The organism is Curtobacterium sp. MCLR17_059 (assembly GCF_003234665.1).
In the GTDB taxonomy this organism is placed as follows: domain Bacteria; phylum Actinomycetota; class Actinomycetes; order Actinomycetales; family Microbacteriaceae; genus Curtobacterium; species Curtobacterium flaccumfaciens.
Genome location: NZ_QKSU01000007.1, coordinates 1 through 110,990, shown reverse-complemented (window position 1 = coordinate 110,990; position 110,990 = coordinate 1). Strand labels below are relative to the sequence as shown.

Below are 110,990 nucleotides of genomic sequence, written 5' to 3'. Positions count from 1 at the left end.
GCTGTACACCGGTGCGCTCGAACGCCTCGGCGTCGTCATCAACGAACCCGTCCGGCGCAACCGTGTCGTCGGCACCGACCTGCTCCCCCGCTTCGCCGAGGTCGCCCCGGTCGACGTCTGGGGCATCGGCACCGAACGACTGCCGGAGCTCGGCTTCGGCGACCGCGTGGTCGCGCAGGGCGATGTCCAGGCCGACCCCATGCACGCGGCGCTGGCCGAACGGCGGGCCTACGTGCACCCGAACCGCTGGACCTCGCTCGGGCTGTCGCTCATCGAGTCGATGCACATGGCCATGCCGGTCCTGGTGCTCGCGACGACGGACGCGGCCCGCACGGTCCCGGGTGAGGCCGGGGCGATCGCGACCGACGTCGAGGAGCTGGTGCGGGCCTCCAGGCTGCTGCTGGAGGACCCGGACGAGGCGCGCCGACGGGGGCTCGTGGCGCGTGAGGCCGTGCTCGCACGGCACGCGCTCGGTCGGTTCCTGGCCGACTGGGACGACCTGCTCGACGACGCCGTCGCGCGCGGTGCGCGACGGAACCGTGCGGCGGGAGCCGCGCTCGAAGGGAGCCTGCGATGAAGATCGCCATGGTGTCCGAGCACGCGAGTCCGCTCGCCGTGCTCGGCGGGGTCGACGCCGGTGGGCAGAACGTCCACGTCGCCGAACTGTCCGGTGCACTGGCCGACCGCGGCCACCACGTGACCGTCTACACGCGACGCGACGACGCGTCGCAGCCCGTCCGCGTGCCCCTGCGCCCCGGTGTGGACGTCGTGCACGTCGACGCCGGTCCCGCGCGTGCCGTGCCGAAGGACGAACTGTTCCCGTTCATGGGGACGTTCGCGTCGGTGCTCGCCGCCGAGTGGTTCCTCGACCGTCCCGACGTGGTGCACGCGCACTTCTGGATGTCGGGCCACGCCGCCCTCGACGCGGTGACGCAGGTGCAGGCCCGGACCGGTGGGGTGCGGATCCCGGTGGTGCAGACCTTCCACGCCCTGGGTGTCGTGAAGCGCCGGCACCAGGGTGCCGCGGACACCAGCCCGGCCGAGCGCGAGTGGGTCGAACCCGCCGTCGGCCGGAGCGTCGACCAGGTCGTCGCGACCTGCTCGGACGAGGCGTTCGAGCTCAAGGCCCTCGGTGTCCCGCTGCACCGCATCTCGGTGGTGCCGTGCGGCGTCGACGTGTCGCTCTTCCGTCCGGACGGCCCCGTCGAGCAGCGCGACCGTCCGCTCCGGGTGCTCACCGCCTCACGACTCGTGCAGCGGAAGGGCGTCGGGACGACGATCGCCGCACTCGCCGCGCTCGTCGAACAGGGCCGTGACGTCGAACTCGTCGTCGTGGGCGGTGCCGGTGTCGCCGGTGCCGACCTGGTGGACGACCCCGAGTACCAGCGCCTCGACGCACTCGCCCGGTCGCTCGGCGTGCGCGACCACGTGACGTTCCGCGGGCAGCTCGGGCAGCACGACATGCCCGCCGTCTACCGCAGCGCCGACGTCGTCGTCTGCGCCCCCTGGTACGAGCCGTTCGGCATCGTGCCGCTCGAGGCGATGGCCTGCGGCCGCCCGGTGGTCGCGTCGAGCGTCGGCGGGCTCATCGACACCGTCGTCGAGGACGCCACCGGCCTGCACGTGCCGCCGCGCGACGAGACCGCGGTCGCCGAGGCCGTCGGCGCACTGCTCGACGACCCGGAGCGCCGCGAGGCGTACGGCCGAGCCGGTCGACAGCGCGCCGAGTCCCGCTACACGTGGCAGAAGGTCGCGGCCGACAGCGAGCGCGTCTACGAGCGCCTGCTCGCCGGCACGACCTCGTCCGCCAGCACCACCGGGCCCGCCGCCGGCCGCTCGCGCACCACCCACGCCGGCCGGGTCACCCGCGCCGCGCAGTCGACGGAGAGGACCGCACGATGACCATCGACCAGCAGACCGGGCTCGAGGACCGCGCCGTCACCGACAGCGCCCGCGTCGTCGTCGACCACGTCGCGGCGTCGGTCCCCGTGATCGCCTCCCTCGTCGACCACCGGGACCACATCGCCGAGTGGGCGGACGACATCGCCGGGCGGCTCGTCGCCGGGCGTCGGCTGCTCGCCGCGGGCAACGGCGGCTCGGCTGCCGAGGCGCAGCACCTGACGTCCGAGCTCACCGGCCGCTTCGAGGGCGACCGGCCCGCGTACTCGGCCATCTCGCTGCACGCCGAGACCTCTGCCGTGACCGCCATCGGGAACGACTACGGCTACGACCAGGTGTTCGCGCGGCAGGTGTCGGCGCACGCCCGTGCCGGTGACGTCCTCGTGCTGCTGTCGACGAGCGGCAAGAGCCCGAACCTGCTGCGGGCCGCCGAGGCCGCACGTGCCGTAGGTGCCCGCTCCCTCGCGCTGACCGGCTCCGGACCGAACCCGCTCGCCGACCTGGTCGACGACGCGATCTGCATCGAGGGGCCGTCCGCCAACGTGCAGGAGGCGCAGCTCGTCCTGGTGCACGCGCTCTGCAAGGCCATGGAGCCGACGCTGCGTCGCGGGGGCCGTCGATGAGCGGGCTCGCTGCCGCCGCACCGCGTTCCGGTGCCGCCGGTGGCCGTGCCGCCGGACCGCGCTTCCGCATCGCCGTCGTCGGGGACACCCTGCTCGACGTCGACGTGTCCGGCACGAGCGAGCGTCTGAGCCCCGACGCCCCCGTCCCCGTGGTGGACGTCGCCACCGACGACCGCCGTGCCGGTGGCGCCGGACTCGTCGCGACCATGCTCGCCCGCGACGGCCACGACGTCACCCTGGTCACCGTCCTGAGCGACGACGGCCGTGCCCAGGAGATCCGCGACCTGCTCCCCGACGTCACGATCATCGCCGGACCCTCCGGCGTCCCCACCCCCGTGAAGACCCGCGTGCGCGTCGTCGACCACGCCCTCGTCCGGATCGACGAAGGCTGCGCGACCCCGCCCGTGCCCGGTGCCACCGACGCGATGACCGCCGCCCTCGACGGCGTCGACGCGATCGTCGTCGCCGACTACGGCCGCGGGGTCGCCGCTGCCCCGGCACTCCGTGACGCCCTCACCCGTGCGGCCGAGCACCTGCCGGTGGTCTGGGACCCGCACCCCAAGGGTGCCGCCCCCGTCCCCGGCACCACCGTCGCCACCCCGAACGCTGCCGAGGCGCGACGCTTCACCGACGTCGAGGGACATGGTGTGCCCTTCGCGACCGTCGCCGCCGCCCGGCTCGTCGAACAGTGGCAGGCCGGCGCCGTCGCCGTGACGATGGGTGACCGCGGCGCGCTGCTCGCCGACGCCCAGGGCGACAGCCGCTTCGTGCCGGCTCCGTCCGTCAGCGCCGGGGACCCCTGCGGTGCCGGCGACCGGCTCGCCGCGGGCGTCGCCGTCGCGCTGGCGTCCGGGGCGGACGTCCCCGACGCCGTCTCCGCCGGCGTGGTCGCCGCGTCCGAGTACCTGGCCGCCGGCGGCGTCACCGCGCTCTTCGCCGACGACGGCCCCGCGCCGCTCGCCGTGCCCGGGGCAGACCGGGACGCCATGCGCCTGGTGCACGACGTCCGGAGCGCCGGCGGCACCGTCGTCGCGACCGGCGGCTGCTTCGACCTGCTGCACGCCGGGCACGCCCGCACCCTGTCGGCCGCCCGTGCACTCGGCGACTGCCTGGTCGTCTGCCTGAACTCGGACTCGTCGGTGCGTGCTCTGAAGGGCCCCGACCGGCCGATCATGACCCAGGACGACCGGGTCGAGCTGCTCCTGGCACTCGACTGCGTCGACGCCGTCGTGGTGTTCGACGAGTCCACCCCCGACGAGGCCCTGCGCCGCTTCCGACCGGACGTCTGGGCGAAGGGCGGCGACTACACCGCGAGCGAACTGCCCGAGACGGCGACCCTCGCCGAGTGGGGTGGCCGCGTCGTCACCGTGCCGTTCCACCCGGGCCGGTCGACCACCCGGCTCGCCGCCGCGATCGAACGCGTCGGCTGAGCGTCCGCCCGCCGTCACACACCTGTTCGACCACTTCCCGCTCCACTACGCAAAGGACATCCATGCCCGTCCCCACCACCCCCATCGGCCGCGTCCTCGTCACCGGCGGCGCCTCCGGACTCGGCGCCGCCGTCGTGGCTGCCGTCACCGAGGCCGGCGGCACCCCGATCGTCCTCGACCTGCGGATCGACGCCGTCCCCGAGGGCGTCGACGCCGTCGCCGTGGACGTCTCGGACACCGACGCCGTCGAGCAGGCGGTCCGTGACGCCGCCGAGCGGCACGGCGGCCTCGACGCCGTCGTCACCGCCGCGGGCATCGACACCCCCGCCCCGATCGACGCGATCTCGTCCGGCAAGTGGGAGCAGATCGTCGGCGTCAACCTGATCGGCACCGCCTCGACCGTGCGCGCCGCCCTGCCCGCCCTCGATGCCACGCACGGCCGCGTCGTCACGATCTCGTCATCGCTCGCCCTGCGCGGCGTCGGCGACGGCACCGCGTACTCGGCGTCGAAGTTCGGCGTCCGAGGCTTCTCGCAGGCGCTGGCCGCCGAGACCGCCGGTCGCATCGGCGTGACCAACATCATCCCCGCCGGGATGCGGACGAACTTCTTCGCCGACCGGACCGAGCAGTACAAGCCGGGCCCGGACGCGCAGCTCATCGAGCCGGAGTACGTCGCGAACTCGATCATCTTCGCGCTGTCGCAGCCGGCCGGCTGCGAGATCCGCGAGCTGTCGATCATGCCGGCGACGGAGCCGAGCTGGCCGTAGTCGCTCGCCGCTGACGGACGGGAGGCGCGGTGCCGGCTGGCACCGCGCCTCCCGTGTGTCCGCGTGCCGGGTCCCGTGCACGGAGCGCGGTGCGTCGCCTGGTGCAGCGTTGACGGCTGGGTGCGCGCTTGCAGCGCCGCACGCAGCGGTGAACCGTGCACGGGGTGACGGCGTGCGCACGGTGCGGCCGGGAGGCGCGTTGCGGGCTGGCAGCGGGCCTCCCGTCCGGCGTCGGGTCGCGTTCCGTGCACGGTGCGCGGTGCGTTGCCTGGTGCAGCGTTGACTGGTGGGTGCGCGCTTGCAGCGCCGCACGCAGCGGTGAACCGTGCACGGGGTGACGGCGTGCGCACGGTGCGGCCGGGAGGCGCGTTGCGGGCTGGCAGCGGGCCTCCCGTCCGGCGTCGGGTCGCGTTCCGTGCACGGTGCGCGGTGCGTTGCCTGGTGCAGCGTTGACGGCTGGGTGCGCGCTTGCAGCGCCGCACGCAGCGGGCAACCGCGCACGGGGCGACGACGCGCGCACGTGACCGAAGCTCGCACGGTGCGAGGCTCGTCAGGTCGTGCGGAGCAGGTCCTCGACGTCGGCGAGGACGGCCTCCGGCTCGACCTGGTCCACGTAGGACGGGTCGTGCTCGCACCGCTCGGCGGTCCAGCCGACCTGGGTGACGTCGGTGCCGCACACCGGGCACTGCGTCACGAAGGACAGGTGCACGCGGTGCCGACCGCGGTCGAACGGCCCGGCGTTGATCACGTTGCCGAACCAGAACACGCCGACGGTCGGGGTGCCCACGGCGACGGCGAGGTGCCGCGGGCCGGAGTCGTCGCCGACCATGACGTCGGCGGCGGCCAGGACGTCGGGCAGTTCACGCAGCGGCAGTGACCCGGTGCGGTCGTGCACGCGCTCCCGCAACTCGGGCGGCAGCGACGCGACGATGGCGGACGACGCCTGCACGTCCGAGTCGTCACCCACGAGCACCACGTCGTCACCGGCGGCGAGCCGGGCACGGGCGACCTCGGCGAAGCGCGAGGGGCTCCAGCGGCGACGCGGGTCGGTGGCGCCGGGGTGGATCGCGACGAGCCGTCCCCGCACGCCGAGGCGCTGTCGGACCCCGGCCCGCGTGGCCTCGGGGACGTGCAGTCGCGGGTCGAGGGTGACCGGTTCGGCACCGGCCAGCGAGGCCACCTCGAGCGCCCGGACGACCTCGTGCTGGTAGTAGACGTAGCGGACCCAGCGCTCCAGGACCTCGGCGTCCTCGGTGGCGGTGCCCACGGTGTGACGGGCGCCGAGCCGGAGCAGGAACGGGTTCGAGTTCCGCCCGCCGCCGTGCACCTGCACCGCGAGGTCGAAGCGCCCGTGCAGCCGCTCGAAGAAGTCCTGCTCGGTCGGTGCGCCCTCGCCGGAGTCCCGGACCCCGGGCACGACGGGAAGCTCCTCGTAGGCGTGCACGGCCTCGCTCCGGCCCTCGAGCACCGGCCGCGCGGACGGCGCCCCGAGCAGCGTGATCCGGGCTCCGGGGTACGCGGCGGCCAGGGACTCGACCGCCGGCAGGGCGAACATCAGGTCGCCCAGTCCCCCGCCGCGGAGCACCGCGATCTCGCTGACACCGTCGAACCGTTCTCCGCCCACGCCGATCTGTTGCACAGCTCCACGTCTACCGGTCGGACCCGTCCGAACGTCCAGCAGCGGCCCCGGATGGACGAGAAGCGCGATGCCGTGACCGCACACAGCGGAGCACGAGCACCGTGTGAGGCCCCGCCCGCCTCCGGAAGGACCCCATGACGATCGCACCCCCCGCCGCCGACGACCTCGTGGTGACCGACCCCGTGAACGGATCGATCGCGTCCACCGTGCGACGCTCGACCGAGGACGACGTCCGCAACGCCGTCGCTCGCTCCCGTGCCGCTGCCGGTGCCTGGGCCCGGACCGCGCCGGCCGAGCGCGGTGCCCTGCTGCACGCCGCGGCCGAGCACCTCCGTGCGCACGCGCAGGAGCTGGCGGACCTGAACACCCGCGAGACCGGCAAGGTGCCCGGCGACGCCCTCGGTGGGGTCGAGGCCGGCATCGGCACGCTCGTGCAGTACGCCGAGCTCGGGCCGGTGCACCGTGGTGAGGCCCTGCGCGGGCAGTTCGGTGCCGCCGACTGGTCGGTGCCGCACCCGCGCGGCGTGGTGCTCGCCCTGACGCCGTGGAACGACCCGGTCGCCGTGGCCTGCGGGATCCTCGGCGCAGCGATCGTCACGGGCAACACCGTCGTGCACAAGGGCAGCGAACGCTGCCCGGCGACCTTCGCCCGACTCAACGCGCTGCTCGCCGAGGTCCTGCCGGACGGCGTGCTCATCGGTGTCGACGGCGACGCGACCACCGGCGAGCTGCTCCTGGCGCAGGAGGGCATCGACGTCTACGCGCACGTCGGGTCGACCGCCACCGGTGACCGCCTGAGCGAGGTGGCCGCGACCACCCGCGCCCACGTCATCCGTGAGAACGGCGGCAACGACCCGGTCATCGTCGACGCCGACGTCGACCCGGAGTGGGCCGCCGCACAGGTCGCCCTCGGCGCGTTCGCGAACACCGGCCAGATCTGCACCAGCGTCGAGCGGGTGTACGTGCACCAGGACGTCGCCGAGCCCTTCGTCGCCGCGCTCGTCGCCGAGGCGGAGCGCCGCACGGCCGCACCCGCCGCGGAGTTCGGGCCACTCGTGGACGACCGGCTGCGCGAGCTCGTGCAGCACCACGTCGACGACGCGATCGCCCGCGGCGCCTCGGCCCGGACCGGTGGCGTGACGCCCGGCGGGCTCGGATCGTTCTACCCGGCGACCGTCCTGACCGACTGCACGGACGACATGCTCGTGCTGACCGAGGAGACCTTCGGCCCGATCGCCCCGGTGCGCGTCGTGTCGGACTTCGCGGAGGGCCTCCGGCTCGCCGCAGCGGACCGCTACGGCCTCGCAGCCACGGTGCTGACGAACGACACCGCGCACGCACTCCGTGCCGCGGCCGAACTGCCCGTCGGCACCGTCAAGGTGAACGCCGTGTTCGGTGGCGCTCCTGGTGGCAGCGCCCAGCCCCGCGGTGCCTCGGGCGCCGGGTTCGGGTACGGCCCGCACCTGCTCGACGAGATGACGACCACGACGGTGGTGCACCTCGAGGCAGCCCCGCCGCGCCGCACCGCCGAGCCGTCGACCGCAGCAGCCGGCGCCACCGCAGCCACCAGCAGCACCGGCGCCGCAGCAGGCACCGCCGGCCCCGCAGCCGCAGCAGGCGCCACCGCCGGCAGCGCCGACACCGTGGGAGGAACCCGATGACCGCCGACGTCCGCCTGGTCCGTGACCTCGTCGCCACGATCGACGACCGCGAACCCCTCGTCGTCGTCATCGGCGACTGCATCCTCGACCGCTGGACCGTCGGCGAGGCCGAGCGGGTCTCCCGCGAGGCCCCGGCCCCCGTCGTCCGCGTCACCGAGACCATCGCGGTGCCGGGCGGCGCGGCGAACACGGCCGTGAACGCCCGCGCCCTGGGCGCCCGGGTCCGCATGGTGGGGCTCATCGGTGACGACGAGGCCGGTGACGTCCTGCGCCAGCGGCTCGAGGCTGCCGGCGTCGACACGTCGTTCCTGGTCGAGATCCCCGGTGCCCGCACCACGACGAAGTCGCGCGTGGTCGGCGGTGACCGCGTGGTGGTCCGGGTCGACGAGCTGGCTGCGACCCCGACCGCCGAGCACGGCGAACGCCTCGCCCGTTCGGTGGCCCGTGCCATCAGATGCGCCGACGCCGCCGTGGTGTGCGACTACGGCCTGGGCGTCCGCGCCGAGGACGTCGTGCCGATGCTCGACCGTGACCGCCCCGGCGCCGTCGTGGTCGACGCGCACGACCTGACCCGCTGGGCCGCGCTGCACCCCGACCTCGTCACGCCGAACGCCGGTGAGACCGCCGCGCTGCTCGGCACGGAGCTCGGCACCGGCGCGGACCGCGTCGGCACCGTCGTCGCGGCCCGTGCCGACGTGCTCGCCCGCAGTGGGGCCCGGGCCGCGGTGGTCACGCTCGACCGCGACGGCACCGTGCTGCTCGAGCCCGGCTCCGACCAGGGGTTCCGCACGCGTGCGACGCCCGCCTCGGAGCAGCAGGCCTCCGGCGCCGGTGACACCTTCTGCGCCGCCGCGACCGTCGCCCTCGCCGTGCAGGCACCCCTGCGCGACGCCGTCGCGGTCGCCCAGGCCGCTGCCGACGTCGTCGTCCGCGAGGCCGGCACGTCCGTCTGCACCGCCGCCGCCCTGCTCGACTCGGTGACCGCCCCGGCGGCGACCGTCGTCGACCACGACGAGCTCGCCTCCGCGGTCGAGGCCGCTCGCCAGGCCGGCCGCCGCGTGGTCTTCACGAACGGCTGCTTCGACGTCGTGCACCGCGGGCACACCACGTACCTGCGGCAGGCCCGTGACCTGGGCGACCTGCTCGTCGTCGCCCTGAACGACGACGACTCGGTGCGCCGGCTGAAGGGCCCGGAGCGGCCGATCAACCCGGCCGAGGACCGCGCCGGAGTGCTCGCCGCACTGGCCTGCGTCGACCTGGTCACGGTGTTCGCGACGGACACCCCCATCCCGCTCATCGAACGGTTGCGCCCCGAGGTCTACGTCAAGGGCGGGGACTACTCCCCCGAGATGCTGACCGAGACCGAGGTCGTGCGCGGCTACGGCGGCGAGGTCGTCATGGTCGACTACGTGCCCGAGCACTCCACCAGCGCCGTCGTGCGCCGGATCCGCGAAGCCGCTGCGCGGCCCGAACCGGACCCGGCACCGTGACCGCCCGCTGGTCCGGGTCCTGGGCGAAGGCCCCCGATCCAGCGGACACGAGCACGGTCGACGTCGACGTGCTCATCCCGACCGTCGGCCGGCCGGCCGAGCTCGCCACGACGCTCGCCGGCCTCGCCGCCCAGACCGAGGTCGACCTGCGCGTCGTGCTGAGCGACCAGTCCGCGGACGGAGACGCCGCCAGCGCGCCGGCGGTCGCCGCGATGCTCCGCGTCCTGGAGGCGCAGGGCCGGCCCGTCACGCTCCTCACCCACCCGGAACGGCGTGGCCTGGCAGAGCACCGGCAGTTCCTGCTCGACCACGCCCAGGCACCTGCGGTGCTGTTCCTCGACGACGACGTCTGGCTCGAGCCGGGGTCGATCGCGCGGATGCTCGACGCGCTGCGCACCCTAGGCTGCGGGTTCGTCGGCAGCGCGGTGCAGGGCCTGTCGTACCTGCAGGACCGCCGTCCGCACGAGACGTCGGTGTTCGAACGGTGGGACGGCCCGGTCGTGCCCGAGGTGGTGCGCCGCGGGACCCCCGGCTTCGACCGTTGGTCGCTGCACAACGCCGCGAACCCGACGCACGTCGCCGCCGACCTCGACCTGCACCCCGGCGAGTGGGTGCCCTACCGCGTCGCGTGGGTCGGTGCCTGCGCGCTCTACGACCGCCGTGCGCTCGAGGAGGTCGGCGGCTTCCGGTTCTGGGACACCCTGCCGCCCGACCACGCCGGCGAGGACGTCGTCGCGCAGTGGCGGGTGATGGAACGGTTCGGCGGTGCGGGCATCATGCCCTCGGGTGCCGTGCACCTGGAGGCCCCGACCACCGTCGTCGACCGCCGTGTCGACGCACCCGACGTGGTCTTCGCGGACGGGAACGTCATACCGCGGTAGGGGGTGGTCGAGACCGCCGCGGGATGGCCGCGGCGCGTCGGCTCCGTAGCGTCGTCCTCGTCGGCGAGTTCCGTCGGCGGGAGGGAGCACCCCGTGTTCGACCAGATCACCCCGCTCGTCGTCGAGCTGGCCGCGAGTCCGCTCGTCTACGTCGTCCTCTTCGTCCTGTGCCTGGTGGACGGCTTCTTCCCGCCGGTGCCGAGCGAGTCCGCCCTGGTCGCGGTCGCCGCGATCGCCGCGACGTCCGGACAGCCCGTCCTCGCCGTGGTGCTCGTCGCCGCCGCCCTCGGAGCGATCGCCGGCGACTCGATCGCGTACTGGATCGGGCGCCGGATCGGGTTCGCTCGCCTGGCCCGGTCGAAGCGACCACGGATCGCGGCGGCCTTCGCGTTCGCCGAGCGGCAGATGCAGCGCCGCTCCGCCAGCCTCATCCTGACCGGGCGCTTCATCCCGGTCGGCCGGGTCGCGGTCAACATGACCGCCGGAGCGACCCGGCTGTCCTACCGCCGGTTCCTCGCGATCAGCGCGATCGCGGGGCTGGCGTGGTCAGCGGTGTCGATCGGGATCGCCCTGGCCGCGTCGAGCGTGCTGCACGAACCGATCGTCGCCGCCCTGGTGTCGATGGTGGTCGCCGCCGGGCTCGGGATCGCGGTCGACCGGGTGCTCGGTACCATCAGCCGCAGGCGCGAAGCCCGTGACGCCCGCGCCGCAGCCGCAGCCACCACAGCCGCACCCGCCACACCCACCGCCGTCGCCCCCGAACCCTGCCTCGCCCGAACCGGAGAGACCGCCCGCCCATGACCGTCGTCCCGAAGCCCCGACCCACCTGGGTCCGGCCTGCCGTGCAGATCGGCTTCGTCGTCGTCGCGGTGTCCCTGTTCGCCGTCGCCGCACCCGTGACCGCGGTGTTCTACGGCGTCCCCGTGCCGCTCGCGTTGCTCGTGACCGCCGTGCTGTCGGCGAGCATCGGCCTCGCACCGCTCGTCCCCCGCACGGCGTCGGTCGCGCACCTCGTCGCCCTCGCCGGCCTCGGGGTCCTGACGGCACCCGGCACCGTCGGGCCCTGGCCGGTCTCCGTCACGAGCATCATCGGCCTGAGCGTGCTGCTCGTCGTGCTGGGCGTCCGCACCACCTGGCGGCTCACCGCGGTGGTCTGGGTCGCGGCGACGCTGCTCACCCTGCTGCTCATCGGCGTGACCCCCGACCGGTGGGGGCAGGTCGACGTCTGGGCGACGAGCTTCGTGGTGAGCGCCGGCGACACCCTCGTCGTGGCGGCCGCTGCGGTCGTGATCGGGCAGCGCCGGACCGTGCGCGAGGAGCTCGCCGCCGCCCGCCGCGACACCGAGCTCGAGCAGGCACGACGCCGGACGGTCGAGGAGCGCTCCCGGATCGCCCGCGAGCTCCACGACGTCGTCGCCCACAGCATGTCCGTCGTGCACATGCAGGCCGAGTCCGCTCCGTACCGCGTCGCGGACCTGCCGCCGGACGCCCGCACCGAGTTCGCCGCGATCGCCGAGACCTCGCGCACGGCCCTGCGGGAGATGCGGCAGCTGCTCGGCACCCTGCGTGGCGACGCCGACGCCGAGCGTGCGCCGCAGCCGCGGCTCGCCGACCTGTCCGCACTGGTGCAGGCCACCCGCGCGGCCGGCATCCCCGTCGAGCTCCGACTCGACGAGGGGCTCGACCCGGACCGCGACGACGTCGACCGGCTCGCACAGCTCACCGTGTACCGGGTCGTGCAGGAGGCGCTCGGCAACGTGGCCCGGCACGCGCCCGGTGCGACCACCGTCGTGACGGTCGGGAGGCATGGCTCGGCTCTCACGGTCGAGGTCGCCAACACCGCGCCACCGGCCGGCAGCGTGCCAGGAGCGCCGCCGGACGACGGCGGCTTCGGTCTGGCGGGCATGCGCGAGCGGGTCGCCGCGCTCCGCGGCACCATCGACCACGGACCGGACCCGGACGGCGGCTTCCGCGTCGCCGTCAGTCTGCCCACCCGGCCCACCGCGACCACGTCGCAGCCGACGGCCGACGGGGCAAGCCGATGACGCGGGTGATGGTGGTCGACGACCAGCAGATGTTCCGTGTCGGACTGCGGGCGATCCTCCAGGCCCAGGACGACGTCGAGGTCGTCGGCGAGGCCGCGAACGGTGCCGAGGCGGTCGTCATGGCGATCCGGCTCCGGCCGGACGTGATCCTGATGGACGTCCGGATGCCGGAGCTCGACGGGATCGAGGCGACCCGGCGGATCACCGCGGCGCCCGCGGAGTCGCCCGTCCGCGTGGTGATGCTCACGACGTTCGACATCGACGACTACGTGTTCGACGCGCTCCGTGCCGGGGCGAGCGGGTTCCTGCTCAAGGACGCGAGCGCCGAGGAGCTCGTACAGGCCGTGCGGACCGTCGCGGCCGGCGACTCCCTGCTCGCCCCGAGGGTGACCCGGCACCTCGTCGAGGCCTTCGTCGCCGGTCCACAGCCGGCGGCCCCGCGGACCGAGGTGCTCGACGTGCTGACCGACCGGGAGCGGGACGTGTTCCTGCTGATGGCGCGGGGGCGGTCGAACGGCGAGATCGCGGCGGAGTTGTTCATCGCCGAGCAGACCGTCAAGACCCACGTCGGCCGGGTCCTGGCGAAGCTGCAGCTGCGGGACCGGGTGCACGCCGTGGTGCTGGCCTACGAGAGCGGGCTGGTCACGCCGTCCGCGTGAGGTGCGGGCCCGGAGCGCGACCCGAGACGGACGGGAGGCCCGGTGCCAGCTGGCACCGGGCCTCCCGTCAGAGGTGTGGTCGCGACTCAGGCGGCGAGGTGCGCCTGCAGGAACCAGCGGTCCTTGGTCAGCGCGCGCTCGATCTCGATCGCGACGTCCTGGCTGTTGAGGTCGACCTCGTCGAGGCCGTCGACCGCACGGCGGACCTGCAGCAGGGCGGCGTCGATCTGGGCGATCACCTCGGTGATGGTGACGTCGGAATTCTGGAAGCCCTGCGACAGCGGCGGCAGGGTGGTGTTCGCGGCGACGGTCGCGATGCGCGAGTCGACCGGCAGGCCGAGGGCGACGATGCGCTCCGCAGCCTTGTCCGCGTAGTCCTGCGCGTGCTCGACGATCTCGTCGAGGAGCTCGTGCACGCCGACGAAGTTGCGGCCACGGACGTGCCAGTGCGCCTGCTTGCCGTTGACGACGAGCGCCTCGAGGTCGATGACGACGGGGGCGAGGAACTGGGCGACCCCGGCTGCGAGCTCCGGCGTGGTCGAGAACGGGGACGTGGTGCTCGGGGTGGTGGTGCTGCTCTGCGTGGTCATGGCACAACCATGCCCCCGTCTTTTGCACATTGCAAGGAAGAGCAGGCTGCCCTTACCCGCCGTACTCGACCTGGACCTGCTGGCCGGCGTCGGTGAGCTCGAACTGCACCATGGACCGAGCGCGCTCGATCCACGGGCTGTCCGCGCACCCGATCCACACCGAGGTGCGGGGCTCGCAGCCCGTCACGCACCACTCGGCGGCCCACCCGGTCAGGGCGTGTGCCAGCGCTTCGCCGTGGTCGGCGAAGACCAGCGGAGCGACGGCCGAGCTGCGGGCGCTCCGGACCAGCCAGGTCACGGTGACGCGCGGCGGGGCCGGCAGGATGCGGATCTGCTCGTCGAGGGCGACCTCGACGAACACCTGCCCGTACGCGTTCTCGGGGAGTTCCTCGAGCTGGCGGTGGATCTCGACGAGGTCCTCGGCACCGCCCGCGATGAGGATGCGTTCGCTGGGCTGTCGCCGGGTCCGTGCCATGTGGCAACGGTAAGGGAAGCCTTACCTCATCACAAGGGGGAACGACCGGTTCCGGCGATGTCCACAGCGGGCACACCGAGTTCGTGCGACAGGAACCGCCACATCCAGGACAGGGCGACCGTGTTCGTCAGGCCGGGCACACCCTGGGCGATCTGCGTCGCGACGCCGTCGCTGTACGCGGCGAGCTGCAGCGCGACGGTGTCGGCGTCGACGGGGTCGCCGCCGTCGCTGGAGGTGCCCTGGCGCGTGCCACCGAACACCCCGGCGTCCACCCCGCGCCGGATGACCCGCACGAGGCAGGCCTCCCAGACGCGGATGCGTTCGGCGTACTCGGCGGCGACCTCGGGCCGCCGGACCACCGCGGTCCAGTAGTCGGACCAGATCCGCCAGTGCTGCCGGACCTGCTCGGTGTCGCCGAACAGCGGCGCGACGAGCATCCGCAACCCCACGAGCACGTCGGGTTCGGCGTCGACGGCCGCGACGATGGCGCCGTAGAAGCGCTCCGTCTCGAGCACCACGACCTCGTTGAGGATCTCCGCGACACTGCCGAAGTGGTACGTCACGGTGCCGACGGAGACGCCGGCCTCGGCCGCGATGTCGCGCAGTCCGGTGGCACCGACACCGTTCCGGACGATCACCGCGCGGGCGGCCTCGACGATCATCGCGCGTCGGACCTCCGGCCGCTGCCGGACGCGTGCCGCCGCGGTCACGCCGAGGTCCGTGGGACGTCGTCGACGAAGGTCCGCTCGGTGACGAGCACCTCGGGTTCGTCGGGTCCGCCGTCGCGGGCCCAGGCGCGCACGGTGTTGACGACGTGGAAGGTGTCGGCGTCGGCGGTGACCTCGGACGTCGTCTCGAGGCGCGCGGCCCACTCCGGCTTCGTCAGCCCGATCGCCCAGCGGGAACTCGCCCGTGCGCTGGTCGGGTCGTCGGAGCGGATCCGGTACGTCTCGCGGGCGTCCTCGGTGAACACGAGGCCGTCCGGGTAGACGCGTCCGCCGCCGTACCCGGGATCGACGTCGAGCGTCCACTCCCCCGTCTCGACGTCGTGCGTCACCGTGCGCTGCGGCAGCGGGTCGGCCGGCGCGACGCGCTCGATCACGAGGGGCTCGGACCGTTCGGGCTCGGCGAAGGCCACCCCGTCGTCGGTCTCCCGGGTCCAGGTGGGCAGGGTGACGCTCGAGGTGGTCGGGTCGATCGTCACGGTGGCCTCGACGCCGTGCGGCCACACCCACGGCCAGTACGACGAGGAGACCGCGATGCGCAGCCGGTGTCCGGCGGCGAACCGGTGTCCGGTCGAGACCAGGCGCACGGGCAGGTCGGCGGGTGTCCCGGGCACGAGCACGTCGTCGCGGTCCATGCCGTCGCGCTTCGCGGCGTTCAGTACCCCGCGCGTGACGAGCGTCGACGAGCCGTCCGGTGCGACGTCGCAGAGCCGCACGGTCAGGGTGGCCCGGGGCTGGTCGCTCGTGACGGACAGCCGCACGAGCACGTTGCCGAGCAGGTCGAACGCCTTGCCGACGGGCAAGTCGAAGGTGACCGACCGGCCGTCCTCGGCGCGCTGGTCCGTCGGCAGGTCGGTGGCGTTGCCGAACGGGAAGAACCGACCGGCGTCCACCCCGGTGTGCTGCGGCGACCGCACGACGACCGGCCCGAGGTCACCGCCGCGCAGGGCGGCGAGGGGCAGGACACGCTCGTGGGTCGCGGCGGAGGGCCACGCCTCGGCACCGATCCAGCGACCGCGGCGTCCGGCGTAGTACGGCGCGGGGGCTTCGCCCTCGTTGATCCAGGCCCGCAGTGCGGGGTCGTCCTCGACGCCGGTGTCGACCCCGCGCAGCCAGCGGTCCCACCACCGCAGGGTCTCCTGCAGGAACCCGATCGACGGCCCCGGTGCGAGCCCACGGTCCGGGTACTGGTGCGACCACGGGCCGACGATGCCCTTCACGGGGGCGCTGACGTGGTCGACGAGCCGGAGCACGGCGTCCCGGTACGGGTCCGCCCACCCACCGACGGCGAGCACCGCGGCGCGGATGCCGTCGTAGTCCTCGGCCGCGCTGCCGTGCCGCCAGTAGTCGTCGCGCTCCTGGTGCGCGAGCCACACCGGCGTCATCGGGCGGTTCGCCTCGAGGCGTTCCCGCCACCGGTCGATCCACCCGGCACCGACGACCTCGGGCCGTGGCGGCCGCGAGTTGAAGGCGAACATCGTCGCGCCCCAGGCCGCCATGTCGATGCCGAGCACGGCGCCGCCGACGTAGTGCACGTCGTTGTCGTACCGGTCGTCCGTCGAGCAGACCGTCACGATGGCCTTGAGGGCGGCGGGTGCCCGGGCTGCGAGCTGCAGCGCGTTGAAGCCGCCCCACGAGATGCCGAACATGCCGACGGCACCGGTCGACCACGGCTGCTCGGCGAGCCATGCGATCACGGCCTCGCCGTCGAGCAGCTCCTGCTCGCTGTACTCGTCGTCGAAGAACCCGTCGGACGACCCGGTGCCGCGGATGTCGACCCGCACCGAGGCGTACCCGTGCTGTGCGTACCAGGGGTGCCGCTCCCAGTCGCGCGGTGCGGTCCAGTCGTCGAGCCGGTACGGCAGGTACTCGAGCAGCACCGGCGTCGGGTCGCTGGGCGCACCCGACTGCGTCGGCGACTGCGACGGCGCCCAGATCCGGGCGTGCAGCCGGACACCGTCGGGCATCGGGATCCACTCGTCGCGGACCGTCACGCCCGCGGGCAGCGAGCCAGGGTCGCCGATGGCGGTGAAGGTGGTGGCGGCGGTGCCGTGGGCGGTGCCGTCGTCGGTGGTCATGCGTCCTCCCAGTTGCGGGTGCGGTGTCCGTCGCCGTGGTCGGTCCAGCCGTCGGCGTGCCGCCAGCGCGGCACCCCGTCACCGACGTCGGGCAGGGTCGTGCTGCCGGGTTCGAGCGTCGCCGCGAGCAACGTCGACGTGTACGGGTGGTTCGGGCCGGTGAGCACCCGCTCGGTCGGCCCGATCTCGACGATCCGGCCGCCGGTCATCACCGCGACCCGGTCCGCCACGCCCCGCACCACGGCGAGGTCGTGGCTGATGAACAGGCAGGCGAGGCCCCGCTCGCGCTGCAGGTCGGCCAGCAGCGCGAGGATCCCCGCCTGCACCTGCACGTCGAGCGCGGTGGTGATCTCGTCGGCGATCACGAGCGACGGCTCGGCCGCGAGTGCGCGCGCGATCCCGACGCGCTGCCGCTGCCCACCGGACAGCTGCGCGGGCAGCCGGTCGGCGAACTCCGGCCCGAGCCCGACCTGGCTGAGCAGTGCCCCGACGCGATCGCGCGAGGACGAGCCGCTGAACAACCGGAGCGGCCGCGCGACGGCTGCACCCACGGTGCGCCGCGGGTTGAGCGACGTGTCCGCGTTCTGGAACACGAGCTGCACCGCGCGCCGCAGGGCGGGCGCGCGGCCGGCGATCGGCTCGCGCAGGTCGCCGCTCGTCGCGCCGTCGTCGTACGTGAACGTCCCCGACTCGGCCGGCACCAGGCCGGCCAGCGCCGTCGCGAGCGTCGACTTGCCGCTGCCGGACTCGCCGACGACGGCGAGCGTCTCGTGCGCGGCGATCGTGAACGAGACGCCGTCGACGGCGGCCGGCAGGCCGCGGCCGTAGCGGATCACCAGGTCGTCCGCGGTCACCACGGGGCGGGCTGCGCGCTCGGGAGGCACGGTGCCGGTAGCCGTGGAGCCGACCGTCCCGGGGGCGGTCGCGTCCAGGGCGTCGCGATCCGCTCCTCTCCCCATCGGCACGGCCGACTCGCCGCTGGCGCGTCGATCCGGAACCGGCGACGTGGGCCCAGGCCGTCGCCCGTCCGGCACCGCGGCCAGCAGGGCGCGCGTGTACTCGTGCTGCGGCGCGGCGAAGAGCGCCGCGGTGGCGGCGTGCTCGACGACCTCGCCGTCGCGCATCACGGCGATCTCGTCCGCCATGGCGGACACCACCCCGAGGTCGTGGCTGACGAGCAGGACGGCCATGCCGAGCTGCCGACCGAGGTCGGCGACCAGGTCGAGGACCGCGGCCTGCGTGACGACGTCGAGGGCGGTGGTCGGCTCGTCGAGGACGAGCACGCGCGGCCGGGCGGCGACGGCCATCGCGATGGCGATGCGCTGCTGCTGCCCGCCGGACAACTGGTGCGGGTACCGGCGGACGATCCCGTCGGGGTCCGGCAGCCGGACCAGCCGGACCAGCTCGGCGACGCGTTCGGGGCCGTCGGGCTCGCCGTGGGCGCGGAGGGCCTCGCGGATCTGTTCGCCGACGCGCATCGACGGGGTGAGCGCCTGTCCGGCGTTCTGGGCGACGACCGAGGCGGTGCCGCCGCGGAGCGCCCGGCGGCCGGCCGGCGACAGGGCGAACACGTCGGCACCGTCGACGCGGACCGTCCCGCCGTCGATCGCCGACCCGGCGCGCAGGTGTGCGAGGAGCGTCCGCGCGACGGTCGACTTGCCGCTGCCGGACTCGCCGACCAGGCCGAGGGTGCGACCGGCCTCGATCGCGAACGAGACACTCCGGACGACGGGGACCCGTCGCTTGCCGGCGGCGTACGAGATGGACAGGTCGTCGACGCGGACGATCGCGTCGGGCACGGTCGTCGTCGCGGCGGACGTCGTGCCGGTGTCGGTGCGGGTCATGCGCTGACTCCCTGCTTGGCGCGGTCGACGCCGAGCGACTTGCTCAGGCCGTCGGCCGCGAGGTTCAGTCCGATCACCAGCGTGGCGAGCGCCACGATCGGGGCGAGGGTGCCGAGCGGCACCACGGTGAGCGCGGTGCGGTTCTCCTGCACCATCAGGCCCCAGTCCGGGGTCGGCGGGTTCGCGCCGAAGCCCAGGAAGGACAGCGACGCGACGAGCAGCACGATCCACGACGCCCGCATCGCGTACTCGACGAGCACGACGTCGAGCACGTTCGGCAGGATCTCGCGGAACACGATCGACAGCGGCCGCTCGCCCCGGGCACGGGCCGCGGTGACGTAGTCCTGGGTGATCACGGTGCGGGCGGCGCCGCGGACGACCCGGGTCACCGCGGGGGCGTAGACGACCGTGACGGCGAGGACGATGACCCAGAGGCCGGCGTCGAAGACCGTCACGACGACCAGGAGCGCGAGGATCGACGGCACGCTGAGCAGGGCGTCGACGACGCGCATGACGACCTCGTCGAACCAGTTGTCGGCGTAGGCCGTGACGCAGCCGAGCACGGTGCCGACCGCGACGGCGATCGTGGTGGCCAGGAAGGTCACGGACAGCGCGTACCGGCCGCCGTTCAGGGTGCGGGACAGCACGTCGCGGCCGTACTGGTCGGTGCCGAGCCAGTGCGTCCACGTCGGACCGGCGAGCACGTCGCCGGCGTTCGTCGCGACCGGGTCGTGCCCGGCGATGACCGGCGCGAGCAGGGCGAGGACGACGTGCAGGGCGATGAGGCCGAGGCCGATGCTCAGCGCCGTCGACCCGCGCAAGGGTGCGAGCGCGCCGGCGAGCACGTCGCGTCCGACGCGGCGGCGGGGTGCGGTGGCGGTCATGCGGCGGCCTTCCTGGTGCTGCGGGCGCTGCGGGTGCGCGTGCGCGGTCGTCGCTGGCGGGTCCGCAGCTTCGGGTCGAGTGCGAGCGCGACGAGGTCGGCGGCCAGGTTGCACACGACGTAGATCAGGGCGCTCAGCAGGGCGATCGCCTCGATGGTGGGCAGGTCGCGGTTGAACACCGACTCGAGCATGAGCTTGCCCATCCCCGGGTAGTTGAAGACGTTCTCGACCACCACGACACCGCCGAGCAGCCACGCGACGTTGAGCGCGACGACGTTGAGCGTCGGGAGCAGGGCGCTCGGCACCGCGTGCTTCCACACCACCCGGCGCATCGTGAGGCCCTTGAGCTCGGCCGTCGTGACGAACTCCGACGCCATCACGTCGATGGTCGACGAGCGGGCCGTCCGCACGATGTAGGCGGCCATCGCGAGGGTCAGCACGATGATCGGCAGCCAGATGGTGGGCAGCAGCTCGGCGACGGTGGCGTCGCTCCCCCGCAGCACGACGGCGGGGAACACCGGCAGGCCGATCGCGAACAGCAGCACCAGGACGGTGGCGACCATGAACTCCGGCACGCTCATCACGACCAGGCTGACGATCGAGATCACCTTGTCGCTCGGACGGCCGCGGCGGACACCGGCGACGACACCGAGCGTCAGGGACACCGTGACGCCGACGAGCATCGCGGGCACGGCGATGAGCATGCTGTTCCGGAAGGCCGTGAACAGCGTCGGGGCGACCGGTTCGCCGCTGACGAGCGAGGTGCCGAAGTCGCCGTGCACGGCGCCGCCGAGCCACTGCAGGTAGCGGAGCCAGACGTTCTGGTCGAGGCCGAGGGTCTCGCGCAGTTGCTTGACGGCGTCGGGGGTGGCGTTCTGCCCGAGCAGTTGCTGGGCGACGTCACCGGGGAGCGCCTGCACCGCGAGGAACACGAAGAGCGAGGCGAGCACCACCGTCAGCACGGCGATGCCGACGCGGCGGAGGACGGGGACGAGGACGTCCGACGGCGTGTTCGTGGTCGTCATCGGCGCAGTCCGATCCGCAGGTAGTCGAACTCGAAGCCGTACTCCGAGTAGTTCACGACGTCGCGGGACAACCCCACGAGCCGGTCGCCGAACATCGGCGTCATGTCGGCACCGTCCTCGACGACGAGCCGCTGGGCGTCCTGGTACAGGGTGAGCCGCTTGGCGTCGTCCATCTCGGCGCGGGCGTCGTCGAGCAGCCCGTCGAAGGTCTCGTTCGACCAGGCGCTCTCGTTGTACGACGACCCCGAGCGGAAGATCTGGTTGAGCAGCTGGTCGATCGGCCGCCCCGTGAACCAGTAGCTCACCATGAGCGGCTTCTGCATCCAGATCTGCGTGTAGTACGAGTCCGAACTCGCGTTGCGGACGGTCAGGCGGATGCCCGCGTCGGCGACGGCGTCGCGGTAGGCGACGGCCATCGGGGTGAACACCGACTCGTAGCTCGACGTGTAGATCGCGGCGCGGAAGTCCTCGCGCCCGGCCTGCTTGAGCAGCGCCCGTGCCTTGTCCGGGTCGTACTCGCGGTGGTCGTCGACGAACGCGGCGAGCTGCGGCGGCACGGGGTTGTCCCAACCTGCGGAACCGGTGCCCTGCAGGGCGGTGTCGACGATCTTCCGAGGGTCGTAGGCGAGCTTCATCGCCTGGCGGACCCGCGGGTCGCTGAACTCGTCGCTCGTGGCGAGCATCGGGATCGTGTACCACTGGGCGTTCTTCGACCGGGCGACGGTGGCGCGGTCGGACGCCGACACCACCCGGGCGGTGGCGAAGTCCAGGTTGGTCTGCGAGATGAGGTCGATCTGCCCGGCGAGCAGGGCGTTCACCCGCGCGGTGGTGTCCTGGATCGAGTAGAAGTCGATGCCGTCGAGCGCCGGGCGGCCGGCGAAGTGGTCCGGGAACGCCTCGACGCTGCCGGCACCGGCGGGGGTGAACGACGACAGCCGGAACGGCCCCGTCCCGATCCCGGTGCGGCCGATGTCGGCGATGGCGTCTGCCGGCACGATGTAGCACTGGTACGCGGTGAGCAGCGAGGGGAACTCCGCGTTCGGCTTCGTCAGCGAGAAGCGCAGCGTGTACGGGTCGACGGCGCGCATCGAGTCGGCGTCCATGACCTCGCCGAGCACGCCGGCCTGCGGGCTGCCGGTCTTCTCGTCGAGGATGTGCCGGATGCTCGCGATGGCGTCGTCGGCGGTGAACCGGGACCCGTCGTGGAAGGTCACGCCCCGGCGGAGCGCGAAGGTCCACTCGGTGCCGTCGGCGTTCGCGGACCACTCCTCGGCCAGGTCCGGCACCGGGGTGCCCTGCTGGTCGAGCTTGACGAGCCGGTTGTACAGCGCGCCGAGGTACTCGTAGGCCGACAGCGAGCTCGCGGAGTCGAGGGTCTCGGCGGCGGACGCGGCGGGCCGTGCGATGCGCAGGCGTCCGCCGCGACGAGCGACGCCCGTAGCCGCGGCCTCGGGGATCGTGGGGGTGCCGGCGGTCGCACCGGAGCTGCATCCGGCGAGCGTGAGCAGGCCGAGGCCGGCCAGACCGGCGGCGCCGGTGATGAGCGCCCGACGGCTCGGACCGTGGGCATTGCGGGGTTCGGGGACGATGGGCTGCATTCGGGGTGACCCCTCCTGTAATCGTTCCGGTGAACGATAGAGGTCCCGGGCCGATCCCCCAAGCCCGCTCCTGACGCGCGGATCACCACCGCGTCCGACCCGATCGGCGAGCCTGCGCGGATCCGCCGCCGCGCACGACCGTTCCGTCCACGGGTGGAACGTTTACCAACCCGTTACACGGCACCGCCCGGCACACGGCATGATCGGGAACGCACCGACGTCCCCGAGGAGGACCATGGCCACGTTCACCCGCGGGTTCGGCGGTCGCCGCGACGACCGCGACGACACCCGCATCCCGCCCGGTCAGACCCTGGTCCGCGACTGGCCCGTCCTGTCCGCCGGGGCGACGCCCGACATCGAGCCGACCGACTGGGCCTTCTCGATCCGCACCGAGTCCGGCCTGCACCAGTGGACCTGGGACGAGGTGCACGCACTCGGCATCGAGGACGTCACCGTCGACATCCACTGCGTCACGCACTGGACCAAGCTCGACATGCCGTGGCGGGGTGTCCCGCTCGACCGCCTGTTCGAGGACGTCGAGACCGAACTCGACTACTGCATGGTGCACAGCTACGGCGGCTACACGACCAACGTCCCGCTCGACGAGCTGCTCGACGGCAAGTCCTGGATCGCGTTCGAGGCCGACGGCGAGCCCCTGACGCCCGAGCACGGTGGGCCCGCCCGCCTGCTGGTGCCCCACCTGTACTTCTGGAAGAGCGCCAAGTGGGTGCGCGGCATCGTCATGCAGTCCGACGACGAGCCCGGCTTCTGGGAGAACGCGGGTTACAACCTGCACGGCGACCCGTGGAAGGAAGAGCGGTACTGGTGACGCTCCCCGACACCGGCCTGGAGGCACGGATCACCCCCGTCGCTCGTCCCGCCACCCGCAGGCGGCCGGCCTGGCACGCCGCCACCGTCGCGTCGGTCGGCCGCGAGACGACGAACGCGCGCCGGATCGTCCTCGACGTCCCCACCTGGCCGGGCAACGACCCCGGGCAGCACCTGGACCTGCGACTGACCGCCGAGGACGGCTACCAGGCACAGCGCTCGTACTCGATCGCGTCGGCCGGCCCCGCGACCGACGTCGTCCTCGCCGTCGACAGGGTGGACGGCGGCGAGGTCTCGCCGTTCCTCGTCGACGCCGTCGAGGTCGGCGATGCACTCGAGGTCCACGGCCCCCTGGGCGGCTGGTTCGTCTGGCGGCCGGGCGAGTCCACCCGGCCGGTGCAGCTCATCGCCGGCGGCTCCGGCATCGTGCCGCTCGTCGCGATGGTGACCGCCCACGCCGAGGCGGACGACCCGGCGCCCTTCCGGCTCCTCGCGGCCGTCCGCACACCGGACGACGTGTTCTTCCGTGCGGAACTCGACCAGGCGCTCGCGAGCCGGGCACCGCTCGAGGTGACCCACGTGTACAGCCGCACCGCGCCTCCAGGCTCGACCGTGCCGGCCGGTCGGCTGACGCGGGACGCCCTCGCTGCCGCGGTGTTCCCGCCGGACGCGGGCGCCCTGGTCTACGTGTGCGGGTCGACGCCGTTCGTCGAGCAGGTGCTGCGCTGGCTCACCGAGCTCGGGCACGACACCAGCGACGTGCGCGCCGAACGGTTCGGGGGCAGCTGATGGTCGTCGTGGACGGCAACGCGCTGGCGGGGACACTGGCCGACAGCCTGGGACCCGAGCCGACCGTGGTCGCCGTGCGCTGCGCCGGGTGCGGGTCGCTCGGGGTGCTCGGGCAGACCACCGTCTACCGCACCGCCATGGGGTCGGTGGCGCGCTGCCGCGGGTGCGACACGGTGCTCGTCACGGTCGTGGAATCCGGGGCCCGGCGGTGGGTCGGGTTGCCCGGCGCCCGCACGATGTCGGCGCCGATACCGGACGGCATCGAGTAGCACAAGGCTTGCGCGGCGGGTCGTGCGGGTTTCTTGCGGGTTCCCGCAACCGTGGATCCGGTTCCCACCCGAACGGGGGACGGCTCCGGATACATCCTCGGAACTGCGCCGGGCCACCCACTCGGCGCGTGCCAGTGGGGGCAGGGTCGCCTCCGCGCCCGGTGGGCGCGGGTACCCGAAGCCTGCGCCCGCTGGGCCCCCACGCCTCCGGTGCCGCGACGCCCCGCAACGACGGAACCCCCGCCGCTCTTCCGAGCGACGGGGGTTCCGGTCTTCCTGTTCTGAGCGGATGACGAGATTCGAACTCGCGACCCTCACCTTGGCAAGGTGATGCGCTACCACTGCGCCACATCCGCATTCACACGCCGTCCTGGCCGTGCGGAGATGACTCTACCCGAAGAAGGGCGGCATCACCGGTTCCGGTGGAGGTTCCGGGCGTGTCCGGCGCGGCGCGGGCGGTCCGTCAGGTCGACGGAGTTCGATCAGACCATGAGCTACGTGCACGACAATCCCGGCGGGACCGAGGCCCACGGCGTCGACCTGGTCGACGGCGACGCCCCCGCGATCCGGATCCTGGTGCACGGCGACCTGCCGACCACGATCGAGCACGAGGGCCGCACCTGGCTCGCGACGGGCGACGCCCACGACGCGGGCGACGACGACACCCCGCCGATCGCGATCTACCGCCCGGTCTGAGCCGACCCAGGGCGGCCCGTCAGTGTCCGCGGACGTCTCCCGTCAGGATCGCGTGCTCGACACCCGCTGACAGCTCGTCGTGCAGGGCGTCCGCGAAGAACTCGCCAGCACCCAGGCTGATGAGGTGCGCGACCGCGGCCTCCGCGGCCGGGAAACCGGGGTCCCACTCGTCGTGCAGGAACGCGCGGACGTGTCCGGACTCGTGCACGACGACCACGCCGATGTGCTCGTGCCGGGTGCCGTCCTCGAGCACGGCGTCGAAGACGATCGGCTCGGTGTCCTCACCGAGCTCCTCGAGCAGGACGGTGCCGGTGCCCGGCCACTCCGTCCGGTACGGCGGCAGGTCGGGCGCGTGCAGGTGCCCGGCGAGCTCGTCCGACGCCGACTCGATGTGTCCGGTGGACAGGTACTCGTCGACGACGTCGTGGATGCGGGCGTGCAGGTCCGGCTCGTACTGCCACCAGCGCTGGTGCACGGTGCGGAGCCACTCCTGGGTCGCGGCGTCGGCCGAGGCCGAGATCCCCACGAGCTGCGGTGCGGTGCCGGGCGAACCGACGACCTCGAGCTGTTCGTCGTGCGTCTCCACCGTGATCGACCCGGTGGTCTCGTCCGGGTGCACGCCGTGGACGTCCTCGGGCGCGGCGGCCCAGATGCTGGCAGGGAGCTTCGGCGGCAGGTCGAACGGCACCGCGATCGCGGGTTGCGTCATCGCGTGGTCGATCGCGTCGCCGAGGTGCACCTCGTCCGCCCGGGACCCCATCACGATGCCACCGGCCGGCGGCACGAGCGACAGGTGTTCCAGGTCGTCCGGCGCGGCGTTCATCGAGGTGAGCACCGCGGTGTCGGCCCACTGCACGAACGCCCCGGCAGACCGGTCGTCCTCGCCGAACGGCACGTCCCACACCGTCGGGTCCGTGAGCACCCACGATGCGGTGCGACCGGCCGGTCCGTGGCGGACGGCGTCGACGATCGCCGGCACCAGTCCGGGCAGCCCCCGGTACGCGGGACGGACCGTGAGCCGGTCGACCGCGAGCAGGTCGGGCTTGCCGAGCATCTCGGCGGCGTGGGTCTGCAGCGAGAAGAACGTCTCCCCCGTCGCGTCCTGCGCAGCGACGGCGGACGCGAAGGACCCCGCGACGTCGGAGACCTGGTAGCCGAGCACCAGTGCCTCGAGCGACTCCGGTGCACGGCTCGTGAACGCGGTGACCTCGGCGACGGAGACCGCCTCGGTCTCGTCGTCGTCGGTGATCGGGACACGGACGTCGATCACCCACCGGTCGACGTCCTGCCCGGGGTAGGCATCACCGTCCTCGTCCGAGATCGTGATGTGCACCAGGCGCAGGGAACCGTCCCAGGCGTCGTGGACGTGCTGGGCGATGGCGGCATCGGGGTCGTCGTTCACGGACGCAACGGTACCGGTGCGGAGGGCACCGACCGGAGCCGCGTGCCCGAGGAGGCGTAGGCGGAGCACGACGGGCACCCCGAGGTCGTCGTGCTCGACGACGTCGGGCACCTCGCGCCGTGGGAGGACCCCGTCGCGGTCACGGCCGCACTCCGGCAGTGGGTGCACCGTCCGGAGAGTTCGGAGTGACCCGCACGGCGTCGTTCAGATCAGAGCGCGGGCGGCGAGCACGACGGCCGCTCCCCCGACGGTCAGCGCCGCGAGCACCGACAGCACCACCGCGACGGTGTCCCGCCGGGCCGGGGCACTCGCGCGGACGGCACCGGCGACGAGCTGCTGGGCCGCCGCCAGGGACGCCGCGCTCCCGAGCGGGCGGTCGTCCTGGTCGAACGCCAGGAACCGCTCACGGACGTGCAGCACGAGCCCCAGGCTGGTCCCGTGGTCGCGCGCCACCCACGACTTCGGTCCCTGTTGCTCCCAGCGGACGGCGAGCATCAGGGGCCGGGGACCGGCAGGCCGGCCCGCTCCCCGTCCGGATGCGGCCAGCTGAACGCGACGACGAGCTGGACGACACCGAACACGATGAGCACGCTCCCCACCGCGGCCACCGTCACCAGCGCGCCGAGGCCCGGCAGGTTCATCACCAGGATGCCGCTCAGCACACTGAGCACGGCGAGCACCACGGTCAACGCACGGCGGCCCACCCACGGTGCGTAGATGAGTGCGATGCCCTCGAGGATCCAGGCGAACCCGAGCAGCAGCGCCACCCACCGCGCCCCGATCGGCGGGAACACGATCGCGACGACACCGCCGGCGACCACCAGTGCCCCGAGGACCACCAGCCCGGCCTGACGCCACCAGACCCGAGGGTGCACCTGGAGTCCCCGGACGACCAGCGCCGCCCCCGACACGACCAGGTAGATCCCGAAGACCCACGACACCGCGAACAGCGTCGCGTGGGGCAGGACGATCGCAGCGAGCCCGGCGAGCACGCCCACCGCGCCGACGATCCCGAACGCCACCCGGATCCCGTCGCCGCCCGGCGGATGCGAGCCCGTCCGCTGGCCGACGTCACGTTCGTCACGCATGTCCGTCCGACCTCCCTGCAGGTCCCGGCTGGTGCTGTGGTGCTGGTGGGTGTTGGCGACCTGTGACCGCCCGTGCAGTGCGTCCTGCGCACAGGACTACACCCGAAGGTGAGCACTTGTCCATGTCCCATGCGTGCGCATGAGGCCATCCCCCGGCCCGGCCCCGTCCCCGGCGCCGCCGTGTGCGCATCAAGTTCCCCGCGGGCGGTAGCCTGACGCGCCGGACGACCGAACGCCGACGCCCGCGACGGCAGACCAGACGGAGGACCACGGTGCCAGCACTCGGAGACGGCCGCGCCGACGGCGTGTGGTGCACGCTCGGCGAACCCCGGACCACCGCGCAGATCGCCCAGAACGGGTTCGCCTGGCTCGGCCTCGACGCCCAGCACGGCGCCTTCGACGACGCCACGCTCCTGGCGACGATGCCGGCACTCGCCGCGGTCGCACCGCAGGTCCCCGTCGCCGTCCGGGTCGCCGAGGGCTCGGACGCCGCGATCGGCCGTGCGCTCGACCTCGGCGCCGACATCGTGATCGTCCCGATGATCGAGACCGTCGAGCAGGCCGAGCACGCCGTCCGTGCCGCGCACTACCCACCGCGGGGCCGACGGAGCTGGGGGCCGATGGCGGGACTCTGGGGCGGTGCGGCACCGTCCGCCGCCGCTGCCGACCCCGAGGTGTGGGTGATGCTCGAGACACCCGAGGGCCTCCGTGCCGCCGAGCAGATCCTGGCGGTCCCGGGCGTCTCGGCGGTGTTCGTCGGCCCCTTCGACCTGTCGATCGGGCTCGGCGTGGATCTGCGCGAGCTGCTCGACGCCGACAGCGCCACGGACCCCCTCCCCGCGATCGTCGCCGCAGCCCGCCGCGCGGGCAAGCACACCGGCGCCTTCGCCGGTGACCTGGCCCGCGCCGAACGGCTCCGCGCGCTCGGGTTCGACCGCGTCGCCGTCGTCACCGACGGGACCCTGCTGGCCCACGGCGCGGCCGCGGTGCTCGGCGAAGCAGCCACCGGTCGCACCTCGTACTGACGGGCCGTCAGCGGCGGAGTACTGACGGGTCGTCAGCGGCGGCCGCACCGGCGACCGGCCCTCGTCCGCGTCCTCGACGCCGCTGAGAGGGCGTGCCCGCGCCCCGGTCCACACTCGGTCGGGAACCCGAGCCGACCGCGACCGCAGAGAGGACGAGACATGACCGACGTCTCCAGCCAACCGCCCGCCGAGGGCGACGACCGCCGCATCCTGACGAACCGCCAGGGCCACCCCGTCTCCGACAACCAGAACCAGCGCACCGTCGGGGCCCGTGGCCCGGCGACGCTCGAGAACTACCAGTTCCTCGAGAAGATCAGCCACTTCGACCGCGAACGGATCCCGGAGCGGGTCGTGCACGCCCGCGGTGTCGTCGCCTTCGGGTACTTCGAGGCCACCGGCACGTGGGGTGACGAACCCATCGCGAAATACACCCGCGCGAAGCTGTTCCAGGAGCCCGGCAAGCGCACCGACCTGGCAATCCGGTTCTCCACCGTGATCGGCGGCAGAGACTCCTCCGAGGCTGCCCGCGACCCGCGCGGCTTCGCCGTGAAGTTCTACACCGAGGACGGCAACTGGGACCTCGTCGGCAACAACCTCGGCGTCTTCTTCATCCGCGACGCCATCAAGTTCCCCGACGTCATCCACTCCCTCAAGCCCGACCCCGTGACCTTCCGGCAGGAGCCGGCGCGCATCTTCGACTTCATGTCGCAGACCCCCGAGTCGATGCACATGCTCGTCAACCTGTTCAGCCCGCGCGGCATCCCCGCGAACTACCGCACCCAGCAGGGCTTCGGCGTGAACACCTACAAGTGGGTGAACGCGGACGGTGACACCAAGCTCGTCAAGTACCACTGGATCCCGTCGGTGGGCGTGTCCTCGATGACCGAGGCCGACGCCGCCGCCGTGCAGGCCGGCGACCTCGGGCACGCGTCGAAGGACCTGTACGAGGCGATCGAGCGTGGTGAGTACCCCGAGTGGGAGCTGCGCGTGCAGCTCATGGACGACCACGAGCACCCGGAGCTCGACTTCGACCCGCTCGACGACACGAAGGTGTGGCCGGAGAACGAGTTCCCGCCGAAGCCCGTCGGCAAGATGGTCCTGGACCGCAACGTCACGAACCACTTCGCCGAGAACGAGCAGCTGTCCTTCGGCACGGGCGTGCTCGTCGACGGCCTGGACTTCTCCGACGACAAGATGCTCGTCGGCCGCACGTTCTCGTACTCGGACACGCAGCGCTACCGCGTCGGCCCGAACTACCTGCAGCTGCCGGTGAACGCCCCGAAGAACGGCGCCGTCGCGACCAACCAGCGCGACGGACAGATGGCGTACCACCAGGACCACGGCGGCGAGAACCCGCACGTCAACTACGAGCCGTCGATCACCGGCGGCCTGCGCGAGGCGGAGTACCCGACCCACGACGACCAGGGACCGGAGATCGTCGGGCGTCTCACCCGCAAGCGGATCCCCCGGACGAACGACTACACCCAGGCCGGCCAGCGGTACCTGCTCCTGCAGGACTGGGAGCGCGACGACCTGGTCGCGAACTTCGTCGACCTCATCTCGCAGGCGGCCCGTCCGGTGCAGGAGCGCATGCTCTGGCACTTCTACATGGTCGAGGACGACCTGGGTCGTCGTGTCGGCGAGGGGCTCGGCATCACCCTCGACGAGGTCAAGGACCTGCCCCCGCTGCAGTCCCAGACGCTCAGCGACGACGAGCTCGCCCGCCTGTCGAACCTCGGTCACAACGGCTTCCGCGACGTCGAGGGCCTGATGATGACGCACTGCGTCCCAGACGAACGCGCCGTGCGCGTCTGAGACGCGACCCCATGACGGACAGGAGGCCCGGTGCCAGCTGGCACCGGGCCTCCCGTCCGTCTCGCTGCCGTCACCTGCCGCAGCGCATCACGGACAACCCGGGACGGCGCCAGGGAGGCCACGCTCATCGTGGATCGACAGGAGCGACTCCGCGACCCCGACCGGCACGATCGCGCGGTCGTCGCTCCCGTCCCGTTGATCCGCACCGATGCGACTCAAGGAGGCCGCGATGGAACACACGAATCCCCGGCGGTGTGGCGCGAACGCGTCCGCTGCCAACCGACTCCGCGCTGGGACACCACGATGAGGGCCCGGAACCTCGCCGCCGCTGCGATGGTCACGGCTGCCGTCGGCATCGTCGTCTCGCGCCGCCGACGCGGCGCACCCGGGCCCGCACGGAAGGTGCTGGCCGAACCGCGTTCCGGCTGGCACGCGGTCACGGTGAACCGCGGGCAGGACGCGGTGCTGCCAGGCGGGCGGATCCCCGCGCCGCTCACGGCGTTCGGGCAGGACGTCGAGGTGGAGGCCCGTCCCGCGCCCGGCGATCGTGGCACCGAGCTCCGTGCCCGGTTCCGAGGCGGCGGCCCGGATTCACGGGGTCGGCTGCGGGCCGCTCTTCGTGAGGCGAAGCAACTCATCGAGGTCGGCGAGGTGCTCCGGGTGGATCCGGTCCCCCACGGCCGACGGAAGGCCACACCCACCGGCGCGTTGGTGGACGTGGCGACGAAACGGAGCAACGAGGAGGGTGTGCTGTGAAGGCGCTCTGTTGGACCGGGGTCAACGAGACCGCGGTGGAGACGGTGGAGGACCCGAAGATCCTCAACGATCACGACGTGATCCTGAAGGTGCGTCTGAGCACCACCTGCGGGTCGGACCTGCACCTGCTCGGCGGGTACATCCCGACCATGCGATCCGGTGACGTCCTGGGACACGAGTTCATGGGAGAAGTCGTCGAGACGGGATCGGCCGTCACGAAGCACAAGGTGGGCGACCGGGTCGTCGTCTGCTCGTTCATCGCCTGCGGGCAGTGCTGGTACTGCACCCACGGACAGTTCTCACTCTGCGACAACGGCAACCCGAACCCGGGCTTGACCGAGGCGATGTGGGGGTCGTCGATCGGCGGCTGCTTCGCCTACAGCCACGCGCTCGGCGGGTTCGCAGGCAGCCACGCCGAGTACGTCCGCGTGCCCTACGCCGATCAGGGGGCGTTCACGGTCCCCGACGGCGTGTCCGACACGGCCGCCCTGTTCGCCTCCGATGCCGCACCCACCGGGTGGACCGGAGCCGACCTGGCCGGGATCACACCGGGTGACACCGTCGCAGTGTGGGGCGCCGGTGGTGTGGGCCAGATGGCCGCTCGTGCAGCGATGCTCCTCGGCGCCGAGCAGGTGATCGTGATCGACCGTCTGCCCGAACGGCTGCGACAGGTGCGCGAGCACATCGGTGCCGAGACGCTCGACTACACGAGCGACGCCGTGCTCCCGGAACTCAAGGAACGCACCGGCGGTCGGGGTCCCGACGTGTGCATCGAGGCCGTCGGCATGGAAGCGCACGGCACCGGACCGCTGTACCTGTACGACCAGGCCAAGCAGCAGCTGCGCTTGCAGACCTACCGGCCGACCGCCCTGCGCGAGGCCATCTACGCCAGCCGGAAGGGCGGCAGCCTGTTCTCGCTCGGGGTCTTCGGTGGGCTCGTCGACAAGTTCCCGTTCGGCGCGATCATGAACAAGGGCATGACGGTCCGCGGCGCCCAGCAGCACGGGCACCGCTACATCCCGATGATCCTCGACCGCATCGCCGCGGGAGAGATCAGCACCGAGCACCTCGCCACGCACGTGATGCCACTGTCGCAAGGGCCGCGCGGGTACGAGATGTTCAAGAACAAGGACGACGGCTGCGTCCGCGCCGTCTTCACCCCCGGCGTGTGACGACCGACCACGCAGCGGACAGGAGGAAGGAACGATCGTGAAGGCACGACGATGAACGATCGGATACTCTCCACGCGCCGGGCGCTCCTCATCGTGGGGATCGGGGTCCTGGTCGGGGTCGCGTTGACCTTCACCGGGGCTCCGTCCCTCGGGCCGCTCGCGGCCTGGTGCACGGCCGGCCTGATCGCGCTGGTCCAGGTCTGGCACAAGTGCTGGCGCCAGGACGCCGACGGCACCGAGCGTCTCGCACGCGAGGAGTCCGAGACACGGGTCAGTGACAACGCGCTCATCGTGGCCTGTTTCGCGAGTCTCGCCGCCGTCGTCCTGGCGCTGAGCGAAGCCAGCCAGGCGCGAGATCCGGCCTCGGTCGCGGCGGTCATGCTGGGTGTGCTCGGCACGATGGTGGCATGGGCGTTGGTCAACACGGTCTACGCCTTGAAGTACGCCCGGATGTTCTTCCTCGACCACCGGGGCGGTGGGTTCGACGTCAAGCAGGACGGGCGGCCGACCTACAGCGACTTCGCCTACTTCGCCTTCACGATCGGCATGTCGTACGCGGCACCAGAGGTCGAGCCGGACGACAGCGAGACCCGGCGGAAGGCGTTGCCGCACGCGCTGCTGTCGTACTTCTTCGGGACGGTGCTGATCGCGGTCGCCATCAACCTGGTGACGAACCTCGGTCAGGGGTGAGCGGAGGAATCCTCGTCGCCCCTAGGCTGACCGGCGTGACCGACCTCGCTCCTGACCAGACCGCGCCGAGCGCCGCCGGGTCCCCCGCATCGGCAGCCGTGCCGGTACCGCCCCTCAGCCTGCTCGCGGTGGTGGCGATCGCCCTCGCGTTCGTGGCACCGATCGGCGGTCTCGTCGTCGGGTTCATCGCGCGGCGCGACGTGCGGCTGACCGGTGAGCGGGGCGACGGCATCGCGTTCGCAGCGATCCTGATCGGGGCGACGCTGACGTTGTTCGGGGTCATCGTGCCGCTGTTCCTCGGCGGTGCCGGGTTCTTCGACCTGGACCTCCAGCTCTGAGCACCGGACGCCGGTCGTTACCCTGATCGAGTGGGGAACGATGACGACGTCTCGACGCTGATCCGCCCGGCCACGCTCGCTGATGCGGATGCGATCGCCCACGTGCACACGGTGTCGTGGCGAGAGACCTACGGCCGGTTCGTCGACGACCCGGACACGAGCCCGTGGTTCGACGCGGGTCGCCGGGTCGACATGTGGCGGTCGACGCTCGCGAGCCCTGACGCCCGAGGAGCCGTCCGGGTCGCTCTCGACAGCACCGGCGTCGTGGGCTTCGCCGCGACGCAGACGACCCCCGAGCCGGATGCCGTCCGCCCCGAGGAGCTGACGACGCTCTACGTCCTGGCCCGTGCGCACGGGACCGGAGCCGGCCAGGCGCTCCTCGACACCGTGCTCGCCGATCGTCCGGCGTCGCTGTGGGTGGCCGCGGACAACCCGCGGGCGCACGCCTTCTACCGGCGGAACGGCTTCACGCCCGACGGTGCCGAGTCGGCGTTCGGACCCATCCCGCGGACAGTCCGGTTGGTTCGCTGAAGCGTCAGTCCACGGCCGGCGCGGAGATGTCCCACACGGTGGTCTCCTCGTACTGCTCGGACCAGCCGCGGCGCATCCGGGCGGCGGCACGGTCGAACGCGTCGACGACGTCGGTGTCCGGCGTCAGCAGCGCCTGCAGGCGAATGCCGTCGTAGAGGGCGAGCAGCTGCTGTGCCCCGCGGATCGGGTCCATCGTCGCCGGTTCGCGGCCGGTGCGGACGTCTTCCTGCAGCGCGGTGCGGACGGTCTCGCGGAACTGCAGGTACGCGGACCGGTAGTAGTCGGCGCCGTCGGTCGACGGGTCGGTCGAGATGGCCAGCGTCGCGGCGATCAGGCGCATGAGGGACGGGTCCTCGGCGTGAGCGGAGAGCAGCGCGTGCAGGAACGCCACCGTGCCCTTCTCACCGGCGAGCGGCAGCAGCGGTGCCGACACCGCGCGGGTCCACCGCATCACCGCGGCGGCCAGCAGTGCGTGCTCGGAGGGGAAGAGCTCGAGGATCTCGGCCTGCCGCATCCCCGACCGGGACGCGACGCCCTCGAGCGAGAAGCGTGACAGTCCCCCGTCGTGGATGACCGCGATCGCACCGTTGATCGCCCGCGTGCGCGGGGCTTCCTCGTCGGCGGCGTTCTGGTTCGTCAGTGGTGCCAGCGGGTGCTTCCGGAACCAGTCCAGGAGGGCGCGAGCGCGGGAGGCCCCGAACGCAGGATCAGTAGGGCGACCCGGGCTGAACAGGTCGCTGAACCCCGGAACGTCGTGCATCAGCGGGTCGAGGGACTGGAACGCCATCGACCAGTCCGGGAACGAGCGCTGGGCGATCGGCTCGTCGAGCAGCACCCGGACGTTCGTGTGCCGCGGGTCGGCCTGGACCTGGTCGAAGCGCTGCCGGACGACGTCATCCTCGCCCTCGATGATCCCGATGCAGTTGTCATCGCGGTGCGCGAGCATGCCGGTGATGCCAAGCCGGGTGTTCTTCTCGCGACCGACCGCCAGGATCTGGGCGAGTTCGGAATCCGTGATCGGACGGGTCTGGGTGCTGGTGTAGACGAGCGATCGCATGGTGCTGCTTCCTGGTCGGACGGTCCCCCGGTGTGTGGGAGGCGCCGCCGTGTCGAACCCGAATCGACTCGACGGCACCTCGTGGTCACCGTAACCAGCGGCGACCACCTTCACTGCGACGCGAGACGGTCCGTGGCTGTTCGGCACCCGGAGGATGCCGACCTCTGAATGGAACCATCTGCCCGAGTCCGGCGGTACCCCCACAACGGGGAACGCACGTTCTCCGGCCGCATTCCGGGGCGAGCGTCAGTGCGCGCGGTCGCCCGACGGAGGCGTCTCGAAGATGCGCTCGCCCGTCGTCGGGTCCCACCCGATGGTGCGGGGTTCCGCTGATCGCGGGCGTCGTGCGTCCCGCGGGAAGAACGGACGGGCACTGGGCAGGTAGCTGAGCACCGCGGCGACGACGACGCAGAAGGCGTCGACGAGGCTCCAGTCCACGCCGTCGGTGGCGATGGTGAGCACTTCGCTGCAGGCAGTCAGCCCGGCGATGATGGCGAGCCAGAGACGCGCGTTCCCGGAGCCTCGTCCCATTCGCGTTGCCAGCCACACGAACAGTGCCGACCAGGCGAGGACGATGACGAGCCCGAGCGACGCCCCGATGATCGCGCCGCCGGCTTCGCGCATGGACACGACCATGCCGGGCGCGGCGGCCACGAGGCTGATGATGACGGACGCCCACCAGAGCGCCACGGCGATCGTGACGACCCGCGGTCGCGTGCGCTGTTCGGTGTGCTGTTCCATCAGGTGCTCCCCCGTCGTTCCGCTGGATGCGGCTCGACGATCCTACGGTGACGGGGCGGAACGACGGTCTCGCTGCCTAGGGGCGGTAGTCCTCGCGACGTGGCGGGACCTGCGCCGCGTGCGAATCGGTGTACGGCTTCGCGCCCCGCATCCCGCCCAGCGTCTTCGCGACCGTCGTCAGCAACCAGCCCAGCCCTCGTGCCACGGTGCTCAAGATCCTCATGGCGCCCCCTCGTCGGACCGACCTGCGGTGTCGGTCTCGTCCCGTCACACCGTACGCGGAACAGCCGGATTCCCGCCAGGGACGGCAGGCTCTCGGTCTCGTCGTCGATCGACGTCGCGCATAGGCTGGACGCCCGACCGGGGAGGAGTCGCGATGCCGGTGGTCCGTGAGCGAGTGCCGTTGTGGCGCACACCCTGGTGGCACCCTCGCCGCTGGGAGGCGCGGATGTGGGGGCTGCTCGTTGCGGCTGCTGCTGGCGGCGTCCTCCGCGAAGTGGCGCATCCGTTCTACGACGACGGGGTGCGGGCGGTCGCGAACTGGCTCGCCCTCTGCATCCCAGGATGTGTGATCGCGTACGTCGTGGTCGGTCGGTGGAAGAAGGGCCTGACCACGCTGTGGAAGCCGTCGTGGCGCGAGCTCCGACGGATCCTTGTGGCAGCACCGCTCGGAGTGCTGGCCCTGCGGCTGCTCATCGAGGACGACGACGGGTGGTTGTGGTTGCTCGCCGGGGTGTCCGCCGCGCTGCTCGCGCTCGCGGTGGCTCGCTGGGTCGCTGCGCGCCGCGATCGTCGACGTCGGACGAATGCCTACGGGACGGTGTCCGCTGACCCGTACGCGTAGCGCCCGATGGGGTTCGTCTGTGCCCTACGCGTCCCGTGCTGCGGCCGTCTTCGACGGCACCCGCGATGCCACGAGCGTCCCGACGAGGGCCACCACCGCGAAGGCCGCGAACCCGAACGGCAGCCCGATCGCGCTGCCGACACCACCGACGACGAGTGGTCCGACGGCGTCCCCGGTCTCACGCCCGAGCTCCGCTGAACCCATGGTGCGACCGAGCCGATACGGCGGAGTCGTCCCGGCGAGGTGCGCGAACGCGACGGGTGTCAGCGTGGCGACACCGGCCCCGGCGAGCAGGGCCGCGATGAAGACGGCCACCGCCGAGGGTGCGACGGCGACCACCAGGAACGCAGCGGCCACCGCGGCCGTCCCGGCCACACCCGCCACCCCGGTACCGAGGCGCCCGGCGTCGTGCAGTCGGCCGGCGACGGGCTGCACGAGCGACGACGTCACCGCGAGGACGGCGACCGCGAGCGTCGACACCAGGAGCGGGATGCCGACCTCGGTACCGAGCGCGGGGAGCATCCCGGTCAGCGCGCCGATCGCAGCGCTGCCGACGGCCAGGACGACGACCGGGATCAGGAACTGGCGGTCCGTGGCCGCTCGGACCATCACGGCGAGCGTGGCCCGCTGCCGGGGCAGGGGCACGATCGGCTCGACGGCGACGAGCACCGCCACCGCCGTCACGAGAGCCATCACGACGAGGATCCCGAACAGCCACTGCGTGCTGCCGAACTGCACCACGAGTGCACCGATGACCGGTCCTCCGGCGTAGCCGAGACCCTTCCACGAGCCGTACCGACCGAAGTACGTCCCGCGACGGTGCGCCGGCACGAGGCGGGCGACCGCGGCAGACGATGCCGGCGAGAACGCGGAGGCGCCGGCACCCTGCAGCAGGCGGGCGAGCCCGAGCCAGAACGGACCGGTCCCGAAGACGCCGATGAGTGAAGCTGCCGCGAAGACGACGAGTCCGCCGACGATCACCGGTCGCGGGCCGATGCGGTCGGACACTGCGCCGAAGACCGGCTTGAGGACGAGTTCGGCGACGTCGTAGAGCGCCAGGAAGAGCCCCAGCCACGCGAGCGTCAGGCCGAGTTCGAGGTGTTCGCCGCCGACCGCCGCGGCGATGCCGTTCGCCCCGAAGGCGGTCACGAACCCCGCGGCGTACAGCGGAGCGAGCCGAGGGGCAGTGGTCGTCGACGAGGCGGTCACGTGCTCACCTTGGCCGACCGCGCTCTGGTCCACCAGCCCCTCGTGGTCGACACGCGGGCCAGCGAACGCCGCGCGCCCTGCGACGAGGCCGGCTGACTCGATCTGGGCCATTCCAGTCGCCGTCGAGGGAACTCCGTCGCTACAGCCGGATCGCCCACTCGATGGTCGGCGGTGCTCCGCCGCCGTGTCGGAGGGCGTAGTCGTCCAACACCGCCCGGCGGACGTCCACACCGCTCGCGAATCGTTCCAGGTGTGCCAGGAGCCATTCTGCCGGCGCCTCGTCGATCATCTCCTGCCACGTCGGACCGAGCACTTCGTCCAGTTCGAGCACGGCAGCGTGGGTGTCACGGCCGTCGAACTCGTAGACCGCGACTCGGCGCGCGGTGAACGCCAGCCAGACTCCTCGTTCGACGACGACGTCACCGGGGTCCCGATCGTCCCGCTGCCACTCGCAGACCTTGTGGAACAGCACCGGCGTGGTGCCGCGTCGGGCACGCTTCCGCCTCCGGCCGATCTGCATGACCACCACCGTACCGGGCGGGGTCCACGGAACATCGCGGTCCTGGCGGACTGGGAACGACGAGCAAACCGGAACGAAGAAAGCCCCCGGCCGGACCTGGTGGTCCTGCCGGGGGCTTCGTGGTGGTGGGCGATACTGGGATCGAACCAGTGACCTCTTCCGTGTCAGGGAAGCGCGCTACCGCTGCGCCAATCGCCCAAGTCCCTGCGTGGACCGGAGTCCATCAAGGTCTTGGAGGGTGGATCTGGAGGTGGGGACGGGATTCGAACCCGCGTGGACGGCTTTGCAGGCCGCTGCCTAGCCTCTCGGCCACCCCACCATCGAGGTTCACGTCTCCGTGAGTACCCGAACGGTGGGATACCCTCTGGTGAGTCGCGGGCCTTCGAGAAGACCCACACTCGAGCGGATGACGAGATTCGAACTCGCGACCCTCACCTTGGCAAGGTGATGCGCTACCACTGCGCCACATCCGCACTTGTCGTTCCGCTGTCGCGGCGACGACGTAAACTCTATACGCACCGGGGCACTTCCACCAAAATCCTCCCCGTTCACCGGGCGTGTCCCCCGAGTTCATGCGGATCGGGGCGGTTCGACACCCCCTGCGGGCAGCGCGCCACACCCGGGCCGCGCGACGTGTTCGATGCACCGCCGGACTTCCGCTAGTATCGATCCGCACGAACAGTGCAGGGGGCGATTGGCGCAGTTGGTAGCGCGCTTCGTTCACACCGAAGAGGTCATCAGTTCGAGTCTGGTATCGCCCACACAGCAACACACACCACCGACAAGAGCCCGACGCAGCAGCGTCGGGCTCTTGTCATCTCATCAGGCCGCAGCACGCGGGCCAGACCACCAGCACGATCGGACGAAGGGGCGCATGACCGACGTCGACCTCGAGTTCGCCCGGGTCCGAGCGGTCCTCGACCGTCCGACCCTGCGGCTCATGTCCCGGCCGACCAGCGCCACGGTCCTGGCCGTGTTCCGCACGGTCTTCGATCGCGACGTGCAGTACGTCCCCGCCGACCGCATGCACCTGCAGGTCGAGGAACACGTCGCGCGCCTGCAGGCCGCGGGTGCCCGTGTGCCCGCGAGCGACCAGCCGGTGCCGGCGGCCAGCGCGCAGGCCGACAGCGAGCAGACCGAGGGCGAGCAGGAGGCCCGCCCGAACGGCCGCGCCCTGTGCCGCGAGTGGGTCGGCGCCCAGTGGCTCGTCCGCTCGAACTCCCCCGACGGCGACGAGCAGTACTCCCTGACGAGCCACGCCCTCGAAGCCCTGAGCCTCGTCGACGCGCTGTCGGCCGACCGCGCCCTGATCAGCGAGAGCCGCCTGGCGATGATCGTCGACGCCGTGCACCGGTGGGCCGCCCGGGCCGAACCCGACCCCGACGTGCAGATCCGCCGGATCGACGCCCAGATCGCCGAGCTGCAGGCGGAGCGGGAGCGCCTGGAGCACGGCGACGACGTCGTGGCCGTCGACGACGACCGGATGCGCGACGGGTACACGAACATCTCCGACCTGATCCGGCAGCTGCCGAGTGACTTCAAGCGCGTGGAAGAAGCGGTCGCGACGATGCACCGCTCGATCGTCGAGGACTTCCGGCAGGAGGTCCGCCCGATCGGCGAGATCCTCGACGACTACCTGGCGCGCACGGACAACCTGATGGAAGCGACGCCCGAGGGCCGTGCCTTCGAGGGCGCCTTCGAACTGCTGCGCGACGACGCCCTGCTCCTGCGGCTCCGCGACGACATCGCGACGATCCTGGCGCACCCGTTCGCGCAGGGCCTCGGAGCCGGCGAGCGTCGGGCCTTCCGCAACACCGTGACGATCCTGCGCCAGGGCATCGAGGACGTCCTCGCCCAGCGCCGTCAGCTCACCGCCACGCTCCGCGACCAGATCGTCGCCCACGACGTGGTGCGCGACCGCGAGCTCGACGCCGTGCTCCGCTCGATCAACCGCGGCCTCGCCACCCTGATGGACCAGGGCGGCGCACGCGACCGGATCCCGCTGCCGCTCCTACCGGCGGCCGCCGAGGTCGGCACGCTGCGCGAGCGCTTCTACGACCCGGACGCCGAGTCCGTGCCGCCGCCCATCGAGGAACCCGACGACGACGTCTTCGAGGACCTCGACGTCGAGATGCTCCGCATGCACGGCGGGCCGCTCCTGACCGAGCTGCGCGCGGCACTCCGCTTCGCCGAGGCCGACTCCAGCGTCGACGCGTTCCACGGGCTGCCGCCCGAGCAGCGCCGACCGGTCGAGCTCTTCGGCCTCGCGCACCTGCTGACGGGGCGCGACGACTTCGAGTCCGCCGCGCACGTCGCCGAGCACCGCACGGTCCGCCCCGACGGCACCGCGATCACCTTCCACATGCCCACCGCTGCGCTCGACGACGAGCACCGTCCGGTCAGCGACGCACACGACGAGAACGCACAGGAGGCACGGTGAGCGACACGACGCCGGCACCGGTCGACGACACGGTCCCCTACGACGACCCCGCATCCGTGATGCAGGACGACGAGCGTGACGAGTCCAGCTTCGCCCTCTTCGAGGGCGACGAGGGCCGGCTCGACGAGCACCAGCGACGCGCCCTGGTGGCACTGCTGCGGCACTCGTACGTCAGCTCCCGCACGCACCCCGACGAGTGGCGCGCGGTGCTCGACGCCGAGTACCAGCTGCGGTCCCGCCTGAACGACCTGTTCCTCGAGCTGCACGTCGACCGTGACCGCGAGGTCGCCTGGAAGCGCCAGGCCCGGTCGGAGAGCCAGCGCCGCACGTTCCCGACCCTGCTCCGCGACCTGCCGTACACCCGCGAGGAGACGATCGTCCTCGTCTACCTGCGGATGCGCCTGCGCGCCGACGCCCGACCGGGCCCGGACCAGGTCGTCGTGGACCGCTCCGAGATCCTCGGGCACGTGGCGGGCTTCCGTCCGGCGACCGCGACCGACCGCACCCGCGACGAGGGCCGGGTCGCGAAGGCGATCGAGCGCCTCGTGACCGCACGCATCCTGATCCGCACCTCCGACCCGGACCGCTTCCGGGTGGCGAGCGTCGTCGAGGTGCTGCTCCCCCTGGAGCGCCTGCTCGAACTGGACGCCTGGCTGCGGACCACCACCGCGCAGGGTGAGGCGACCACCCCGGGCGGCGAGCCGACCGACGGGGACGACCCGGGCCTCCCGACTGACGGCGAAGCCGAGACCGACACCGACGACGAAGGCGAGACGGAAGCGTGACCGACACGTTCGAGATCCCCGCGCTCTTCGACACGGTCGCGCAGTGGCGCGCCGAGTCGATGCAGGTCGTCAACTGGGGTGGGTTCCACGGCCACCGGCAGGTCGAGCTGTCCGGCACGGCGACGCTCATCTCCGGCGCCTCGGGCACCGGCAAGTCCACGCTGATGGACGCCTACCTGGCCGTGATGATGCCGTCCGACGTGCCGTTCAACGGCGCCTCGAACGACGCCACCACCGGCCGCGCCCGCAGCGCCGACCAGCGCAACCTGCTCACGTACCTGCGCGGCAAGGTCGACACCCGGCGCGACCCGGAGACCGGCAGCCTGCGCGACGTGAACCTGCGCGGCGACGACCAGACCACCTGGGGCGCGGCGGCGGTCACGTTCCGGAACGACGACGAGCGGCGCTTCACGGTGCTGCGTGCGTACATCGTGCCGAAGCGCGCCCGCGGGGTCGGCGACATCCAGATGACCATGGCGACGGTCGACGACACCTTCGACCTGCGCCGGCTCGAGGAGTTCGTGCCGTCGCGGTTCCACCACCTCGAGCTGACCGGCCGCGTGCCGGGGCTCGTCATCCGCGACACCTACCAGGAGCTCGCGTACACGCTGCAGACCCGGCTGGGCATCGGCGACTCCGGCGGCGGCAACCGGGCGATGCGCCTGCTCGCCCGGATCCAGGCCGGCCAGCACCTGCCGACCGTCGACGCGTTGTACAAGTCGCTCGTGCTCGAGACCCCCGGCACGTACGAGGCGGCCGACCGGGCCCTCGCGCACTTCTCCGCCCTCGACGAGGCGTACGAGGCGATGGACACCGAGGAGCGCAAGGTCCGCATCCTCTCCCCCATCACGGACCTGCACGACGAGATCTCGCGTGCGACCGAGGCCGCAGCGGCCCTGGACGGCATCGCGACCGGCGCCGAGGTGTCGCCGTTCGCGCACTGGACGGCCTCGCGGAAGCGCGATCTGCTCGACGCCGAGGTCGCGCGCAACGCCCGGGAGCGCACGGCATCGCGCGCCGAGGTCGCCGCGGCCGAGGCCCGGCACGCCGCCGTCGAGATCGAGCTGCGCGACGCCGAGGCCCGGCTCCGCGACCAGGGCGGCAACGCGCTCGCCCAGCTCGAGGACCGCATCGAACGGCTCACCCGTGAGCGCGACGCCGTGGTGCGCACCCGCGCAACGTTCGACGAGCGCACGGCGGTGCTCGGCACGTCGGTCGCGACCGAGGCCGACTTCACCGCCGCGCAGCGTGCCTCGCACGAGTTCCTCGGGTCGTACGCCGACGCGCGCACCGCCCTCGACGAACGCCGCGACGCCCTGACCCGAGAGGAGTACCCGCTCCTCGACCGCGAGCGGTCCCTGCGGCAGGAGCGCCAGTCGCTCGAGCACCGGCAGGGCGCCATGCCGCTGCCGATGCACGAGGCCCGGCTCGCGATGGCCCGCGCCGCCGGCATCGACCCGGCCGAACTGCCCTTCGTGGCGGAACTGCTCGACGTGCTGCCCGGCGAGGAGCGCTGGCGCACGGCCATCGAGTCCGTCCTGGCCCCCGTCGCCCGCACGCTGCTCGTCGACCAGGACCGCCTCGGCGACTTCAGCGAGGCGATCGACGCACTGCGCCTGCCCGTCCGCGTGCAGTTCGAGGGTGTGCCGACCGGCCCGCACCTGGACCTCGACGGCGACCCGGCGATGGTGTCCGGCAAGCTCGCCATCAAGCCGTCCCCGTTCAGCACCTGGGTGCGCGAGCGGATCGAGTCCGACCGCACCGACGCCCGCTGTGTCGCCTCGGCGTCGGACCTCGGCGGAGGTGGCCGCCGGGTCACCGAGTCCGGGCAGCTCCGCGACGGCCGTCGTGGCGCGCACGGTGACCGCCGCCAGTCGAACGTCATCGGCTTCACGAACGAGGCCCGCGTCGCCGCGGTCGAGCAGGAGCTCGCCTCGATCGCGCAGGACCTCGCCACGCTCGAGGCCCGCCGCACCGACGTCGCGCAGGACCTCACCGCGCTCGACGTGCTCCGCGCCGCGCACCAGCACGTGGTCGACGTCACGTGGGCCGCGATCGACGTCGACGGGCTCGGGACGTCCCTCGCCCGGCTCGACGAGGAACGGCAGGCGCTGCTCGCCGCCGACGACGGCCTGCGGACGCTGCGGGCCTCGGTCGCGCGGCTCCGGAAGTCCCTCGACGAAGCGGCCGACCGTCGCTCCGCCGCACGGCTGTCCGTCCAGCGGCTCGAGGAGCGCCACGCGGTGCTCGTCGACGGCCAGGACGCCGCCGCCGAGATCCTGGAGCGCTTCGACTCCTCGCCCGGTTCGCTGCCGGACGACCAGCAGGCCCGCCTGCTCGAGGAGACCTTCGAGGAGATCGGCGCCCCGGACGGCGTCGACGGTTTCGACGACGCGACCCGACGCCTGAAGCGCCGGCTCGAGGAGCGGCTCACGCAGGCGCTCGACGGTGCCGCGGCGGCCTCGACCTCGTTGACGCTGACGTTCCAGCGGTACCAGGACGCCTGGCCCGACCCGAACCTCGGCACCGGCGTCGCGTCGTACCCGGACTACCACGCGATCCTCGACCAGATCGTGGCGACCGGCCTGCACGCGCGTCGGAGCGAGTGGCGTCGACGCCTGTCGCAGTGGAGCGGCGAGGACCTCGTCCCGCTCGCCGGCGCCTTCGACCGCGCCGTCGTCGAGATCGAGGAGCGCCTCGAGCCGGTCAACGAGATCCTGCGGGAGCTGCCGTTCGGCGCGAACCGGGACCGCCTGAAGATCCAGATCCGCCGGGTCACCCGCGAGGACGTCACCGCCTTCCGCCGTGAGCTCCGCGCCCTGTCCGCCTCGGTCGACACCGAGCTGACCGACGACGTGCTCGAGACCCGGTTCCGACGGCTCCGGCGCTTCATGGCGGTCATCCGGCCCGACCCCGACGCCGCCCGGGGCCGCACCACCCAGCGCGACGCGGTGCTCGACGTCCGACGGCACATGGAGATCACGGCCGTCCGGTACGACACCGACGGCAACGACCTCGGCGTGTACTCGTCGCTCGGCGACAAGTCCGGTGGTGAGACGCAGGAGCTCGTCGCGTTCATCGTCGGCGCCGCGCTGCGCTACCAGCTCGGCGACGAGACCCGTCCCCGGCCCCGGTTCGCGCCGGTGTTCCTCGACGAGGCGTTCATCAAGGCGGACTCGGAGTTCGCCGGCCGTGCGGTCACCGCGTGGCTCCGGCTCGGGTTCCAGCTCGTCGTGAGCGCGCCGCTCGACAAGGTCACGGCGCTCGAACCGTCGATGGAGCGGCTGCTGTCGATGCGCAAGCACCCCGAGACGGGCCACTCGTCCATCACCGAGATCGCCCGGGTGGAGCCGGCCGCGGTCTGACGCGGGTTGGGGTGAGTGGTCGCGCGTGTCGGGTGGTCGGGACACCCCGCTCAGGTTCGCCGAGGGGTCACGAAGTGTCGGATGGCGGCGCCGCCGCCGACAGTTCGTGACCACTCGACGCGGTGTCGGCGGGGTGTCCCGACCACCCGGTCCGCGCTCTGGACGTGCCCGACAACGGCCTGGAGGCGCGGTGCGGGCCCGCCACGGGCCTCCCGGCCGTCGTCCCGCCGGTCGCAACACCCCGCTCAGGTTCGCCGAGGGGTCACGAACTGTCGAATGGCGGCGGCGCAGCCGACGGTTCGTGACCACTCGACGCGCGGCAGGCGGGGTGGCCTGACCACCCGGCGGCCGGGCCGTCAGCGTGTCGACAGGTGCCGCACAGACGTTCCATGACCACTCGCCGCTACGGTGATGGCGTGTTCGGACGCCGCCGCTCCCCCAGTCCCCGCCCCGACGACGCTCCCGGTCTCGGCATCGGGGCCCTCGTGCAGGTCATCGACACCGATCGGGGTGGCGAGCAGTGGGCCGACGAGCCGATCGGGGTGATCGTGGCTCCCGGCGGGAGTCAGATCGGCGGGACACAGCGCACGTGGACCGTCGCCTTCGATGAGCCCGCGTACACGAAGGACGGCCGCGGCCCCTTCGAGCGCGCGACCGTCCTGAGTCGTCAGCTGGTGCCGGTCACGACCGACAGCGGCGAGTAGTCCGGGTCAGGGACTCAGTACTCCTCGGAGCCGCTCTTCATCATGGCCGCGACGGCCATGCAGCACCCGACGCCACCGAGGACGCCGACGCCGATGATGATCCCTGCGATGAGTTCGAGCATGGGTGGTGACTCCTTGGTTGCGTCGGCGTGTGGCTCCGCTCAGGTTACCGGATGCCGCGCATGAGCCGCAGCACCGGCTTGGCCAGGAGCAGCAGGACCACGCCCACCACGACGGCGACCAGACCGAGGATCGTGAAGTACGGGGCCTCGTTCGCCGGGTCGTAGTACCGGGACAGCACCCCGGTGACGGCGGTGCCCAGCGACACCGACAGGAAGAACAGCGCGACCATCTGGGTCTGGAACTTCGGCGGCGCGAGCTTCGTCGCGACGGACTGGCCGACCGGCGAGAGCAGCAGCTCGGCGAGCGTGAAGACCAGCAGGATGCCGACGAGCGCCAGCAGCGGCGTGCCGTTCTCGCCCGAGCCGGTGAACGGCAGGAACAGCAGGAACGCGAGCCCCATGATCCCGGTGCCGAGGGCGAACTTCGTCGGGGTGGACGGCTGGCGGTCGCCGAGCTTGGTCCACAGCGCCGCGAAGACGCCGGACAGCACGATGATGAAGACCGGGTTGATCGACTGCACCCACGACACCGGCATCTCCCAGCCGAACAGCGAGCGGTCGAGACGCTCGTCGGAGTAGACCGTCACGACGGTGAACTGCTGCTGGTAAAGCGACCAGAACACGGCACTGCCGATGAACAGCGGGATGAACGCGAAGACCCGCGACCGCTCGTCACGGGTGATGCCGCTCGACAGGATGACGACGAAGTAGCCGATGGTGGCCAGCACGACGACCGCCACCACGACGGTGGGCAGGTTGCCGACGTTGAGCAGGCCGGTCAGCACGGCGACGACGATGACGACGAGCGCGACGACGACGCCGGCACCGATGAGCGGCAGACGGCGGCGGTCGACGGGGTTCGCCACGTGGCGGACGACCTCGGGCAGCTTCTTCCGCCTGATCGCGTACTGCACCAGGCCCGCGGCCATGCCGACGGCAGCCAGGCCGAAGCCCCAGTGGAAGCCGAGCGAGCTCTGCAGCAGCCCGGTGAGCAGCGGTCCGAAGAACGCCCCGAGGTTCACGCCGAGGTAGTAGAGCGAGAAGCCGGCGTCGCGGCGCGGGTCCTCGCGGCTGTAGAGGCCGCCGACGATCGTGGTGGCGGTGGCCTTGAGCCCGCCGGAGCCGAGCGCGATGAGCACGAGGCCGACACCGACCCCGGCCACCCCGGGGATGAGCGCGAGGGCGATGTGCCCGAGCATCACGACGATCGCGCTGCCGAACAGGGTCCGGTCAGCTCCGATCAGCCGGTCGGCGATCCACGCCCCGATGATCGTGAACAGGTAGACCGCGCCGCCGTAGGCACCCATGATGCCGGTGGCGATGCCCTTGTCGATCCCCAGGCCGCCCTGCGTGACCGTGTAGTACATGTAGATGAGGACGATGCCCTGCATCCCGTAGAACGAGAACCGCTCCCAGAGCTCCACGGCGAACGGTGTCGAGAGCTCGAACGGTTGCCCGAAGAAGGTGCGTCCGGGACGGCCTTCGCGGTCCGCGGGGGTGGTACGTGACATGGCGGCCAGTCTGCCCCTGGCCGGGTGGGCACGCCCAATCGTCGAACCCCGCTCATGTCTTTGGAGGGTTCCCACGACCTCGTGACGGCACGGGCGACACGGGGTTGTGCGGCCCGCACGGCGTTCCCGCCACTGTCGGCACCGGTGTCTAGCGTGGACGGAGCAACACGGACACCGCAGTTCAGGAGGACTCCGCCCATGGTCGACACCGCACCCGCCCAGCGCACCACCCCCGCCAGTGGCAGCGACACCAAGCCGGACGTCGACGCGAAGAACGCCGCGCAGCACGCCGCGCCGAACGCCGACGCCGCCGGCGACCCGGCAGCGGGCACCCCGACCGCCGGGACGGACACCGACGTCCGCATCGACGTCGAGCTGGTGCAGGAGCTCCTGCTCGGACGCTGGGCCGAGGACCGGCGGATCTCCCGGCGGCTCGCGCTCGACCCCGCGATGCAGAAGATCGAGGGCCAGCCGATCCCCGAGCACCGGGCACGCGTGCTCGAGCAGCTCCGGACCCTGGTCGACGCCGGGGCGATCCAGCGCCCCTACCCCACCGAGTTCGGCGGCCAGGACAACCACGGCGGCAACCTGGCGGCGTTCGAGGAACTCGTCGTCGCCGATCCGTCGATGCAGATCAAGGCCGGGGTGCAGTGGGGACTGTTCGGGTCCGCCGTGCACCACCTGGGCACCGAGGCGAACCACCGCGAGTTCCTGCCGGGCATCGTCTCGTTCGAGGTCCCCGGCTGCTTCGCGATGACCGAGACCGGCCACGGCTCGGACGTGCAGAGCATCGCCACGACGGCCACGTACGACCCCGCGACCGAGGAGTTCGAGATCCACACGCCGTTCCGCGGTGCGTGGAAGGACTACATCGGCAACGCGGCCCTGCACGGGCACGCCGCCGTCGTGTTCGCGAAGCTCGTGACCGCCGGTGTCGACCACGGCGTGCACGCGTTCTACGTCCCGCTCCGCGACGCCGACGGGGCGTTCCTGCCCGGGGTTAGCGGTGAGGACGACGGCCCCAAGGGCGGGCTGAACGGCATCGACAACGGCCGGCTCGCGTTCGACCACGTCCGGGTCCCCCGCACGAACCTGCTGAACCGCTACGGCGACGTCGCCGCGGACGGCACCTACTCGTCACCGATCGCCTCGCCCGGCCGCCGGTTCTTCACGATGCTCGGCACGCTGGTGCAGGGCCGGGTGTCGCTCGACGGCGCCGCGGTCGTCGCGCAGAAGATCGCGCTGCAGATCGCCCTGACCTACGCGATGCAGCGTCGGCAGTTCCCCACCGGTGACGGCACCGAGGGCGTGCTGCTCGACTACGGCCGGCACCAGCGCCGGCTCATCCCGCGCCTGGCGACGGTGTTCGCGCAGTCGTTCGCGCACGAGAAGCTCCTGCGCACCTTCGACGACGTCTTCAGCGGGCGCGAGGACACCCCGGAGCGCCGGGAGGACCTGGAGACCCAGGCCGCGGCGTTCAAGTCGATGTCGACGTGGTCGGCGCTCGACACCCTGCAGGAGGCCCGCGAGGCCTGCGGCGGTGCCGGGTTCCTCGCCGAGAACCGTCTGACCGGGCTCCGCGCCGACCTCGACGTCTACGTGACGTTCGAGGGCGACAACACCGTGCTGCTGCAGCTCGTCGGCAAGCGCCTGCTCACCGAGTTCCGCGCGAAGGCCCCGAAGGACCCGGCGTCCACCGCGAGGTTCGTGGCGGCCGTCGCGGCGTCGAAGCTGGCCGACGCGTCCGGCATCCGTCGCCTCGGCCAGACCGTGGCCGACCGCGGGTCCCTGGCCGCCAGCGTCGCCGACCTGCAGGACCCCCGCACGCAGCGCGAGCTGCTCGCCGGTCGGGTCGACACGATGGTCGCCGAGATCGGCATGCGCCTGGCCTCGGCCGGCAAGGACCGCGCCCGCGCCGCCCGACTGCTGAACCGCTCGCAGCACGAGCTCATCGAGGCGTCGAAGGCGCACGCCGAGCTCATGCAGTGGGACGCCTTCACCGAGGCGCTCGACGAGGTCACCGAGGGCGACACCCGACGCGTGCTCGTCTGGCTGCGCGACCTGTTCGCGCTCGGCCTGCTCGAGCAGCACCTGGACTGGTACCTGCTGCACGGCCGACTGTCGGCGCAGCGGGCCCGTGCGGTGTCCGCGTACATCGACCGGCTCGTCGCCCGGGTCCGGCCCATCGTGCCGCAGCTGATCGAGACCTTCGGGTACGAGCCCGGTCACGTCCGGGCGCCGATCGCGCTCGGTGCGGAGCAGGCCCGACAGGACGAGGCACGTGCCTGGTTCGCCGCCGAGGCCGCCGCCGGCCGCCTGCCCGAACAGGAGAAGAAGCCCCGTCCGTGACGGACGTGCAGCCTCGCCCGTGACGGACACACAGCCGCAGCCGTGACGGGCGTGGCTGCGTCGGACGGCTAGGAGTCGGTCGGCTCCGACGGAGTCGAGCCGTCCGCGGCAGCCCCGCCACGCGCCCCGAGCGCCGCGCGCAGCTGCGCCTCGGCGTCGTCACCGGCGGCGGCGGCCTCGGCGTTCGCCTCGGCGACCGCACGCACGACCTCTTCGCGCTGGATCTTCACACCGCGCGGGGCGTCGATGCCGATCCGGACGCCGTCGCCCCGGGAGTCGAGCACCGTGATGACGATGTCGTCGCCGACGAGGATCCGCTCGCCGACCTTCCGCGTGAGTACCAGCACCCGTTCAGCCTAGCGACACGACGGGGAGCCCCAGCAGGTCCACCGACCCGGGCGTGGCGGTCTCCCCCGCACCGATCGCCACGACACCGACCACGGGCAGCCGCGAGGCCACCGCGGACACCATCGCGGCCGAGTCCGCCGGCTTCCGCCCGACGTCGACCACGACCCACACCTGGTCGGCCTGCAGCGCGTCGCCGGTCGCCCGGTCGTCCCACGCGGCGACGGCGAGCACCGCGTGACCGTCCCGGACACCGTCGGCCCGCGCCAGGATCGCGGCACGGCGGTCGGCGGCGTCCGTCGGGCGGAGCGCGTGCCGCACCGCAAAGAGTCCGGCGGCGGCGTCGACGTCGTTCGGCCGCCCGACCAGGAGCACCAGGTCACCGTCCGCGGACCGTACGGCGGGCGCGGTGGACCGGGCCACCGGAGCAGGCGAGGGCGCGTCGAGGACGCGGGACGGGCCTCCCGACCGGGTCTCGACGACCGGCTGCGCGACGGCCCCCGCCTGCGTGTCGGCCACCGTCTGCGCGTCGACGGCGGCCTGGAGGCGCGGGTCGACCCCGGTGGGCACGTCCGGCTCGGCGGGCGCGTGCGTCGGGCGCGGGACGCTCGGCGTGATCCCGTCCGCCTGGAACCCGTCGAGCACCGACGCGAAGGCGTCGGCCCGCGTCGTCGCGGTGCCGTCGGTGCCGGCGATGCGTGCCTCGGCCGCCTCGGCGTCGGCGAGCAGCGCGGCGATGCCGACGCGCTGCACGGGCGAGTCGGCGATGACGACCCGGGCGGTGGGCTGGTCCCCCGGTTCCGGCACCTCGACGGTGGCCTCGACGTGCGCCTTGCGGAACAGTCCGCCGAAGCCCGGCGTGGTCACGCGTTCGGCCGCGACGATCCGCGCACCCGCACCGAACTCGGTCCGGACCGCGTCGCGGACGGACTCGAGCGTGGCGCCGCTACGCTGCAATCGGGTCGGCGGCACGGACCACTCCCACGGTCTCGATGGTGGAGCCCGCGGCGGTGGCCTCCTGGTACGACAGCACCGGGAGCCCGTTCGACTGGGCGGCGACCATGCGGTGCACGGCCGGGCGGAGCTGCGGGGCGCAGACCAGGACGGCGGAGAGCCCCTGGTCCTCCACGGAGCGCACGGCGTCGCGGACGGAGCCCAGGACCTGCTCGATGCGGTGCGCGTCGAGCACGATCTGGCTGCCCTGCTCGGACGGCCGGAGCCCCTCGAGCATCGACTGCTCGAGCATCGGGTCGATCATGATGACGCGCAGGGTGCCGGCGTCGGTGTGCCGGGCGGCGAGGGCCGGTCCGAGGGCCGCACGGGCGGACTCGACGAGCCCCTCGGGGTCGGTCGACACCTTGGCGCGGAGCGTGAGGGCCTCGCAGATCCGGCCGAGGTCGTTGATCGGCACGCGCTCGGCGAGCAGGCCCTGCAGCACCCGCTGCAGTTCGGCCATCGAGAGCATGCCGGGGACGAGCTCCTCGACCGCGGCGGGGTTGACCTGCTTGACGCCCTCGGTCAGGACCTTGACGTCCTCGCGGGTGAGCAGGCGCGCGGCGTTATCACCGATGACCGCCTGCAGGTGGGTGACGAGCACGGAGACCCGGTCGATGACGGTCGCGCCGGTCATCTCGGCGGCGTGCCGGAGTTCGGCGGGCACCCACTTGCCGGTCAGGCCGAACACCGGCTCGACGGTCGAGGTGCCGGGCAGGCCGTCCAGGTGGTCGCCGAGCGCCAGGACGCTGCGGGCGGGCGCGGTGCCCCGACCGGCCTCGACCCCGGCGATCCGGATGGCGTACGTCGACGGCGGCAGGTCGATCGAGTCGCGGGTGCGGACCGGCGGGACGACGATGCCCATGTCGATCGCGATCTTGCGGCGGAGCGCACGCACCCGGCCGAGCAGGTCGTCGGAGGCGCCGGAGACCATGTCGACCAGGTCGGGGGCGAGCAGGATCTCGAGGGCGTGCACGCGCATCTGCTCGAGCAGGTCCTCCGGGGTGTCGCCGGTCGGCGCAGCGGCCGCGAGTGCCTGCTGCTGGGCGGCGTCGGCCTCGGCCCGGGCGGCGTTCCGGCCGATGCGCCAGCCCGTGAAGAGCAGGGTCGCGCCGACGAGCAGGAAGGGCAGGATCGGCATGCCGGGGATGAACCCCATCGCGATCGCGGCGACACCGGCGATCATCAGGGCGTTCCGCGACTGCGACAGCTGGGTCGCAGCCGAGGACCCCATCTCGGACTCCGCGCCGGACCGGGTGACGATCATGCCGGTCGACACCGCCATCAACAGCGCCGGGATCTGCGTCACCAGGCCGTCACCGATCGTCAGGATGCCGTACTTCGACAGCGCGTCCGTGACGGACAGCCCGTTCTGCAGCATGCCGATCGCGATGCCGCCGATCAGGTTGATGATGATGATCAGGATGCCGGCGATCGCGTCGCCCTTGACGAACTTCGACGCACCGTCCATCGCGCCGTAGAAGTCGGCCTCGGCGGACACCGCGGCACGGCGCTCCTTGGCTTCCTGGTCGGTGATCAGCCCGGCGTTCAGGTCGGCGTCGATCGCCATCTGCTTGCCCGGCATCGCGTCGAGGGTGAAGCGTGCCCCGACCTCGGCGACGCGCTCGGCACCCTTCGTCACCACGACGAACTGGATGACGATGAGGATGAGGAAGATGACCGCGCCGATGATGATCGACCCGGAGACGGCGACGTGGCCGAACGCCTGGATGACGTCACCGGCGAAGCCCTCGCCGAGCACCAGCCGGGTGGACGCCACGTTGAGGCCGAGGCGGAACAGCGTCGCGACGAGCAGCAGGGACGGGAACACCGAGAAGTCGAGCGGCTTCTTCACGAAGAGCGTCGTGAGCAGGATCACCAGCGCCAGCAGGATGTTGATGATGATCAGGAAGTCGAGCAGGAACGACGGCACCGGCAGGATCAGCAGCAGGATGATGCCGACGATGAACACCGGGACGACGAGCTTCGGCAGGTCCTTGCGGTTCATGCGGGGAGTCCTTCGGTCTGGTTCTCTGCGGTGCGCGGTACGCGGAGCTTGCGGGGGCGGAGGTCACCGGTCAGGGTGGCGGGGTCGATGACGCTCGCGACCTCGTCCGGGGTGGTCGGCCGCGGCGGTGCGTGCGTGCCGGCAGCGGTGCCGCGGGCCTTGAGCGCCATCACGAAGGACAGGACCCGGGCCACCGGCGTGTACAGGTCGACGGGGATCTCGTGCCCGAGCTCGCACGCGGCGTGCAGGGCCCGGGTGAGCGGGACGTCGCGGACGATCGGCACCCGCTCTTCCTCGGCACGGGCGCGGATCACGTCGGCGACCGGGCCGGCCCCCTTCGCCACCACCCGGGGCGCGGACTTGCCCGGCTCGTACTTGATCGCGACGGCGTAGTGGGTCGGGTTCGTCATCACGACGTCCGCGGTGCCGATGGCCTGGATCATCCGGTTGCGGCTCATCGCGAGCTGGCGGGAGCGGCGCTGCGACTTCACCAGCGGGTCGCCGTCGCTCCGCTTGTTCTCGTCCTTGACCTCGCGCTTGGTCATCATCGTGCGCTTCCGGTTGCGGCGGATCACCACGAACACGTCGAGGGCTGCGAGGACGAGCCCGGCGACGATCGCGGCGCGCAGCAGGGTGCCGGACCCGGCGGCGGCGGCCTCGAGCACGGCCGACAGCGGCAGCGAGCCGCTCGTCATCAGGACCGGCATGAGCCCCTGCACCGCGAACCAGAGGACGAGTCCGACGACGGCGGTCTTGAGCAGCGCCTTCGCGCCGTTCCAGAGCGCCTGGGTGCCGAACACGCGCTTCAGTCCGGCGACGGGATCGAAGTGGTCGGGCTGCGGCGTCATCTTGCGGAAGTGCACCCCGCCCTGGGTCACGGCGGCGGCGAGCACCGCGACCGCGACGACCGCGAGCATCGGGCCGAGGGTCGCACCCATCGAACCGAGGGCGTCGGCGAGCAGGGCCTGCACGGCACCGAGCTCGGGGTCCTCGATGACCCGCTGCACGGCGAGCAGCTGGTCCTGTCCGGCGGCCGCGGCGTTGCCGATCGCGGCCGGGATCATGAGCGCCGCGACGGCGATCCCGATCCACGCGCCGAGGTCCTGCGAGCGACCGATCTGGCCCTTCTCGTGGACCTCGCGCATCCGCTGCTGGGTTGCCTGTTCGGAACGTTCTCCGCTGTCGGACACGTCGTCACCCCCGTCCCGTGATCGCCTCGACGGCGTCGCCGGTCAGCGAGGACACCACCGAGGGCAGGGCCATGAAGAGCGCGCCGGCGAACAGGACGGTCAGGCCGATCTTGATCGGGAAGCCCATCTGGAACGCGTTGAGCGCCGGTGCCACGCGGGTCAGCAGCCCGAGGCCGACGTCGGCCAGGAACAGCACGACGACGAGCGGGCCGGCGATCTGCAGGGTGGCGAGGAACATCTGCGACATCGCGGTCACGAGCATCGACGCGAGTCCGTCCACCGCGAAGGTGCCGGTGAGCGGCACCGCGTCGAACGACCGCACCAGACCGCCGACGATGAGCTGGTAGCCGCCCGAGGTGAAGAGCAGCGCGAGCGCGGTCATCTGGAACAGGCGGGTGAACTGGGCGCCGTTGACCTGGGACTGCGGGTCGAACGCCTGCGCGAGCGTGAACCCGCCGAACAGGTCGATGAGGGCACCCGCCGACTGGACGGCGGCGAACACCAGGAACACCAGGAACCCGAGGGACAGCCCGACGACGAGCTGGGTGAGCAGGGCGAGCAGGAACGGCCCCGTGTCGAGCGACTCGTAGCCGACGGCGACACGCGGGGCGACGCCGATGGCGAGCCCCAGCCCGAGGATCACCTTGACGGTGCCGGGGAACGCCCGGTACGAGAACGGCGGCGCGATGACGAAGAACGCGACGAGCCGGACGCCGGCGAGCATGGTCGCCTCCAGACGGTCGGCGTCGATGCTGAGCTCCATCAACCGGCCCCGAGCAGCTTCGGGATCATGTCGAAGGCGACGTGCGTGAACGCGATCATCTCCGAGATCATCCAGTTGCCGCAGACCACCAGGGCGATCGCGACGGCGACGGCCTTCGGCACGAACGAGAGCGTGACCTCCTGGATCTGCGTCACCGACTGGAACAGCGAGATCGCGAAGCCGACGACGAGCGAGGTGATGAGCACCGGGGCGGCGAGCTTGCCGGACACCAGGAGCGCCTGGAGCACGAGGTCGATGACTGCCTGCTGGTTCATGCGTGCCCCCTAGACAACGTGGTAGCTCTCGATGAGCGACGTGATGATGAGGCCCCAGCCGTCGACCAGCACGAAGAGCAGGATCTTGAACGGCAGCGAGATCATGACCGGCGGGAGCATCATCATGCCCATCGACATCAGGGCTGCGGAGACGACGAGGTCGATCACCAGGAACGGGATGAAGATGACGAACCCGATGATGAACGCGCTGCGGAGCTCCGAGATGATGAACGCCGGGATCACCGTCGTCATCGGCACATCCGCCATCGACTTCGGGTTGTCCAGGCCGGCGGCGCGGGTGATCAGGGCGACGTCCTCGTCGCGGGTCTGGTGGAGCATGAAGGTCCGCAGGGGCTTCGTGCCGATCTCGACGGCCTGGTTGAAGTCGAGGTGCCCGGCCAGGTAGGGCTGCAGGGCGTCGTCGTTGATGTGCCCGAGCACCGGTGCCATCACGAACAGCGACAGGAACAGTGCCAGTCCGGCGATCACCTGGTTCGGCGGGATCGACTGCAGCCCGAGCGCGTTCCGGGTCATCGCGAGCACGACGAAGATCTTCGTGAACGACGTCATCATGAGCATCAGCGCGGGTGCGACGCTCAGCAGCGTGATGCCGATGAGCGTCACCACGGCCGACGACGGGGTGCCGTCCGGGCCGTTCACGCTGACGCTGAAGTCACCGGTCGCGGGGGCGGTCGGGGTCGCCGGGGCGGTGGGTTCGACGACACCGGCGGCATGCGCACCGGTCGTCGTGAGCATCAGGAACCCGGCCACGACCGCCAGGCCGAGCAGGACGAGGGCGACGAGTCGACCCGACCGTGCCAGACGGTGCGGCCCTGCCACGGTCACCCGGCCCGCCGGTTCCGCAGCGCAGCGGCGGCCTGGCGCCAGGTGTCGACCGACAGGATCGAGCCCTGCAGCTGCTGCGCGCTCGGCACGGCGCGCTGCGGGCGACGGTTGCGCGGGCGCATCGGCAGCGGCGCGACGGCGCTGGTCGCGTCGGTCGTGCGGGTCACGTCGTCCGTGTCTGCCGGGAGGCCCGTGGTGGCGTCCGACTGCTGCGCGAGTTCCCGACCGAACGCGTCGGCCGACGGGGCGGGACGCACGGGCAGCGCCACCGGTCCGGTCACGATGGTGAGTTCCGGCGCGGGCGCTTGCCCGCTGGTGAGCAGGTTGACCCCGTGCTCGGACACGCCGAGCACGAGCCGCTCCCCCTCGACGTCGACCACGACGACGCTCGCCTTGCCACCGATGCCCTGTCGACCGACGACCTCGACGGTCGCGGCACGACGGCCCGACGGCTTGCCCGAGAAGCGCTTGCGGCTCGCGCGGTGCAGCACCCACATGAGGGCGAGCACGACGCCGAGCGAGAGCGCGACGCGGAGGGTGACGACGAGGGTGTCCACGCGCGGGTCAGACCGTTTCGGCGACGTCGAGGATGCGGGTGATCCGGACCGCGTAGTCCTGGTCGACGACGACGACCTCGCCGTGCGCGATGAGGCGGCCGTTCAGCAGGACGTCGGCGGGGGCACCGGCGCTGCGGTCGAGCTCGACGACGGCGCCGGGCTCCATGCCGAGCACGTCGCGGACCGACATCCGGGTGCGGCCGATCTCGACCGTCAGGGTCATCTCGACGTTGTTGATCCGGCCGAGGTTGCCCGCGGGCAGGTTCGCCACGACGGGCGCCGACACCGTGCCGTTCTCGCGGATCCGGATGCCGAACCACCCGGCGGGCAGGCCACCGGCGGCCAGTTCGAACACGACGGTGTCCGGGTCGGCCAGCAGCGACGCGGCCGACTCGCGGTTCGCCTCGCCGAGCACCCCGACGCCGAGGACCCCGGCCGCGGCCTCGAGCGACGGACGCAGGACGTCCGTGACGGCCACGATGCCGTGGTCGGTGCCTCCGGCGGCCGTGATCGACTCGAGGTCGGTGAGCACGAGCGCCAGGTCGGCCGACAGGCCGCCGACGAACGAGGCGACCACGGCGTCCGTCACCGCGTCGAGCACGACCGGTGTCGCGCCTCCAGGCAGGAGCACCGCGGTCAAGGGGGCGGCCGTCGGGAGCTGCGCCGCGAGCGACTCGGCCGCTGCGGTGTGGAGGGTGGTCGTTTCGGTCATCAGTGCTGCTCCGTGCTCGTGGTGGTGACGACGATGCCGGCGAGGCGCGAGCCGTTCGCGCCGACCGCGGCGGTGCCGACGGGTTCGCCGTCGACCGCGATGGTGAGGGGCCGGTGCTGCGGGTGCGGCAGCGGCAGGACGTCGCCGACGGCGAGCCGCAGGACCTGCGTCGGCAGGACCGCGGCCGGGGCGAAGCGCAGGCTGACGCCCACGGGCACGCTCTCGAGCTGCGCGTCGAGCAGGGCTCGGGCGTCGGCGGGCGACACGTGCGCTGCGGCCTCGCCGAGCTGCGGCAGGACGGCCTCGGCCGGCAGGGCCAGCGTGCCGGGGGCGATGCGGTCGCCGACCCGGATCGAGAACGAGGCGACGATCATCAGGTCGCCCTTCTGCGCGGCCTGGGCGAACTGGCTGTTGAACTGGAACCCGCCGACCGTGACGTCCTGCGCGAGCAGCCCGCCGAACGAGTAGCGGAGGTCGTCGAGGGCGTCCTCGACGATCTTGCGGACCAGGGCCTGCTCGATGGGCGTGAAGGTGCGGTCCGGCGTCGGCAGCGGCTTCGAGGCGCCCAGCGCGTGGGACACCCACGTCAGCGCGGCGTCGAGCGGGACCTGCAGCACGCCCTTCGGGGTCAGGCCGGTGATCGGCAGCAGCACCATGCCGGTGAGCGCGGGCAGCGACGCGGCGTACTCGTCGTACGTCGTCATCTCCACCTGCTCGCAGGTGACCTGGCTGACCGCGCGGACCTTTGCCGTCAGCTGCGTGCCCCACTGGCGCGCGAACGTCTCGAAGGCGAGCTCGAGGACCCGGGCGTGCTCACGGGCCAGCGTCGACGGGCGCGCGAAGTCGTACACCTCGGGCGCTGGCAGGGTCTCGGTCACGGGTGCGTCTATCGGTCACCTGTGGGGCACCCGTCAGTGCTGTACCCCGTAGTGGGGCGGTGGCGGCAGCGCTCGTGCGCTCCGCGCGCTGCGTGTCCCAGCCCTGCTGCGCTGCGTGTCCCAGCCCTGCTGCGCTGCGTGTCTCAGCCCTGCTGTGCTCCGTCCTGCGCCTTGGCCAGCGCTGGCATGAGGGCGCTGACGTCCTGGTCGGCGTTCGACAGGACCACGATGTCGACCCGCCGGTTCAGGGCGAGGTCCCGGTCCGTGCCGCCCTTCGCCAGCGGTCGGCTCGACCCGAACCCGACGCTCTGCACGTGGTCGCCGGGCATCCCGCCCCGTTCGACCAGGTCGCGCAGGACCCCGGTCGCCCGCGCGGCGCTGAGCTCCCAGTTGGTGGCGTACGGCGCGGTCGAGTTCCGCTGGTCGGCGTGGCCCTCGACGCTGACGTCGTGGGCGGAGGTCTTCAGCACCGGCGCGATCGCGTCCATGATCGACCGCGCCTGGTCGGACAGGTCCGCGCTGTTCGTGCCGAAGTACGTCTCGCTGCCGATCAACCGGACGATCAGGCCGCGGGCGTCCACGGTGAACTGGACGTTCTCGGTCTGACCCGCCTTCGCCAGGTTGCGCTGGATCGCACGCTCGAGCTTCGTCAGGTCGTCGAGCTCGCGCTTCGCCTCGGCGAGGTCCTGCTTGCTCGCCGTGGTCGGCACCACCGTCGACGCGGGGTCGACGTTGGTGTCCTTCGTGCCCGACGAGGCGGTCGAGTGGTCGGCCTGGGACTTGTCCGTCGAGTAGCCGGAGCCGTCCTCGACCTGGTCCTTCGTCACGACGGTGCCGCTCGCGGTGTCGATCTTCTGCGAGTCGACCTCGCCGAAGCCGGTGGCGAGCGACTGCTTCAGCTGGATGTACTTCTCCTGGTCGACGGTGGACATCGCGAAGAGCACGAGGAACATGCACATCAGCACCGTGATCATGTCCATGTACGACGCCATCCAGCGCTCGTCGGGGTGCTCGGCCTCGTCGTGGGACTTCTTCGCGCGACCGCGGCCGCGGCCCCGGGGGTTGGCGCTCACGGTCAGGCCGCCAGCTGCTGGTCGTCGGCCGCGTCGGCCTTCTTGCCTGCCTTGCCGGGCTTGCCACCCGTGTCGGCGCGGGCGGCGGGCGGGACCATGGCCTTCAGCCGCTCGCCGAGCAGACGGGGCTGGCTGCCGGCCTGCACCGCGAGCAGCCCCTCCATCAGGAGCGTCTGACGGTCCGACTCGAGCTGGGCGAGCTTGCGCAGCTTGCCGCCGATCGGCAGCCACATGAAGTTCGCGGTCAGCAGGCCCCACAGGGTGGCGACGAACGCGCTGGCGATCAGCGGTCCGAGCTCGTCCGGCTTGCCGAGGTTCGCGAGCACGTGGGTCAGCGAGACCACGGTGCCGATGATGCCGACGGTCGGGGCGAAGCCGCCGAGGCCCATGAAGAACGCACTCGCGCTCCGGGTCGGGGCCGCGTTCGACTCGATCTCGTCCTCGAGCAGGATCCGCAGCTCGTCGCCGTCGGTGCCGTCCGCGATGTTCTGCAGCGCCTTCTTCATGAACGGGTCGTCGTGCTTGTCGGCCTCCTGCTCGAGGGCGAGCAGGCCGTTGGCGCGGGCGGTCTCGGCGAGCCCGACGACGTCGTCGATGACCGACGCCGGCGGGGTGACCTTGCCGGTGAACGCCTTCGGCACGGCCTTGAAGCTGGCGATCGCGTCCTTCAGCGTGGTGCTGGCGATGCCACAGCCGATGGTGGCACCGAACACGAGCAGCATCGGGGCGGGCAGGAAGAGTCCCCCGAGCTCGACGTGCTCCATCTGGACCATGCCGAACAGGGCGCCGAAGGCGAGCAGGATGCCGACGATCGTTGCGATGTCCACGTCAGCGACCCCCGTCCAGCGCGCGGCCGTGCTGCGTGGAGCGGAGCGCGGCGACCGGGGCGAGCGTCGGCTGCGGGCCGGTGTTCGTGCGGGGGGCCTGGTCGGTGCCGTAGGCCATGCCGACGATGCGTGCGCGGTACGCGGCGATCAGGTCGATGACGTCGGCCATCGACTCCCGCACGATGTACTTCGCGCCGTCGACCATGATGAGCGTCGTGTCCGGCGTCTCCTGGATGCGCTCCACGAGATCGGGGTTCACAGCGAATCCGCTGCCGTTCAGTCGTGTGACGACGATCATGGCCCGTCCTGGTTCTCGATCGTCCCGCCGCCGTCCGTGGGGCGGGATGCCGGCCCGTCCGTGGGCCTGCACGGAGGACTATCGGCGGGTGCGACGGGTGCGTTAGCGACGCGTTCTGGCCGTCTCAGGTGATCCCCAGGAAATCGCTGCATCCGATCGGGGTGCTCCGGCGGTAGTGGGGGTACGACGTCGAGGACGACGTCGTCCGCACCGGCCCGGACAGGCCCGAAGGAGACACGTCATGCGCAAGACACTCGCCACCGGCCTCAGCGCCGGTGTCCTGTTCGCCGCCGCTGCGGCCGTACTGCCCGCGACCGCTGCGACCGCCGCCACCGGCGAGGCGACGCTCTCGGTCCTCCATGCCGTCCCCGACGTCACCGTCGACGTGTACCTCGACGGCGAACGGGCCATCGACGACTTCACCCCGGGCACCCTCGCCGGCCCGATGATGGTGCCGGCCGGTGCACACCAGCTCGCGATCACCGCCTCGGACGCCACCGACGCGTCGAAGCCGATCATCGGCCCGGCGGACGTCTCGTTCGACGCCGGCGGCAACTACACCGCCGTCGCCCACGACGCCACGGACGGGTCGCTGACCGCCACGGTGTTCACCAACGACACCTCGGCCGTCGCCGCCGGCCAAGGACGCCTGGTCGTCCGGCACGTCGCCGCAGCACCGGCCGTCGACGTCCTCGCCGGTGGGAAGGCCGTCGTGTCGAACCTGTCGAACCCCGACGAGCAGGCACTCGAACTGCCGGCCGGCACCGTGTCGGCGACCGTCGCCGCCACCGGGACCACCGACCCCGTGATCGGCCCGGCGGACGTCGCGGTCACCGCGGGCTCGTCGACCATCGTCTACGCCTGGGGCAGCCTGGACGACGACAACCTCGCCCTCGCCACGCAGACGATCGCGGACCTCGGTGGCACGCCGAACGGCGTCCCCGCCGGGAACGCCGGTCTCGTGGCCACGAACGACCAGGACCCCCTGCCCCTGGTCGGCGCAGCGGCGGCCGCACTGGCCGCCGCTGCCGCGATCGGGGCCGTGGTGCTCCGCCGCCGGCACGCAGCGACCCGCCGCTGAACGTGCCACGCCCCGTCGTGCGGTCCGCCACGGTGACGCTCGTCGTCGCCGTGGCGGCCGCCGCCCTGACCGGGTGCTCGTCGGCCGGGACCACCCCCGGCGGGCAGCCGTCCGTCCTGCCGACCACCACCCCCTCACCGGTCCCGTCGGCGTTCTCGACCGAGGTCCCGCAGCATGCCGCCACGATCCCCCCGGTCCGGGACGCCCCCGCCCCCACCACCATCACGGTCGACCACGCCGGCATCCGCGCGCCGATCCGCCCCGAGGGGGTCGACGAGGACGGCGCCATGGCGCTCCCGCCCGACCCGGCCACCGCGGGTTGGTACCGGTTCGGTGCCGCACCGTCGTCCACCGAGGGCACCGTCGTCATCGCGGCCCACGTCGACGCGGTCGGCTACGGCATCGGCCCGTTCTCCCGGCTCGGCGACGCCCCGACCGGCACCCGGGTCACCCTGACCGACGCGGACGGTGCCGAGACCGCGTGGCGCATCGACTCCGTCAGCATGCTCGAGAAGCAGGGACTCCCCTGGGGCGAGGTGTTCCGTGACGACGGACCACGACGGCTCGTCCTGGTGACCTGCGGCGGGACGTTCGACGCAGCCACCGGACACTACGAGAGCAACCTCATCGTCACCGCGGTCCCGGCCTGACCGTGGCGACGATCCGCCCCCTACGATCGGATCGTGGTCGACGACGACCGCGCCAGCGACAGGAAGACGTGACGACCATCCTCTCGGACGACAGCGAGCTCTCGGACGCGTTCCGCGCCGGGGGCGAGCACGCCCTGCGAGCCGTCTACGAACGGTGGTCGTCGCTCGTGTACTCGCTGGCCCTGCGCGCCCTGGCCGACCCGGCCGCCGCGGAGGACGTCACGCAGCAGGTCTTCGTGAAGGCCTGGCAGCGCAGCACGAGCTACGACCCCGGCCGCGCCCCGCTCGGCGCGTGGCTGGTCGGCATCACCCGGAACTGCATCGCCGACGCGCAGAACGAGCGCCGACGGCACGCCAGCGCCGCCGACCCGGACGTGGTCGAGGAGACCACCCCGGCGCCGGAACCGGCCTTCGACCTGGCCGAACGCGCCCTGGTCGCCGGCGAGCTCGAGCGGCTCGACGAGGTCCCACGGCGCGTGATGCGACTGGCGTTCTACGACGACCTCAGCCATCGTGAGATCGCCGAACGGCTCGAACTGCCGCTGGGCACCGTCAAGAGCCACATCCACCGAAGTCTGGCTCGGCTCCGAACACGTCTGGAGGTGATCGAATGAAGCACGTCGACGACGAGACGCTGGCGATGCTCGCGGTCTCCGACCAGGTCGCCGCGGACGACGTCGCCGAGCACCTGGCGTCCTGTGACCGGTGCCGCGACGAGGTGGCCGCGCTGCAGCGGGTCGCCGCGGTGACCCGGGCGTCCGAGGACGTCACGCTGGCCGCGCCCCCGGAGCACGTGTGGGACCGGATCGCGGCCGAGGTCGCCCGGACGCCGCAGCAGGCCGCGGCGCCGGCGACCGATCCAGGACGAGCGGCCGAACGCGCATCCGAAGGGGCGCCCGACGGGACCCGGACTGGCGCGCAGCACCACGCCGTGGCACGCCGACCCCGATCCCGTCCGCGTCGTCGCCGTGTCCTGGCGCTGGTGATCGCCGGCGTCGGTGTCCTCGCCGTCGTCCTCGGCATCGGTGTGGCGTCGGGGGTCGTCCCCGGACTCCCCCGCGGCGACACCGAGACCGTCCTGGCGAACACCGAGCTCGCAGCGCTGCCCGGTTGGTCGGGGACGACCGGCCGCGCCGAACTCGAACGTGACCAGGACGGCCGGGTGACCCTGCTCGTCGACCTGCACGGAGAGCGCGGTCGCTCCGGCACCGGTCCGCTGCGCGAGGTCTGGATGATGCGGTCGGACCTCGGCGGACTGGTGAGCGTCGGTTACCTCGACGGCGACCAGGGCCGCTTCACGGTGCCCGACGGCGTCGACACCGCGGAGTTCCCCGTCGTGGACGTCTCGGCCGAGGCCGACGACGGCGATCCGGCGCACTCCGGTGACTCGATCGTCCGGGGCACCCTGACCGATCCCTGAGCCGTGCGGGGCACTGGTGTCCGCGAGCGGGACAACGGTGCGCGCGGCCACGCGGAATCGTACGGGTGGGACTGCTCAACAGACGGCGTTGATTGGTGCCCCGCCTGTCGTGCAGCGCAGGCAGAAGGCCGATGGCCACTTGACGTCGCAGATCGCACTGCCTTGGGGTACTTCATCGCGTTGCAAGCAACCCGGACACAGGTGAACCGAAGAACGGCAGACTCGCTCGCTGCTTTCGCCGCACGGCTTGAGATTGGCTTCGGGGGACGAGATCGGTTCAAGGCTCGGCTCGAGCACGACGGAAGGACCGTCCCCGAGGAGAAAGTGCAACAGCTGTGGGATGAAGCAATGCGCCCCGAGGGGCCGCCCGTACAAGTCAGTCATGGGGAGTTCGCCGAACAGATGCTGAAGACCGCCGACGGCCTTCTGAAATACCTGGTCGGACGACCTTGGACGCTGGTCCGATTCGATCGCAGGTCGCTAGTCACCTCCGACTCCCCGGTGAGCTTGGTCGCACAGCCCGACGCTGACGAGTGGGAAGGGGTCGGATACATGACCGCTTGGGGCATCGCAATGCCCTTGACTCGGAAGCTTGGACTCATCATGGGAGACCCGACGCCGTTCCAAGGCCTGGTCCCCGTCGATGAGGTGCACCAGGGCCTGCGAGACACACTCGTCCCTGTAGGCACGACCGCCTACGAGCGCTTCTTCAACGAGCACACGATCGGCCACGCAAGCCGATGGCTCTACTGCCACCCCAGCGATGAGCACCGCATCCCGGACGACCTACCCGAGCCCCATCTCGTGAACATGCGCATCCAGAACGACCCTTGGGAGTTCAACGGCGAACCGAACGGTGTTGTCTAACCGCTCGCCGACGCCGAGCACGCCGCGAATCCGGCCCACGCGGACCGTCTCGATAGCCGATCGGCTACCGGACGAGATCAGCGGAAGAGCTCGGCGTTTTCCGCGACCCAGTCCGGGATCGAGCGGGCAGGCCGGCCCAGCAGATCTTCCACAGTGGACGTCGTTTCGGTGCTGGCGCCAGACGCAAGGGCTTCGACGTCGATGCTCACGAGGAGCCCCACGACCATCTCCGGCAGTCCGAGTGACAGCAGCAGGGCTCGCTGTTCGTCAGGGGTTCGGTGCGTGTAGGTCACGGTGCGCCCGATCGCTTCCGAGATGAGCTCTGCTATGGCGTCCATGTTCAGCCCGTCGGGTCCGGTGAGGTGGTAAGCCCTGCGGACCGAGCCGCTCGCTGCACCGCTCAGGATCAGGCGTGTCGCGACGTCTCCGACGTCGCGCACGTCGATGAGGTTCGCGGGAAGCGTGCCGGCAGCGCCTCCCCACAGGTCGCTCTTGATGAGTCCGGCCTGACCTCCGATGACGGCGCTGAAGGTCATGGGGCGCAGCACGCTGTAACCGATGTCGACCGCGCCGAGATGGTCCTCCACCTGCAGATGCCAGTCGATTGGGTGCATGCGGGAGGGCCAGCTCCACGAGCTGACCTTGACGACGTGTTCGACCCCGGCGCGAGCGGCCGCGTCGATGAGGGCGATTTCCTGGTGGGCTTGGTCGTTGGAGCTGCCGAGGCTGATGACCAGCACGTCGGCGCCGTTGACAGCGGACGCGATCGACTCGGGGTCCGCGTAGTCGATGTGGACGCTCGTGGTCTGGGTGCCAGCGTTTTGCGCTGCGGGTGTCCGGCTGAGTGCACGTACCGCGGTGCCGGCAGCGGAGAGCCCGTCGGTGATCACCCTGCCGACACGCCCCGTCGCGCCTGCGATGGCAACGAGCCCCGGTCCTGATACTTCGGTCATGTCGATATCTGCCTTCTCTTGGTGACTGCGGCTCGGGCGGACGCTTCGCGCTCCTTGACGACCGGGATGAGCGGTGGTCGTGGTGCGGCTCAGCCGTTCGCTCGGACGGAGAACTCCTTCCAGGACTCCCACTCCGCCAGTCGGGCGGCGTAGACCTGGGGGACGACAACGGTCGGTGCGGCGCCGAAGAAGACGCGGAGCGGCGGGGTCGGGTTGTCGACGAGCTCCAACATGGCTGCGCCGACGGCCTCGGGCTTGCCCAGCCACTCGACCGGTCGCTTCCTTTCGGCCGCCTCGGCTGCGCGGTGGGCGTCCTCGTACGCCGAGTTCGGGGTGGCGTTGACAGCGCTCGATCCTGCCCAGTCGGTGCCGTACTGCCCCGGTTCGACCAGGGTGACGTTGATCCCGAACGGGGCTACTTCCTGGGCGAGGGCGTCCGAGAGGCCCTCGAGTGCCCACTTGGAGGCGTTGTACCCGCCGAGGCCGGGGAACGCGATGACCCCGCCGATGGTGGAGATCTGCACGATGTGGCCGCTTCCCTGAGCGCGCAGGACGGGCAGCGCCGCCTGCGTGACGTTGAACGCGCCGAAGAAGTTGACGTCGAACTGCTGGCGGAGTTCGGTTTCGCTGAGTTCCTCGACCATCCCGAACAGGCCGTACCCGGCGTTGTTCACGACGACGTCGAGCGTGCCGAAGCGTTCGGCCGCCGCGTCGACCGCCGCGTGGACGGCGGCGGCGTCGGTGACGTCGAGTGCGATGGCGAAGAAGCGGTCGCCGTGGGTGGCGGCGAGGTCGTTGAGTGCGGCGAGGTCCCGAGCGGTCGCTGCGACGCGGTCGCCGCGTTCGAGGGCGGCAACCGTGAACTGCCGGCCGAAGCCGCGGCCGGCGCCAGTGATGAACCAGGTCTTGGAGGTCATGCGTTTGTTCCGATCTGCTGTGTCTGCGGAGTTGTGTTGCGGGGTGTCAAGTTGGAGCGGACTCAACTGGTTGACGAGTTCGTGTCGGTTCGGCTGATGGTCCTGTCTCGGTGTGCACGGACGCGGGCCGCGTTGCCGCAGCGGGCCGACGAGTGCCACTTGCCGGCCCCGTTCTTGGACTGATCGAAGAACGCGACCTGGCAGTCCGGGTTCGCGCACAACTTGAGCCGCGAGAGTGCACCCGTGGCGCGCCCTTCGAGCAGCGCGACTGCGACTTTCGCCTCGATGAAGTCACCGCCGTCGTGCGGCACGGTGATGCCGTTGTCGTCGAGGCGCAGGCGGAGGGCGAGATCCACTGGCTGATGGTGTTCCGCGGGCCCGTCACCGAGCAGTCGCCTGAGGGCTGTCCGTAGGCGACGCAGGCGTTCGAGGGAGTCAACGTCGACGCCGGCCCCGGTGCCGGTGCCGATCGACGCCAGCCAGGTCGTTGCGCTGTCGGTGGATCCCAGGAGGTCAGCCCCGGGGCCGACGCTGACGGTGTTGACGAGGTCCTGCAGGAGCGCGAGGTCACCCGGTGCGGGGTTCGCCTCGTACCGGGTCGTCGCGGTGCCCTCGAGCATTAAGCCGCTCCCCCCAGGAGGGTGAGACCACCGAACCAGACAGGGCTGAGATTGAGGTGGTGAGGGTAGCGGGTGGTCATCTCCTGCAGGAACCGCTCCGGGGTGACACCGTCATCGAGCAGCGCCATGACGTCGCGCAGGTACATCCGGGTTTCGGCGATGGTTTCGGGGCTGTCCGCCAGTGCCCGGTTCTTGTGGCCTGCCACGACGTGATGGGCTCCGAGTGCTTCGATGACGTCGAGCGCTGCGAGCCAGTGCTCGAAGCCGCCACCAGGCCCCTCCAGGAGGTACTGGTGCACCCCGTTGTAGACGCTGTCGCCAGCGACGACGAGGTCCAAGTCCGGGACGTGGAGCACTGTGGTGCCGTCGGTGTCGGTGTGTCCGACCTCGATGGGGAGCAGCCGATGACCTTCGAGGTCGAACCCGTCGGGGCCAACCTCTTCCGCGATGACAGGTGCCTCCGGGATCAGCCCCGGGAAGATCTGGTCCCACAGCTGTTCGCGGCCCGTTGTCGCCTCCTGGTGCATCATCGCGATCGTCTGCTTCGTCGCGACCACCGTCGCCGACGGGAACCGCTCCACCAGGGCGTGTCCACCGAACCAGTGGTCACCGTGGCCGTGGGTTGCGTAGATGGACGTCAGTGTCTTGCCGGACGCTTCGACCCAATCACCGACCGCCTTGATCTGCTCGTGGGTGAACGGTGCGTCAACGAGCACCGCGTGCTCCGCCCCGGAGATCAGGACCGTGCTGCCTGGGTTCCACACCAGAGGGCGGCCGTCAGGCAGCCGTGCGTCACCAGCCCACTCCGGTCCGTCGGTCACGAGAACGTCGTAGCTCAATTCACTCATGCGACTCACTGTAACGTACAAAATGGTTTTGCTCGTTACAGAACCTCAAGGAGTTCGATGCTGCCGTTCGGCTCGGCTCGGCACGCACCCGCCCGCGCACCCCCATCGGTCAGGCTGATCGCGGGGCTGCCACAACAGGCCTCACTCACTGAGCATGCCCTCATCGAGCAGGACCCACTTTTCGACATACGGTCGTATGGCGTGATGCGACCGCAGGACCGCGGCCATGCGACCGCGGGCGCTTCGGAACCGAGCGCCGTCAAGACACGACTCGCCGGCGAGGAGCCCCGTGAACCTGTACTTCCGACTTCTTCTGGTGCTCTTCGGACAGCGCTTCCGACGAGGCCTCAACATCCACGAGACCGACACCACCATCTTCCGCGTGACCGTCGGGGACCTCGACGTATACGGCCACATGAACAACGGCCGCTACCTCACGATCATGGATCTCGGCAGACTGCGGTGGCTCCGACGCACCGGGATCTTCGGTCGCACCCGGGCCAGAGGTTGGGCAGCGGTCGTGGCGCAGCAAACGGTGACCTACCGGAGGCCCCTCCGAGTCGGCCAGCGCTTCGAACTCCGCACGAGGTACCTCGGTTCCGACGATCACGGCAGCTACACCGAGCAGACCTTCGTTCGACGCGGAAACCTGCACGCGCACGCCGTCGTGCGGACGAAGTTCTTGACGCGACACGACGGCCCCGTCGTGACCGACGATCTCCGCGCTCTCCTCGACGGGGACGATCTCGTTGTGCCCGACTGGGTCGCTGACTGGTCCGCTTCCGCTCGCAGCGCCGCGGTCGATTCGCCGTCGTGAGCCCGGCGGCAGCGTGACACAGATCCCGCTCAGGACCGCGGGGTGTCAGTCGCCGGACGGCCGATCGACGATGGCGTCGGCGTGCTCGACTATCCAGTCCATGAGGGGAACGAGTCGAGCTGCCAGTTCGCTACCGCTGTCGGTGAGCGAGTAGTCCACCCGAGGCGGGATCGTGGGCTGCGCGACCCGGTTCACGATCCCGTCGTGCTCCAGCGTCCGCAGAGTCGAGGCGAGCATCTTCTCGCTGATCCCCTCGATGGTGCGTCGAAGCTCCCCCCAGCGCATGCTGCCCGGCTCGAGCGCGAGGAGCACGAGGACACCCCACCGACTCGTGACGTGGGTGAGCACGACTCGCGTAGGACACGCCGCTGGGAAGCGCGCGAACGCATCCGGATCCTGCACGGGCGGTGCAGGGGCTTCCACGATTCCGACATCCATGTAAGTACCTTACAAAAAGGTGCGTACCTCCGTACAGGAGAGTTTCCTGCGATGCTGCGATCACCCGCTGAAGATCGCAGAAGGAGACCTCGTGTCCATCATCGTCACCGCCGCTTCCGGCCAGCTCGGCCGCCTCGTCGTCGAAGCTCTCATCGAACGCGGGGCCGACCCCGAGTCGGTCATCGCGACCTCACGCAACATCACTCGCCTCGCAGACCTCGCGACACTGGGCGTCCGGACCGCCGTGCTCGACTACACCCGTCCGAGCACGATCGCTGACGTCATCGGTGCCGGCGACGTCGTCGTCCTGATCTCGAGCGATGCCGTCGGGCAGCGCGTCGCCCAGCACACTGCGGTGATCGACGCCTCCGCAGCGGCCGGCGCCAGCAGGATCATCTACACGAGCGTCCTGGACGCTGGTCGCTCGGAGTTGATCCTCGCTCCCGAGCACAAGGCCACGGAGGAGGCCATCGCCGCATCCGGCGTCCCCGCCACCATCCTCCGCAACGGTTGGTACACCGAGAACTACGCGACCACGCTCGACATCGCACGGCAGTCGGGTGTGATCACGGCGAGTGTCGGAGACGGCCGCGTCGCCAGCGCCAGCCGACGCGACTTCGCTGAAGCAGCCGCGGTCGTCGCGCTCGATGACGAGACCGCCGGGCGTGTGTTCGAACTCTCCGGCGATTACGCATGGACCCATGCCGAGCTCGCCGATGCCCTCACCGACGTGATCGGTTCACCGGTGCACTACCAGGCCCTCAGCACGGACGAACACGCTGTCTCCCTCCGGGGAGCGGGGCTCGACGAGGGCACAGTCGCGTTCTTGGTGGCCCTCGACGCGGGCATCCGCGACGGTCTCCTCGCCCACACCAGCGGGGAGCTCAAGGCTCTCATCGGCCGACCGACCACCCCGCTCGCCGAGGGCCTCGCAGCCATCGCGGCGCAGTGACCCGCATCCAGTCCCGTCAACCACACACGAGCAGGAGCACAACCATGACCAACGACCTGATCACGCGCACACGAAGCAGCCGCATCGCCCGCGGCGCGGCGGCCGTCGCCGGAGCCGCCCTCCTCACCGGTCTCGTCGTGTCCACGCCGGCAGCGGCCGCTCCCGCAACCCAACCGAAGCCGACCGTGACGGTCGCCGGGAACCGGCAGAACACCAACACGGAACACCGCAACGCCTGCATCGTCCGGACGCTCATCACCCGGACCTTCACCGATCCTGACAGCAGATCCTCCCGGCAGGTCGCGGCACGGTTCGTGTCCCCGAGCGCAGTCACGCACGGCGCAGCAACCACTGCCGGACCGAAGGGTGTCCTTGCCCAGTTCTCGGCGGACCGTACCCGCATCCCTGGTGCTCGAGCAGTGATCAAGCGCACCGCAGCAGACGGCAACCTCGTCGCCGTGCACTGGCAGATCGCACCAGACCCGCGCAACGAACGACGCGGTGATGCCGCCGTCGACCTGTTCCGCCTCCAGCACGGACGGATCGTCGAGCACTGGTCGCTCGAGCAGCCCATCCCGACGGGCACCCCCGCAAGCGGGAACACGAACACCATGTTCAGCGACCTGTACCGGCCGGCACGTCCGACCACCGCGCCGTCGGAACGTCAGGAAGAACGCAACCGCGTCCTCGCGGTGTCGGCGTACAACACACTCTTCCGAGACCACGATGCGTCCGTCCTCGACCGCGCCTTCGACCCCGCGTACTTGCAGCACAACACCGTCGCTCCGAACGGGACAGCAGCCCTCAAGCAACTGTTCGGGAGCGGCGCCCAGTTCCCGGCGCAGCAGTCCGTCATCTCGCTCTCCGACGGTGACATCGTCTGGACCTTCTCCCGCGCGGTCGGGGCGAAGCCCGGCGACCCGCTCCTCGCTGCCGACCTGTTCCGCGTCGACGGTGGCCTCATCCGAGAGCACTGGGATGTCGTCCCCACCAGCTGACCACCGCCCGGGAGGCAGAACCTGCCACCGCGACGAGTTGTCTATGACGACTGCAACCAGTCGGCAAGACGGGGTCTCATCAGCCGATCGCCTACCGGGACAGCGGAGCTAAGGGTGATTCGCTGAGTGCCGTGACGGCCCCCGAAGTGATCCTCGTTCACGGCTTCTACCACCAGCGGCAGCACATGCAGCCACTCCGGGCAGCTCTCGAAGAGCAGGGCGCGATCGTGCACATTCCTCGCCTGCACCGAGGGTCTCTCATCAGCTCCGTCAGCGCAGGACGCCGAGCGCCCGGGCCTCGGACACCGCGGCGGTCCGGGATCCGACGCCGAGCTTGGAGAACACGTGGACCAGGTGTGACTTCACGGTGGCGTCGGTGATGTGCAGGCGTGCTGCCACGTCGACGTTCGAGGCGCCCTCGGCAACGAGCCGGAGGACCTCGATCTCACGAGCGGACAGGCTGACCCGTGGCGCACGCATCCGCGCCATCAGGCGGCTCGCGACCGCCGGCGCGAGGGCGCTCTCACCGGCGGCTGCGGCACGGACCGCGGCGAGCAGTTCGTCGGGCGGCGTGTCCTTGAGCAGGTACCCGCTGGCCCCCGCTTCGACAGCGCCCAGGATGTCGCCGTCGCTGTCGTAGTTGGTGAGGACGAGGACGTACGGCGCGGCGTCGGTCGACCGGATCTGCCGGGTGGCGTCGGCACCGGTGCGGTCCTGCCCGAACTGCAGGTCCATGAGCACGAGGTCGGGGTCCAGGGACGCCACGAGCGCGGCGGCTTCGTCGGGTGTCGCGGCTTCCCCGACGACGTCGATGTCGACCGCCCCGTCGAGGAGCGCGCGCAGGCCGGCGCGGACGACAGGGTGGTCATCCGCGATGACGAGTCGGATCACGGGCGACCGACCTCCACGGTCGCGGTGATGGTCGTGCCGTCCCCGGGTGCGCTGTCGATGGTGAGACGGCCACCCAGCTGGTCGACACGTTCACCCATCGCGCGGAGCCCGAAGGCGTCGGACGTGCCGGAGCGGGTGCCGACACGGTCGGGGTCGAAGCCGGAGCCGTCGTCCTGCACCCGCAGGGACGCGTGCGTCGCGGTGACGTCGAGGGTGATGTCGACGGTCGTGGCGCCGGCGTGCTGGGCGACGTTCGCGACGGCCCCCTGGGCGATGCGCAGCAGGGCGGTCTGCACGTCCATCGTCAACTCCGACGCTCCGGGTGCGGCCGTCACGGTGATGCCGAGCCCCGCGCGGTGCCACTGGTCACTGAGGCGGCGCAGTGCCGCGGGGAGGCCGGCATCGAGGGACGGCGGTGCGAGCTCCCGGATGAAGCGCCGCGTGTCGGCGAGGCCGTCGGCCGCTGTGGCGCGTGCGAGGCGGATGTGCTCGATACCCGGCCGGCCGCCGTCGGCTGCTTCGGCGGCGTGGAGGAGCATCTGGATGCTCGAGAGGTCCTGCGCGACGGTGTCGTGGATCTCGCGTGCCAGGCGGGCGCGCTCGGTGAGGACCCCCTGCTGCCGTTCGGTCGCGGCGAGTCGGTCGCGGGTGGCGAGGAGTTCCGCCAGGAGTGCCTCCCGCTCGACGGACTCGCGGGCGAGCGCCCGGTAGCCGAGGCCGATGAGCAACGCGACCCCGGCACCGACGAGGGGCCCGATCACCCCGCCAACGGTGAAGCCGCCGTGCAGGCCCAGGGCGACGACCGCGATCAGGGTCGCTGCGACCACGGCGGCCGGCCCGACGATCCGGGGCAGGACGTGCAGGTAGAGGAAGAACAACGGGAACACCAGGTACGCCGCTTCCGGCACGAGGACGAGCAACGCCACCCACACGGCGGTCAAGGCGGTGATCCAGGCCGCTCCCACCACGGCTCGGCGTGCCTCCGGCGCGGCGGCGACACCGGCGCCGAGCAGGTACAGGACGGCGAACCCGACCACCAGGGCGATCGCCGCCCACATGGTCGGGTCACGGACGACGAGGACCCGGACGACGACGAGTGCCACGAGCGCAGCGAACAGCACGTGCAGTCCGGTGCGGAGCCCGACGAACACGGGCGTGAGGGTGCTGTGTGCCATGTCCGTTGCAGCGTACGGCGGCCACGACCCACCGGACATCAACCAGAAGTCGGACGACAGCAGTCAACCTCCCGGCGATGGCACCGGGACCCGCGACGGCGAGGCTCGTCTGGACGGCAGGGAGCGTCCCTGCCGTCGGGAAGGAACCATCGTGTTCGTCGCTTGGCGCGACCTCCGATCCGCCCGTGGCAGGTTCGTGCTCATCGGGTCCGTCGTGTCGTTGATCACCCTCCTGGTCGGCTTCCTCGCCGGCCTGACCGGCGGCCTCGCCGCGCAGAACGTGTCCGCGGTCCTCGGCCTCCCCGGGAACCGGCTCGTCCTGCAGGAGCCCTCGACCGGGCAACCATCGTTCTCGCAGTCGACGATCGACGCCGCGACGGTGTCCGCGTGGCGGGAGTCCTCCGGCGTCGAGCACGTCACGCCGATCGGGATCGCACAGGGGCGCGCCGCCGTGCACGCCGAAGCCGCACCAGCGGTCGCCGTCGCCCTGTTCGGCGTCCCACGGGGAGCCCCCACGTCGACGGTCACCGACCTGGCTCCGCGGTCCGACGACACGGTGGGCCTGTCTGCCGGCGCAGCGAAGGACCTCGACGTCGCCGTCGGGGACGCCGTCACGATCACCGGGACGACCTACCGGGTCGCCACCGTCGGCGGAGACGCCTGGTACAGCCACACCCCCGTCGTCGCGCTCTCCCCGACGGCGTGGGCGTCGACCGACCGGCGCCTCGGCGGGGACGGCGAAGCGACCGTGCTCGCCGTCTCCGGAACGCCGGACTGGGGCAGCACGGCGGACCGCACGCGCACCGTCGCCGTGTCGCCGCTCGCCAGCCTCACCGCGCTCGAGACGTTCAAGTCGGAGGTGGGGTCCCTCGGACTCATGATCGTGATGCTCTTCGGAGTCTCCGCGCTCGTCGTCGGGGCGTTCTTCACCGTGTGGACGCTGCAGCGTGCCGACGACATCGCCGTCCTGAAGGCCCTCGGCGCCTCCGACGCGTCGCTCGTCCTCGATGCCCTCGGCCAGGCACTCGTCGTCCTGGCCGCGGGCGTCGGGGTCGGGATCGGTCTCGTGGCGGTCCTGGGGGCGCTCGCGAACGGTGTCCTGCCGTTCCTGCTCAGCCCGCTCACCACCCTGCTGCCGGCCGCCGTGATGGTCGTCCTCGGCCTCGCCGGTGCCGCCGTCGCACTCCGCACCGTCACCAGGGCCGACCCCCTCACCGCACTCGGGAGCAACCGATGATCACCCTCGACGACGTCACCCTCACCTTCCCCGACGGCGACTCCCGCGTCACGGCGGTGGACCGCGTGTCCCTGACCGCTCCGAGCGGGGTCGTCACGGGCATCACCGGGCCCTCCGGCTCCGGGAAGTCCTCACTCCTCGCGGTCGCGGCGACCCTGATCCGCCCGGACTCCGGGCACGTGTGGATCAACGACGTCGACGCAGCGACCCTGACCCGGAACGAGGCGACGACGCTCCGCCGCGACCAGGTCGGCATCGTGTTCCAGCAGTCGAACCTCATCGACTCGCTCACCGCTCGGGAACAGCTGCTCGTCATGGCGGAGCTCGGCGGCGGCCACCGTGACCGGACCGCGGTGCGCGCCCGTGCCGATGCGCTGCTGGCAGCGGTCGGTCTCGCCGAGCACCGCGGGAAGCGACCCGCGCAGCTCTCGGGCGGCCAGCGGCAACGGGTCGCCATCGCCCGCGCCCTGGTGAACACCCCGTCCGTCCTGCTCGTCGACGAACCCACCAGCGCGCTCGACCAGGAGCGAGGCGCCGAGATCATGGCCCTGATCGCGCGCCTCACGCACGAGCAGGGCACGGCGACGATGCTCGTCACGCACGACCTCGTCCACCGCGACGCGCTCGACCGCCTGGTCACCGTCGTCGACGGCCGTCTGACCGATGCCTGAGCGTTCGTCCCCCGAAATTCCCAACTGTGACGTATTCGAGACCTCAGGACGCGCAACGGGTGTCGATCTTCCACTGCTTTATCTCATGAGCGTGTTAGCGTGGCGCGCATGACCGACACCACCACCGTCGTCTCGCCGGCATCTCCGGCGACCGCAGCACCCCTCCGTGAGGTCGGCGCCCTGATCCGGGGCGCCCGCAAGGGCCGCAGCATGACGCAGGCCCAGCTCGCCGAACGCGTCGGCACCAGCCAGAGCGCGATCAACCGCATCGAGCAGGGCGGGCAGAACCTGTCCCTCGAGATGCTCACCCGCATCAGCGACGCCCTCGACCAGCAGATCGTCTCGATCGGCGGCGCCCCGCAGCGCGCCCACCTGCGCGTGCAGGGCGGCCGGAAGCTCAGCGGCTCCATCGCGGTGAACTCGAGCAAGAACGCCGCCGTGGCGCTGCTCTGCGCCTCGCTGCTCAACCGCGGCGTGACCCGGCTGCACAAGGTCGCCCGGATCGTCGAGGTCGACCGCATCATCGACGTGCTCCGCAGCCTCGGCGCGAGCGTCACCTGGTCGGAGGACGGCGAGACCCTCGAGATCGTCGCCCCCGACGACCTGCACCTCGATGCGATCGACGCCGACGCCGCCCGCCGCACCCGCAGCGTGCTCATGTTCCTCGGCCCGCTCAGCGGCCGGTACGAGTCCTTCCGCCTGCCCTACGCCGGCGGCTGCGACCTCGGCACCCGCACGGTCGAGCCGCACCTCATCGCGCTGCGTCCGTTCGGCGTGGACGTCGAGGCGACCTCCGGCTGGTACGAGGTCGACGTCGCGAACCAGGCCGTCCCCACCAAGTCGGTCGTGCTCACCGAGCGCGGCGACACCGTGACCGAGAACGCGATCCTCGCCGCCGCGGCCCGCGACGGCGAGACCGTCATCCGGAACGCCAGCCCCAACTACATGGTGCAGGACCTCTGCTTCTTCCTCGAGCTGCTCGGGGTGCAGATCGAGGGCATCGGCACCACCACGCTCCGCATCACCGGCAAGAGCAAGATCGACGAGGTCGTGGACTACTGGCCGAGCGAGGACCCGGTCGAGGCGATGAGCCTGCTGACCGCGGGCATCGTCACCGCGTCGACCCTCACCGTGACCCGTGCACCGATCGAGTTCCTCGAGATCGAGCTCGCGACCCTGGCCGAGATGGGCCTGCGCTTCGACGTCACCGAGGAGTACGCCGCCGCCAACGGCCGCACCCGCCTCGTCGACATCACGGTGTACCCGTCCGAGCTGCACGCGCCGATCGACAAGATCCACGCGATGCCGTTCCCCGGCCTGAACATCGACAACCTGCCGTTCTTCGTCGTCATCGCGGCCATGGCCGAGGGCACCACGCTCGTGCACGACTGGGTCTACGAGGGCCGGGCGATCCACCTGCTCGACCTCACCCGCCTGGGCGCGAGCGTCACCCTGCGTGACCCGCACCGCCTCGACGTGACCGGCCCGACGCACTTCTCCGGCGCTGAGATCAGCTGCCCGCCGGCGCTGCGGCCCGCCGTGGTGATCCTGCTGGCGATGCTCGCGGCGAAGGGCGAGAGCGTCCTGCGCAACGTCGGCATCATCGCCCGTGGCTACGAGCAGCTGCAGGAGCGCCTCAACTCGCTCGGAGCGTCCATCGAGACGTTCCACGACTGACGCTGAATCCCCGCAAGACACCGGTGTTCGCCGGTTGAACACGCGCAGACCGCGGTTCAGCACGCGAACACCGGTGTTTTGCGTTTCCCCCTGACGGCCCGTCCCCGCAAGTGGGGACGGGCCGTCACCCGTCTGACGGGGTCCCCCACGGGCCTCCAGGCCGATGCCCAGGAGCGCTCCATGCGCCGCCCAGCCCGACCGTGCTGGATGGGCAGATGGCCACGAGATCGCTCCTGACCGTCCCCCTGCTCATCACCGTCGCGGCCGCCGCGGCGGCCTGGCTGGTGCTCGGCCCCGCCGCAGCGCTCGCCTTCGTGGCCCTCGCGTTCCTCGAGATCGCGATGGCCGCGGACTCGTCCGTGCCGATGGCCGGCATCGCCGGCCGGCTGCACTCCCCCGCCCGGCGGCTGTTCCTGTCGCTCGGCATCGTCGCGGGCGTGCTCGCGATGCGCCTGCTCCTGCCGCCGGCCGCCGTCGCGGTCGGTGACGCGACCGACCCGGCCAGCTCGGTGGAGGAAGCCGTCTTCGCGCCCGGCTCGTTCTCCGCGCACCTGGCCGAGGTGCGTCCCGCCCTCGCCGCCTTCGGCGCCGCGTTCATCTGGCAGGTCTTCGCCGAGTACCTGTTCAACACCGACCGCGCGTCCCGCAGGTCGTGGCTGGGCAGCCTGGAGGCGCGACTCGCCTCCGTCGCGCGACCGCGCGTCTGGTCGCTGGTCACCGCTGCGACGGGGGTCGTCGTGACCTCCGTGCTCGTCGGGTCGCGTTCCGGCTGGGCCGCCGGTGCGCTGTTGCCGGTCGCGCTCGGCGGGGTGGCCGGCATCGCCGCGTACCTCGTGTCGAAGCGGACCGCGGCGTGGGCGCTTCGCGGTGGCCCCGGCGGCGGGTCAGACACGGCGTCGATCGGCGTGGGCCGGGGAGCCTGGCGCATCCACCTCTACGCGTCGACGGTCGTGTTCGAGCGGGGGCTCGTCGTGTTCATGCTGTTCGAGATCCTCGACGGCGTGTACAGCCTGTCGGGGTCCGGGCCGCTCGGGTCGGACGGGCTCGGGGCGCTCGAGCAGGCCGCGGTCGCCATCGGGGCGATCGGGGTGGGCGCGGTGTTCCTGGCCCGCCTGACCTCGCGGGTCGACCAGGCTGCTGGGCTCAAGCGGCTTCGGTACCTGAAGGCCGGGGCGGCGTACGTCCTCGGGGTGCTGTCGGTGCTGCTGTGGGCGAGTCTGCTCGTGCCGATCCCGGGCGTCGTCGTGGGGTGGTTCGGGACCGTCGTGATCGGGTCGGCGCTGGTGAGTTCCCTGCCGTGGCGTGCCTGGTGGCGGCGGGTGGTGCGGCGGCCGCGGGCGGTGTGACGCGGCGGCTCGTGACGCGTCGTGCGGCCTGGTGCGGCGCGTCGTTCGGGTGTGGTGCGGCGCGTCGTCCCGCTGTGTGCGGCGCGTCGTCCGGCTGTTCTGGAAGGATCCACCGTGGATCGGCGTTGACTGGCGGGTCGGACGACGATCGGAGTGCACGTGCTGGGACCGGAACTGGTGGTCGTGCTCGGCCTCGCCATCGCACTGACGGCGGCCGTGGCCGACCGGATCCGGATCGCACCACCCGTGCTGCTCCTGGTCTTCGGCGCGCTGCTCGGGCTCGTGCCGGAGTTCGCGGACGTCGAGCTCCCCGCCGAGGCCGTGCTGCTGCTGTTCCTGCCGGCGCTGCTCTACTGGGAGAGCCTGACGACGTCGCTCCGCGAGATCCGGAAGAACCTGCGCGGCATCGTCCTGATGGGCACCCTGCTCGTCGTGGTGACCGCCGGTGCCGTCGCCGTCCTGCTGCACCTGCTCGGGATCCCGTGGGGACCGGCCTGGGTGCTCGGCGCCGCGGTCGCCCCGACCGACGCGACCGCGGTCGGCGTGCTCACGAAGATGCTGCCGCGGCGGAACGTCACGGTGCTCCGCGCCGAGAGCCTGGTGAACGACGGCACCACCCTCGTCGTCTACGGCATCGCGGTGGCCGTCACCGTCGGCACGCAGGAGCTCACGTTCTGGGGCGTGTCGGGCATGCTCGTCCTGTCCTACATCGGCGGGGTCGCCGCCGGGCTCGCCGCCGCCTGGATCGGGACGATGGTGCTGCGGCGCGTCGACACCGTCGTGCTCGAGAACCTCGTCACCCTGCTCGTGCCCTTCGCAGCCTTCCTGGCCGCCGAGGCCATCGGCGCCTCCGGCGTGCTCGCCGTCGTGGCCGCCGGCATCGTCGTCAGCCAGGTCGGTCCCAAGCTCGACCGTGCCGAGACCCGTCAGCAGGTGCGCGCGTTCTGGTCGTTCCTGACCTTCCTGCTCAACGGCGCGCTGTTCGTCCTGGTCGGCATCGAGGCGATGGTCGCTGCACGTGCACTCGACCCCGCCGACCTGCTGCGCGGGACCGGGATCGTCTTCGCGGTCGCGGTGCTGCTCGTCATCGTGCGGTTCGCGTTCCTCAACGCCGCGGGCGGGACCATCTGGCTCGTCACCCGACGCACCGGCGGAGAACCACGCGAGGGGCACCGCGACCGGCTGGTCAGCGGGTTCGCCGGCTTCCGGGGCGCGGTGTCGCTCGCGATGGCCGTCGCCGTGCCGCGCACCCTCGAGTCCGGTGGCGGCTTCCCCGAGCGGGACCTCATCGTCTTCGTCACCGCCGGCGTGGTCATCGTCACGATCGTCGGCCAGGCCCTCGTGCTGCCGGCCGTCCTGCGTCGCGCCGCGCTGCCCGAGGACGAGTCCGTCAGCGAGGAACGTCGCTACGCCGAACGCACCGCGATCGAGGAGGCACTCGATGCGCTCCCCCGCCTCGCACGGTCGACCGGAGCCGATCGTGCGACCGTCGATCGCCTGCGGAAGGAGTACGAGGCGCACCTCGACGTGATCGAGGCCCGCGAAGGGGACGACGACGACCACCCCGCGCTGCAGCGGCACGACAACGCGGTCGCCCTCGAGCTCGCACTCGTCCAGCACAAGGCGAACACCCTGTTGCGCCTGCGGGACGCCGACGAGATCGACGACCTGGTGCTGCGTCAGGTGCGTGCCGGGTACGACGCGGAAGAGGCGCGGCTGGACGGCATCGAATCGGTAGCGTCACCGCCCACGTCGTCGTAGGGCGACTCCGGGCGCACCTGGTCGAACCGGGCGTACCCGGTCGGTCGTTCCGACCAGGTATGCCCGTTCCGCGTTCCCATCGCACCGGGAACGCTAGCCTGGCCGCAGTGATCCTCCGTCTCTCTCGGTGACCCACCGGTCACCCAGCACCACCGGTTCGCCCCGCCGACGCGCGGGGGTGGTCTCGTGCGCCCGGACGGGGAACTCCACCAGGAGTTCCCCCGCACCCGGCACACCATCCAGACCACCAGAGGAAGACCACTCCATGACGACCACCGACCGGTCCGCCCTGCGCGCGGACTGCGGCAACTGCTTCGCGCTCTGCTGCACCGCCTTCGGGTTCCAGCGCTCCGCCGACTTCCCGATCGACAAACCCGCCGGCACCCCTTGCGGCAACCTCGCTGACGACTTCTCCTGCACCATCCACGAGGCGCTGCGGCCGCGCGGGTTCCGGGGCTGCACCGTCTTCGACTGCTCCGGTGCTGGCCAGTACGTGTCCCAGACCCTCTACGACGGGGTCAGTTGGCGTGACCACCCGGACTCCCGCGCGGAGATGTTCCGGGTGTTCCCGATCGTCCGCAGGTTGCACGAGATGCTCTGGCACCTCGCCGAGGCACAGGACCGTGCGGTGACCCCGGACTCAGCAGACGACGCTGCCTTCCTCGCGCAGGAGATCCGGCGAAGCCTCGACGCCGGTCGGCCGACGCTCCTCGCGCTGGACGTCGAGCCGCTGCACGCTCGAGTACGCGACGTCCTGATCGAGGTGAGCGCCGAGGTCCGAGGCCGGTACAACGCCGGTGCGGACGACGCTCCGGACGGCCTGTTGCGACCGGGGGCGGACCTCGCCGGGCGCGACCTCGGCGCACGGTCGCTGCGCGGGGCCGACCTGCGGGGAGCCACGCTGATCGCGGCAGACCTGCGCGGTGTCGACCTGTCCGGTGTCGACCTTCTCGGCGCGGACCTCCGGGATGCGCGGGTCGACGGAGCCGACCTGTCCACGGCGGTGTTCCTCACACAGGCGCAGGTGAACGCGGCGCGCGGAGACGGCACCACGGCGCTGCCCCGTGGTGTCGATCGACCGACACACTGGCGGTCGACGGCCGCCCCGGTTTCGCCCACGGCGCCGCGCTGAGACCGCGGATCGGCCGGTCAGGGCCTCGCGTCGAACCGTCGGCGGTAGCTCGAGGGTGTGCTGCCGAAGGCCACGGCGAAGTTCTGCCGCAGCGTGACCGGGTTGCCGAACCCGCACGCTGCGGCGATCCGGTCGACGGGCAGGTCGGTGGTCTCGAGCAGCAGACGGGCCTCGTCCAGACGGCGACTCCGTACCCAGGCCGCCGGGGTGGTGCCGGTCGACGCCTTGAAGGCCCGGACGAAGCTGCGGCGGCTCATGTGGGCCGCCGCAGCGAGTCGGTCGACGCCGAGCTCCTCGTCCAGGTGCTCCACCGCCCAGGCTGATGCCGTCGCCACCGGGTCGTCGCCCCGATGCTGCACGACCGGCCGCTCGATGTACTGGGCCTGCCCGCCTTCGCGGTGCGGCGCGACGACCAGGCTCCGCGCGACCCGGTTCGCTGCCTCGGCGCCGAGCCGCGTCCGCACGACGTGCAGGCACGCGTCCAGCCCGGACGCCGTGCCCGCCGAGGTCAGCACGTCACCGTGGTCGACGTAGAGCACGTCGGCGTCCACGGTGACGTCGGGGTGTGCGGCGGCGAGCCGGTAGACCTCGCGCCAGTGCGTGACGGCGCTGCGTCCCGCGAGGAGCCCGGCACCGGCGACCGCGATCGACCCGAGGCACAGACCGACCACGACTGATCCCCGCGCGTGCGCGTCGACGACCGCCCGTTCCGTCGGTGCCGGCAGTCGGGTGCCGTCGTCGGTCCAGGACGGCACCACGACCAGGTCGGCGTCCGCCGTGGCGTCGAGCCCCTGCACGGGACCGAGCGTCAGCCCCTCGGCGGTCCGGACCGAACCGTGCCGGTCGGAGAAGACGACGGTCTCCCAGTCGGCGAGACCGAGCCGGGTGACCTCGTCGAACACCATCTGCGGGACCGACAGGTGGAACATCGTGATGCCGTCGAAGGCGTAGATGGCGATCTGCACGCGGGACTCCTCCGGTTTGGCCTGGATCCATCGTACCGACGCACGCGTGCCAATCGCACCGAGGGCGTCGGCGGAGGAGGATCGTCGAGTACGCCCACCGACCCAAGGAGCTCCCGTGTCCGATCCCCAGCGCGCCCTCGTCCTCGTCGACATCCAGCTGGAGTACTTCAGCGGTCCACTCGAGGTCCGGTTCCCGCCCGTCCGCGACGCGCTCGCGCAGATCACGACCGCGATCGACGCCGCGACCGCTGCCGGCACGCCAATCGTCGTCGTCCAGCACACCGCCGGTGACGCTGCGCCGGTGTTCAACCCGACGACGGAGGCGTTCGCCCTGCACCCCGAGATCGAGCGGCGACGGACACCCGAGTGGCATCAGGTCACGAAGCAGTTCAGCTCCGTGTTCGCCCACACGGACCTGCTCGCCTGGCTGCAGGAGCGGTCGATCGACACGGTCACCCTGGTCGGCTTCATGACGAACAACTGCATCATCGCCTCGGCTGCCGAGGCGGAGGCACTCGGCGTCTCGGTCGAGGTGCTGTCCGACGCGACCGGCGCGATCAACATCGTCAACGCCGGCGGGGCCGTGTCCGCCGAGACGGTGCACAACACCCTGATGGCGTTGTTGCAGTCGAACCTCGCCGCCGTCGCACCGACCGCGGAGTGGACGGCGGCACTCACCGCCGGAGTCGCGATCGCCGCGGACGCGCTGCCGACGTCGGCCGTCGCGGGAACCCAGCGGTTCCCGGGCTGACATCCGTTCTCATCTATAAATGTATTGCTACTTCTGCATATGTGATCTACGCTGAGGGCATCCCAACCGACGATCAGCAGGAGGTCACCATGGCCGAGCACGAGAACAGCGCAGAGCACACCGTCGCCGAGCACACCCACCAGGACGGCTGCGGCCACGAGACGGTCCAGCACGAGGACCACGTCGACTTCGTCCACGACGGCCACAAGCACGCCCAGCACGGCGACCACTACGACGAGCACTGATCTCCTGATCAGCGCAGGCCCGTGATCAGCACCGATCGACGGACCTGCACGACGGCCCCGACGCACCGCGCCGGGGCCGTCGTGTTGCATGCACGTATGCGCGTGCGCTTACATGAGTCCATGTCAGACGGGATCGAAGCAGCAGCCGAACTCTTCAAGGCGCTGTCCTCGCCCGCCCGACTCCGGATCCTGTCGGCGTTGATCTCCCAGCCTTCCGACGTCGGCTCCCTCGCCGAAGCGACTGAGCTGTCGCAGCCCCTGGTGTCCCAGCACCTCCGCACGCTGCGGCTCGCGGGCATCGTGCAGGTCGAGCGCATCGGGCGGAACGCCGTCTACTCGCTGCACGACGAGCACATCGCGCACATCGTCGGCGATGCGGTCAGCCACGTCCGCGAGACCGAAGCCGACTGAACCGCCGGCCGCGGGCAGACTCCGCTCAACAGCAGTCGCAATCCTCGCGCTCGCACTCCCCCGTCAGCGCCGACACCGGCTGCTTGCACGCGTCGCCGCGCCAGGCTTCGAGCCCCTCGCGCACGGCGAACACGACCACGACGAGTCCTGCGAGCGGATCGGCCCACCACCAGCCGAAGAGGCTGTTCGCCAGCAGGCCGAGCAGCACCGCCGCCGACAGGTAGCTGCAGATCAGCGTCTGCTTCGAGTCGGCGATCGCCGACGTCGAACCGAGTTCGCGTCCGGTCCGCCGTTCGAGGAGGCTCAGGAACGGCATGACCGCCAGGCTCACCGCGGCCAGCACGATGCCGACCGGACTGTGCTCCGGCGACCGGACACCCGTGAAGGTCAGGACGGCATCGACACTGACCACGACGGCGAGCCCGAAGAACGAGACCGCGATCACCCGCAGTGCCGTTCGTTCCCGGGCCTCCGGGTCGCGCCCGGCGAACTGCCACGCGACGGCCGCTGCCGACAGGACCTCGACGATCGAGTCGAGCCCGAAGCCGATCAACGCGGTGGACGAGGCAACCGAACCGGCGGCGATCGCCACGACGGCCTCGATCACGTTGTAGGCGATGGTCGCCGCGACGATCCACCTGATCCGTCGCCGGAGCACGCCGACACGAGCCGGTGCGAGCGACACCGCGGCCGTGGTCACCGCTCGACCTCGCATCCGTCGTCGTCGGCAACGTCCACCGCGAGCACCACGTCGACCAGGGACTCGAGCGCGCGGGTGAGGTTGCGGTCCGCGATCTCGTAGCGGGTCCGACGCCCCTCGGGCACGGCGACGACGATCCCGCAGCCGCGCAGGCACGCCAGGTGGTTCGACACGTTCGTCCGCGTCAGCTCGAGTTCCTCGGCGAGCCGCGCTGGGTAGCCGGGTCCGTCGAGCAGCCGGAGCAGGATCCGCGCACGCGTGGGGTCGGAGAGCGCCCGCCCGAGACGGTTCAGCACGTCGTACCGCGAGGCAATGGTCAGCATGCACTGACCATACATCGGGCCGCGCCCAGACCGCCACCGATCCGGACGACACGTCACGCCCTCGGACAGCGCTCGGGCTCAGACGTCCCCGAGCCGCCGCCCGGTCAGCGCGTCGTTCCAGCTCGTGCGGCCGCCGGGAGCACGCGACTCGTGCACGCCGTCGTGGCCGCGTGGTCGATCACACCGCCAGCGATCGAAGACGCTGCAGCAGCGGTGGTCGGACTGGTGGTCGGTGTCGTGGTTCTCGCGCATCGCACCGATGAGACGTGGCGACGCACCCTTTCGTCACGAACGGTCGCCGAACTCCCTGCACCACGAACGATGGTGAGCAGGAACGGTCGAGTCCCCCTTCAGCACCCGACCGTTCCTGCTCACCAAGCGCCCGCGACGCGACGCGACGCGAGATGCGAGCGCAGCGACGCCCGCGACCCGAGCCCCCGCGCCTAGCGCTTCAGGTTCGTGAGCTCCTGCAGCACCTCGTCCGAGGTCGTGATGATGCGGGCGTTCGCCTGGAACCCGCGCTGCGCCACGATCAGGTTCGTGAACTCCTGCGACAGGTCGACGTTCGACATCTCGAGCGTCCCCGCCGCGAGCGAACCGACGCCCGCCGAGCCGGGGCCGCCGACCGTCGCCCCGCCCGAGTTCGCCGTGGCGCGGTAGCCCGACGCCCCGGTCTTCTCGAGGCCGGCCGGGTTGGCGAACGTGGCGAGGGCGATGCGACCGAGCGCGAGCGACGCGCCGTTCGAGAACGTGCCGGTGACGGTGCCGTCCTTCGAGATCGAGTAGCCCTGCAGCGCGCCGGCCTCGCGGCCGTTCTGCGAGCCGATCGCCGCGGTGTTGAGCGAGGCGAACCCGGTCAGGTCGCCCATGTCGACCCGGATGCCCCCGACGGCGAGGGTGCCGCCGGCGGTCAGCTTGCCGTCGGTGCCGAAGGTCAGCGAGGTCGTCGCCGTGGTGCCCTGGCCGTTGCGCCCGGTGACGTCCCAGCCGTCGGCGGTGCGCGTGTAGGCGAGCGACATCGTGTGCTTGGCACCCGAAGCGTCGTACACGGTGGCCTCGCGGGTGATGGTCTGGCCGACGGCGGTCTCGGACGGCAGGTTGCCGGCGACGGTGGCGGCGGTGGTGCGGACCGCCGGGGCCGCTGCTTCGAGCGGCAGCGTGATGTCGGACAGCTGGCCGTTCTCGTTGACGACGCCGTTCGTGGCCGGGTAGCCCTGCACGATCTTGCCGTCGGCAGTGACCAGGCGGCCGTTGGCGTCGAAGTCGAACGCCCCGGCACGGGTGTAGACGGTGTCGTTGCCCAGGCGGGTGACGAAGAAGCCGTCGCCCGAGATCATCAGGTCGGTGGCCTTGCCGGTGGCCTGCGCCGAGCCCTGCGAGAAGTTCGTGGAGACCCCGGCGACCTGCACGCCCAGGCCGATCTGGGCCGGGTTCGTGCCGCCGATGCCGGTCTGCGGTCCGCCGGCACCCTGGGTCATCTGCGACAGGGTGTCCTGGAACACGGTGGTCGACGACTTGAAGCCGACGGTGTTGACGTTGGCGATGTTGTTGCCGGTGACGTCGAGCATCTGCTGGTGGGAGCGGAGGCCGGAGATCCCGGAGTAGAGCGAGCGGAGCATGGTGCGTCCTTTCGGAGAGGCAGGAAGAGCGAGGAAGAACGAGGGAGTACGAGGAAGAGCGAGGAAGAGCGAGGAAGGAACGAGCGGGCGTCAGGACGCCGGAGCGGTGGTGGTGATGCCGGAGATCACGTCGAGAGCGACCTCCTTCCCGTTCACGGTGACCGTGGGGACGCTGTTCGCGTACGACACGGCCGAGGCGGTCCCGGTGACGGACTTGCCCGAGTCGGCGTCGGTGTAGCTGACCTGCTTGCCGACGAGGTTCGCTGCGGCGATGCGCATCTGGAGCGAGAAGTTCTCGTTCCCCGTCGTGGTCTGGTTGGTGATCTGCTCCATCATCGCGAGCTGCGTCTGCTGGCCGATCATCTGGTTGGTGTCCATCGGCGACGACGGGTCCTGGTTGCGCAGCTGCGTGACGAGCAGCTTCATGAAGACCTCGGAGTCCATCGTCTGGGACTTCTGGGCGGTGGAGTTCGCGGCGAGGGCCGCGGCCTGCGCGGTCGGGTCGACGCTGCCGGTGATGCCGTCGATGGGCATGGTGCGTTCCTGTTCGTGAGCCGGATCAGGCGAGGACGTCGAGTCCCGCGGTGCGGATGGAGGGCGTGTGGGCGGTGGGCTGCGTGCGCGGGGTGACCCGCGCCTCCAGACCGGGGTCGCCAGGCAGCGCACGTGCAGCCGGGCGCTCGTCGCGACCCGGCGCGTCCTGCGGCTGGTTCTGCGACGACAGGTCGAGCGTGGTGCTCACACCGGTGCCGGCGGCGTCGCGCCGCAGGTCCGGCAGGACTTGGCGGACGGCCTCGCGGCCGGCGTCCGACGCGGCGAACAGCTCGACGTGCATGCCGTGCGCGGTGACGTGCGCGCGGACCGTGACCGGGCCGAGGCTGTCCGGCACGACCTGCACGGTGACGACGTGCTCGCCGGGGCCGGCCTGTGCGAGCGAGAACACCGGTCGCGCCAGCTGCTGGGCGAGCGGTGCCGGGGCCGGCGCGGTCGCCGCGGCGGGCGCGGCGGTCGGCGTCGTCGACATGACGAACGGCGTCTCACCACCGCGGCTGGGGGCGACGGCCGGGAGGCCCGGATCACCCGGCGTCGACGCCTGCTGCTCCGTCCCGTGGCCGGCTCGGGAGCCGGTGCCGGCTGCCGGGGCGGCGGCCGCCACGACCGGCGGCTGGCCCGGGGTCACGGTGGCGGTGTCGCCGTCGGCGGTGCGGGAGGCGGCGGGGGCCGCGATCGCGGGAGCGGCCGTCGGGGCGGTGGTCGTCGGGGCGGTCGTGGCCGTGGTCGTCGACGCAGCGGTCGTCGTGGGGGTTGCGCCGGCGACGGTCGTCGCGGCAGCGACCGGAGACGCGGTGCCGGCGGGTGTCACGGCGGGGGTCGTCGCGGCGGTGGTCGCCGTGCCCGTCGTCGCTGCGGCAGCGGTTCCCCGTGCCGCGCCCGACGCCGGTGCCTGCTGCGGGGTCGCCGTGGCGGAGGCGGTGGTCGGCTCCGGGGTCGACGGCACCGGCGTCGAGGTGTCCCCCTCCCCCGACGGCGGTGTCGTGGTCGTGGTGTTGGTCGTTCCGGCGGTCACCCCTGCGGCCACGGCGGCGTGTGGGTCGCGGGCGGCCGTCTCGGTGGCGCGGCTGGCCGGAACGAGCGGTGCGGTCACGGCCACGAGTCCAGCGGCGAGCAGCGCCTGCGCGTCGACGGGCGCTGCCTCGGTCGCGGGCACCGACTGGTCCGACGCGGACGCGGACGCGGACGCGGACGCGGACGGCGTGGCGGCGGTGCCCGGCGCCGCAGCCGCCCCGTCCGCCGTGCGGCCGTCGACGTCGTCCCGCCCGGCAGCACCGTCTCCGGGGCGCCGCTCGGTCGCGACGGCGGCGGTCAGTGCCGCACCGAAGGACCCGGCAGCCGCGGGGTCGGACGATGCACCCCGGGTGGAGCCCGGTGCGGTGGGCACGGACGGCTGGGTGGCGATGGTCAGGCTCATGCGGCGCTCCCGGACTGCATCATGGACAGCAGCGCGGCGGTCTGCAGGTCGGTCGCGGAACGCGCAGCCGAGGCGGTCGGCGCGGTGACGGCAGCCGGGGCCGCCTGGGCCGGGACGATCCGGCGGATGGTCGCGATGTCGCCGTCGGAGTACCAGTTGTCGACGATCCGGACGTCCTTGCCGGGGCGCGGCGCGTGCAGCACCTTGCCGTCGCCGACGTAGATGACGACGTGGCCCTCGCCCTTCGGGATGATCAGGTCGCCGGGCTGCGCGTCCTTCAGGGAGCCGACCTCGACGCCCATCTTCGCCTGGTCCGGCACGACCCGGGGCATCGTGACCCCGAGGTCCTTGAAGACCGTCTGCACCAGACCCGAGCAGTCCATGCCCGCGGTCGTCTCCCCGCCGAACACGTACGGGACGCCGAGGTACTTCTTCGCGTCGGCCACGACGTCGGCCCCGGTGGCACCGCTGCCGGTGGCGAGGGTGCCGGCGCCGGCGTCGACCGAGGTCGCCGGGGCACGGGTGGCCGTCGGGGTCGCTGCGGCGGTGGCACCGGCAGCGCTCGCCGTGCCGGTCGTGCCGTCGGCGGTGGCGAGGGCATCGGCGAAGGCCGACGATCCCGCGGCACCGCTGGTGGCGGAGGCGCTCGGGGCAGCCGTGGCCGTCCCGCCGCGCAGCGTGTCGATCTGGGACCGGATCTCCGAGATCCGGGAGAGCACCGCTTCGACGCTCATCGGGCACCACCTTCCGTGCGGCGTCGTGCCGCGATCTCGTCGAGGGCGTTCTGTTCGGTCCGGAGTTCCTCGGCCGCCTGCTGCTCGGTGTGCTTGCCCTCGAGCTTCTCGAGGCCGACGGCGGCACGACGGGCGGCGGTGTAGTCCTGCTGCGCCCGGTCGGCGTCGGCACGGCGGTTCTGCACCACGGCGTCGAGCTCCTCGAGCATCCCGCGGGTCGCGGCACGGGCTGCGGCGACCGCGCTCAGGGTGGCGGCGTCCTGGATCGGCTGGGCGTCCTCGCTGTCGGCGAGGCTGCGGCGTGCGGCGATCCGGGCGTCGGCGGCGTCGCGGACGCGCTCGTTCGCGGTGGCCAGTGTGGCGGCGGCACGGTCCTGTTCGGTGTGACGCAGGCGCAGGAGTCCGGCGAGCGGGAAACGGCGGGCCATCACGACACCCCCAGCTGCTGCACGAGGCCGCCGAGGCGCTGCCAGGACGCGTCGGCGGTCGCCCGCTCGTCCATGCCCTGGCGCAGGAACGCGTCGATCGATCCCTGGTGGTCGACGGCGGCGTCCACGAGCGGGTTCGACCCGCGCTGGTACGCACCGACGTCGAGCAGGTCCTGGGCGCCGGCACGGGCGGCCATCACCTTCCGCAGCACGGTGGCGGCGGCACGCTGCTCGGGTCGGGTGACCTTCGAGGCGACGCGGGACACCGAGCCGAGGGCGTCGACCGACGGGAAGTGCCCGGTGATCGCGAGCTTGCGGTCGAGCACGACGTGGCCGTCCAGGATGCTGCGAACGGCGTCGGCGATCGGCTCGTTGTGGTCGTCGCCGTCGACGAGCACGGTGTACATGCCCGTGATGCTGCCGACGCGGTCGGTCCCCGCACGCTCGAGCAGTCCGGCGAGCACCGAGAACGTCGACGGCGGGTAGCCCCGGGTGGCCGGCGGTTCCCCCACCGACAGGCCGATCTCACGCTGCGCCATCGCGACGCGGGTGAGCGAGTCCATCATGAGCACGACGTCCTGCCCGGCATCGCGGAACGACTCGGCGATGCGGGTGGCGACGAACGCGGCACGCAGGCGCATGAGCGCCGGCTCGTCGGAGGTCGACACCACGACGATCGAGCGGGCGAGCCCCTCGGGTCCCAGGTCGTCCTCCAGGAACTCGCGCACCTCGCGGCCGCGCTCCCCCACCAGGGCGATGACGTTGACGGCCGCGTCGCTCCCGCGCGCGATCATCGACAGCAGCGACGACTTGCCCACGCCGGACCCGGCGAACAGGCCCATGCGCTGCCCGCGGCCGACGGTGGTCAGGGTGTCGAGCACGCGGACGCCGAGCTGCATCGGCGTGTCGATGCGGGTCCGGGCCATCGCGCTCGGGGTGTCGTGGTCGAGCGGGACCCAGGTGACCGGTCCGCCGCCGGGGCCCTCGAGCGGCCCGCGGTCGTCGATCGGTCGGCCGAGTCCGTCGAGCACGCGGCCGAACAGACCGGATCCGGTCGGCACGAGCACCGGGCGGCCGGTCGGACGCGCCGGGGTGCCCGCGGTCACGCCGGTCAGGCGGCCGAGCGGCATGCAGCGGACGCCCGAGGCATCGGTGGCGACGACCTCGACCGCGGTCTGCTCGCCGTCCTCGGCGCCGACCGTGACGACCTCGCCCACGCGGGCGTCGAGCCCGGCGATCGTCAGCCCCAGGCCGACGGCGCTCGTGACGACACCGACCCGCTGGGGTGCGGCCCGCAGCAGCGCCTCGTCGAGGCCGCGCGGACGGAGCAGCGTGGCGGTCACCGGTCGGCTCCCGTCGCGTCGACACCGAGGGCGGTGCGGGCGCGGTCGAGCGCCGTGGCGATGCGCGCGTCGAGCATGCCGTCCGGCAGGTCGACGACGGCGTCGCCGTCGCGCAGGGCACCGTCGGCGACGACCGGCACCGGCAGGTCGAGGCCGGCGACGCGCGCGGCGTCCGCCGGGCTGAGCCGGACGGCCACCGGGACCGTGCGGTCGACGGACGCGAGCGCCCGCCGGACGGTGACCTCCGCGCCGGACGCGATCCGGGCCTCCTGGCTGCCCGGTCCGTCCGGACCGTCGGCGACGGTCGCGTCGTGTGCGGTCCTGGAGGCGCGGACCACGTTGCCGACGATCGCCTCGGCCAGGTCGACCGCCGCGCCCGCGACCGACGCCTCGGCGTCCGCCAGGACGGGTGCGACCGTGGAGAGCATGGCGTTCGTGGCGGCGTCGAGGACCGCGATCCGGCGGGCCGTGTCGGCCTGCAGCGCGGTGATCCGCGCGGCGTGCTCGGCCTCGAGCCGGGCGCGCAGGGCGTCGGTCTCGGCCTGCGCGGCCCGCAGGCCGGCGGTGTACCCGGCCGCGTGCCCGCGGACGTCCGCGCTCGACGCGCGCTCGCGTCCGGCAGGGTCGGCGAGCACCGGGAAGGCGACGCGGTGCACGACGGTGTCAGTCAACGAGCTCGTCCTCCTCGGCGCGGTGCACGGTGACGACGCCCTGGGCCTCGAGCTCGCGCACGGAGCGGACGACCTCGGCGCGGGCTTCCTCGACCTGCGAGACGCGGACCGGGCCCATGGCCTGCAGCTCGTCGTCGAGCAGTTCGCGGTTGCGCTCGGACACGTTCGCGCGGATGGTCTCGACGACCGGCCCGGCTGCGCCCTTCATGGCGGTCGCGAGGATCTTCGAGTCGATGCCGCGCAGCACCTGCTGGATGTCGCGGGACTCGAGCTTCACGATGTCCTCGAAGGTGAGCATGCGGGAGCGGATGTCCTCGGCGAGCTCCGGGTCCCGGGCTTCGAGTCCCTCGAGCACGGCCTTCTCGGTCGCGACGTCCGAGCGGTTGATGATGTCGACCAGGGGCGCGATGCCCCCGACGACCTCGACGCTCTCGCGCGGCGACACGACGGCCCCGGCGCGCTGGCGCAGCACACCGGCGACGATGCCGACGGCCTCGGGGGTCGCGCTGCCCATGGTGGCGAAGGCCTGGGCGACGTCGGTGCGGACACGCTCGTCGATCCCGGCGAGCACGGCACTGGCCTGCCCGGGGCCCAGGTGGGCGAGCACGAGGGCGATCGTCTGGGGCAGCTCGCCCTCGAGCAGGGAGATGACCTGGCCGGGTTCGGCGTCGTCGAGGAAGTCGAACGACTGGCCGGCGAGGTTCGAGGCCAGACGGTCCATCACGCCGGCGGCCCGCTCGGCGCCGAACGACGCCTCGAGCAGCCCGAGCGCGGTCTCCTTGCCGCCGCGCTTCTGCAGCCGGCCGCTCATCGTGATCCGGTGGAACTCCGACAGCGTCTGGTCGACGACGGTGTCCTCGACGCGGCGCATCCGGACGATCTCGGCGGAGATCTCCTCGGCCTCCATCTCGGTGAACTGCTTCATCACCTCGGCGGCGCGGTCGGTCTCCATCTGCATGAGGATGAGCGCGACCTTCTGCGCACCGGTCAGCGCACGGTCGCTCGGACCGGAACCGCCGCCGGGGCTCGGCATCAGCGCGCTCACACCGGTGCCCGGTCGTCGAGGAGCCCGCGCAGGAGCTCGGCGGTGCGCTTCGGGTCGCGCTCGGCCAGGGCGGAGATGTCCTGACGGCGGCGCTCGGCGGTGATCTCCTCGGTCGTCAGCACCTCGGTGGGGGCGTCGCCGGCGGGCATCGCCGACAGCACGGCGGTCGGGGCGTCACCGGCACCGAGCGTCGCCCGGTCGTCGACGCCGTCCATCGCGAGGGGCAGCTGGAACGTCTCACCGGCGAAGGCGTCGAGCTCGCCGAGGTCGACGGCCTCGCGCTCCTGCTTCCGGTTGCGGCGGGCGACGAAGAACATGATCGCGATGACGGCGAGGACGATGCCGATCACGATGCCGGCGGTGCGGATCGACGACCACAGTGCTTCCTGCTGGTCGGCCTTCTGCTGGGCCTCCAGCGCCTTGGCGGCCTGGTCGGAAGCGCTCGTGTCGAAGTCCATCATCGCGACCTTGACCTGGTCGCCACGGTCCTGGTCGACACCGGCGGCGGCGGACACCAGGTCGTTGATGCTCTGCAGGTTCGCGTTCTGCACGGCGTCGGCCTTCGAGTTCAGCGCGACCGAGATGGTCTGCCGGTCGAGCCCGCCCGAGGGGATCTGCGTGGTCTCGGTGGTGTGGTCGACGGCGTTGTTCTTCGTCGCCGACTCGTTCTTGTACCCGTCGTCGCCGGTGCCGCTCGTCGCGGTGCCGTTCGGGACGGCGATGTTGTCCGGACCGAGGACCCCCGTCGCGCCGCTCCCCGCGCCGGAGCCGGCGCCGTACTCCTCGGTGGTGCTCGACTCGTTCAGTGCGACCGGACCCGAGGTCGGGCTCGTGTAGCTCTCGGACGTCCGGGTGCCGGACTCCTGGTTCATCGTCCCGGAGACCACGACGGTCGCGTTGCCGACGCCGAGCGTGGTGTCGAGCAGGTCCTGGATCTTCTTGCTCGTCGCCGCGTCGTAGTCGGCGGTCTGGTCCGCGCCGCTCCCGGTCGCACCGGTGCCGACGGCGGACAGGGTCTGGCCCTTCGCGTCGACGACCGAGACGTCGGTGGGCTGCATGCCCTCGACCGAGGCGCTCGTCAGGTGCACGATGGCCTGCACCTGGTCGGTGCTGAGCTGCGTGCCGTTGTCGGTCGCGATGAACACCGACGCGGTCGGGTCCTTCTCCTCGGAGACGAACACCGACTTCTCCGGGATCGCGAGCTGCACGGTGGCGGTCTGCACGCCGTCCATCGCGCCGATGGTCTTGGCGAGCTCGCCCTCCATCGCGCGCTTGTAGGTGACGTCCTGCTGGAACTCCGAGCTCGTCACGCCCATCTTGTCGAGCAGCGAGTAGCCGCCCTCGTTCGACGACGGCAGGCCGTTCGACGCCGCCTTGAGCCGCTCCGAGTACACCTGCGCCTGCGGCACGAGGATCGTCGCGCCGCCGTCGGTGAGCTGGAACGGCACACCGTCGGTCTGCAGCTGGTCCGTGATGGAGCTCGCGTCGGCCGCGGCGAGCCCGGTGAAGAGCGGCGCGTAGGACGCCTTGCCGAGCCAGGACGCGAGGGCGATCCCACCGAGCACGAGCGCCGCGATCGCCAGGATCGCGATGGTGCGCTGGGCGGCGGAGAAGCCCTTCACGTAGGCGCTGAGGCGCGCGAAGACGTTCTTGACGGCGACGGGCATCAGGCCTGCATCCTCATGATCTCGTTGAAGGCGTCGACGCCCTTGTTGCGGACGGCGGAGACGAGCTCGAGCGTGACCTGCGCGCGGGTGGCGGCGATCGTGGCGTCGTGGATGTCGTCGAGGTTGCCGGTCACGGCCTTGAGCGCCAGGGTCTTCGAGTCGCTCTGCAGCGACTGCAGCCCGTCGACGGCGTTGCCGAGGCTCGCGGCGAAGCCGCTGCCGTCGGTCGTCGCCCCGGCGGCAGCGGTGGCGTTCGTGCTGTCGCTGGACGTCCCCGACACACTCGTCAGGGCGTTCGTCATCGCGTTGGTGGTCACACCGTTCACGGCGTCGATGGGCATCAGTTCTTCCCGATCTGCAGTGCCGCCTCGTAGGCGGTCTTGGCACGGTCGACCACGGCGGCGTTCGCCTGGTAGCCGCGCTGGGCCATGATGAGGTCCGCCATCTGCGTGCCGAGGTCGATGTCGGGCATGCGGACGTAGCCCTCCTCGTTCGCGAGCGGGTTGTCCGGGTCGTAGGTCACACGGCCGGCGGCGCTGCCGAACGCAGCGCCCTTGACGTAGGCGCCGGAGACGCCGGCACCCTCCTGCACCTCGACGTAGCGCGCCTGGAACGCGGTGTCGTCCATCGACTTCACGGTGTTCGCGTTGGCGATGTTGTCCGAGACGGCGTCGAGCCACTTCCGGTGCACGGTCAGGCCGGTGCTCGCGATGCCGATCGCGTCGAAGGTCGTCACGAGTTCGTCCGCATCGCCGCACGGACGCTGGTGAGCTCGGAGTTCATCGCCTGCGTGGCGAACTGGTACCGCAGCACGGTGTCGATGTTCGACAGCGTCTCCTCGTCGAGGTTGACGTTGTTGCCGTTCGTGTTCGTCGGCTCGAGGCTGCGCGCCATCGTCGGTGTGGTGGCGCCGTCGCCGTCCACGATCGACTTCGCCAGGGCGTCCTCGAACTGCACCTTCTCGGCGTGGTAGTTCGTCGTGTTGATGTTCGCGATGTTGTTCGCGATCACCTTCTGGCGCATCGACAGGCCGTCGAGTGCGCTCTGCAGCGCGACGCTCGTCACGGAATCGAACACGGGGGTCCCCTCGTCAGGCGTCGTCGGTGCGACGTCGCCGTGCGGTGGTGGCCGATCCCTGGCCGAACTGGTGAGCGATCCGTGCTCGAGTGGCGCTATCGGAGCCCGTCGTCCGCCGCGTTAGGCGTCGCCCCGAACGGGGGGCGGTGGGGTGCGAGTGCGGGTGCGGGCCGGTGTCGCTCGTTGCGCGCGCGGCCGGTTGCACGCGCGCGGGAGCGACACCGTCGACGTCGTACGACGACGACATCGTCGCCCCGTGCACGCGCCACCAGTTGCCCGCGCGCGGAAGCGACGAAGCCGATGTCGTACGACAACGACGACGTCGCCCGTGACGCGCGCCGGCAGTTGCACCCGCGCACGAACGACAGGGTCGCCGTCGTACGACGACGACATCGTCGCTTCGTGCAGACGCTGCAGGTTGCGGACGCGGACAGTTGCACGCGCGAGAGAGCGGCAGGGTCGCCGTCGTACGACGACGACATCGTCGCTCGGGGGCGCAGGTCAGGCGGAAGCGTCGAGGTACACGGAGCCACGGGGCTCGCGCGTGGCGTCGACGGCGCGCAGGGCACCGAGGTGCTCCAGCGTCGAGCGGCGGTCCGCCTCGAGCACCGTCATGCGGTCCCGCTGCGCGGCGAGCAGCCGGGAGGCCCGTCCCACCAGGGCACGCGGCAGCGGTCCCAGCCCGGCCGGCTCCGACCACCCGGCCACGGCCGAGGAGTCGGCCGCCTGCCCGGCGGCGTCGTGCTCCAGGGACGTGAGCAGGGCCTCCCATGCGGCTCGCGCGTCCGACTGCTCAGGCGACACCGAGGGCTCCCCCGGTCGGCTGCTGCGTGGCGGGCGTCGCGGGCAGCGACGCGGCCGCCTCGTGCCACGACTGCCGCAGCGGCTCGAGGATCCGGATGCAGTCGCGGGTGGCCTGCACGTCGCGGTGCACGTTCGCCGTGATGAGCGAGGTGGATGCGTAGTTGTAGACGGCGAGCAGGCCCTCGCCGCCGTCCCAGACATCGATCCGGAGGGTGCTCGAGAGCTCGCCGACGATCGCCTGGGCGTGCAGGAGCTGCTCGCGGGCCGCCTCCCAGTCGGCGGCGACCTGCGCGGCCTCGGCACGGTGCAGGTCGAGCAGCAGCCGGTCGTAGAGCATCGTCACGAGCTGGGCCGGCGTCGCCGACAGCACGGCCTCGTTCGTGTACTGGGCACGACGCTGGTCGGTGACGGTGCGCGGCTGGGCGGCCTGGCGGAAGGCCGCTGCCTGGAAGTCGAAGGTCATGGTCGTTCCCGTCAGCTCGACGTCGATGCGAGCTGGCTGGCGAGCCAGCTCGACTGCGACTGGAGCTTGCTGAGGCTGGTCTCGAGGGATGAGTAGAGGGTCTGCAGCGAGGCCCGGCGCATCGCCAGCCGGTCGGTCCAGCTGTCGATCTGGGTGGTGAGGTCCTTGGCGACGGCCTGCTGCCCGGTGATGGACGTGGTGACCGAGCCGTCGTACTTGTCGGACGCGGCGGTGGCCGCGGCGCCGACGTTCGCGGCGACCCCGGAGAGCATCGCCTGGGTGGCCTTCGGGTCGGTCGCGAGGGCCTTCTGGAAGACCTCGGGGTCGAAGGTGAACGTGCCGTCCTTCGTGATCACGATGCCGATCGTCGACGGGGACTTGCCGTCGACCGGGGCGGACATCGTGCTCGTGAGCCGCTGCACGGCGTCGCGGGACGCACCGTCGCCGAGCAGGACACCGGCCTTCGTCGTCGTGGTGCCGGACGTCGCGCTGGTCGAGCTCGACACCGCGGTGTTCGTCTTGTAGTAGGCCGCGATCGCGTTCATGGCGTCGACGAGCCCGGAGGCCACGGACTGGGCCTTGGTGGTGTCTTGCGCGACCGTCACGGTGACGGGCTCGGTGGTGGCCTTCGAGACGGTGACGTCGACCCCGGGGACGAGACCGGTGAAGGTGTTCGTGGCGCTCGTGACCGTCTGCGCGGCGGCGGTGCCGGCCCAGAGGGTGACGCTGGCGTCCGTCGCCGCGGTGACGACGGCGGCACCGGTCTCGGTGAGGACGTTCGTCGCGGTGCCCGCTGCCACCTCGTCGGCGCCGCCCCGGTACACCTGGAACCCGCCGGCCGCCCCGGTCTTGGCGGACGTGAGCTGCAGGCGGTAGAGCTTGGTGCCGTCGGCGTCGGTGCCGGCGGAGACCTTCGTCGCGGTGACGCCCGCACCGGACTTGTTCAGGGCGGACACGGCGTCGTCGAGCGAGCCGGACGCCGGCGTCACGGTGGTGGACTTCCCGTCCGTGCCGACGATCGTGATCGGCTGCGCACCGGTCGACCACGTCGACATCGCGGCCGTCACCCCGACCTGGGCCGCGGCGGTCGATCCGACGGTGAAGCTGATGGAGCCCGCGGTCGCTCCGGTACCGGTGACTGCGGTGACGCTCGGCGCGGTGCTCGTCGCGGCGAAGAGGTCGAGCGACGAGGCCTTCGCGGCGTCCGTGGCCTTCGTGGCGAGCCCCTGGATCAACCCGTTGAGCGTCTGCAGTGACGAGATGAACGAGTTGGTGGTGGTGAGCTTGTTCTTGAGCAGGGTCTGCGGGACCCCCTCGACGCTCATCAGCGAGTTGATGAGGTCGGTCGTCTTGAGACCGCTGACCAGACCGTCGATCGCGAGGCTGGTGCTCGATGACACGGACGAGGACATCGTCGACACTCCCTGGCGTCGTGGAGGTGGTCAGGACGGCGGCGTCCGTCCTCCGGGGCACCCGATCGGGCCCGGAGGACGGACGTCGTGATGGCTAGCGCAGGAGCGAGAGCACGCCCTGGGTGCTCTGGTTCGCCTGCGCGAGCATCGAGGTGCCGGCCTGGCTGAGGATGTTGTCGCGCGTGTACTTGACCATCTCCTCCGCCATGTCGACGTCGGTGATGCGCGAGGAGGCAGCGGTGAGGTTCTCCTTGGCCACGTTCGTCACGTTGATGGCGTGGTCGAAGCGGTTCTGGACTGCACCGATGCTCGAACGGGCGGCGGAGACGTACTTGATCTGCTCGTCGATCGCGGTGATGGCGGCCTGAGCGTTCGTCGCCGAGTCGAAGGTGAGCGCGCCGACCGCGGTCGACACGGACTCCACGTTCGACTTCGACAGGTCCACGTCGATCTGGCTCGCCGCGTCGCCGTTCGCGCCGACCTGGAACTTCAGGACGCCTGCGGCGCCGGCGGAGCCGTCGAGCAGGTTGATGCCGTTGAAGTTGGTCGACGCCGAGATACGGGTGAGCTCCTTGGTGAGCTCGCCGACCTCGGTGGTGATCGCCGTGCGGGAGTCCGCGTTGTTCGAGTCGTTGCCGGCCTGGACGGCCAGGTCGCGCATGCGCTGGAGGATCGAGTGGGTCTCGGTGAGGCCACCTTCAGCGGTCTGCACGACGGAGATGCCGTCCTGCGCGTTGCGGGCGGCGACCGTGAGGCCACCGACCTGGGACTTCAGCCCCTCGGAGATCGTCAGACCGGACGCGTCGTCGGCAGCACGGTTGATGCGGAGGCCGCTCGAGAGCTTCTCGAGGGACTTCGACAGGTCGTTCTGCGTCGAGTTCAGGTTCCGGTACGTGTTGAGTGCCGAGAGGTTGGTGTTGATGGACATACCCATGGTGGTTTCCTCCGTGAATGTGGGTCGTGCGTCGGCCCGTCCGTGGGCTGACATGGATGACTCTCGACCGGTTGCCGGGAGTCGTTAGGGGATCGGCGGAGAAGTTTCCGCCGACGTTTCAACTCGCCGCGACGGCCGGTCCTGCTGCGGCGTCGTGCACGGCACGTGCGACGCCGGCGGCGGCGTTCGTGGCGACACGGGCGAGGTAGGCGCTGCGGCGGGCAGCGGTGGTGCGGCTCGCGGGCTCGACGGTCGTGCCGTCGCCGTAGTGGGCGGCGAGACCGTCGTGGAGCAGGCGCATCGCCTCGGAGCGCTGCTGCGAGACGGCCGAGTGCGTGATGCCGAGCTCGGCGGCGACGTCGGTGACCGAGCGGTCACCGAAGTAGACGGCCTCGACGATGAAGCGCATCCGCTCCGGCAGGGCCTCGACCGCGGCACGGAGGTACCGGCGCTTCTCGGTCTCGAGCAGGTCGTCCCCGGGGAGCGGCAGGTCCGCGGCGACGAGGTCGTGCACGGTCTCGTCGAGCGGCGCGACGGTGCGGGCGGCGTCGCTCATCGCGTCGACGGCGGTCTGCTTGTCGACGCCCATCGCATCGGCGATCTCCTGCGCACCGACGCTCCGGCCGAGGCGCGCGGACAGGGCCTCCTGCGTGGCGAGGGTCTCGCGGATCCGTTTCCGGGTGCCGCGGGACGCCCAGTCGGCCGAGCGCATGTCGTCCGCCAGTGCGCCGGCGATCCGGGTGCGGGCGTAGGCGCCGAACGGCACGCCGAGGGTGGGGTCGAACGCCTCGGCGGCTGCGACGAGTGCGAGGGACCCGACGGCGGCGAGGTCGTCGCGGTCCAGGTGCGTCGCCCGGGAGCGGACGTCGGCCACGATGTAGCCCACGAGCGGAAGGTGCTCCACGATCATCGCGTTGCGTTCGGTGCGGTCCATGCTGTTCCCCTGGTCGACCTGACGTGTGTCGGCTCACCCGTCCGTGGGCGCGACGGACGCCGGCCTCGGATGGCCGGTGCGTACGCCGAAGACCCGCCCGGGTCCCTCCGAGCGGTGCACCCCGCATCGTTCCCGAGCGGTTCCGGGTGTCCCCCGGGGTGCGTTCTGAATGTATCGGCTGACAATGCGCTGAACAGGTCCACAACCGTCCCCAGTGCGGGGGTGTCAGGCCCCCTTTTCGGTCGGCATTTGGGGGGACTCGGGGTCGGGAACGCTCGTTCTTGTCCCCCGACGGGGGTCATCGGGTCACAGCGTCGACGAGTACGGGTGACGGCACTCGACCGTCGGGGCTTACGGTCGCGGTCACCGAGTCGATAGGTCCCGGTGTCCGCAGGATGACGGACCGGGGGCCACCCCGACGAACCACCACCTGGGAGGAGCTGATGAGCGTGAACGACCTGTCCGCCGTGCTCTGGCGCGAACGCGAGCTGCTCGAACTGCTCACCTTCAAGCTCGAGGAGGAGCAGCTCTTGCTCACCGCGGGCCGCTCCCGCTGGGTGTCGCACGCCAGCCGCGAGGTCGAGCAGGTCCTCAACCGGCTCCGCAGCACCGGTCTCGAACGCGCCGCACAGAGCGCCGAGGTCGCCGAGGAGTGGGGCGTCCCCGCCGACGCTCCCCTGCGGGACGTCGTCGCCGCGGCACCGAACGGGCCGTGGGGCGAGATCCTGTCGTCGCACCTCACCGCGATGGTCGAACTGACCACCCAGATCGGCGCCCTGCGCGACGAGAACGACCGGTTCCTCCGTGCCGCCGCCCAGGCCACCGAGGAGACCCTGGCGGGGACCGTCACCGGTGCCGCCACCTACGACGCCAGTGGCACGTCCGGCGCGGGCCAGGACGGCGCCCGCCTGTTCGAGGGGACGCTGTAGCACCGTGGTCAGCACCTTCGGATCCCTCGCGACCGCCTACTCCGGCCTCGCCGCCGCCCGTGCCGGCATCGACGTCACCGGCCAGAACATCGCGAACGCCGGCACCGCCGGGTACACGCGGCAGCGCGTCACGCAGAACTCGATCCCCGCGACCCAGACCGGGTTCATGCGGGGCACCGCGGCCCTCGCCGGCCAGGGCGTCTCGGTCGACGGCATCGCCCGTCTGGCGTCCCTGACGCTCGACGCCGGCGTCCGCGTCGCCGCCGGTTCGTCCGCCTACGCCGACGCCCGCGCCACGGCGCTCTCCGCCCTCGAGACCGGATTGCACGAGCCCGGCAAGGACGGCCTGAGCGCCAAGCTCGACGCGTTCTGGTCGTCCTGGAGCGAGCTCGCCAGCCACCCCGACGACCCGGGTGCCGCCAGCGCCGTGCTCGGGGCCGCCGGTACCGTCGTCTCCGCCCTGGCCGCCGGCTCGAAGGCCGTCGACGCGCAGTGGTCCTCGGTGCGCGGCACCCTGACCGGGCAGGTCGCCCAGCTGAACGGCGCCGCGGAGCAGGTCGCCGACCTGAACGGCCGGATCCGCACCGCGCTCGCCTCGGGCGGCACCGCCAACGAGCTGCTCGACCAGCGCGACCAGCTCACGCAGCAGATCGCCACGCTCGCCGGCGGCACCACCCGGACGAACGCCGACGGCACGGTCGACGTGCTCCTCGGCGGCAACCCGCTCGTGCAGGGCACCGACGCCCGCTCGGTCGCCCTCGGCGGCGGCGAGCGTCTCGCCGACGGCACCGCCGTCACCCTGACCTGGACCACCGGAACGGCCGGGGCGGTCGGGCTGAGCGGCGGCTCCATCGGCGGCGCCCTCGCGGTCCTCGCGCCGGCGTCCGGCACCGGTACCGGCGGCGCACTCGCCGAGGCCTCCGCGTCCTACGACGCCGTGGCCACGCGACTCGCCACCACCGTGAACGCCCTGCACTCCGCCGGGACCACCCCGGCCGGCACCACCGGCGCATCCTTCTTCTCCCTGGCGGCCGGCGTCCCCGCCGCCCAGGCACTCGGCGTCGTCCCCACGGACGCCAGTGGGCTGGCGACGCGGAACGCGGCGGGGGAACTCGACGACTCGTTCGCCGACGCGCTCGCGCGACTCGGGGCGTCGTCGGACGGTGCCGACCAGGTCTGGGCGACGTTCGTGGCGGGGGTGGGCACCGCCTCCAGGTCGGCGACGTCGGAATCCACGATGACCGGACTCGCGCTCACCAACGCACGCACCCAGCAGCAGTCGGGCGCCGGCGTCGACCTCGACGAGGAGAACGTCAACCTGCTGAGCTACCAGCACGCGTACCAGGGCGCGGCGCGCGTCCTGACCGCGGTCGACGAGATGCTCGACACCATCATCAACCGCGTCGGACTCGTCGGGAGGGGCTGATCGTGATCACCCGTGTGACCACCCAGATGTCGATGGCGGCCGCGTCGGCCCGGCTGCAGGCCGGGGCCGCGCGGGTCGCCGAGCTCACCGACCAGGCCACGACGCTGCGTGCGATCCAGAAGCCCTCGGACGACCCGGTCGGCACCGCTTCGTCGATGCAGGTGCGCAAGGAGCAGGCCGCTGCAGCGCAGTACTCGCGGAACGCGAACGACGCCGCGGCCTGGCTCGCGACCACCGACAGTGCGCTGTCGAGCGTCTACTCGGTGCTCAACAGCGTCCGCGACCTCACCGTGCAGGCCGCGAACTCCGGCACCATGAGCGACACGAACCGCGACGCCTTCGTCACGCAGTTCCGGTCGCTCAAGGCGGACCTCGAGGCGCGGGCCAACACGACCTACGGCACCCGTTCGGTGTTCGCGGGATCGTCGACCGCCGCTGCTGCCTACGACCCCGCCACGGGCTGGGCGGCCGCCGGCACCGACGTGTCCCGGCGGATCGGTGACGGCACGACCGTGCGCGTCGACACCGCCGGCACCGCGGTCTTCGGCTCCGGCGACGACTCGGTGTTCGCGGTGATCGACTCCATCGTCAACGACCTGCAGAACGGGGTGAACGTGAACGCTCGGATCAACGACGTGGACGGCGCACTCGGGACCGTCCGCGGCGCCCAGGCCGACGTCGGGATCCGGCACGCCGTCGCGCTCACGGCGCAGGACTCGCTGAAGTCCGCGACCGTCTCGCTCGAGAGCCGTCGCGCCGACATCGAGGACGTCGACCTCGCCAAGGCCGTCCTCGACCTGCAGGTGCAGCAGACCAACTACCAGGCAGCCCTCGCCGTCACCGCGAAGGTCCTGCAGCCGACCCTGATGGACTACCTCCGATGAGCATCTCCCTGACCTTCGCCGTCCCGCCGTTCGGGCTCGCCCCCGCCGCGGCCTTCGAGCTGTCGCCGGTCGACGGTGCCGAGGGGCTCTTCACGCTCGTCGGCGACGACGCACGGCTGTTCCTGCTCGACGCCGCGGTGCACCTGCCGTCGTACGCGCCGGAGCTCACCGACGAGCAGGCCGCCGGGCTCGGGCTGACCGACCCCGCCGACGCGATGCTGCTCGTCGTCGCGAACCCCGGCGCGTCCGGCACCACGGTCAACCTGCTCGCGCCGATCGTCGTGAACGCCCGGACGGCCGTGGGCGCGCAGGTCATCCTCGAGGAGCAGGACCTGCCGCTGCGGGCGGAGCTCGCGCGGGTGTAGCGCGGGCGGGCGCTCGGGCTTCGGGCTGGTCGACGCGGAACGACACTGTCGACGTCGTACGACATCGGTGCTGTCGCACCCCCGCGTCTGCAACTGTTCCGCACGCGTGACAGCGACAGAGTCGCCGTCGTACGACATGGACATCGTCGCAAGTTGCGTCCGCCTCATCCCTCCACAGCCTGGAGGCCCGGCTCGTCATCCACAGATCGGCCCACCGCTGCCCCGTGGTCGGGCCCGGCAATCGATGGTTGATCCATGGACGACCGCGCACGCACCATCCCCCTCATCCGCACGACCGGCAAGCCCAGCGCCGAACGCCGGGCCCTGCAACGCCGGGTCCGTCGGGGCGAGTTGGTCGCAGTACGTCCGGGGGTCCTGGTCTCCCCGTCGTCGGTCGTCGGACTCCGGCCCGAGGACCACCTGTTGCTCCTGGTGCGCGCGACCGCGCCGATGATCCACGCACCGAGGGCGTTCGCGCGCTCCGCAGCGGCCGCCGTGCACGGACTGCCCTTCGTCCATGCCCCGCCGTCGAAACTCGACGTCGTCGATCCGCGCCGCGAACGCTCCGACACGTCCGCACACCTCCGGCTCCACCCCGGACCGCTCGTCCACGCGCCGACGACGGACTCACGGTGGACTGACTTGCCCGCGACCACGCCCGCCGACATCGACGGAGCGCCCGTCACGTCGTTGGCACGGACCCTCGTCGACATCGCGGGGTCGTCCACCCTCGAGTTCGCGTTGCCGATGATCGACCAGGCACTCCACGACCGGCGTCTCCTGCCCGAGATCCTGCTCGACGAACTCGCCACGACGGCACCCGCGGGTCACGACAAGGCGGGGATCGCGGTGGGGATGGGGTCGGCGCTGTCGGGTTCACCCGCGGAGTCGGTGTGCCGCGTGCGCTTCCGGGAGCTCGGTGTGCCGGAGCCGGTGCAGCAGCACGTGTTCGCCCGGGCCGGATCGGCCACGGCGATCGTGGACTTCTGGTTCCCCGACCAAGGCGTCGTGGTCGAGGTCGACGGCCGCGCGAAGTACGAGGACCCGGTGCTGCTCGACGGGCGCTCCACCGCGGACGCGCACTGGCGCGAGAAGCGGCGAGAGGACTTCATCCGGTCGTTCCCCGAGGTCCGGGCGGTCGTGCGGCTCTCGTGGGCCGACCTGATGCAGCCCGACCGGGTGCGGGCTGCCCTCCGGCGTGCAGGTGTCCCGTGCTGAGGCTGCGTGCCGGACGATCATTGCGGGCGCCGTGGCGCATCCGGGTGGTACGTGCGCTGACGCTCGATCCGCGGCCGACCGGAGGATGCCCCGATGTCCACTGCCCCACCGACCACGACCTCGCCGAGCCCCACGCGCACCCCACGGACCGGCCCGGTGCCCTTGACCACGCCGCCGCGGTGGTCCGGGTCGGGTTCGCGGTGGTCGCCGCCGTCCTCGAGCTCGACGTCACGCACGGACACCTGACCGAGCACCTGCGCGCCCGCGCCGATCCGCGCCGGCCCCTCGACGAGACACCCGGCCGTCAGGCGAGCTCGACCACCGATCACGACGTCGGCCCCGTCCGCGACGACGGTGACGGGGCCCGGGCCGAGTTCGGCGCCCTCCCCGATGTGCACCGTCGCCGCAGACGCGACGACGGTCACGGGTCCGGGGCCCAGGCGGGCACCGGCAGCCAGCGTGATCGCCCCACCGTGACGGGTCTCGAGTGTCGTGGACGGGTACAGCTGCACTCCGGGCAGGATCGACACGCCAACCCCGATCAGGACGGACGCCGGATCGAGGACCCGGACCTCGGGCGAGAGAGCGGCCACCTGCCGGACGGTCAGGAATTCGGCCGCACGACGGGCGTCGTCGAGGGCTCGCTGCGCGGGGTCGGTGTCCATCCAGCGAGCCTCTCACGTGTGCGGCGTACGGTGATCGCATGGCCCGCGCCCCGAAGGACCAGTCGATCGTGCCCCTGCCGACCGCACCGGTCTCCCCCACCACGTCCGACCCCCGAACGCAGCAGGTCCAGCCCACGGGCTGGGCCAAGTGGCTCGATCGGGTCATCAGTGTGCAGCGTCCCGTCGTGGTCGCGCACGTCAACGCGATCCGTCGCCGCAAGCCCGACGCGACCCCCGCCGAGGTGATCCAGATCCTCGAGCGGCAGTACCTGGCAGCGGTGACGACCGGCGGTGCCGCGGTCGGTGCGAGCGCGGTGATCCCCGGCGTCGGGATGGCCGCTGCGCTCGGACTGAGCGGCGCCGAGACGGTCGGGTTCCTGGAGACCACCGCGCTGTTCGCTCAGTCGGTGACCGAGGTGCACGGCATCGCGCTGGACGACCCAGAGCGCGCCCGCACGCTGGTGATGGCGATGATCCTCGGCGCACCGGGCACGCAGCTCATCAAGCAGCTCGCCGGACAGGCCGCCGGCGGTCAGGCCCGGACGGCGTTCTGGGGCGAGATGGTGACGTCCTCGCTGCCGAAGCAGGTCGTCAACGGCATCGGTGGACAGGTCCGCGACCAGTTCATCAAGCGCTTCGCCATCCGGCAGGGCGGTTCCGTCCTCGGCCGCGCGCTGCCGTTCGGCATCGGAGCGGCGGTCGGCGGTCTGGGGAACCACGCCCTCGGGCGCAAGGTGATCCAGGCGTCGCGGACGGGGTTCGGCATGCCGCCGGCGGAGTTCCCGATCGTGTTGACGGTCACCCCGGCTGCCGAGAAGACCCGGCGAGCCCTGCCGTGGAAGCGCGGCGCGGGCAAGGACCAGGACCTCTGGACCGAGCCGGGGCAGGACGACCCCCGCTCGAAGCGATGAACCCTTGCGCGAAGCGCTGAACCAGCGTCCGAAGCGCTGACGCAGAACGGCCCGGGCACGCTGCCCGGGCCGTCCCTGTGTCTGTGTCGAATTCCGTGTCCTAGAAGGACCGCACCGGCGTCGTCACGACCTGCCCGGCGTGGGCAAACCCGCCACCGAACCCGAACAGCAGGGCCGGCACCCCCTCCGGGAGGTCGCCGCGCTCCCAGGCCTTCGAGAGCCCGAGCGGCACACTGGCGGCCGAGGTGTTCCCGGACTCGACGACGTCCCGGATGACGAACTTGGACTCCCCGCCGAGCGCGGTGACGAGCGGCTCGATGATCCGCAGGTTCGCCTGGTGGAACGCGAACACCTCGATGTCGTCCATCGTGAGTCCGGCGGCCTCGACGACTTTGCGGGCGTGCCCCTCGGCCTCGGTGATGGCCCACCGGTAGATGGAGCGACCCTCCTGGTTGAAGCGCCCCGGCGACCCTTCGACACGCACGGCGTCGAGCAGGTGCGGCACGCTCCCCCACGACACCGGGCCGATCTCGGGCGTCTCGGCGACCCCGAGCACGGCGGCCCCGGCCCCGTCACCGACGAGCACGCAGGTCGACCGGTCGGTCCAGTCGGCGATCCCCGACAGCACCTCGGACCCGATGACGAGCGCGACGTCGGCCGAACCGGTGCGGATGGACTGGTCGGCGAGCCCGAGCGCGTACTCGAACCCGCTGCACGCGGTGTTGATGTCGATCGGCGCCGGGCCGTTCGTCATGCCCAGTGCAGCGGCGACGCGGCCTGCCGTGTACGGGGCGCGGTCCTGGTGGGTGGTGGAGGCGACGATGACGAGCCCGACGGCCGAGGGCGACACCCCGGCGTCGGCGAGGGCACGGCGCCCAGCCTCGATGGCCATCGACGTGACGGTGTCGTCTGGACCGGCGATCCGACGCGTCTGGATCCCGGTGCGGGTGCGGATCCACTCGTCGTTCGTGTCGACCATCGTCGAGAGCTCGTCGTTGGTCAGGACGCGTTCGGGCTGGTGGTGTCCGAACCCGAGGATCCGGCTGCCGCGGAGTGCTGGGATGTTCATCGTCGGCACGTTACCCCCTCACCCCACCGCCGCATGCCGACCGGGGCATGCACGGCACGCGCGACGGTCACTTCCGCGCGGCAGCGGTCGCGCGGTCGTTCGCCTTGCCGATCGCCTCGACCAGCTCGTCCTTCGTCATCTTCGAGCGGCCGCTGACGTCGAGCCGCTTCGCGACGTCCATCAGGTGCGCCTTCGAGGCGTTCGCGTCGACACCGCCCTCGGTCTTCCCGGATGAGCCCGAGCCAGCACCACGCGAACCGGCGGCACCGGAGTCGGATGGACCGGAGGACTCCTTCTCCTCCCAGTGGTCGCCGACCTTCTCGTACTCGTGCTTCACGGCGGCGAAGGCCGTGCGGTGCGCCCGCTCACCCGGGCCGTACGTCTCGTTCGCCGAGTCCAGTGTCTTCTCGAAGATCTCCTGCGCGTGCTCCGGGGACCGCTGCAGGGTGCTGGGGATCTCGTCCTTGGCTGGCATGGCTGCTCCTCTCGAGTGGTCCTCCCTGACTACTCCGACCAGCACAACGAGCGCCAAGCACCGACCGGTACTCCCAGGGCCTGGCGCCACCAGCGCGTCACGAGTAGACCCGTCTCATGGACTACACACACCTCGGTCGCACCGGTCTGTCCGTCTCCCGCGCCGTGCTCGGCACGATGAACTTCGGCCCGGAGACCAGCGAGGACGACTCGCACGCGATCATGGACCGGGCCCACGAGCTCGGCGTCAACTTCTTCGACACCGCCAACGGCTACGGCGGCTCGGTGGGCAAGGGTGCCACCGAGGAGATCATCGGACGGTGGTTCGCCAAGGGTGGCGGTCGCCGTGAGAAGACGGTCCTCGCCACGAAGGTCTACGGCGAGATGACCGACTGGCCGAACGGCGGCAAGCTGAGCGCCCTGAACATCCGGCAGTCGCTCGACGCGAGCCTGCAGCGGCTGCAGACCGACCACATCGACCTGTACCAGTTCCACCACGTCGATCGTGCGACGCCGTGGGACGAGATCTGGCAGGCGATCGACGTCGCCGTGCAGCAGGGCAAGGTCCTGTACGTCGGCTCGTCGAACTTCGCCGGATGGCACATCGCCCAGGCCCAGGAGGCAGCGAAGCGCCGGAACACCTTCGGCCTGGTCAGCGAGCAGTCGATCTACAACCTCGTGGTCCGCGACGTCGAGCGCGAGGTCCTGCCCGCCGCCCGCGCGTACGGCCTCGGCGTGATCCCCTGGTCGCCGCTGCAGGGCGGCCTGCTCGGCGGCGTCATCGAGAAGACCGAGAACGGCTCCCGTCGGCTGTCCGGCCGCAGCGCCGAGTACGTCGACGCGCACCGCGATCAGCTGCAGTCGTACGAGTCGTTCGCGAAGGAGCTCGGCCACACGCCCGGCGAGCTGGCCCTCGCCTGGCTGCTGCACCAGCCCGGCGTCACCGCGCCGATCACCGGTCCGCGCACGATGGAGCAGTGGGAGTCCGCGGTCCGCGCCGTCGACATCCGCCTCGACCAGCGTGCGCTGGACCGTCTCGACGAGATCTTCCCGGGGCACGAGACCTCGCCGGAGGACTACGCCTGGTGACGGAACCGGCGGAACCAACAGAACCAGCGGGTCGCTGACGCGACCATCTGCCTGGAGGCGCGGTGCGGGTCCGACCCGCACTGCGCCTCCCGGCCGTGGTCACGTCGAGAACGCGACCAACGCAACGACGACGGGCCCCGCGCTGCTGTGTGCGCGGGGCCCGTCGTCGTTTCGGGTGGTGCCTGGTGACTAGCGGACGCTGACCGGGCTGTCGTCGGTCTGCTCGTAGAGGACGTAGCCCTCTTCGCCGTGGACCGCGGTGTCGATGCCGGCGACCTCGTCCTCGGTCTTGACGCGGAAGCCCATCGTCTTCTCGATGATCCAGCCGATGACGAAGGCCAGGACGAACGAGTACGCGCCGACGGCGCCCGCTGCGGCCGCCTGCTTGCCGAGCTGCTCGAACGAGCCCGAGTAGATCAGGCCGGTGTCGTTGGCGAAGAAGCCGAGGAACAGCGTGCCGAAGATGCCGCCGACCAGGTGGACGCCGACCACGTCGAGCGAGTCGTCGAAGCCCAGGCGGTACTTCCAGTCGATCGCGAAGCAGCAGACGATGCCGGCGAGGAAGCCGAGCAGGATGCCCCAGCCCGGGGTCAGCGCGGCACAGGCCGGGGTGATCGCGACGAGGCCGGTGACGGCACCCGATGCGGCACCGACGGAGGTGGCCTTGCCGTCCTTGAGCTTCTCGATGAGCAGCCAGCCGAGGATGGCGGCGGCCGGGGCGGCGAGGGTGTTCACCCAGGCGATCGCGGCGATGCCGTCAGCTGCACCCTCGGAGCCGGCGTTGAAGCCGAACCAGCCGAACCACAGGATGGCGGCACCGAGCAGGACGAAGGGCGGGTTGTGCGGCTTGTGCGCGCCCTTGGCGAAGCCGACGCGCTTGCCGAGGACGATCGCCAGGGCGAGACCCGCTGCACCGGCGTTGATGTGCACCGCGGTACCACCGGCGAAGTCGATGACGCCCCACGTGGCGGCCCAGCCCGAGGTCAGGTTGAAGACCCACGAGGCGACCGGGAAGTAGACGACCGTGACCCAGACGCCGGCGAAGACCATCCACGCGCCGAACTTGGCGCGGTCGGCGATGGCGCCGGAGATGAGCGCGACGGTGATGATGGCGAACGTCGCCTGGAACCCGACGAAGGCCATCGACGGGTACGCCGCCTGGATGTTCGAGGACTGCGCTTCCTCGAAGGCCTGGCCGAGACCGATCTGGTTCCAGTCGATGCTGAAGAACCCGACCACGCCGGAGACCGCCGTGCCGTCGCCGTGGTTGGCGAAGGCGATCGCGTAGCCGTAGACCACCCAGAGCACGCTCACGAGCGCGATCGCACCGAACGACATCATCATCATGGAGATGACGGACTTGGCCTTCACCAAGCCGCCGTAGAAGAAGGCCAGGCCGGGTGTCATGAACAACACCAGCGCAGCCATCACCAACACGAACGTCGTGTTGCCCTGATCAAGCATCTGCTCACCTCTCGATTGCACGAGCGGCTCTTGGACCGCCTCGGGTGTCACAGAGTCTGGCGAGGCGAGGTTTCACGAGGGAGCACGAACTGTTTCGCGGATGTAACGCCACCGCGCCGTTTGTAAACGTCGTGTTTCCGAAGGCCCGATGTCCCCTGCACGAGGGGCAGGAGACCGCCGTGGACAGATCGGTCTGACGGCGAGCGACGCTCAGGCGCGGGTGAGCGCCACCACGCGGGACGCCGCGCGCAGGTACTTCTTGCGGTACCCGCCCTCGAGCATCACGTCGGGGTACACCTGGTCGAGCGGGGTGCCCGACGCGACGATGCGCACCTGCGCGTCGTACAGCCGGTCCACCAGGGCGACCCAGCGCAGCGCATCGGTCTGGTCGGTGAACGCCCGGACGTCGGTGAGCCCGACGGCGTCGAGGTCCTCGACCAGCGCGACGTACTTCGACGGGTGCACGGAACCCAGGTGCGCGACCACCGCACCGAAGTCGTCGAGCGTCACGGAGCCGGACGGCAGCGCGGCGGGCACGTCGGACACCACCTGCGCCGACTCGTCCACGGCACGTCGGCGGTAGTCGAGGCCGTCGATGCGCATGGTGTCGAAGCGGTCCGACATCGCCTGGATCTCGCGCAGGAAGTCCTGCGCGGCGAAGCGTCCCTCGCCCAGGGCTCCCGGGGGCGTGTTCGACGTCGCGGCGAAGCGGGTGCCGGTCTCGGTCAGTTCCTTGATGAGCCGGGTCATCACCATCGTGTCGCCCGGGTCGTCGAGCTCGAACTCGTCGATGCACACCAGTGCGGTGCCGCGGAGCAGGTCGACCGTGCCCTGGAACCCCAGGGCGCCCACGAGCGCGGTGTACTCGATGAACGTGCCGAACGTCTTCCGGCCGGTGGCCGCGTGGTAGGCGGCTGCGAGCAGGTGGGTCTTGCCGACACCGAACCCGCCGTCCAGGTACACGCCGGACTTCGCCGCGGGTTCCGCCGCCTGCTTCCGACGCCCGAACAGCCCGCGACGCGGGGCCTCGGTGGGACCGGCGGCCACGAACGCGGCGACGGCATCGCGGACCGAGGCCTGCGAGTCGTAGTCCGGGTCCGGCCGGTACGAGTCGAACGACGCGTCCGTGAACTGCGGCGGGGGCACGAGCGCCGCAGCCATCTGCTGCGGCGTCACCTGGGGATCACGGTCGACGAGGTGAGCGGGCAATCGGGGAACCCTTCCGGGAAGCATGTCGTGGGGTGTCACGTTGCGTCAGGAGCACGGTACGTCCGCGTACCGTTGCCCACAGGCACCGACGCCCGATCCTAGTCCGGCGCCGGCCCCGGCGTCGAGTTGCTCCTGCAGCCACTCGGTGGAGACGAGGCGCTCCGGGTGCGCGTAGGCGGCGAACTTCTCGGACGGGTCGACCGGTGCGGTCATCGGG

Annotated in this window: 116 protein-coding genes, 5 tRNA genes and 1 pseudogene (1 of these 122 running past the window's edge); 53 read left to right on the top strand and 69 right to left on the bottom strand. The window is 71.7% G+C overall.

The features are described from left to right. The 5 genes from DEJ12_RS11360 to DEJ12_RS11340 form a co-directional block, all read left to right on the top strand. On the top strand, positions 1–577 hold the 3' portion of the coding sequence (locus DEJ12_RS11360) for a glycosyltransferase (RefSeq protein WP_111030078.1). It extends 425 nt beyond the left edge of the window; the window shows 577 of its 1,002 coding nt (coding positions 426–1,002); the start codon falls outside the window, past its left edge; the stop codon is at positions 575–577. Next, entirely contained in the window at positions 574–1,902 is a 1,329-nt protein-coding gene (locus tag DEJ12_RS11355) for a glycosyltransferase (RefSeq protein WP_111022893.1), read from the top strand. Before DEJ12_RS11360 ends, DEJ12_RS11355 begins: the two co-directional genes overlap by 4 nt. After that, positions 1,899–2,522, top strand: coding sequence for an SIS domain-containing protein (locus tag DEJ12_RS11350; RefSeq protein ID WP_035808290.1), 624 nt, complete (start codon positions 1,899–1,901; stop codon positions 2,520–2,522). Before DEJ12_RS11355 ends, DEJ12_RS11350 begins: the two co-directional genes overlap by 4 nt. After that, positions 2,519–3,952 carry a PfkB family carbohydrate kinase gene (locus DEJ12_RS11345; RefSeq protein WP_258370578.1) on the top strand — a complete coding sequence of 478 codons (1,434 nt, stop codon included), beginning with the start codon at positions 2,519–2,521 and terminating at the stop codon, positions 3,950–3,952. Before DEJ12_RS11350 ends, DEJ12_RS11345 begins: the two co-directional genes overlap by 4 nt. 62 nt (positions 3,953–4,014) lie before the next feature. Further along, complete coding sequence (locus DEJ12_RS11340; RefSeq protein WP_111030077.1) at positions 4,015–4,719, top strand: SDR family oxidoreductase; 705 nt, start codon at positions 4,015–4,017, stop codon at positions 4,717–4,719. 550 nt (positions 4,720–5,269) lie between these two features. Here DEJ12_RS11340 and DEJ12_RS11335 read toward each other — a convergent pair. Then, positions 5,270–6,358 (bottom strand): glycosyltransferase family 9 protein, encoded by a 1,089-nt coding sequence (locus DEJ12_RS11335; protein ID WP_111030076.1) that lies wholly within the window; start codon positions 6,356–6,358, stop codon positions 5,270–5,272. Positions 6,359–6,492: 134 nt separating this feature from the next. Between DEJ12_RS11335 and DEJ12_RS11330 the strand changes: the two genes are divergently transcribed. The 6 genes from DEJ12_RS11330 to DEJ12_RS11305 all read left to right on the top strand — a co-directional run bounded on the left by DEJ12_RS11330 (position 6,493) and on the right by DEJ12_RS11305 (position 13,094). Next, entirely contained in the window at positions 6,493–8,019 is a 1,527-nt protein-coding gene (locus DEJ12_RS11330; protein WP_111030075.1) for an aldehyde dehydrogenase, read from the top strand. Further along, positions 8,016–9,509, top strand: coding sequence for a D-glycero-beta-D-manno-heptose 1-phosphate adenylyltransferase (gene rfaE2, locus DEJ12_RS11325; protein ID WP_071403865.1), 1,494 nt, complete (start codon positions 8,016–8,018; stop codon positions 9,507–9,509). The genes DEJ12_RS11330 and rfaE2 overlap by 4 nt, the downstream gene beginning before the upstream one ends. After that, complete coding sequence (locus tag DEJ12_RS11320) at positions 9,506–10,390, top strand: glycosyltransferase family 2 protein (protein WP_111030074.1); 885 nt, start codon at positions 9,506–9,508, stop codon at positions 10,388–10,390. The genes rfaE2 and DEJ12_RS11320 overlap by 4 nt, the downstream gene beginning before the upstream one ends. Positions 10,391–10,483: 93 nt before the next feature. Next, a complete protein-coding gene (locus tag DEJ12_RS11315) occupies positions 10,484–11,191 on the top strand; it encodes a DedA family protein (protein ID WP_111030140.1) in 708 nt (235 codons plus the stop codon). Further along, entirely contained in the window at positions 11,188–12,435 is a 1,248-nt protein-coding gene (locus DEJ12_RS11310; RefSeq protein ID WP_111030073.1) for a sensor histidine kinase, read from the top strand. The genes DEJ12_RS11315 and DEJ12_RS11310 overlap by 4 nt, the downstream gene beginning before the upstream one ends. Then, complete coding sequence (locus DEJ12_RS11305) at positions 12,432–13,094, top strand: response regulator transcription factor (protein ID WP_111030072.1); 663 nt, start codon at positions 12,432–12,434, stop codon at positions 13,092–13,094. Before DEJ12_RS11310 ends, DEJ12_RS11305 begins: the two co-directional genes overlap by 4 nt. 86 nt (positions 13,095–13,180) lie before the next feature. Here DEJ12_RS11305 and DEJ12_RS11300 read toward each other — a convergent pair whose 3' ends face one another. From DEJ12_RS11300 to DEJ12_RS11265, 8 genes are read right to left on the bottom strand one after another with little or no spacing between them, the layout of a single operon-like run. After that, a complete protein-coding gene (locus DEJ12_RS11300) occupies positions 13,181–13,684 on the bottom strand; it encodes a Dps family protein (RefSeq protein ID WP_071244661.1) in 504 nt (167 codons plus the stop codon). A gap of 52 nt (positions 13,685–13,736) precedes the next feature. Then, a complete protein-coding gene (locus DEJ12_RS11295; RefSeq protein WP_111030071.1) occupies positions 13,737–14,159 on the bottom strand; it encodes an SIP domain-containing protein in 423 nt (140 codons plus the stop codon). A gap of 29 nt (positions 14,160–14,188) precedes the next feature. After that, positions 14,189–14,869 (bottom strand): TetR/AcrR family transcriptional regulator, encoded by a 681-nt coding sequence (locus DEJ12_RS11290; RefSeq protein WP_111030070.1) that lies wholly within the window; start codon positions 14,867–14,869, stop codon positions 14,189–14,191. Next, positions 14,866–16,962 carry a CocE/NonD family hydrolase gene (locus tag DEJ12_RS11285; RefSeq protein ID WP_111030069.1) on the bottom strand — a complete coding sequence of 699 codons (2,097 nt, stop codon included), beginning with the start codon at positions 16,960–16,962 and terminating at the stop codon, positions 14,866–14,868. The genes DEJ12_RS11290 and DEJ12_RS11285 overlap by 4 nt, the downstream gene beginning before the upstream one ends. Then, a complete protein-coding gene (locus DEJ12_RS11280; RefSeq protein WP_111030068.1) occupies positions 16,959–18,806 on the bottom strand; it encodes an ABC transporter ATP-binding protein in 1,848 nt (615 codons plus the stop codon). Before DEJ12_RS11280 ends, DEJ12_RS11285 begins: the two co-directional genes overlap by 4 nt. Beyond that, positions 18,803–19,690, bottom strand: a complete 888-nt coding sequence (locus DEJ12_RS11275) for an ABC transporter permease (RefSeq protein WP_071244656.1) — start codon at positions 19,688–19,690, stop codon at positions 18,803–18,805. Before DEJ12_RS11275 ends, DEJ12_RS11280 begins: the two co-directional genes overlap by 4 nt. Beyond that, a complete protein-coding gene (locus DEJ12_RS11270; protein WP_111022881.1) occupies positions 19,687–20,715 on the bottom strand; it encodes an ABC transporter permease in 1,029 nt (342 codons plus the stop codon). Before DEJ12_RS11270 ends, DEJ12_RS11275 begins: the two co-directional genes overlap by 4 nt. Then, on the bottom strand, positions 20,712–22,313 hold the full coding sequence (locus tag DEJ12_RS11265; RefSeq protein ID WP_111030067.1) for an ABC transporter substrate-binding protein: 1,602 nt from the start codon (positions 22,311–22,313) through the stop codon (positions 20,712–20,714). Before DEJ12_RS11265 ends, DEJ12_RS11270 begins: the two co-directional genes overlap by 4 nt. A gap of 235 nt (positions 22,314–22,548) precedes the next feature. On the opposite strand from DEJ12_RS11265, the gene DEJ12_RS11260 reads away from it, so the two are divergent. From DEJ12_RS11260 to DEJ12_RS11250, 3 genes are read left to right on the top strand one after another with little or no spacing between them, the layout of a single operon-like run. After that, positions 22,549–23,142, top strand: coding sequence for a molybdopterin-dependent oxidoreductase (locus DEJ12_RS11260; protein WP_111030066.1), 594 nt, complete (start codon positions 22,549–22,551; stop codon positions 23,140–23,142). Further along, entirely contained in the window at positions 23,139–23,930 is a 792-nt protein-coding gene (locus DEJ12_RS11255) for a ferredoxin reductase (protein WP_111030065.1), read from the top strand. Before DEJ12_RS11260 ends, DEJ12_RS11255 begins: the two co-directional genes overlap by 4 nt. Further along, positions 23,930–24,199, top strand: a complete 270-nt coding sequence (locus DEJ12_RS11250; protein WP_111030064.1) for a DUF6510 family protein — start codon at positions 23,930–23,932, stop codon at positions 24,197–24,199. Before DEJ12_RS11255 ends, DEJ12_RS11250 begins: the two co-directional genes overlap by 1 nt. Positions 24,200–24,483: 284 nt before the next feature. On the opposite strand, the gene DEJ12_RS11245 is transcribed toward DEJ12_RS11250, so the two are convergent. After that, a tRNA-Gly gene (locus DEJ12_RS11245) sits at positions 24,484–24,555 on the bottom strand. Between the two features lie 133 nt (positions 24,556–24,688). Here DEJ12_RS11245 and DEJ12_RS11240 point away from each other — a divergent pair. Beyond that, positions 24,689–24,895, top strand: coding sequence for a hypothetical protein (locus DEJ12_RS11240; protein ID WP_027465565.1), 207 nt, complete (start codon positions 24,689–24,691; stop codon positions 24,893–24,895). 19 nt (positions 24,896–24,914) lie between these two features. On the opposite strand, the gene DEJ12_RS11235 is transcribed toward DEJ12_RS11240, so the two are convergent. The 3 genes from DEJ12_RS11235 to DEJ12_RS11225 are packed head-to-tail and all read right to left on the bottom strand — an operon-like array spanning position 24,915 to position 27,385. Continuing rightward, positions 24,915–26,465: a hypothetical protein gene (locus DEJ12_RS11235; RefSeq protein WP_111030063.1), complete on the bottom strand. Its 1,551-nt coding sequence runs from the start codon at positions 26,463–26,465 to the stop codon at positions 24,915–24,917. 36 nt (positions 26,466–26,501) lie between these two features. Beyond that, positions 26,502–26,792, bottom strand: coding sequence for a hypothetical protein (locus DEJ12_RS11230; protein ID WP_111022873.1), 291 nt, complete (start codon positions 26,790–26,792; stop codon positions 26,502–26,504). Continuing rightward, a complete protein-coding gene (locus DEJ12_RS11225) occupies positions 26,792–27,385 on the bottom strand; it encodes an HdeD family acid-resistance protein (protein ID WP_111030062.1) in 594 nt (197 codons plus the stop codon). Before DEJ12_RS11225 ends, DEJ12_RS11230 begins: the two co-directional genes overlap by 1 nt. 272 nt (positions 27,386–27,657) lie before the next feature. Here DEJ12_RS11225 and DEJ12_RS11220 point away from each other — a divergent pair, with 272 nt between their 5' ends. From DEJ12_RS11220 to DEJ12_RS11190, 7 genes are all read left to right on the top strand, one after another. Beyond that, positions 27,658–28,410, top strand: coding sequence for an HpcH/HpaI aldolase/citrate lyase family protein (locus DEJ12_RS11220; RefSeq protein WP_181433119.1), 753 nt, complete (start codon positions 27,658–27,660; stop codon positions 28,408–28,410). 159 nt (positions 28,411–28,569) lie between these two features. After that, positions 28,570–30,225, top strand: coding sequence for a catalase (locus tag DEJ12_RS11215; protein ID WP_111030060.1), 1,656 nt, complete (start codon positions 28,570–28,572; stop codon positions 30,223–30,225). Positions 30,226–30,528: 303 nt separating this feature from the next. Further along, positions 30,529–30,981: a hypothetical protein gene (locus DEJ12_RS11210; RefSeq protein WP_111030059.1), complete on the top strand. Its 453-nt coding sequence runs from the start codon at positions 30,529–30,531 to the stop codon at positions 30,979–30,981. Further along, positions 30,978–32,153: a zinc-dependent alcohol dehydrogenase gene (locus tag DEJ12_RS11205; RefSeq protein ID WP_111030058.1), complete on the top strand. Its 1,176-nt coding sequence runs from the start codon at positions 30,978–30,980 to the stop codon at positions 32,151–32,153. Before DEJ12_RS11210 ends, DEJ12_RS11205 begins: the two co-directional genes overlap by 4 nt. A 51-nt stretch (positions 32,154–32,204) precedes the next feature. Beyond that, positions 32,205–32,843: a DUF1345 domain-containing protein gene (locus DEJ12_RS11200; protein ID WP_111030057.1), complete on the top strand. Its 639-nt coding sequence runs from the start codon at positions 32,205–32,207 to the stop codon at positions 32,841–32,843. A 35-nt stretch (positions 32,844–32,878) separates the two neighbouring features. After that, the gene (locus DEJ12_RS11195) at positions 32,879–33,181 is read left to right on the top strand and encodes a DUF4190 domain-containing protein (protein ID WP_071403887.1); all 303 of its coding nucleotides are present in this window, start codon (positions 32,879–32,881) and stop codon (positions 33,179–33,181) included. A gap of 30 nt (positions 33,182–33,211) precedes the next feature. After that, complete coding sequence (locus DEJ12_RS11190) at positions 33,212–33,712, top strand: GNAT family N-acetyltransferase (protein ID WP_111030056.1); 501 nt, start codon at positions 33,212–33,214, stop codon at positions 33,710–33,712. Positions 33,713–33,716: 4 nt separating this feature from the next. Here the strand turns inward: DEJ12_RS11190 and DEJ12_RS11185 are convergent, their stop codons facing one another. The 3 genes from DEJ12_RS11185 to DEJ12_RS18040 form a co-directional block, all read right to left on the bottom strand. Next, positions 33,717–34,769 (bottom strand): BLUF domain-containing protein, encoded by a 1,053-nt coding sequence (locus tag DEJ12_RS11185; RefSeq protein WP_111030055.1) that lies wholly within the window; start codon positions 34,767–34,769, stop codon positions 33,717–33,719. 246 nt (positions 34,770–35,015) lie between these two features. Next, positions 35,016–35,510, bottom strand: a complete 495-nt coding sequence (locus DEJ12_RS11180; RefSeq protein WP_111030054.1) for a hypothetical protein — start codon at positions 35,508–35,510, stop codon at positions 35,016–35,018. A gap of 76 nt (positions 35,511–35,586) precedes the next feature. Then, positions 35,587–35,733, bottom strand: coding sequence for a hypothetical protein (locus tag DEJ12_RS18040; protein ID WP_163343646.1), 147 nt, complete (start codon positions 35,731–35,733; stop codon positions 35,587–35,589). A gap of 225 nt (positions 35,734–35,958) precedes the next feature. Here DEJ12_RS18040 and DEJ12_RS11175 point away from each other — a divergent pair, with 225 nt between their 5' ends. Further along, complete coding sequence (locus tag DEJ12_RS11175; RefSeq protein ID WP_111088041.1) at positions 35,959–36,354, top strand: hypothetical protein; 396 nt, start codon at positions 35,959–35,961, stop codon at positions 36,352–36,354. Positions 36,355–36,378: 24 nt separating this feature from the next. On the opposite strand, the gene DEJ12_RS11170 is transcribed toward DEJ12_RS11175, so the two are convergent. From DEJ12_RS11170 to DEJ12_RS11150, 5 genes are all read right to left on the bottom strand, one after another. Then, entirely contained in the window at positions 36,379–37,596 is a 1,218-nt protein-coding gene (locus DEJ12_RS11170; protein WP_111030139.1) for an MFS transporter, read from the bottom strand. Positions 37,597–37,702: 106 nt separating this feature from the next. Next, the gene (locus DEJ12_RS11165; protein ID WP_146245578.1) at positions 37,703–38,083 is read right to left on the bottom strand and encodes a hypothetical protein; all 381 of its coding nucleotides are present in this window, start codon (positions 38,081–38,083) and stop codon (positions 37,703–37,705) included. Positions 38,084–38,206: 123 nt separating this feature from the next. Continuing rightward, positions 38,207–38,281 (bottom strand) — tRNA-Val (locus tag DEJ12_RS11160). A gap of 47 nt (positions 38,282–38,328) precedes the next feature. Continuing rightward, positions 38,329–38,402, bottom strand: a tRNA-Cys gene (locus DEJ12_RS11155). A gap of 82 nt (positions 38,403–38,484) precedes the next feature. After that, positions 38,485–38,556 (bottom strand) — tRNA-Gly (locus DEJ12_RS11150). Positions 38,557–38,771: 215 nt separating this feature from the next. Between DEJ12_RS11150 and DEJ12_RS11145 the strand changes: the two genes are divergently transcribed. The 5 genes from DEJ12_RS11145 (at position 38,772) to DEJ12_RS11125 (ending at position 45,377) form a co-directional block, all read left to right on the top strand. Further along, positions 38,772–38,844: transfer RNA gene (locus tag DEJ12_RS11145), tRNA-Val, on the top strand. A gap of 113 nt (positions 38,845–38,957) precedes the next feature. Further along, on the top strand, positions 38,958–40,523 hold the full coding sequence (locus DEJ12_RS11140; protein WP_111030051.1) for a DUF3375 family protein: 1,566 nt from the start codon (positions 38,958–38,960) through the stop codon (positions 40,521–40,523). Beyond that, positions 40,520–41,308, top strand: coding sequence for a DUF4194 domain-containing protein (locus tag DEJ12_RS11135; protein WP_111030050.1), 789 nt, complete (start codon positions 40,520–40,522; stop codon positions 41,306–41,308). The genes DEJ12_RS11140 and DEJ12_RS11135 overlap by 4 nt, the downstream gene beginning before the upstream one ends. Beyond that, complete coding sequence (locus DEJ12_RS11130) at positions 41,305–44,673, top strand: ATP-binding protein (protein ID WP_111030049.1); 3,369 nt, start codon at positions 41,305–41,307, stop codon at positions 44,671–44,673. The genes DEJ12_RS11135 and DEJ12_RS11130 overlap by 4 nt, the downstream gene beginning before the upstream one ends. A gap of 389 nt (positions 44,674–45,062) precedes the next feature. Continuing rightward, positions 45,063–45,377: a hypothetical protein gene (locus DEJ12_RS11125; RefSeq protein WP_111022856.1), complete on the top strand. Its 315-nt coding sequence runs from the start codon at positions 45,063–45,065 to the stop codon at positions 45,375–45,377. A 166-nt stretch (positions 45,378–45,543) separates the two neighbouring features. Here the strand turns inward: DEJ12_RS11125 and DEJ12_RS11120 are convergent, their stop codons facing one another. Next, positions 45,544–47,010, bottom strand: a complete 1,467-nt coding sequence (locus DEJ12_RS11120) for a peptide MFS transporter (protein ID WP_181433121.1) — start codon at positions 47,008–47,010, stop codon at positions 45,544–45,546. 198 nt (positions 47,011–47,208) lie between these two features. Between DEJ12_RS11120 and DEJ12_RS11115 the strand changes: the two genes are divergently transcribed. Then, the gene (locus tag DEJ12_RS11115; protein ID WP_111030048.1) at positions 47,209–49,359 is read left to right on the top strand and encodes an acyl-CoA dehydrogenase; all 2,151 of its coding nucleotides are present in this window, start codon (positions 47,209–47,211) and stop codon (positions 49,357–49,359) included. 68 nt (positions 49,360–49,427) lie between these two features. On the opposite strand, the gene csrA is transcribed toward DEJ12_RS11115, so the two are convergent. The 13 genes from csrA to DEJ12_RS11050 all read right to left on the bottom strand — a co-directional run bounded on the left by csrA (position 49,428) and on the right by DEJ12_RS11050 (position 60,124). After that, positions 49,428–49,706, bottom strand: coding sequence for a carbon storage regulator CsrA (gene csrA, locus DEJ12_RS11110; protein WP_111030047.1), 279 nt, complete (start codon positions 49,704–49,706; stop codon positions 49,428–49,430). Between the two features lie 4 nt (positions 49,707–49,710). Next, the gene (locus DEJ12_RS11105; protein WP_111030046.1) at positions 49,711–50,676 is read right to left on the bottom strand and encodes a hypothetical protein; all 966 of its coding nucleotides are present in this window, start codon (positions 50,674–50,676) and stop codon (positions 49,711–49,713) included. Beyond that, positions 50,651–52,705: a flagellar biosynthesis protein FlhA gene (locus DEJ12_RS11100; RefSeq protein WP_111022852.1), complete on the bottom strand. Its 2,055-nt coding sequence runs from the start codon at positions 52,703–52,705 to the stop codon at positions 50,651–50,653. Before DEJ12_RS11100 ends, DEJ12_RS11105 begins: the two co-directional genes overlap by 26 nt. Then, positions 52,702–53,895 (bottom strand): flagellar biosynthesis protein FlhB, encoded by a 1,194-nt coding sequence (locus tag DEJ12_RS11095; protein WP_111030045.1) that lies wholly within the window; start codon positions 53,893–53,895, stop codon positions 52,702–52,704. The genes DEJ12_RS11100 and DEJ12_RS11095 overlap by 4 nt, the downstream gene beginning before the upstream one ends. A 4-nt stretch (positions 53,896–53,899) precedes the next feature. Next, positions 53,900–54,658 carry a flagellar biosynthetic protein FliR gene (locus DEJ12_RS11090; RefSeq protein WP_071403902.1) on the bottom strand — a complete coding sequence of 253 codons (759 nt, stop codon included), beginning with the start codon at positions 54,656–54,658 and terminating at the stop codon, positions 53,900–53,902. Then, positions 54,658–54,933 (bottom strand): flagellar biosynthetic protein FliQ, encoded by a 276-nt coding sequence (locus tag DEJ12_RS11085; protein WP_027465541.1) that lies wholly within the window; start codon positions 54,931–54,933, stop codon positions 54,658–54,660. The genes DEJ12_RS11090 and DEJ12_RS11085 overlap by 1 nt, the downstream gene beginning before the upstream one ends. Positions 54,934–54,942: 9 nt before the next feature. Beyond that, positions 54,943–55,779 (bottom strand): flagellar type III secretion system pore protein FliP, encoded by an 837-nt coding sequence (gene fliP / locus DEJ12_RS11080; protein WP_110859880.1) that lies wholly within the window; start codon positions 55,777–55,779, stop codon positions 54,943–54,945. Next, positions 55,776–56,336 (bottom strand): flagellar biosynthetic protein FliO, encoded by a 561-nt coding sequence (locus DEJ12_RS11075; protein ID WP_071403903.1) that lies wholly within the window; start codon positions 56,334–56,336, stop codon positions 55,776–55,778. The genes fliP and DEJ12_RS11075 overlap by 4 nt, the downstream gene beginning before the upstream one ends. A gap of 7 nt (positions 56,337–56,343) precedes the next feature. Continuing rightward, positions 56,344–57,048: a flagellar motor switch protein FliN gene (gene fliN, locus DEJ12_RS11070; protein ID WP_111030044.1), complete on the bottom strand. Its 705-nt coding sequence runs from the start codon at positions 57,046–57,048 to the stop codon at positions 56,344–56,346. After that, positions 57,048–57,926, bottom strand: a complete 879-nt coding sequence (locus DEJ12_RS11065; protein ID WP_084740413.1) for a flagellar motor switch protein FliM — start codon at positions 57,924–57,926, stop codon at positions 57,048–57,050. Before DEJ12_RS11065 ends, fliN begins: the two co-directional genes overlap by 1 nt. Before the next feature lie 143 nt (positions 57,927–58,069). Beyond that, positions 58,070–58,999 (bottom strand): flagellar motor protein MotB, encoded by a 930-nt coding sequence (locus tag DEJ12_RS11060; RefSeq protein ID WP_110863814.1) that lies wholly within the window; start codon positions 58,997–58,999, stop codon positions 58,070–58,072. 2 nt (positions 59,000–59,001) lie between these two features. After that, on the bottom strand, positions 59,002–59,826 hold the full coding sequence (locus DEJ12_RS11055; protein ID WP_111030043.1) for a motility protein A: 825 nt from the start codon (positions 59,824–59,826) through the stop codon (positions 59,002–59,004). 1 nt (position 59,827) lies between these two features. Then, the gene (locus tag DEJ12_RS11050) at positions 59,828–60,124 is read right to left on the bottom strand and encodes a flagellar FlbD family protein (protein WP_027465534.1); all 297 of its coding nucleotides are present in this window, start codon (positions 60,122–60,124) and stop codon (positions 59,828–59,830) included. Positions 60,125–60,365: 241 nt separating this feature from the next. Here DEJ12_RS11050 and DEJ12_RS11045 point away from each other — a divergent pair, with 241 nt between their 5' ends. The 5 genes from DEJ12_RS11045 to DEJ12_RS11025 all read left to right on the top strand — a co-directional run bounded on the left by DEJ12_RS11045 (position 60,366) and on the right by DEJ12_RS11025 (position 64,142). Then, entirely contained in the window at positions 60,366–61,205 is an 840-nt protein-coding gene (locus DEJ12_RS11045) for a DUF4397 domain-containing protein (protein WP_111030042.1), read from the top strand. Between the two features lie 2 nt (positions 61,206–61,207). Then, entirely contained in the window at positions 61,208–61,855 is a 648-nt protein-coding gene (locus tag DEJ12_RS11040) for a class F sortase (RefSeq protein WP_181433122.1), read from the top strand. A 68-nt stretch (positions 61,856–61,923) separates the two neighbouring features. Then, positions 61,924–62,469: an RNA polymerase sigma factor gene (locus DEJ12_RS11035; RefSeq protein WP_111030040.1), complete on the top strand. Its 546-nt coding sequence runs from the start codon at positions 61,924–61,926 to the stop codon at positions 62,467–62,469. Further along, positions 62,466–63,275, top strand: a complete 810-nt coding sequence (locus DEJ12_RS11030) for an anti-sigma factor domain-containing protein (protein ID WP_111030039.1) — start codon at positions 62,466–62,468, stop codon at positions 63,273–63,275. Before DEJ12_RS11035 ends, DEJ12_RS11030 begins: the two co-directional genes overlap by 4 nt. Positions 63,276–63,278: 3 nt before the next feature. Next, a complete protein-coding gene (locus DEJ12_RS11025; RefSeq protein WP_111030038.1) occupies positions 63,279–64,142 on the top strand; it encodes a DUF4238 domain-containing protein in 864 nt (287 codons plus the stop codon). A 77-nt stretch (positions 64,143–64,219) separates the two neighbouring features. Here DEJ12_RS11025 and DEJ12_RS11020 read toward each other — a convergent pair whose 3' ends face one another. The 4 genes from DEJ12_RS11020 to DEJ12_RS11005 all read right to left on the bottom strand — a co-directional run bounded on the left by DEJ12_RS11020 (position 64,220) and on the right by DEJ12_RS11005 (position 67,480). Further along, the gene (locus tag DEJ12_RS11020) at positions 64,220–65,095 is read right to left on the bottom strand and encodes an NAD(P)H-binding protein (RefSeq protein ID WP_111030037.1); all 876 of its coding nucleotides are present in this window, start codon (positions 65,093–65,095) and stop codon (positions 64,220–64,222) included. An 89-nt stretch (positions 65,096–65,184) separates the two neighbouring features. Further along, positions 65,185–66,012, bottom strand: coding sequence for an oxidoreductase (locus tag DEJ12_RS11015; RefSeq protein WP_111030036.1), 828 nt, complete (start codon positions 66,010–66,012; stop codon positions 65,185–65,187). A gap of 62 nt (positions 66,013–66,074) precedes the next feature. Continuing rightward, on the bottom strand, positions 66,075–66,632 hold the full coding sequence (locus tag DEJ12_RS11010; RefSeq protein ID WP_111030035.1) for a CGNR zinc finger domain-containing protein: 558 nt from the start codon (positions 66,630–66,632) through the stop codon (positions 66,075–66,077). Then, positions 66,632–67,480 carry an MBL fold metallo-hydrolase gene (locus DEJ12_RS11005; protein WP_111030034.1) on the bottom strand — a complete coding sequence of 283 codons (849 nt, stop codon included), beginning with the start codon at positions 67,478–67,480 and terminating at the stop codon, positions 66,632–66,634. Before DEJ12_RS11005 ends, DEJ12_RS11010 begins: the two co-directional genes overlap by 1 nt. Before the next feature lie 289 nt (positions 67,481–67,769). Here DEJ12_RS11005 and DEJ12_RS11000 point away from each other — a divergent pair, with 289 nt between their 5' ends. Beyond that, positions 67,770–68,297, top strand: a complete 528-nt coding sequence (locus DEJ12_RS11000) for a thioesterase family protein (protein WP_111030033.1) — start codon at positions 67,770–67,772, stop codon at positions 68,295–68,297. Between the two features lie 45 nt (positions 68,298–68,342). Here DEJ12_RS11000 and DEJ12_RS10995 read toward each other — a convergent pair whose 3' ends face one another. Then, a complete protein-coding gene (locus DEJ12_RS10995) occupies positions 68,343–68,735 on the bottom strand; it encodes a helix-turn-helix domain-containing protein (protein WP_083404110.1) in 393 nt (130 codons plus the stop codon). A gap of 91 nt (positions 68,736–68,826) precedes the next feature. On the opposite strand from DEJ12_RS10995, the gene DEJ12_RS10990 reads away from it, so the two are divergent. Both DEJ12_RS10990 and DEJ12_RS10985 read left to right on the top strand, forming a co-directional pair. Beyond that, on the top strand, positions 68,827–69,687 hold the full coding sequence (locus tag DEJ12_RS10990; protein ID WP_111030032.1) for an SDR family oxidoreductase: 861 nt from the start codon (positions 68,827–68,829) through the stop codon (positions 69,685–69,687). A 44-nt stretch (positions 69,688–69,731) separates the two neighbouring features. Next, on the top strand, positions 69,732–70,685 hold the full coding sequence (locus DEJ12_RS10985) for a nuclear transport factor 2 family protein (protein WP_111030031.1): 954 nt from the start codon (positions 69,732–69,734) through the stop codon (positions 70,683–70,685). Positions 70,686–70,955: 270 nt separating this feature from the next. Here the strand turns inward: DEJ12_RS10985 and DEJ12_RS10980 are convergent, their stop codons facing one another. Together DEJ12_RS10980 and DEJ12_RS10975 are read right to left on the bottom strand one after the other, a co-directional pair. Continuing rightward, positions 70,956–71,576: a response regulator transcription factor gene (locus tag DEJ12_RS10980; protein ID WP_111030030.1), complete on the bottom strand. Its 621-nt coding sequence runs from the start codon at positions 71,574–71,576 to the stop codon at positions 70,956–70,958. Next, entirely contained in the window at positions 71,573–72,751 is a 1,179-nt protein-coding gene (locus tag DEJ12_RS10975) for a sensor histidine kinase (protein ID WP_111030029.1), read from the bottom strand. The genes DEJ12_RS10980 and DEJ12_RS10975 overlap by 4 nt, the downstream gene beginning before the upstream one ends. 151 nt (positions 72,752–72,902) lie before the next feature. Between DEJ12_RS10975 and DEJ12_RS10970 the strand changes: the two genes are divergently transcribed. The 6 genes from DEJ12_RS10970 to DEJ12_RS10945 all read left to right on the top strand — a co-directional run bounded on the left by DEJ12_RS10970 (position 72,903) and on the right by DEJ12_RS10945 (position 80,575). Beyond that, positions 72,903–73,988, top strand: coding sequence for an ABC transporter permease (locus DEJ12_RS10970; protein WP_111030028.1), 1,086 nt, complete (start codon positions 72,903–72,905; stop codon positions 73,986–73,988). Then, the gene (locus tag DEJ12_RS10965; RefSeq protein WP_111030027.1) at positions 73,985–74,659 is read left to right on the top strand and encodes an ABC transporter ATP-binding protein; all 675 of its coding nucleotides are present in this window, start codon (positions 73,985–73,987) and stop codon (positions 74,657–74,659) included. Before DEJ12_RS10970 ends, DEJ12_RS10965 begins: the two co-directional genes overlap by 4 nt. 108 nt (positions 74,660–74,767) lie before the next feature. Next, positions 74,768–76,336 (top strand): UDP-N-acetylglucosamine 1-carboxyvinyltransferase, encoded by a 1,569-nt coding sequence (locus DEJ12_RS10960; protein WP_171907747.1) that lies wholly within the window; start codon positions 74,768–74,770, stop codon positions 76,334–76,336. A gap of 215 nt (positions 76,337–76,551) precedes the next feature. Beyond that, positions 76,552–77,682 carry a DUF475 domain-containing protein gene (locus DEJ12_RS10955; protein WP_111030026.1) on the top strand — a complete coding sequence of 377 codons (1,131 nt, stop codon included), beginning with the start codon at positions 76,552–76,554 and terminating at the stop codon, positions 77,680–77,682. Between the two features lie 159 nt (positions 77,683–77,841). Beyond that, positions 77,842–79,443 (top strand): Na+/H+ antiporter, encoded by a 1,602-nt coding sequence (locus DEJ12_RS10950; RefSeq protein ID WP_111030137.1) that lies wholly within the window; start codon positions 77,842–77,844, stop codon positions 79,441–79,443. 265 nt (positions 79,444–79,708) lie between these two features. Then, positions 79,709–80,575, top strand: coding sequence for a pentapeptide repeat-containing protein (locus DEJ12_RS10945; RefSeq protein WP_111030025.1), 867 nt, complete (start codon positions 79,709–79,711; stop codon positions 80,573–80,575). Positions 80,576–80,592: 17 nt separating this feature from the next. On the opposite strand, the gene DEJ12_RS10940 is transcribed toward DEJ12_RS10945, so the two are convergent. Further along, positions 80,593–81,540, bottom strand: coding sequence for a GlxA family transcriptional regulator (locus DEJ12_RS10940; protein ID WP_111030024.1), 948 nt, complete (start codon positions 81,538–81,540; stop codon positions 80,593–80,595). 115 nt (positions 81,541–81,655) lie between these two features. Between DEJ12_RS10940 and DEJ12_RS10935 the strand changes: the two genes are divergently transcribed. The 3 genes from DEJ12_RS10935 (at position 81,656) to DEJ12_RS10925 (ending at position 82,947) form a co-directional block, all read left to right on the top strand. Continuing rightward, positions 81,656–82,291 carry an isochorismatase family protein gene (locus DEJ12_RS10935; protein ID WP_111030023.1) on the top strand — a complete coding sequence of 212 codons (636 nt, stop codon included), beginning with the start codon at positions 81,656–81,658 and terminating at the stop codon, positions 82,289–82,291. 89 nt (positions 82,292–82,380) lie between these two features. Continuing rightward, entirely contained in the window at positions 82,381–82,536 is a 156-nt protein-coding gene (locus DEJ12_RS10930; RefSeq protein WP_017887460.1) for a hypothetical protein, read from the top strand. Between the two features lie 120 nt (positions 82,537–82,656). Further along, positions 82,657–82,947, top strand: coding sequence for a helix-turn-helix transcriptional regulator (locus DEJ12_RS10925; protein WP_111030022.1), 291 nt, complete (start codon positions 82,657–82,659; stop codon positions 82,945–82,947). Positions 82,948–82,972: 25 nt separating this feature from the next. On the opposite strand, the gene DEJ12_RS10920 is transcribed toward DEJ12_RS10925, so the two are convergent. The 20 genes from DEJ12_RS10920 to DEJ12_RS10825 all read right to left on the bottom strand — a co-directional run bounded on the left by DEJ12_RS10920 (position 82,973) and on the right by DEJ12_RS10825 (position 99,070). Beyond that, positions 82,973–83,662, bottom strand: coding sequence for a cation diffusion facilitator family transporter (locus tag DEJ12_RS10920; RefSeq protein ID WP_111030021.1), 690 nt, complete (start codon positions 83,660–83,662; stop codon positions 82,973–82,975). Beyond that, positions 83,644–83,970, bottom strand: a complete 327-nt coding sequence (locus DEJ12_RS10915; RefSeq protein ID WP_111030020.1) for a helix-turn-helix transcriptional regulator — start codon at positions 83,968–83,970, stop codon at positions 83,644–83,646. The genes DEJ12_RS10920 and DEJ12_RS10915 overlap by 19 nt, the downstream gene beginning before the upstream one ends. 78 nt (positions 83,971–84,048) lie before the next feature. Next, positions 84,049–84,222 (bottom strand): hypothetical protein, encoded by a 174-nt coding sequence (locus DEJ12_RS18035; protein WP_163343662.1) that lies wholly within the window; start codon positions 84,220–84,222, stop codon positions 84,049–84,051. A 191-nt stretch (positions 84,223–84,413) separates the two neighbouring features. Further along, positions 84,414–85,589, bottom strand: a complete 1,176-nt coding sequence (locus DEJ12_RS10910) for a flagellar hook protein FlgE (protein ID WP_110863826.1) — start codon at positions 85,587–85,589, stop codon at positions 84,414–84,416. A gap of 90 nt (positions 85,590–85,679) precedes the next feature. Next, positions 85,680–86,123, bottom strand: coding sequence for a flagellar hook assembly protein FlgD (locus DEJ12_RS10905; protein ID WP_071403921.1), 444 nt, complete (start codon positions 86,121–86,123; stop codon positions 85,680–85,682). Between the two features lie 25 nt (positions 86,124–86,148). After that, positions 86,149–87,558, bottom strand: coding sequence for a flagellar hook-length control protein FliK (locus DEJ12_RS10900; RefSeq protein WP_181433124.1), 1,410 nt, complete (start codon positions 87,556–87,558; stop codon positions 86,149–86,151). Further along, entirely contained in the window at positions 87,555–88,292 is a 738-nt protein-coding gene (locus DEJ12_RS10890; protein ID WP_111030017.1) for a C40 family peptidase, read from the bottom strand. Before DEJ12_RS10890 ends, DEJ12_RS10900 begins: the two co-directional genes overlap by 4 nt. Then, positions 88,289–88,720 carry a flagellar FliJ family protein gene (locus DEJ12_RS10885; protein ID WP_071403924.1) on the bottom strand — a complete coding sequence of 144 codons (432 nt, stop codon included), beginning with the start codon at positions 88,718–88,720 and terminating at the stop codon, positions 88,289–88,291. Before DEJ12_RS10885 ends, DEJ12_RS10890 begins: the two co-directional genes overlap by 4 nt. Beyond that, positions 88,720–90,063, bottom strand: a complete 1,344-nt coding sequence (locus tag DEJ12_RS10880) for a FliI/YscN family ATPase (RefSeq protein WP_111030016.1) — start codon at positions 90,061–90,063, stop codon at positions 88,720–88,722. The genes DEJ12_RS10885 and DEJ12_RS10880 overlap by 1 nt, the downstream gene beginning before the upstream one ends. Beyond that, a complete protein-coding gene (locus DEJ12_RS10875; protein ID WP_111030015.1) occupies positions 90,060–90,734 on the bottom strand; it encodes a hypothetical protein in 675 nt (224 codons plus the stop codon). Before DEJ12_RS10875 ends, DEJ12_RS10880 begins: the two co-directional genes overlap by 4 nt. Then, a complete protein-coding gene (gene fliG / locus DEJ12_RS10870) occupies positions 90,727–91,767 on the bottom strand; it encodes a flagellar motor switch protein FliG (RefSeq protein WP_071244891.1) in 1,041 nt (346 codons plus the stop codon). Before fliG ends, DEJ12_RS10875 begins: the two co-directional genes overlap by 8 nt. An 8-nt stretch (positions 91,768–91,775) precedes the next feature. Further along, positions 91,776–93,446, bottom strand: coding sequence for a flagellar basal-body MS-ring/collar protein FliF (gene fliF / locus DEJ12_RS10865; protein WP_111030014.1), 1,671 nt, complete (start codon positions 93,444–93,446; stop codon positions 91,776–91,778). Beyond that, on the bottom strand, positions 93,446–93,787 hold the full coding sequence (fliE, locus tag DEJ12_RS10860; RefSeq protein ID WP_071244597.1) for a flagellar hook-basal body complex protein FliE: 342 nt from the start codon (positions 93,785–93,787) through the stop codon (positions 93,446–93,448). Before fliE ends, fliF begins: the two co-directional genes overlap by 1 nt. Next, entirely contained in the window at positions 93,787–94,182 is a 396-nt protein-coding gene (locus DEJ12_RS10855; RefSeq protein ID WP_017886136.1) for a flagellar basal body rod protein FlgC, read from the bottom strand. Before DEJ12_RS10855 ends, fliE begins: the two co-directional genes overlap by 1 nt. Then, positions 94,179–94,523 carry a flagellar basal body protein gene (locus DEJ12_RS10850; protein WP_017886135.1) on the bottom strand — a complete coding sequence of 115 codons (345 nt, stop codon included), beginning with the start codon at positions 94,521–94,523 and terminating at the stop codon, positions 94,179–94,181. The genes DEJ12_RS10855 and DEJ12_RS10850 overlap by 4 nt, the downstream gene beginning before the upstream one ends. Before the next feature lie 501 nt (positions 94,524–95,024). Continuing rightward, positions 95,025–95,327 (bottom strand): hypothetical protein, encoded by a 303-nt coding sequence (locus tag DEJ12_RS10845; RefSeq protein WP_111030013.1) that lies wholly within the window; start codon positions 95,325–95,327, stop codon positions 95,025–95,027. Further along, positions 95,317–95,790, bottom strand: a complete 474-nt coding sequence (gene fliS / locus DEJ12_RS10840; RefSeq protein ID WP_084740422.1) for a flagellar export chaperone FliS — start codon at positions 95,788–95,790, stop codon at positions 95,317–95,319. Before fliS ends, DEJ12_RS10845 begins: the two co-directional genes overlap by 11 nt. A gap of 11 nt (positions 95,791–95,801) precedes the next feature. Further along, positions 95,802–97,190, bottom strand: a complete 1,389-nt coding sequence (fliD, locus tag DEJ12_RS10835) for a flagellar filament capping protein FliD (protein WP_258370580.1) — start codon at positions 97,188–97,190, stop codon at positions 95,802–95,804. A gap of 106 nt (positions 97,191–97,296) precedes the next feature. Then, on the bottom strand, positions 97,297–98,136 hold the full coding sequence (locus DEJ12_RS10830) for a flagellin (RefSeq protein ID WP_071403929.1): 840 nt from the start codon (positions 98,134–98,136) through the stop codon (positions 97,297–97,299). Positions 98,137–98,254: 118 nt separating this feature from the next. Then, entirely contained in the window at positions 98,255–99,070 is an 816-nt protein-coding gene (locus tag DEJ12_RS10825) for a sigma-70 family RNA polymerase sigma factor (RefSeq protein WP_111030012.1), read from the bottom strand. Between the two features lie 443 nt (positions 99,071–99,513). Between DEJ12_RS10825 and DEJ12_RS10820 the strand changes: the two genes are divergently transcribed. From DEJ12_RS10820 to DEJ12_RS10800, 5 genes are all read left to right on the top strand, one after another. Beyond that, a complete protein-coding gene (locus DEJ12_RS10820; protein ID WP_111030011.1) occupies positions 99,514–99,999 on the top strand; it encodes a flagellar protein FlgN in 486 nt (161 codons plus the stop codon). A gap of 4 nt (positions 100,000–100,003) precedes the next feature. After that, positions 100,004–101,425: a flagellar hook-associated protein FlgK gene (gene flgK, locus DEJ12_RS10815; RefSeq protein WP_111030010.1), complete on the top strand. Its 1,422-nt coding sequence runs from the start codon at positions 100,004–100,006 to the stop codon at positions 101,423–101,425. A 2-nt stretch (positions 101,426–101,427) separates the two neighbouring features. After that, entirely contained in the window at positions 101,428–102,309 is an 882-nt protein-coding gene (gene flgL / locus DEJ12_RS10810) for a flagellar hook-associated protein FlgL (protein ID WP_111030009.1), read from the top strand. Then, positions 102,306–102,674, top strand: a complete 369-nt coding sequence (gene fliW, locus DEJ12_RS10805; protein ID WP_027465503.1) for a flagellar assembly protein FliW — start codon at positions 102,306–102,308, stop codon at positions 102,672–102,674. Before flgL ends, fliW begins: the two co-directional genes overlap by 4 nt. 255 nt (positions 102,675–102,929) lie before the next feature. Continuing rightward, on the top strand, positions 102,930–103,892 hold the full coding sequence (locus DEJ12_RS10800) for a hypothetical protein (RefSeq protein ID WP_111030008.1): 963 nt from the start codon (positions 102,930–102,932) through the stop codon (positions 103,890–103,892). 17 nt (positions 103,893–103,909) lie between these two features. Here the strand turns inward: DEJ12_RS10800 and DEJ12_RS10795 are convergent, their stop codons facing one another. After that, positions 103,910–104,557, bottom strand: a complete 648-nt coding sequence (locus DEJ12_RS10795; protein WP_111030007.1) for a hypothetical protein — start codon at positions 104,555–104,557, stop codon at positions 103,910–103,912. Positions 104,558–104,595: 38 nt separating this feature from the next. Between DEJ12_RS10795 and DEJ12_RS10790 the strand changes: the two genes are divergently transcribed. Continuing rightward, positions 104,596–105,468: a hypothetical protein gene (locus DEJ12_RS10790; RefSeq protein ID WP_181431590.1), complete on the top strand. Its 873-nt coding sequence runs from the start codon at positions 104,596–104,598 to the stop codon at positions 105,466–105,468. A gap of 100 nt (positions 105,469–105,568) precedes the next feature. Here the strand turns inward: DEJ12_RS10790 and DEJ12_RS10785 are convergent, their stop codons facing one another. Next, positions 105,569–106,537 carry a beta-ketoacyl-ACP synthase III gene (locus tag DEJ12_RS10785; RefSeq protein ID WP_111022822.1) on the bottom strand — a complete coding sequence of 323 codons (969 nt, stop codon included), beginning with the start codon at positions 106,535–106,537 and terminating at the stop codon, positions 105,569–105,571. Positions 106,538–106,604: 67 nt separating this feature from the next. Next, entirely contained in the window at positions 106,605–107,012 is a 408-nt protein-coding gene (locus tag DEJ12_RS10780; RefSeq protein WP_110863841.1) for a ChaB family protein, read from the bottom strand. Positions 107,013–107,128: 116 nt separating this feature from the next. Here DEJ12_RS10780 and DEJ12_RS10775 point away from each other — a divergent pair, with 116 nt between their 5' ends. Beyond that, entirely contained in the window at positions 107,129–108,100 is a 972-nt protein-coding gene (locus DEJ12_RS10775) for an aldo/keto reductase (RefSeq protein WP_071403939.1), read from the top strand. Between the two features lie 189 nt (positions 108,101–108,289). On the opposite strand, the gene DEJ12_RS10770 is transcribed toward DEJ12_RS10775, so the two are convergent. The 3 genes and pseudogenes from DEJ12_RS10770 to DEJ12_RS18230 form a co-directional block, all read right to left on the bottom strand. Continuing rightward, a complete protein-coding gene (locus DEJ12_RS10770) occupies positions 108,290–109,564 on the bottom strand; it encodes an ammonium transporter (RefSeq protein ID WP_111030006.1) in 1,275 nt (424 codons plus the stop codon). A 210-nt stretch (positions 109,565–109,774) separates the two neighbouring features. Next, the gene (gene zapE, locus DEJ12_RS10765; RefSeq protein WP_111030005.1) at positions 109,775–110,797 is read right to left on the bottom strand and encodes a cell division protein ZapE; all 1,023 of its coding nucleotides are present in this window, start codon (positions 110,795–110,797) and stop codon (positions 109,775–109,777) included. A gap of 87 nt (positions 110,798–110,884) precedes the next feature. Then, positions 110,885–110,986 (bottom strand): annotated as a pseudogene (locus DEJ12_RS18230) (sulfurtransferase); the annotation flags it as partial. Between the last annotated feature and the right edge of the window lie 4 nt (positions 110,987–110,990).

What these genes read in the sequence shown, in the direction of transcription:
- DEJ12_RS10975 (WP_111030029.1), bottom strand. Translation starts at nt 72,751, where the DNA reads ATGGCACACAGCACCCTCACGCCCGTGTTCGTCGGGCTCCGCACCGGA.
- DEJ12_RS10800 (WP_111030008.1), top strand. Translation starts at nt 102,930, where the DNA reads ATGGACGACCGCGCACGCACCATCCCCCTCATCCGCACGACCGGCAAG.
- DEJ12_RS11355 (WP_111022893.1), top strand. Translation starts at nt 574, where the DNA reads ATGAAGATCGCCATGGTGTCCGAGCACGCGAGTCCGCTCGCCGTGCTC.
- DEJ12_RS11085 (WP_027465541.1), bottom strand. Translation starts at nt 54,933, where the DNA reads ATGAACCAGCAGGCAGTCATCGACCTCGTGCTCCAGGCGCTCCTGGTG.
- DEJ12_RS10785 (WP_111022822.1), bottom strand. Translation starts at nt 106,537, where the DNA reads ATGAACATCCCAGCACTCCGCGGCAGCCGGATCCTCGGGTTCGGACAC.
- DEJ12_RS11300 (WP_071244661.1), bottom strand. Translation starts at nt 13,684, where the DNA reads ATGACCACGCAGAGCAGCACCACCACCCCGAGCACCACGTCCCCGTTC.
- DEJ12_RS11210 (WP_111030059.1), top strand. Translation starts at nt 30,529, where the DNA reads ATGAGGGCCCGGAACCTCGCCGCCGCTGCGATGGTCACGGCTGCCGTC.
- DEJ12_RS11215 (WP_111030060.1), top strand. Translation starts at nt 28,570, where the DNA reads ATGACCGACGTCTCCAGCCAACCGCCCGCCGAGGGCGACGACCGCCGC.
- DEJ12_RS11005 (WP_111030034.1), bottom strand. Translation starts at nt 67,480, where the DNA reads ATGAGTGAATTGAGCTACGACGTTCTCGTGACCGACGGACCGGAGTGG.
- DEJ12_RS11305 (WP_111030072.1), top strand. Translation starts at nt 12,432, where the DNA reads ATGACGCGGGTGATGGTGGTCGACGACCAGCAGATGTTCCGTGTCGGA.
- DEJ12_RS11310 (WP_111030073.1), top strand. Translation starts at nt 11,188, where the DNA reads ATGACCGTCGTCCCGAAGCCCCGACCCACCTGGGTCCGGCCTGCCGTG.
- DEJ12_RS11010 (WP_111030035.1), bottom strand. Translation starts at nt 66,632, where the DNA reads ATGCTCGAGGGCACCGCGACGACCCGGTACGAGGCGAACCCCGCACCG.
- DEJ12_RS11285 (WP_111030069.1), bottom strand. Translation starts at nt 16,962, where the DNA reads ATGACCACCGACGACGGCACCGCCCACGGCACCGCCGCCACCACCTTC.
- DEJ12_RS11350 (WP_035808290.1), top strand. Translation starts at nt 1,899, where the DNA reads ATGACCATCGACCAGCAGACCGGGCTCGAGGACCGCGCCGTCACCGAC.
- DEJ12_RS10915 (WP_111030020.1), bottom strand. Translation starts at nt 83,970, where the DNA reads ATGCTGACCATTGCCTCGCGGTACGACGTGCTGAACCGTCTCGGGCGG.
- DEJ12_RS10960 (WP_171907747.1), top strand. Translation starts at nt 74,768, where the DNA reads ATGACCGACACCACCACCGTCGTCTCGCCGGCATCTCCGGCGACCGCA.
- DEJ12_RS11225 (WP_111030062.1), bottom strand. Translation starts at nt 27,385, where the DNA reads ATGCGTGACGAACGTGACGTCGGCCAGCGGACGGGCTCGCATCCGCCG.
- DEJ12_RS11125 (WP_111022856.1), top strand. Translation starts at nt 45,063, where the DNA reads ATGACCACTCGCCGCTACGGTGATGGCGTGTTCGGACGCCGCCGCTCC.
- DEJ12_RS10790 (WP_181431590.1), top strand. Translation starts at nt 104,596, where the DNA reads ATGGCCCGCGCCCCGAAGGACCAGTCGATCGTGCCCCTGCCGACCGCA.
- DEJ12_RS11265 (WP_111030067.1), bottom strand. Translation starts at nt 22,313, where the DNA reads ATGCAGCCCATCGTCCCCGAACCCCGCAATGCCCACGGTCCGAGCCGT.
- DEJ12_RS11045 (WP_111030042.1), top strand. Translation starts at nt 60,366, where the DNA reads ATGCGCAAGACACTCGCCACCGGCCTCAGCGCCGGTGTCCTGTTCGCC.
- fliF (WP_111030014.1), bottom strand. Translation starts at nt 93,446, where the DNA reads ATGCCCGTCGCCGTCAAGAACGTCTTCGCGCGCCTCAGCGCCTACGTG.
- DEJ12_RS10995 (WP_083404110.1), bottom strand. Translation starts at nt 68,735, where the DNA reads ATGGATGTCGGAATCGTGGAAGCCCCTGCACCGCCCGTGCAGGATCCG.
- DEJ12_RS11240 (WP_027465565.1), top strand. Translation starts at nt 24,689, where the DNA reads ATGAGCTACGTGCACGACAATCCCGGCGGGACCGAGGCCCACGGCGTC.
- DEJ12_RS11140 (WP_111030051.1), top strand. Translation starts at nt 38,958, where the DNA reads ATGACCGACGTCGACCTCGAGTTCGCCCGGGTCCGAGCGGTCCTCGAC.
- DEJ12_RS10905 (WP_071403921.1), bottom strand. Translation starts at nt 86,123, where the DNA reads ATGCCCATCGACGGCATCACCGGCAGCGTCGACCCGACCGCGCAGGCC.
- fliW (WP_027465503.1), top strand. Translation starts at nt 102,306, where the DNA reads ATGAGCATCTCCCTGACCTTCGCCGTCCCGCCGTTCGGGCTCGCCCCC.
- fliN (WP_111030044.1), bottom strand. Translation starts at nt 57,048, where the DNA reads ATGACCGAAACGACCACCCTCCACACCGCAGCGGCCGAGTCGCTCGCG.
- DEJ12_RS11180 (WP_111030054.1), bottom strand. Translation starts at nt 35,510, where the DNA reads ATGGAACAGCACACCGAACAGCGCACGCGACCGCGGGTCGTCACGATC.
- DEJ12_RS11230 (WP_111022873.1), bottom strand. Translation starts at nt 26,792, where the DNA reads ATGCTCGCCGTCCGCTGGGAGCAACAGGGACCGAAGTCGTGGGTGGCG.
- DEJ12_RS10945 (WP_111030025.1), top strand. Translation starts at nt 79,709, where the DNA reads ATGACGACCACCGACCGGTCCGCCCTGCGCGCGGACTGCGGCAACTGC.
- DEJ12_RS10820 (WP_111030011.1), top strand. Translation starts at nt 99,514, where the DNA reads ATGAGCGTGAACGACCTGTCCGCCGTGCTCTGGCGCGAACGCGAGCTG.
- DEJ12_RS11200 (WP_111030057.1), top strand. Translation starts at nt 32,205, where the DNA reads ATGAACGATCGGATACTCTCCACGCGCCGGGCGCTCCTCATCGTGGGG.
- DEJ12_RS11115 (WP_111030048.1), top strand. Translation starts at nt 47,209, where the DNA reads ATGGTCGACACCGCACCCGCCCAGCGCACCACCCCCGCCAGTGGCAGC.
- DEJ12_RS10780 (WP_110863841.1), bottom strand. Translation starts at nt 107,012, where the DNA reads ATGCCAGCCAAGGACGAGATCCCCAGCACCCTGCAGCGGTCCCCGGAG.
- DEJ12_RS11250 (WP_111030064.1), top strand. Translation starts at nt 23,930, where the DNA reads ATGGTCGTCGTGGACGGCAACGCGCTGGCGGGGACACTGGCCGACAGC.
- DEJ12_RS10825 (WP_111030012.1), bottom strand. Translation starts at nt 99,070, where the DNA reads ATGGACCGCACCGAACGCAACGCGATGATCGTGGAGCACCTTCCGCTC.
- DEJ12_RS11165 (WP_146245578.1), bottom strand. Translation starts at nt 38,083, where the DNA reads ATGCAGATCGGCCGGAGGCGGAAGCGTGCCCGACGCGGCACCACGCCG.
- DEJ12_RS10925 (WP_111030022.1), top strand. Translation starts at nt 82,657, where the DNA reads ATGTCAGACGGGATCGAAGCAGCAGCCGAACTCTTCAAGGCGCTGTCC.
- fliG (WP_071244891.1), bottom strand. Translation starts at nt 91,767, where the DNA reads ATGCCGAGCCCCGGCGGCGGTTCCGGTCCGAGCGACCGTGCGCTGACC.
- DEJ12_RS10910 (WP_110863826.1), bottom strand. Translation starts at nt 85,589, where the DNA reads ATGCTCCGCTCGCTCTACTCCGGGATCTCCGGCCTCCGCTCCCACCAG.
- DEJ12_RS10830 (WP_071403929.1), bottom strand. Translation starts at nt 98,136, where the DNA reads ATGGGTATGTCCATCAACACCAACCTCTCGGCACTCAACACGTACCGG.
- DEJ12_RS10885 (WP_071403924.1), bottom strand. Translation starts at nt 88,720, where the DNA reads ATGGCCCGCCGTTTCCCGCTCGCCGGACTCCTGCGCCTGCGTCACACC.
- zapE (WP_111030005.1), bottom strand. Translation starts at nt 110,797, where the DNA reads ATGCTTCCCGGAAGGGTTCCCCGATTGCCCGCTCACCTCGTCGACCGT.
- DEJ12_RS10890 (WP_111030017.1), bottom strand. Translation starts at nt 88,292, where the DNA reads ATGAGCGTCGAAGCGGTGCTCTCCCGGATCTCGGAGATCCGGTCCCAG.
- DEJ12_RS10795 (WP_111030007.1), bottom strand. Translation starts at nt 104,557, where the DNA reads ATGGACACCGACCCCGCGCAGCGAGCCCTCGACGACGCCCGTCGTGCG.
- DEJ12_RS10900 (WP_181433124.1), bottom strand. Translation starts at nt 87,558, where the DNA reads ATGAGCCTGACCATCGCCACCCAGCCGTCCGTGCCCACCGCACCGGGC.
- fliE (WP_071244597.1), bottom strand. Translation starts at nt 93,787, where the DNA reads ATGCCCATCGACGCCGTGAACGGTGTGACCACCAACGCGATGACGAAC.
- DEJ12_RS11280 (WP_111030068.1), bottom strand. Translation starts at nt 18,806, where the DNA reads ATGACCCGCACCGACACCGGCACGACGTCCGCCGCGACGACGACCGTG.
- DEJ12_RS11185 (WP_111030055.1), bottom strand. Translation starts at nt 34,769, where the DNA reads ATGCGATCGCTCGTCTACACCAGCACCCAGACCCGTCCGATCACGGAT.
- DEJ12_RS11090 (WP_071403902.1), bottom strand. Translation starts at nt 54,658, where the DNA reads ATGGAGCTCAGCATCGACGCCGACCGTCTGGAGGCGACCATGCTCGCC.
- DEJ12_RS11340 (WP_111030077.1), top strand. Translation starts at nt 4,015, where the DNA reads ATGCCCGTCCCCACCACCCCCATCGGCCGCGTCCTCGTCACCGGCGGC.
- DEJ12_RS10955 (WP_111030026.1), top strand. Translation starts at nt 76,552, where the DNA reads ATGGCCACGAGATCGCTCCTGACCGTCCCCCTGCTCATCACCGTCGCG.
- rfaE2 (WP_071403865.1), top strand. Translation starts at nt 8,016, where the DNA reads ATGACCGCCGACGTCCGCCTGGTCCGTGACCTCGTCGCCACGATCGAC.
- DEJ12_RS11020 (WP_111030037.1), bottom strand. Translation starts at nt 65,095, where the DNA reads ATGACCGAAGTATCAGGACCGGGGCTCGTTGCCATCGCAGGCGCGACG.
- DEJ12_RS11345 (WP_258370578.1), top strand. Translation starts at nt 2,519, where the DNA reads ATGAGCGGGCTCGCTGCCGCCGCACCGCGTTCCGGTGCCGCCGGTGGC.
- DEJ12_RS11260 (WP_111030066.1), top strand. Translation starts at nt 22,549, where the DNA reads ATGGCCACGTTCACCCGCGGGTTCGGCGGTCGCCGCGACGACCGCGAC.
- DEJ12_RS11175 (WP_111088041.1), top strand. Translation starts at nt 35,959, where the DNA reads ATGTGGGGGCTGCTCGTTGCGGCTGCTGCTGGCGGCGTCCTCCGCGAA.
- DEJ12_RS10985 (WP_111030031.1), top strand. Translation starts at nt 69,732, where the DNA reads ATGACCAACGACCTGATCACGCGCACACGAAGCAGCCGCATCGCCCGC.
- DEJ12_RS11100 (WP_111022852.1), bottom strand. Translation starts at nt 52,705, where the DNA reads ATGAACCGCAAGGACCTGCCGAAGCTCGTCGTCCCGGTGTTCATCGTC.
- DEJ12_RS11330 (WP_111030075.1), top strand. Translation starts at nt 6,493, where the DNA reads ATGACGATCGCACCCCCCGCCGCCGACGACCTCGTGGTGACCGACCCC.
- DEJ12_RS10965 (WP_111030027.1), top strand. Translation starts at nt 73,985, where the DNA reads ATGATCACCCTCGACGACGTCACCCTCACCTTCCCCGACGGCGACTCC.
- DEJ12_RS11015 (WP_111030036.1), bottom strand. Translation starts at nt 66,012, where the DNA reads ATGACCTCCAAGACCTGGTTCATCACTGGCGCCGGCCGCGGCTTCGGC.
- DEJ12_RS10770 (WP_111030006.1), bottom strand. Translation starts at nt 109,564, where the DNA reads ATGCTTGATCAGGGCAACACGACGTTCGTGTTGGTGATGGCTGCGCTG.
- DEJ12_RS11295 (WP_111030071.1), bottom strand. Translation starts at nt 14,159, where the DNA reads ATGGCACGGACCCGGCGACAGCCCAGCGAACGCATCCTCATCGCGGGC.
- fliS (WP_084740422.1), bottom strand. Translation starts at nt 95,790, where the DNA reads ATGACCTTCGACTTCCAGGCAGCGGCCTTCCGCCAGGCCGCCCAGCCG.
- DEJ12_RS10930 (WP_017887460.1), top strand. Translation starts at nt 82,381, where the DNA reads ATGGCCGAGCACGAGAACAGCGCAGAGCACACCGTCGCCGAGCACACC.
- DEJ12_RS18035 (WP_163343662.1), bottom strand. Translation starts at nt 84,222, where the DNA reads ATGCGCGAGAACCACGACACCGACCACCAGTCCGACCACCGCTGCTGC.
- DEJ12_RS11270 (WP_111022881.1), bottom strand. Translation starts at nt 20,715, where the DNA reads ATGACGACCACGAACACGCCGTCGGACGTCCTCGTCCCCGTCCTCCGC.
- DEJ12_RS10775 (WP_071403939.1), top strand. Translation starts at nt 107,129, where the DNA reads ATGGACTACACACACCTCGGTCGCACCGGTCTGTCCGTCTCCCGCGCC.
- DEJ12_RS10920 (WP_111030021.1), bottom strand. Translation starts at nt 83,662, where the DNA reads ATGCGAGGTCGAGCGGTGACCACGGCCGCGGTGTCGCTCGCACCGGCT.
- DEJ12_RS11275 (WP_071244656.1), bottom strand. Translation starts at nt 19,690, where the DNA reads ATGACCGCCACCGCACCCCGCCGCCGCGTCGGACGCGACGTGCTCGCC.
- DEJ12_RS18040 (WP_163343646.1), bottom strand. Translation starts at nt 35,733, where the DNA reads ATGAGGATCTTGAGCACCGTGGCACGAGGGCTGGGCTGGTTGCTGACG.
- DEJ12_RS11050 (WP_027465534.1), bottom strand. Translation starts at nt 60,124, where the DNA reads ATGATCGTCGTCACACGACTGAACGGCAGCGGATTCGCTGTGAACCCC.
- DEJ12_RS11030 (WP_111030039.1), top strand. Translation starts at nt 62,466, where the DNA reads ATGAAGCACGTCGACGACGAGACGCTGGCGATGCTCGCGGTCTCCGAC.
- DEJ12_RS11120 (WP_181433121.1), bottom strand. Translation starts at nt 47,010, where the DNA reads ATGTCACGTACCACCCCCGCGGACCGCGAAGGCCGTCCCGGACGCACC.